Source organism: Pseudoduganella violacea (assembly GCF_014191875.1).
Lineage (GTDB): Bacteria > Pseudomonadota > Gammaproteobacteria > Burkholderiales > Burkholderiaceae_D > Rugamonas > Rugamonas violacea_A.
The window spans coordinates 112,908-226,017 of the sequence record NZ_JACHXD010000010.1 but is presented as its reverse complement, the minus strand read 5'-3'; the positions used below and the strand labels follow the sequence as shown (position 1 = coordinate 226,017).

Annotated in this window: 101 protein-coding genes and 1 pseudogene (2 of these 102 only partly in view); 63 read left to right on the top strand and 39 right to left on the bottom strand. The window is 64.2% G+C overall.

Features of this window, described 5'->3' with window-relative positions; all coding sequences use genetic code 11:
- Both FHS03_RS18370 and FHS03_RS18365 read right to left on the bottom strand, forming a co-directional pair.
- Positions 1-1,464 (bottom strand): annotated as a pseudogene (locus tag FHS03_RS18370) (methyl-accepting chemotaxis protein) (its annotated part extends 318 nt beyond the left edge of the window); the annotation flags it as partial.
- 30 nt (positions 1,465-1,494) lie between these two features.
- Positions 1,495-1,947, bottom strand: coding sequence for a cache domain-containing protein (locus tag FHS03_RS18365; RefSeq protein ID WP_183442396.1), 453 nt, complete (start codon positions 1,945-1,947; stop codon positions 1,495-1,497).
- A gap of 202 nt (positions 1,948-2,149) precedes the next feature.
- On the opposite strand from FHS03_RS18365, the gene FHS03_RS18360 reads away from it, so the two are divergent.
- From FHS03_RS18360 to FHS03_RS18350, 3 genes are read left to right on the top strand one after another with little or no spacing between them, the layout of a single operon-like run.
- On the top strand, positions 2,150-3,538 hold the full coding sequence (locus FHS03_RS18360) for a KamA family radical SAM protein (protein WP_183442395.1): 1,389 nt from the start codon (positions 2,150-2,152) through the stop codon (positions 3,536-3,538).
- A 7-nt stretch (positions 3,539-3,545) separates the two neighbouring features.
- Positions 3,546-4,916 carry an MFS transporter gene (locus FHS03_RS18355; protein WP_183442394.1) on the top strand — a complete coding sequence of 457 codons (1,371 nt, stop codon included), beginning with the start codon at positions 3,546-3,548 and terminating at the stop codon, positions 4,914-4,916.
- A 29-nt stretch (positions 4,917-4,945) separates the two neighbouring features.
- Positions 4,946-5,797, top strand: a complete 852-nt coding sequence (locus tag FHS03_RS18350; RefSeq protein WP_183442393.1) for a fumarylacetoacetate hydrolase family protein — start codon at positions 4,946-4,948, stop codon at positions 5,795-5,797.
- Here the strand turns inward: FHS03_RS18350 and FHS03_RS18345 are convergent.
- Entirely contained in the window at positions 5,794-7,131 is a 1,338-nt protein-coding gene (locus FHS03_RS18345) for an aspartate aminotransferase family protein (protein ID WP_183442392.1), read from the bottom strand. The two genes, FHS03_RS18350 and FHS03_RS18345, sit on opposite strands and share 4 nt — an antisense overlap.
- A gap of 111 nt (positions 7,132-7,242) precedes the next feature.
- On the opposite strand from FHS03_RS18345, the gene FHS03_RS18340 reads away from it, so the two are divergent.
- A complete protein-coding gene (locus FHS03_RS18340) occupies positions 7,243-7,794 on the top strand; it encodes a carboxymuconolactone decarboxylase family protein (protein WP_183442391.1) in 552 nt (183 codons plus the stop codon).
- Between the two features lie 145 nt (positions 7,795-7,939).
- Here FHS03_RS18340 and FHS03_RS18335 read toward each other — a convergent pair whose 3' ends face one another.
- The 3 genes from FHS03_RS18335 to yjgA are packed head-to-tail and all read right to left on the bottom strand — an operon-like array spanning position 7,940 to position 9,807.
- Positions 7,940-8,608, bottom strand: coding sequence for an alpha/beta hydrolase (locus tag FHS03_RS18335; RefSeq protein WP_183442390.1), 669 nt, complete (start codon positions 8,606-8,608; stop codon positions 7,940-7,942).
- A 1-nt stretch (position 8,609) separates the two neighbouring features.
- On the bottom strand, positions 8,610-9,215 hold the full coding sequence (gene mog, locus FHS03_RS18330) for a molybdopterin adenylyltransferase (RefSeq protein WP_183442389.1): 606 nt from the start codon (positions 9,213-9,215) through the stop codon (positions 8,610-8,612).
- Positions 9,208-9,807, bottom strand: a complete 600-nt coding sequence (gene yjgA / locus FHS03_RS18325; RefSeq protein ID WP_183442388.1) for a ribosome biogenesis factor YjgA — start codon at positions 9,805-9,807, stop codon at positions 9,208-9,210. The genes mog and yjgA overlap by 8 nt, the downstream gene beginning before the upstream one ends.
- A 90-nt stretch (positions 9,808-9,897) precedes the next feature.
- Between yjgA and pmbA the strand changes: the two genes are divergently transcribed.
- On the top strand, positions 9,898-11,250 hold the full coding sequence (pmbA, locus tag FHS03_RS18320; RefSeq protein ID WP_183442387.1) for a metalloprotease PmbA: 1,353 nt from the start codon (positions 9,898-9,900) through the stop codon (positions 11,248-11,250).
- 132 nt (positions 11,251-11,382) lie between these two features.
- Positions 11,383-12,474, top strand: a complete 1,092-nt coding sequence (locus tag FHS03_RS18315) for a TRAP transporter substrate-binding protein (RefSeq protein ID WP_183442386.1) — start codon at positions 11,383-11,385, stop codon at positions 12,472-12,474.
- A 68-nt stretch (positions 12,475-12,542) separates the two neighbouring features.
- Here FHS03_RS18315 and FHS03_RS18310 read toward each other — a convergent pair whose 3' ends face one another.
- On the bottom strand, positions 12,543-13,667 hold the full coding sequence (locus tag FHS03_RS18310; RefSeq protein WP_183442385.1) for a M14 family metallopeptidase: 1,125 nt from the start codon (positions 13,665-13,667) through the stop codon (positions 12,543-12,545).
- Positions 13,668-13,843: 176 nt separating this feature from the next.
- On the opposite strand from FHS03_RS18310, the gene FHS03_RS18305 reads away from it, so the two are divergent.
- From FHS03_RS18305 to FHS03_RS18290, 4 genes are all read left to right on the top strand, one after another.
- On the top strand, positions 13,844-14,926 hold the full coding sequence (locus FHS03_RS18305; protein WP_183442384.1) for a TRAP transporter substrate-binding protein: 1,083 nt from the start codon (positions 13,844-13,846) through the stop codon (positions 14,924-14,926).
- 118 nt (positions 14,927-15,044) lie between these two features.
- The gene (locus FHS03_RS18300) at positions 15,045-15,416 is read left to right on the top strand and encodes a BPSL0067 family protein (protein WP_183442383.1); all 372 of its coding nucleotides are present in this window, start codon (positions 15,045-15,047) and stop codon (positions 15,414-15,416) included.
- On the top strand, positions 15,413-15,823 hold the full coding sequence (locus tag FHS03_RS18295; protein ID WP_183442382.1) for a hypothetical protein: 411 nt from the start codon (positions 15,413-15,415) through the stop codon (positions 15,821-15,823). The genes FHS03_RS18300 and FHS03_RS18295 overlap by 4 nt, the downstream gene beginning before the upstream one ends.
- 180 nt (positions 15,824-16,003) lie before the next feature.
- Positions 16,004-16,468, top strand: a complete 465-nt coding sequence (locus FHS03_RS18290; RefSeq protein ID WP_183442381.1) for a hypothetical protein — start codon at positions 16,004-16,006, stop codon at positions 16,466-16,468.
- A 6-nt stretch (positions 16,469-16,474) separates the two neighbouring features.
- On the opposite strand, the gene paaX is transcribed toward FHS03_RS18290, so the two are convergent.
- On the bottom strand, positions 16,475-17,401 hold the full coding sequence (gene paaX / locus FHS03_RS18285; protein WP_183442380.1) for a phenylacetic acid degradation operon negative regulatory protein PaaX: 927 nt from the start codon (positions 17,399-17,401) through the stop codon (positions 16,475-16,477).
- Positions 17,402-17,522: 121 nt separating this feature from the next.
- Between paaX and paaA the strand changes: the two genes are divergently transcribed.
- From paaA to FHS03_RS18220, 13 genes are read left to right on the top strand one after another with little or no spacing between them, the layout of a single operon-like run.
- Entirely contained in the window at positions 17,523-18,512 is a 990-nt protein-coding gene (gene paaA, locus FHS03_RS18280) for a 1,2-phenylacetyl-CoA epoxidase subunit PaaA (protein ID WP_183442379.1), read from the top strand.
- A 12-nt stretch (positions 18,513-18,524) separates the two neighbouring features.
- Positions 18,525-18,809, top strand: a complete 285-nt coding sequence (gene paaB / locus FHS03_RS18275) for a 1,2-phenylacetyl-CoA epoxidase subunit PaaB (protein WP_176347318.1) — start codon at positions 18,525-18,527, stop codon at positions 18,807-18,809.
- 8 nt (positions 18,810-18,817) lie between these two features.
- Positions 18,818-19,570, top strand: a complete 753-nt coding sequence (gene paaC, locus FHS03_RS18270) for a 1,2-phenylacetyl-CoA epoxidase subunit PaaC (protein ID WP_183442378.1) — start codon at positions 18,818-18,820, stop codon at positions 19,568-19,570.
- Positions 19,570-20,100, top strand: coding sequence for a 1,2-phenylacetyl-CoA epoxidase subunit PaaD (gene paaD, locus FHS03_RS18265; protein ID WP_183442377.1), 531 nt, complete (start codon positions 19,570-19,572; stop codon positions 20,098-20,100). Before paaC ends, paaD begins: the two co-directional genes overlap by 1 nt.
- 4 nt (positions 20,101-20,104) lie before the next feature.
- On the top strand, positions 20,105-21,187 hold the full coding sequence (paaE, locus tag FHS03_RS18260) for a 1,2-phenylacetyl-CoA epoxidase subunit PaaE (RefSeq protein WP_183442376.1): 1,083 nt from the start codon (positions 20,105-20,107) through the stop codon (positions 21,185-21,187).
- Positions 21,188-21,202: 15 nt separating this feature from the next.
- Entirely contained in the window at positions 21,203-21,994 is a 792-nt protein-coding gene (gene paaG / locus FHS03_RS18255; protein WP_183442375.1) for a 2-(1,2-epoxy-1,2-dihydrophenyl)acetyl-CoA isomerase PaaG, read from the top strand.
- 2 nt (positions 21,995-21,996) lie between these two features.
- Positions 21,997-23,550: a 3-hydroxyacyl-CoA dehydrogenase PaaH gene (gene paaH / locus FHS03_RS18250; protein ID WP_183442374.1), complete on the top strand. Its 1,554-nt coding sequence runs from the start codon at positions 21,997-21,999 to the stop codon at positions 23,548-23,550.
- A complete protein-coding gene (gene paaI / locus FHS03_RS18245; RefSeq protein WP_183442373.1) occupies positions 23,543-24,004 on the top strand; it encodes a hydroxyphenylacetyl-CoA thioesterase PaaI in 462 nt (153 codons plus the stop codon). Before paaH ends, paaI begins: the two co-directional genes overlap by 8 nt.
- A gap of 38 nt (positions 24,005-24,042) precedes the next feature.
- On the top strand, positions 24,043-25,368 hold the full coding sequence (gene paaK / locus FHS03_RS18240; RefSeq protein WP_183442372.1) for a phenylacetate--CoA ligase PaaK: 1,326 nt from the start codon (positions 24,043-24,045) through the stop codon (positions 25,366-25,368).
- A 9-nt stretch (positions 25,369-25,377) separates the two neighbouring features.
- A complete protein-coding gene (gene pcaF / locus FHS03_RS18235; protein WP_183442371.1) occupies positions 25,378-26,583 on the top strand; it encodes a 3-oxoadipyl-CoA thiolase in 1,206 nt (401 codons plus the stop codon).
- Between the two features lie 10 nt (positions 26,584-26,593).
- Positions 26,594-27,205 carry a phenylacetic acid degradation protein PaaY gene (gene paaY, locus FHS03_RS18230; protein WP_183442370.1) on the top strand — a complete coding sequence of 204 codons (612 nt, stop codon included), beginning with the start codon at positions 26,594-26,596 and terminating at the stop codon, positions 27,203-27,205.
- 25 nt (positions 27,206-27,230) lie between these two features.
- On the top strand, positions 27,231-29,282 hold the full coding sequence (gene paaZ / locus FHS03_RS18225) for a phenylacetic acid degradation bifunctional protein PaaZ (protein WP_183442369.1): 2,052 nt from the start codon (positions 27,231-27,233) through the stop codon (positions 29,280-29,282).
- 40 nt (positions 29,283-29,322) lie between these two features.
- Positions 29,323-30,156 carry a DUF2071 domain-containing protein gene (locus FHS03_RS18220; protein ID WP_229426273.1) on the top strand — a complete coding sequence of 278 codons (834 nt, stop codon included), beginning with the start codon at positions 29,323-29,325 and terminating at the stop codon, positions 30,154-30,156.
- Positions 30,157-30,168: 12 nt separating this feature from the next.
- Here FHS03_RS18220 and FHS03_RS18215 read toward each other — a convergent pair whose 3' ends face one another.
- The 5 genes from FHS03_RS18215 to FHS03_RS18195 all read right to left on the bottom strand — a co-directional run bounded on the left by FHS03_RS18215 (position 30,169) and on the right by FHS03_RS18195 (position 35,995).
- Positions 30,169-31,392, bottom strand: a complete 1,224-nt coding sequence (locus FHS03_RS18215) for a M24 family metallopeptidase (protein WP_183442367.1) — start codon at positions 31,390-31,392, stop codon at positions 30,169-30,171.
- Between the two features lie 156 nt (positions 31,393-31,548).
- Positions 31,549-31,890: a hypothetical protein gene (locus FHS03_RS18210; RefSeq protein WP_183442366.1), complete on the bottom strand. Its 342-nt coding sequence runs from the start codon at positions 31,888-31,890 to the stop codon at positions 31,549-31,551.
- Positions 31,847-32,377, bottom strand: coding sequence for a hypothetical protein (locus FHS03_RS18205; RefSeq protein WP_183442365.1), 531 nt, complete (start codon positions 32,375-32,377; stop codon positions 31,847-31,849). Before FHS03_RS18205 ends, FHS03_RS18210 begins: the two co-directional genes overlap by 44 nt.
- Positions 32,368-33,222 (bottom strand): hypothetical protein, encoded by an 855-nt coding sequence (locus FHS03_RS18200; protein WP_183442364.1) that lies wholly within the window; start codon positions 33,220-33,222, stop codon positions 32,368-32,370. Before FHS03_RS18200 ends, FHS03_RS18205 begins: the two co-directional genes overlap by 10 nt.
- 256 nt (positions 33,223-33,478) lie before the next feature.
- Complete coding sequence (locus FHS03_RS18195) at positions 33,479-35,995, bottom strand: M4 family metallopeptidase (RefSeq protein WP_183442363.1); 2,517 nt, start codon at positions 35,993-35,995, stop codon at positions 33,479-33,481.
- A 758-nt stretch (positions 35,996-36,753) separates the two neighbouring features.
- On the opposite strand from FHS03_RS18195, the gene FHS03_RS18190 reads away from it, so the two are divergent.
- On the top strand, positions 36,754-37,377 hold the full coding sequence (locus FHS03_RS18190; protein ID WP_371871730.1) for a hypothetical protein: 624 nt from the start codon (positions 36,754-36,756) through the stop codon (positions 37,375-37,377).
- A 2-nt stretch (positions 37,378-37,379) separates the two neighbouring features.
- On the opposite strand, the gene FHS03_RS18185 is transcribed toward FHS03_RS18190, so the two are convergent.
- From FHS03_RS18185 to argH, 4 genes are all read right to left on the bottom strand, one after another.
- A complete protein-coding gene (locus tag FHS03_RS18185; RefSeq protein WP_183442361.1) occupies positions 37,380-38,180 on the bottom strand; it encodes a DUF3800 domain-containing protein in 801 nt (266 codons plus the stop codon).
- A 177-nt stretch (positions 38,181-38,357) separates the two neighbouring features.
- Complete coding sequence (locus tag FHS03_RS18180; protein ID WP_183442360.1) at positions 38,358-40,016, bottom strand: TRAP transporter large permease; 1,659 nt, start codon at positions 40,014-40,016, stop codon at positions 38,358-38,360.
- Positions 40,017-40,046: 30 nt separating this feature from the next.
- Positions 40,047-40,619, bottom strand: coding sequence for a TRAP transporter small permease subunit (locus tag FHS03_RS18175; protein WP_183442447.1), 573 nt, complete (start codon positions 40,617-40,619; stop codon positions 40,047-40,049).
- A gap of 100 nt (positions 40,620-40,719) precedes the next feature.
- The gene (gene argH / locus FHS03_RS18170; protein WP_183442359.1) at positions 40,720-42,117 is read right to left on the bottom strand and encodes an argininosuccinate lyase; all 1,398 of its coding nucleotides are present in this window, start codon (positions 42,115-42,117) and stop codon (positions 40,720-40,722) included.
- Between the two features lie 138 nt (positions 42,118-42,255).
- Here argH and FHS03_RS18165 point away from each other — a divergent pair, with 138 nt between their 5' ends.
- Positions 42,256-42,804, top strand: a complete 549-nt coding sequence (locus FHS03_RS18165; protein ID WP_183442358.1) for a hypothetical protein — start codon at positions 42,256-42,258, stop codon at positions 42,802-42,804.
- Between the two features lie 16 nt (positions 42,805-42,820).
- On the opposite strand, the gene FHS03_RS18160 is transcribed toward FHS03_RS18165, so the two are convergent.
- Complete coding sequence (locus FHS03_RS18160; RefSeq protein ID WP_183442357.1) at positions 42,821-44,209, bottom strand: YfcC family protein; 1,389 nt, start codon at positions 44,207-44,209, stop codon at positions 42,821-42,823.
- Between the two features lie 10 nt (positions 44,210-44,219).
- A complete protein-coding gene (locus tag FHS03_RS18155; protein WP_183442356.1) occupies positions 44,220-45,350 on the bottom strand; it encodes a succinylglutamate desuccinylase/aspartoacylase family protein in 1,131 nt (376 codons plus the stop codon).
- A gap of 210 nt (positions 45,351-45,560) precedes the next feature.
- Here FHS03_RS18155 and FHS03_RS18150 point away from each other — a divergent pair, with 210 nt between their 5' ends.
- From FHS03_RS18150 to FHS03_RS18130, 5 genes are read left to right on the top strand one after another with little or no spacing between them, the layout of a single operon-like run.
- The gene (locus tag FHS03_RS18150) at positions 45,561-46,469 is read left to right on the top strand and encodes a MurR/RpiR family transcriptional regulator (RefSeq protein ID WP_183442355.1); all 909 of its coding nucleotides are present in this window, start codon (positions 45,561-45,563) and stop codon (positions 46,467-46,469) included.
- Positions 46,470-46,517: 48 nt separating this feature from the next.
- Positions 46,518-49,268 carry a TonB-dependent receptor gene (locus FHS03_RS18145; RefSeq protein ID WP_183442354.1) on the top strand — a complete coding sequence of 917 codons (2,751 nt, stop codon included), beginning with the start codon at positions 46,518-46,520 and terminating at the stop codon, positions 49,266-49,268.
- Between the two features lie 59 nt (positions 49,269-49,327).
- Positions 49,328-50,623 carry a cyanophycinase gene (locus FHS03_RS18140; protein ID WP_183442353.1) on the top strand — a complete coding sequence of 432 codons (1,296 nt, stop codon included), beginning with the start codon at positions 49,328-49,330 and terminating at the stop codon, positions 50,621-50,623.
- 10 nt (positions 50,624-50,633) lie between these two features.
- Entirely contained in the window at positions 50,634-51,857 is a 1,224-nt protein-coding gene (locus FHS03_RS18135; RefSeq protein ID WP_371871729.1) for a cyanophycinase, read from the top strand.
- Between the two features lie 49 nt (positions 51,858-51,906).
- Positions 51,907-53,343 carry an IgA Peptidase M64 gene (locus tag FHS03_RS18130; RefSeq protein ID WP_183442352.1) on the top strand — a complete coding sequence of 479 codons (1,437 nt, stop codon included), beginning with the start codon at positions 51,907-51,909 and terminating at the stop codon, positions 53,341-53,343.
- Between the two features lie 154 nt (positions 53,344-53,497).
- Here the strand turns inward: FHS03_RS18130 and parC are convergent, their stop codons facing one another.
- Together parC and FHS03_RS18120 are read right to left on the bottom strand one after the other, a co-directional pair.
- Positions 53,498-55,828 carry a DNA topoisomerase IV subunit A gene (parC, locus tag FHS03_RS18125; protein WP_183442351.1) on the bottom strand — a complete coding sequence of 777 codons (2,331 nt, stop codon included), beginning with the start codon at positions 55,826-55,828 and terminating at the stop codon, positions 53,498-53,500.
- A gap of 31 nt (positions 55,829-55,859) precedes the next feature.
- The gene (locus tag FHS03_RS18120; RefSeq protein WP_183442350.1) at positions 55,860-57,860 is read right to left on the bottom strand and encodes a DNA topoisomerase IV subunit B; all 2,001 of its coding nucleotides are present in this window, start codon (positions 57,858-57,860) and stop codon (positions 55,860-55,862) included.
- 134 nt (positions 57,861-57,994) lie between these two features.
- Here FHS03_RS18120 and FHS03_RS18115 point away from each other — a divergent pair, with 134 nt between their 5' ends.
- The 3 genes from FHS03_RS18115 to FHS03_RS18105 all read left to right on the top strand — a co-directional run bounded on the left by FHS03_RS18115 (position 57,995) and on the right by FHS03_RS18105 (position 60,359).
- The gene (locus FHS03_RS18115; protein WP_183442349.1) at positions 57,995-58,861 is read left to right on the top strand and encodes a PleD family two-component system response regulator; all 867 of its coding nucleotides are present in this window, start codon (positions 57,995-57,997) and stop codon (positions 58,859-58,861) included.
- 112 nt (positions 58,862-58,973) lie between these two features.
- The gene (locus FHS03_RS18110) at positions 58,974-59,585 is read left to right on the top strand and encodes a ParA family partition ATPase (RefSeq protein ID WP_183442348.1); all 612 of its coding nucleotides are present in this window, start codon (positions 58,974-58,976) and stop codon (positions 59,583-59,585) included.
- A gap of 27 nt (positions 59,586-59,612) precedes the next feature.
- The gene (locus FHS03_RS18105; protein ID WP_183442347.1) at positions 59,613-60,359 is read left to right on the top strand and encodes a TorF family putative porin; all 747 of its coding nucleotides are present in this window, start codon (positions 59,613-59,615) and stop codon (positions 60,357-60,359) included.
- Here FHS03_RS18105 and FHS03_RS18100 read toward each other — a convergent pair.
- Complete coding sequence (locus FHS03_RS18100; RefSeq protein ID WP_183442346.1) at positions 60,356-61,246, bottom strand: EamA family transporter; 891 nt, start codon at positions 61,244-61,246, stop codon at positions 60,356-60,358. The two genes, FHS03_RS18105 and FHS03_RS18100, sit on opposite strands and share 4 nt — an antisense overlap.
- 112 nt (positions 61,247-61,358) lie before the next feature.
- On the opposite strand from FHS03_RS18100, the gene FHS03_RS18095 reads away from it, so the two are divergent.
- From FHS03_RS18095 to kdpE, 7 genes are all read left to right on the top strand, one after another.
- Entirely contained in the window at positions 61,359-62,150 is a 792-nt protein-coding gene (locus tag FHS03_RS18095) for an AraC family transcriptional regulator (RefSeq protein ID WP_183442345.1), read from the top strand.
- A gap of 216 nt (positions 62,151-62,366) precedes the next feature.
- Positions 62,367-62,456 carry a potassium-transporting ATPase subunit F gene (locus tag FHS03_RS18090; RefSeq protein WP_050411523.1) on the top strand — a complete coding sequence of 30 codons (90 nt, stop codon included), beginning with the start codon at positions 62,367-62,369 and terminating at the stop codon, positions 62,454-62,456.
- A 1-nt stretch (position 62,457) separates the two neighbouring features.
- The gene (kdpA, locus tag FHS03_RS18085; protein ID WP_183442344.1) at positions 62,458-64,272 is read left to right on the top strand and encodes a potassium-transporting ATPase subunit KdpA; all 1,815 of its coding nucleotides are present in this window, start codon (positions 62,458-62,460) and stop codon (positions 64,270-64,272) included.
- Between the two features lie 42 nt (positions 64,273-64,314).
- Positions 64,315-66,396, top strand: coding sequence for a potassium-transporting ATPase subunit KdpB (kdpB, locus tag FHS03_RS18080; RefSeq protein WP_183442445.1), 2,082 nt, complete (start codon positions 64,315-64,317; stop codon positions 66,394-66,396).
- A 12-nt stretch (positions 66,397-66,408) separates the two neighbouring features.
- Positions 66,409-66,993 carry a potassium-transporting ATPase subunit KdpC gene (kdpC, locus tag FHS03_RS18075; RefSeq protein ID WP_183442343.1) on the top strand — a complete coding sequence of 195 codons (585 nt, stop codon included), beginning with the start codon at positions 66,409-66,411 and terminating at the stop codon, positions 66,991-66,993.
- Positions 66,994-67,021: 28 nt separating this feature from the next.
- Entirely contained in the window at positions 67,022-69,763 is a 2,742-nt protein-coding gene (gene kdpD / locus FHS03_RS18070) for a two-component system sensor histidine kinase KdpD (RefSeq protein WP_183442342.1), read from the top strand.
- Complete coding sequence (kdpE, locus tag FHS03_RS18065; RefSeq protein WP_183442340.1) at positions 69,760-70,470, top strand: two-component system response regulator KdpE; 711 nt, start codon at positions 69,760-69,762, stop codon at positions 70,468-70,470. Before kdpD ends, kdpE begins: the two co-directional genes overlap by 4 nt.
- A 10-nt stretch (positions 70,471-70,480) precedes the next feature.
- Here kdpE and FHS03_RS18060 read toward each other — a convergent pair whose 3' ends face one another.
- Genes FHS03_RS18060 through FHS03_RS18050 form a run of 3 tightly spaced genes read right to left on the bottom strand, consistent with a single transcriptional unit; the run spans position 70,481 to position 73,100 of the window.
- Positions 70,481-71,650, bottom strand: a complete 1,170-nt coding sequence (locus FHS03_RS18060; RefSeq protein ID WP_183442338.1) for a vWA domain-containing protein — start codon at positions 71,648-71,650, stop codon at positions 70,481-70,483.
- Positions 71,644-72,234: a GNAT family N-acetyltransferase gene (locus FHS03_RS18055; protein WP_183442336.1), complete on the bottom strand. Its 591-nt coding sequence runs from the start codon at positions 72,232-72,234 to the stop codon at positions 71,644-71,646. Before FHS03_RS18055 ends, FHS03_RS18060 begins: the two co-directional genes overlap by 7 nt.
- Positions 72,234-73,100, bottom strand: coding sequence for an AAA family ATPase (locus FHS03_RS18050; protein WP_183442334.1), 867 nt, complete (start codon positions 73,098-73,100; stop codon positions 72,234-72,236). Before FHS03_RS18050 ends, FHS03_RS18055 begins: the two co-directional genes overlap by 1 nt.
- A gap of 195 nt (positions 73,101-73,295) precedes the next feature.
- On the opposite strand from FHS03_RS18050, the gene FHS03_RS18045 reads away from it, so the two are divergent.
- Complete coding sequence (locus tag FHS03_RS18045; RefSeq protein ID WP_050411531.1) at positions 73,296-73,631, top strand: c-type cytochrome; 336 nt, start codon at positions 73,296-73,298, stop codon at positions 73,629-73,631.
- A gap of 11 nt (positions 73,632-73,642) precedes the next feature.
- Complete coding sequence (locus FHS03_RS18040; protein WP_183442444.1) at positions 73,643-73,984, top strand: c-type cytochrome; 342 nt, start codon at positions 73,643-73,645, stop codon at positions 73,982-73,984.
- Positions 73,985-74,156: 172 nt separating this feature from the next.
- Here FHS03_RS18040 and FHS03_RS18035 read toward each other — a convergent pair whose 3' ends face one another.
- Together FHS03_RS18035 and FHS03_RS18030 are read right to left on the bottom strand one after the other, a co-directional pair.
- Positions 74,157-74,582: a DUF1841 family protein gene (locus FHS03_RS18035; protein ID WP_183442333.1), complete on the bottom strand. Its 426-nt coding sequence runs from the start codon at positions 74,580-74,582 to the stop codon at positions 74,157-74,159.
- Positions 74,583-74,664: 82 nt separating this feature from the next.
- A complete protein-coding gene (locus FHS03_RS18030) occupies positions 74,665-75,303 on the bottom strand; it encodes an RNA pyrophosphohydrolase (protein WP_229426272.1) in 639 nt (212 codons plus the stop codon).
- Between the two features lie 203 nt (positions 75,304-75,506).
- Here FHS03_RS18030 and FHS03_RS18025 point away from each other — a divergent pair, with 203 nt between their 5' ends.
- The 4 genes from FHS03_RS18025 to FHS03_RS18010 all read left to right on the top strand — a co-directional run bounded on the left by FHS03_RS18025 (position 75,507) and on the right by FHS03_RS18010 (position 80,794).
- Positions 75,507-77,240, top strand: a complete 1,734-nt coding sequence (locus FHS03_RS18025) for a proline--tRNA ligase (protein WP_183442331.1) — start codon at positions 75,507-75,509, stop codon at positions 77,238-77,240.
- Between the two features lie 8 nt (positions 77,241-77,248).
- Positions 77,249-77,926, top strand: coding sequence for a lytic transglycosylase domain-containing protein (locus FHS03_RS18020; RefSeq protein WP_183442330.1), 678 nt, complete (start codon positions 77,249-77,251; stop codon positions 77,924-77,926).
- Between the two features lie 71 nt (positions 77,927-77,997).
- Positions 77,998-79,377, top strand: coding sequence for an alkaline phosphatase (locus FHS03_RS18015; protein WP_229426271.1), 1,380 nt, complete (start codon positions 77,998-78,000; stop codon positions 79,375-79,377).
- A 16-nt stretch (positions 79,378-79,393) separates the two neighbouring features.
- Complete coding sequence (locus tag FHS03_RS18010; protein WP_183442328.1) at positions 79,394-80,794, top strand: alkaline phosphatase; 1,401 nt, start codon at positions 79,394-79,396, stop codon at positions 80,792-80,794.
- A 125-nt stretch (positions 80,795-80,919) separates the two neighbouring features.
- Here FHS03_RS18010 and FHS03_RS18005 read toward each other — a convergent pair whose 3' ends face one another.
- The 3 genes from FHS03_RS18005 to FHS03_RS17995 form a co-directional block, all read right to left on the bottom strand.
- A complete protein-coding gene (locus tag FHS03_RS18005) occupies positions 80,920-81,300 on the bottom strand; it encodes an SWIB/MDM2 domain-containing protein (RefSeq protein ID WP_082219691.1) in 381 nt (126 codons plus the stop codon).
- Between the two features lie 234 nt (positions 81,301-81,534).
- Positions 81,535-82,902, bottom strand: coding sequence for a signal recognition particle protein (gene ffh / locus FHS03_RS18000; protein ID WP_183442327.1), 1,368 nt, complete (start codon positions 82,900-82,902; stop codon positions 81,535-81,537).
- A 146-nt stretch (positions 82,903-83,048) separates the two neighbouring features.
- A complete protein-coding gene (locus FHS03_RS17995) occupies positions 83,049-85,148 on the bottom strand; it encodes an NHL repeat-containing protein (RefSeq protein WP_183442325.1) in 2,100 nt (699 codons plus the stop codon).
- Between the two features lie 162 nt (positions 85,149-85,310).
- Here FHS03_RS17995 and FHS03_RS17990 point away from each other — a divergent pair, with 162 nt between their 5' ends.
- From FHS03_RS17990 to FHS03_RS17940, 11 genes are all read left to right on the top strand, one after another.
- Positions 85,311-86,372, top strand: coding sequence for a YjgN family protein (locus tag FHS03_RS17990; RefSeq protein WP_183442323.1), 1,062 nt, complete (start codon positions 85,311-85,313; stop codon positions 86,370-86,372).
- Positions 86,372-87,367 (top strand): M48 family metallopeptidase, encoded by a 996-nt coding sequence (locus FHS03_RS17985; RefSeq protein ID WP_183442322.1) that lies wholly within the window; start codon positions 86,372-86,374, stop codon positions 87,365-87,367. Before FHS03_RS17990 ends, FHS03_RS17985 begins: the two co-directional genes overlap by 1 nt.
- 182 nt (positions 87,368-87,549) lie before the next feature.
- Complete coding sequence (locus tag FHS03_RS17980; protein ID WP_183442321.1) at positions 87,550-88,524, top strand: ABC transporter substrate-binding protein; 975 nt, start codon at positions 87,550-87,552, stop codon at positions 88,522-88,524.
- 30 nt (positions 88,525-88,554) lie between these two features.
- Complete coding sequence (locus FHS03_RS17975) at positions 88,555-89,370, top strand: ABC transporter permease (protein ID WP_183442319.1); 816 nt, start codon at positions 88,555-88,557, stop codon at positions 89,368-89,370.
- Between the two features lies 1 nt (position 89,371).
- A complete protein-coding gene (locus tag FHS03_RS17970) occupies positions 89,372-90,163 on the top strand; it encodes an ABC transporter ATP-binding protein (RefSeq protein WP_183442318.1) in 792 nt (263 codons plus the stop codon).
- 167 nt (positions 90,164-90,330) lie between these two features.
- Positions 90,331-91,134: a cytochrome C assembly family protein gene (locus FHS03_RS17965; RefSeq protein ID WP_183442316.1), complete on the top strand. Its 804-nt coding sequence runs from the start codon at positions 90,331-90,333 to the stop codon at positions 91,132-91,134.
- Positions 91,131-91,379: a PP0621 family protein gene (locus FHS03_RS17960; RefSeq protein ID WP_183442314.1), complete on the top strand. Its 249-nt coding sequence runs from the start codon at positions 91,131-91,133 to the stop codon at positions 91,377-91,379. The genes FHS03_RS17965 and FHS03_RS17960 overlap by 4 nt, the downstream gene beginning before the upstream one ends.
- Positions 91,380-91,391: 12 nt before the next feature.
- Positions 91,392-93,074: a two-component system sensor histidine kinase NtrB gene (locus FHS03_RS17955; RefSeq protein WP_183442313.1), complete on the top strand. Its 1,683-nt coding sequence runs from the start codon at positions 91,392-91,394 to the stop codon at positions 93,072-93,074.
- A 33-nt stretch (positions 93,075-93,107) separates the two neighbouring features.
- The gene (locus FHS03_RS17950; protein ID WP_183442312.1) at positions 93,108-94,616 is read left to right on the top strand and encodes a sigma-54-dependent transcriptional regulator; all 1,509 of its coding nucleotides are present in this window, start codon (positions 93,108-93,110) and stop codon (positions 94,614-94,616) included.
- A 444-nt stretch (positions 94,617-95,060) separates the two neighbouring features.
- Positions 95,061-97,976 carry a ribonucleoside-diphosphate reductase subunit alpha gene (locus FHS03_RS17945; protein ID WP_183442311.1) on the top strand — a complete coding sequence of 972 codons (2,916 nt, stop codon included), beginning with the start codon at positions 95,061-95,063 and terminating at the stop codon, positions 97,974-97,976.
- Positions 97,977-98,064: 88 nt separating this feature from the next.
- Positions 98,065-99,168, top strand: a complete 1,104-nt coding sequence (locus FHS03_RS17940) for a ribonucleotide-diphosphate reductase subunit beta (protein WP_183442310.1) — start codon at positions 98,065-98,067, stop codon at positions 99,166-99,168.
- Between the two features lie 380 nt (positions 99,169-99,548).
- Here the strand turns inward: FHS03_RS17940 and FHS03_RS17935 are convergent, their stop codons facing one another.
- The gene (locus FHS03_RS17935) at positions 99,549-99,905 is read right to left on the bottom strand and encodes a hypothetical protein (protein ID WP_183442309.1); all 357 of its coding nucleotides are present in this window, start codon (positions 99,903-99,905) and stop codon (positions 99,549-99,551) included.
- A gap of 119 nt (positions 99,906-100,024) precedes the next feature.
- On the opposite strand from FHS03_RS17935, the gene FHS03_RS17930 reads away from it, so the two are divergent.
- Both FHS03_RS17930 and FHS03_RS17925 read left to right on the top strand, forming a co-directional pair.
- Positions 100,025-101,053, top strand: coding sequence for a hypothetical protein (locus FHS03_RS17930; RefSeq protein WP_183442308.1), 1,029 nt, complete (start codon positions 100,025-100,027; stop codon positions 101,051-101,053).
- A 93-nt stretch (positions 101,054-101,146) separates the two neighbouring features.
- A complete protein-coding gene (locus FHS03_RS17925) occupies positions 101,147-101,662 on the top strand; it encodes a YggT family protein (RefSeq protein WP_050411550.1) in 516 nt (171 codons plus the stop codon).
- 144 nt (positions 101,663-101,806) lie between these two features.
- Here FHS03_RS17925 and FHS03_RS17920 read toward each other — a convergent pair whose 3' ends face one another.
- The 8 genes from FHS03_RS17920 to FHS03_RS17885 form a co-directional block, all read right to left on the bottom strand.
- Positions 101,807-102,748 (bottom strand): carbohydrate kinase family protein, encoded by a 942-nt coding sequence (locus FHS03_RS17920; RefSeq protein ID WP_183442307.1) that lies wholly within the window; start codon positions 102,746-102,748, stop codon positions 101,807-101,809.
- An 8-nt stretch (positions 102,749-102,756) separates the two neighbouring features.
- Complete coding sequence (locus tag FHS03_RS17915; RefSeq protein WP_183442306.1) at positions 102,757-104,079, bottom strand: DUF3426 domain-containing protein; 1,323 nt, start codon at positions 104,077-104,079, stop codon at positions 102,757-102,759.
- 18 nt (positions 104,080-104,097) lie between these two features.
- The gene (prmA, locus tag FHS03_RS17910; RefSeq protein ID WP_183442305.1) at positions 104,098-105,033 is read right to left on the bottom strand and encodes a 50S ribosomal protein L11 methyltransferase; all 936 of its coding nucleotides are present in this window, start codon (positions 105,031-105,033) and stop codon (positions 104,098-104,100) included.
- On the bottom strand, positions 105,030-106,388 hold the full coding sequence (gene accC / locus FHS03_RS17905; RefSeq protein WP_183442304.1) for an acetyl-CoA carboxylase biotin carboxylase subunit: 1,359 nt from the start codon (positions 106,386-106,388) through the stop codon (positions 105,030-105,032). The genes prmA and accC overlap by 4 nt, the downstream gene beginning before the upstream one ends.
- A 97-nt stretch (positions 106,389-106,485) precedes the next feature.
- Entirely contained in the window at positions 106,486-106,959 is a 474-nt protein-coding gene (gene accB, locus FHS03_RS17900) for an acetyl-CoA carboxylase biotin carboxyl carrier protein (protein ID WP_183442303.1), read from the bottom strand.
- Between the two features lie 90 nt (positions 106,960-107,049).
- Positions 107,050-107,487 carry a type II 3-dehydroquinate dehydratase gene (gene aroQ / locus FHS03_RS17895; protein ID WP_183442302.1) on the bottom strand — a complete coding sequence of 146 codons (438 nt, stop codon included), beginning with the start codon at positions 107,485-107,487 and terminating at the stop codon, positions 107,050-107,052.
- Between the two features lie 83 nt (positions 107,488-107,570).
- Positions 107,571-108,119, bottom strand: coding sequence for a TlpA family protein disulfide reductase (locus tag FHS03_RS17890; RefSeq protein ID WP_183442301.1), 549 nt, complete (start codon positions 108,117-108,119; stop codon positions 107,571-107,573).
- Positions 108,116-108,760: a hypothetical protein gene (locus FHS03_RS17885; RefSeq protein ID WP_183442300.1), complete on the bottom strand. Its 645-nt coding sequence runs from the start codon at positions 108,758-108,760 to the stop codon at positions 108,116-108,118. The genes FHS03_RS17890 and FHS03_RS17885 overlap by 4 nt, the downstream gene beginning before the upstream one ends.
- 94 nt (positions 108,761-108,854) lie before the next feature.
- Here FHS03_RS17885 and mpl point away from each other — a divergent pair, with 94 nt between their 5' ends.
- The 4 genes in view from mpl to FHS03_RS28665 are tightly spaced (at most 3 nt apart) and all read left to right on the top strand, a layout consistent with a single transcriptional unit that may run on beyond the window.
- The gene (mpl, locus tag FHS03_RS17880) at positions 108,855-110,225 is read left to right on the top strand and encodes a UDP-N-acetylmuramate:L-alanyl-gamma-D-glutamyl-meso-diaminopimelate ligase (protein WP_183442299.1); all 1,371 of its coding nucleotides are present in this window, start codon (positions 108,855-108,857) and stop codon (positions 110,223-110,225) included.
- Positions 110,222-110,815 carry a YqiA/YcfP family alpha/beta fold hydrolase gene (locus tag FHS03_RS17875; protein WP_183442298.1) on the top strand — a complete coding sequence of 198 codons (594 nt, stop codon included), beginning with the start codon at positions 110,222-110,224 and terminating at the stop codon, positions 110,813-110,815. The genes mpl and FHS03_RS17875 overlap by 4 nt, the downstream gene beginning before the upstream one ends.
- Positions 110,812-111,429: a chorismate--pyruvate lyase family protein gene (locus FHS03_RS17870; protein WP_183442297.1), complete on the top strand. Its 618-nt coding sequence runs from the start codon at positions 110,812-110,814 to the stop codon at positions 111,427-111,429. Before FHS03_RS17875 ends, FHS03_RS17870 begins: the two co-directional genes overlap by 4 nt.
- Positions 111,430-111,432: 3 nt before the next feature.
- A protein-coding gene (locus FHS03_RS28665) for a ribonuclease catalytic domain-containing protein (RefSeq protein ID WP_183442296.1) crosses the window boundary here: on the top strand, positions 111,433-113,110 show its 5' portion. Its footprint extends 395 nt past the window's final position; the window shows 1,678 of its 2,073 coding nt (coding positions 1-1,678); it begins with the start codon at positions 111,433-111,435; its stop codon lies off the right edge, out of view.

Genomic DNA, 113,110 nt, shown 5'->3' with positions numbered 1-113,110 from the left:
CTCGACCAGGGCGGCGTTCTGCTGGGTCGCGTCGTCCATCTGCCCCACGGCCTGGTTCACCTCGCTGATGCCCTGCGCCTGCTCGCTGCTGGCGGCGCTGATGCGGGCGATGATCTCGTTCACCTCGCGCACCGAGCCGACGATGGCGTCCATGCTGCCGCCGGCCCGGCCCACGCAGGCATTGCCGCTGTCGATGGTGGCCACCGATTCCGCGATCAGGGTCTTGATTTCGCGCGCGGCGTTGGCCGAGCGCTGGGCCAGGGTGCGCACTTCGGCCGCCACCACGGCGAAGCCGCGTCCCTGCTCGCCGGCGCGCGCCGCTTCCACCGCCGCGTTCAGTGCCAGGATATTGGTCTGGAAGGAGATGCCGTCGATCACGCCGATGATTTCCACGATCTTGCGCGAGCAGCCGCGGATCGATTCCATCGCCGCCACCGCCTGGCCCATGGCGGCGCCGCCGTCGCTGGCCAGGCTGCTGGCGCTGGCCGCCAGCGCGCTGGCCTGCTGCGCATGTTCGGCGTTCTGGCGCACGGCGCCGGTCAGGCAGGCCATGGCGCTGGCCGTCTGCTGCAGCGAGCTGGCCTGCATTTCGGTGCGCGCCGACAGATCCTGGTTGCCGCTGGCGATTTCGTGCGAGGCGGTGTCGATCGATTGCACCGCGTCCTGGATCAGGCGCAGCGTATGGTTCAGGCGCGCCACGCTGTGGTCGAGCACGCGCCCGGTTTCGGCGATCTCGTCGCGCCCCGCGCTGGCCGGGCCGCAGCGCAGATCGCCGTCGGCCAGGCTGCGCACGGCGTTGCCGATGGCCTGGATCTCGCGCAGCAGCACGCTGCGCACCCGCATCGACACCAGCAGCGAGAGCAGCACCGAGAGCGCCACCAGCCCGCCCATGGCGGCGCCGAGGCGATGGTATTCGGCGTTGGCGGCGGCATAGGCTTCCTCGCTGAGCTTGCGCTCCAGCGCCGCCAGCTGCGCCAGATCCTCGTTCAACAGCGAGAACTGGTGCTCCGCCTTGGCCATGGCGTTGGTGGCGATGGACTGGTCCATCTGCGCCAGCTCCATGGTTTCCTCCACGCCCTTGCGGTAGGCCGCCAGCGCCTGCGCGCAGGCGGCCACGATGCGCGCCTCGTCCGGCGAGGAGACCTGGGCCAGCTCGCCCAACTGGCCTTCCAGCGCCGCATGGCGCGCGCGGATCTGGCGGCCCAGTTCATCCAGGCGCTGCTGGGCGAAGCTGCCATTGATCCATGCCAGCAGCTGGTAGATGCCGGCATGGGCGAGGCGCGCCTCGCCCATGGCGTCGGCCGCCGCCTGCAGGCGGGTGGCGCGCACCTGCACCAGGTTTTCCATCGAGGCATTCTGGTGCACCATGCCCAACCAGGCGCAGCCGGCGGTGGCGATGAGCAGCAGCAGCACCAGCGCGGGCGCCAGCAGCAGTTTAGGACCGATACGCAGTTTGTTTAGCATGGCGCCCTCCCGGCAAGGATCAGATCCAGATCACTTTTTGTAAATGCCCGCTTCCAGCACGACGTCGCCGACGCGCAGGATATAGGTGGTCTTCGGCTCGATCTTGCCGCTGCTGGGGTTCTTGTACATATAGTCGACCCAGCCCTTGCCCTTTTTCGCGGCCAGCTCGATGATCTCGCGCCGGTATTTCTTGCCGCTGGCGTCGGGCACGTCGACCAGGTCCTTGCCGACGATGGAGGGATTGATCGGGTGCGCCAGCACGATGCCGGTATTGATGTCGCGCATGTCCACATACAGCGAACCTTGCACGAAGTCGGGATGGGCGGCGCTGATCTTCTTGATCATCTCGTCCTTGCCATGGACCTTGAGGAAGGCCGCGCCTTTTTCCGCCATGGCGATGGCTTCCTTCTCGCCCGGTTCGGTGGTGGCGGCGGCCGTGGCGAAGGCCAGGCCGAGCAGGGCGCCAGTCAGTAAGTGTTTCATTGCAGCTCCTTGGTGAAGGTGGGGGTGACGGTATTTCCCAATTGCATTGGCTACTGTACGCCGTCGCGGTGCGCTGGAATTTGCGATGGCGCAAGCTTGCGATAAGGCACGCAATTTCTGTGCAGCCATTGATCTTTGGCAATTTGCGGCGCGGCCGATTTCCTAGCATGGAGTACTGCCCAACCCCATCAGGAGACCCGTCATGAGCGCCTTGTCCGTGCCCGAAAAATTCAAGCCCTATACCCGGCAATCGATCCAGCAGGCGCGCCAGTGGGAGTGGCTACCCTTCGAGTTGCGCGAAGCGGTGCAGGTGGTGTCGCGCGTGCTGCCCTTTCGCACCAATGAATACGTGATGAACCACCTGATCGACTGGAACAATGTGCCGGACGATCCGATCTACCGCCTGACCTTTCCCCACCGCGACATGCTGCACGAGGACGAATATGCGCGGCTGCGCGAGCTGGTGCTGGTGCGGCGCGACGAGGAGGAGATCGCGCGCTACGCCCACAGCATCCGCATGCGCATGAATCCCCATCCGGCCGGCCAGATGACGCACAATGTGCCGCGCGTGAACGACGCGCCGCTCAAAGGCTTGCAGCACAAGTACAAGGAGACCGTGCTGTTCTTCCCCAGCGCCGGCCAGACCTGCCACGCCTACTGCACCTTCTGCTTCCGCTGGCCGCAGTTCGTCGGCATGGACGATATGAAGTTCGACGCGCGCGAAACGCATGAACTGGTGGCCTATCTGAAAAGCCATCCTGATGTGACGGACGTGCTGATCACCGGCGGCGATCCGATGATCATGAATACGCGCTCGCTGGCCGAATTCATCGAACCGCTGCTGGCGCCGGAGCTGGCGCATATCCAGAACATCCGCATCGGCACCAAGTCGGTGGCGTATTGGCCGCAGCGCTTCGTCAGCGACCGCGACGCCGACGACTTGCTGCGCCTGTTCGAGAAGGTGGTCGCCGCCGGCAAGAACATGGCCATCATGGGCCACTACAACCACGCCGTTGAACTGCGCCAGGAGATCGCGCAGAAGGCCGTCAAGCGTATCGTCGGCACCGGCGCCACCCTGCGCATGCAGGGGCCGCTGATCCGCCACATCAACGAAGACCCGAAAAGCTGGGCCGAGCTGTGGACCACGGGCGTGCGCCTGGGCGCGATTCCCTACTATATGTTCGTCGAGCGCGACACCGGCCCGCGCGAATACTTCCAGCTGCCGCTGGCGCGCGCGCATGAGATTTTCCAGCAGGCTTACCAGATGGTGTCGGGCCTGTCGCGCACCGTGCGCGGGCCGTCGATGAGCGCCTTCCCCGGCAAGGTGGTGATCGACGGCGTGGCCACCATCGCCGGCGAAAAGGTGTTCGCCCTGCAGTTTCTGCAGGCGCGCAATGCGGACTGGGTGCGCAAGCCTTTCTATGCCAAGTTCGATGAGAACGCCACCTGGCTCGACCACCTGAAGCCCGCCTTCGGCAAAGAGAAGTTCTTCTTCGAGAGCGATGAAGCGGCGCCTGAACGCAAGGTGATTCCGCTGTCCCTGGCCGCTGCCGCGCGCGCCCATGCCGGCAGCCAAAGCAACGCGGCCTGAGCGCGCCATGCCCAGTGTTGAAGCCTGCCGCCGGATTGCGCCAGCATCTGTGCCGGCACCTGCGCCAGCGCCGCCCGCGTCGCCAGCGGCCGACCAGGCGCGTCCGGCGCTGCGTCAGTTATGGCGGGGGCGCGAGCGCGTGCCGGGCACGCTGTCCGGCGCGGCGGTGCTATTCCTGGTCTTCCTGCCGTTCGCGCTGGGCCATGCGCTATCGAGCCTGCTGCGCACCGTGAACGCCATCGTCGCGCCGCAGATGATGGCGTCGGTGGCGCTGACCCCGGCCCAGCTAGGCCTTCTCACCAGCGCCTACTTCCTGGCCTTCGCCCTGTTCCAGCTGCCGGTGGGCGTGCTGCTCGACCGGCACGGGCCGCGCCGCGTGCAATGCGTGCTGCTGCTGGTCGCGGCGGCCGGCACCCTGGCCTTTGCCTGGGGCCAGAGCTTTGCCCAGCTGCTGTGCGCGCGCGCCCTGATGGGCTTCGGCCTGGCGGGCTGCTTCATGGCGGCGGTGAAGGCGGTATCGACCTGGATCGCGCCGGCGCGCCTGCCTTCGGTGCAAGGCTATCTGATCGCCGGCGGCGGCCTGGGCGCCGCCGCCGCCACGCTGCCGGTGCGCCTGGCCTTGCAGTTCACCGACTGGCGCGGCCTGTTCGTCTGGCTGGCCGCCGCCTGCGCCGTCACCGCGCTCGCCATCCTGCTGCTGGCGCCCACGCCGCCGGCTACCGCGCCCAAACCCTTCAGCTGGAAAGTGCTGGCCGACGTCTACCGCCATCCGGTCTTCCGCCAGACGGCCTCGCTGGTGCTCATTCCGCACACCGTCTTCTTCGGCATCCAGGGCCTGTGGGTGGCGCGCTGGCTGCGCGACGCGGGACACTATCCGGAGCAGAGTGTGGCCTGGCTGCTGTACCTGGCCATGGCGGCCCTGATCTTCGGCGCCATCGCGGTCGGCATGCTGACCGAATGGGCCGCGCGGCGCGGCATCGCGCCGCTCAATGTGGCGGCGGCCGGCATCGCGCTGTTCCTGCTGGTGCAGTTCGGCTTCGTATGCAACTGGCGGGCCGGCTACAGCCAATTGGCCGTGCTGTTCACGCTGGCCGGCACCATCACCGGCATCGAATACGCCATCGTGGCGCAGGCCATGCCGCCCGCGTTGACGGGCCGCGCCGCCACTTGCCTGAACCTCTTGATCTTCCTCGGCGCCTTTGTCGTGCAGGCCGGCTTTGGCCAGATCGTCGCCTTCTGGCCGCTCGATGCGCAGGGCCGCTATCCCGTTGTCGCCTATCAGGCGGCCTTCTGCGTGCTGCTCTTGCTGCAGCTTCCCGGACTGCTCCTGTTCCTGTTGCGCACGCGGCGCGCGAGGAGGGCGCTGGCGATCCAGTAAAATGGCGGAGTACAACTCCGAGGAAGACTATGAAACTGGTTCGTTACGGCCGTATCGGCAAAGAAAAGCCTGGCCTGATCGATGAAGAAGGCAAGCTGCGCGACCTGTCTGGCGTGATCGGCGATATTGGCGGCGAGCAGCTGTCGGACAAGGCCATGCGCAAGCTGGCCAAGATCGCCCCTGAAACCCTGCCCATCGTGCGCGGCAATCCGCGCTTCGGGGTGCCGGTCGCCAAGGTCGGCAAATTCATCGGCATCGGCCTCAATTACAAGGACCACGCGGCCGAAGCGGGCCTGCCGGTTCCGAAGGAACCCATCGTCTTCATGAAGGCGATCACCTGCCTGTCCGGCGCGGATGATCCCATCATGCTGCCGCAAGGCTCGAAGAAGACCGACTGGGAAGTGGAGCTGGGCATCGTCATCGGTACCCGCGCGCGCAATGTGAGCGAGGCCGAGGCCGAGAAATACATCGCCGGCTACTGCGTCGTCAACGACGTCACCGAACGCGAATTCCAGCTCGAACGCGGCGGCCAGTGGGACAAGGGCAAGGGCTGCGACACCTTCGGTCCGGTCGGCCCCTGGCTGGTCACGCGCGACGAGGTGTGGGACGTCAACCAGCTCGATCTTTACCTGGAACTGAACGGCAAGCGCATGCAGACCGGCAGCACCGAGAACATGATCTTCAAGGTGCCGCAGCTGGTAGCCTACCTGTCGCGCTTCATGACGCTGGAACCGGGCGACATCATCGCCACCGGCACCCCGCCCGGCGTGGGCATGGCGCGCAAGCCGAAGCGCTTCCTGAAGAAGGGCGACTTCCTGCGCCTGGGCATCGCCGGCCTGGGTGAACAGCAGCAGGACGTGATCGGCTTCCAGCAGTTCTAAGCGCAGCGCACGCTGGCCAGGGCGCGCTCCAGCGCGTCCTGCAGGCGCGAGACGATCTCGCCCAGATCCTTTTCCGTCACGGTGAACGGCGGCGCCAGCAGGATATGGTCGCCGCGCCGCCCGTCGATGGTGCCGCCCATCGGATACACGATCAGGCCGCAGGCCATGGCCTGCTCGCGGATCGCCATATGCAGCTTGAGGTCGGGATCGAAGGCGTGCTTGTTCTCGCGGTCCTGCACCAGCTCCATCCCCAGCAACAGGCCGCGGCCGCGGATATCGCCCACATGCGGATGGCCGCCGAAGGCGTCGCGCAGCATGCGCCGCAGCACGCCGCCGCGCACCGTCACGGCGCCCAGCAGGCAATCGCGCCGGATCACTTTCTGCACCGCCAGCGCCGCCGCCGCCGCGATCGGGTGGCCGGTATAGGTATGCCCATGCTGGAAGGCGCCGCTGCCGGCGCGCAGACACTCCACGATATGCTGACGCGCCAGCACCGCGCCGATCGGCGCATAGCCCGCGCCCAGGCCCTTGCCCAGCGTGACCAGGTCGGGCAGCACGCCTTCCTGCTCGACGGCGTACAGCGTGCCGGTGCGGCCCATGCCGCACATGACTTCATCGGCGATGAACAGGATGCCGTACTTGTCGCATAGCGCGCGCACGCCGCGCAAATAACCCGGCGTGGGCGGAATCGCGCCGCCCGTCGCGCCCACCACCGGCTCGGCGCAAAAGCCGATCACGCGTTCCGGCCCGGTTTCCAGGATCACGTCTTCGAGCTCGCGCAGCAGGCCGGCCGTGTACTCGTGCACATCCTGGCCGGGGCGGCGGTCGCGGTATTCATAGCAAGGCGCTACCCGCGCCACCTTCATCAGCAGCGGCTCGAAATGGCGGCGCCGCCACTCGTTGCCGCCCAGGGCCAGGGCGCCCAGGGTATTGCCGTGATAGCTTTGGCGGCGCGCGATGAAGACGCTGCGGCGCGGCTCGCCGCGCTCGACGAAATACTGGCGCGCCAGCTTGAGCGCCGTTTCGATCGCTTCCGAACCGCCCGAGGTCAGGTAGACGTGATCCAGGTCGCCCGGCGCGTCCTGGGCCAGGCGCAGCGCCAGATCCTCGGCCACTTCGCTGGTGAAGAAGGCCGTGTGCGCATAGGCCAGTTTGCCGATCTGCGCCTGCATCGCCGCCAGCACATCGGGATGGCCGTGGCCCAGCGAGGACACGGCTGCGCCGCCGCTTGCATCAAGATAGAGGCGGCCCTCGCTGTCGCGCAGATACAGGCCGCTGCCGCCATCGGCAACGGGCGGCGTGTGGCGCAGCTGGCGGTGGATAAGATGGCTCATGGTCCCCTCCTATGGTGTTGGAGAGCTGACGATACGCCCCGCCGCTAAAGGCGATTTTGATTTTTGCGGTATCGTATGCGATATTTTTCGCATTCCTACCACAGGCAGACGATGATAGAACGGCTTGGCCCCATTCCCTTTGCAGAGATGACAACGGCGCAGCAGGCCGCGGCGCAAGCCGTGATCGACGGCCCGCGCGGCTCGCTATACGGCCCCTTCGTGCCGCTGCTGCGCAGTCCCGAGCTGATGAGCTGCGCCCAACGCCTGGGCGAATACCTGCGCTACCGCAGCGCCATCGGCACCCGCCTGTCCGAGCTGGCCATCCTGGTCACGGCGCGCGCCTGGGACCAGCCGGTGGAATGGGCTATCCACGCCCCGATTGCCGCCGAGGCCGGCATCCGCCCCGACGTGATCGACGCCATCGCGCAACGCCGCGCGCCGTCCGGCCTGGCTGCCGACGAACAAGCCGTGTACGACTTCTGCACTGAACTCCAGCGCGACAAGCGCGTGAGCGACGCCAGCTACGCCGCCGCGTTATCCCAGTTTGGCGAACACGGCGTCACCGACCTGACGGGCCTGAACGGCTACTACGCCCTACTCGCCATGGTCATGAACGTCGCCCAAACCCCCGCCCCCGCCAGCAGCGCCCCGCCCCTGCCATAAAAAAACAGCCGAGTCCGTGTCCACCTTGGTGCCAGGCACCAAGGTGGACACGGACTCGGCCGTCCATCGCCGCGATTATTCCCGTTGAGTTCGTGTCCGATTGGTGCCTGGCACCAGGGTCCAGGGTGGACACGGGCTGAGCTGTTTAGGCGAGGATTTGGCGCAGCCAGGCGTTGAGGTGCTGGACTTCGTCCAGGCAGAGGGAGTGCTGCATCGGGTATTCGTGCCATTCGACTTGGTAGCCGAGGGTTTGCAGCAGCTCACGCGTGGCGAGGGCGCGCGCCACCGGCACCACCGGGTCCATGCGGCCGTGGGCCAGGAAGATCGGGGTGGCTTGGTTGGCGGCGTGGCGTTCGGCCGCGATCTTGTCGGCCAGCGGCATATAGCCGGACAGGCACAGCAGGCCGGCCAGCTTTTCCGGATGGCGCAGGCCGGTCTGCAGGGTCATGGCGCAGCCTTGCGAGAAGCCGGCCAGCACGATGCGCTCGGCCGGGATGCCGCGCGCCTTTTCGCGCGCGATCAGGGCTTCCACCTCCAACTGCGAGGCGCGCAGGCCGGCTTCGTCTTCCTGGCGGCCCAGGTCGGTGTGCACGATGTCGTACCAGGAGCGCATCACATAGCCGCCGTTGATCGTCACCGGCATGGTCTTGGCATGCGGGAAGATGAAGCGGATGGCGGGCAAGCCTTGCAGATTCAGCTCGTCGACCAGGGGCACGAAGTCGTTGCCGTCGGCGCCCAGGCCGTGCATCCAGATGATGGCGACCGTCGGCTGCTCGCCGGTCGTGATTTCGATATTGTCGAGTACTTGGCTCATCTTATTCCTTGGGAGGGCGCAGGGCCGATTTGGGGCGGAAGGTTTTGCTCACGGCCGGATCGGTTTCCATATACGGCCCGCCGATCAGGTCAACGCAGTAGGGCACGGCGGCGAAGATGCCGCCCACCAGCTGTTTGCCGTCGGCGTCTTTCAAGCCTTCCAGGGTTTCCTTGATGGCCTTGGGCTGGCCCGGCAGGTTCATGATCAAGGCGGCGTGGTCGGCCGTCTCGCGGATCACGGCCAGCTGGCGCGACAGGATGGCGGTCGGCACGAAGTGCAGGCTGATCTGGCGCATCTGTTCGCCGAAGCCGGGCATTTCCTTGGTGCCCACGGCCAGCGTGGCTTCCGGCGTGACGTCGCGCCGCGCCGGGCCGGTGCCGCCCGTGGTCAGCACCAGATGGCAGCGCGCCGTGTCGACCAGCTCCACCAGCGTCGCTTCGATCTGGCTGCGTTCGTCGGGAATCAGGCGCGTCTCGACGCGGAAGGGCGTGGTCAGCGCGCCGGCCAGCCAGTCTTGCAGGGCGGGGATGCCCTGGTCGGCGTACACGCCGCCGCTGGCGCGGTCGGAGATCGACACCAGGCCGATCACCAGCGGCGCATCATTCATCGTCGTCCTCGGACGCGTCCTCGTCGCCGGCCGGCGCGGCGGCGGCCTTGGCCTTGGCGTCCAGGTCTTTCAGGATCTGGAAGATTTCGCGGTAAGCCTTGGGCGGCTTGTGCTCGGCCTGCTCCTTGCGCGCATTGCGGATCAGGGTGCGCAGGTGCTGGGCGTCGAGTTCCTGGTGCTCGGCCAAGAGGACGGTCAGGGCGTTGTCGTCGGCCAGCAGCTTCTCGCGCCGGCGTTCGAGCGCGTGCAGGGCGGCCGTGTCGGCCTTGGAGGCGCCTTTCCAGCCTTCGATGGTGCGCTGGATGGCGGCCACTTCCTCTTCCGTCAGGCTGCGCATCTTCTTGCCGATGAATTGCATCTGGCGGCGGCGGCCTTCATGGTTCTTGATATTTTGGCATTCCAAAATGGCATCCCGCACGTCTTCCGGCATCGGCACCCGCTTGACGCGGTCGCGCGGCTGTTCGACCAGTTCCCGGCCCAGGTCTTGCAGGGCGTCGGATTGGCGTTTGAGTTCGGTCTTGGAAGGGCGCTCGTATTGTTCCTGGAATTCGGAGGATTGGAAGCCGACGGCGCCACGGTTTGCATTTGGCATGATAGAGAGGGCAAGCGTGAACTTGCCTGTAAAAACAGTAAACGGCTGCTATGATAACTGTTTTAACGCTTAGCCGACCAAAAACACCCCATGAGCGACTCCGTCTTTACCCATAGCCAGGACCAGTTGAAACAGCTTGCCCGCGACGTGTTAGCGTTTGCGCGCGAGAAGGGCGGCAGCGATGCCGCAGTCGAAATCAGCGAAGGCAGCGGCTTGTCGGTCTCGGTGCGCAAGAGCGCGATCGAAACGATCGAGCAAAATAAAGACAAGGGCATGGGCGTGACGGTCTTCATCGGCAAGAAGCGCGGCAATGCCAGCACCTCCGATTTCTCCCCCGCCGCGCTGCGCGCCACGGTCGACGCGGCCTACAATATCGCGCGCTTCACGGCCGAGGACGATTGCGCCGGCCTGGCCGACGCCGACATGCTGGAAATGGCGCCGCGCGACCTGAAGCTGTTCTATCCCTGGACCATCAGCACCGAGGAAGCCGTGGCCCTGGCCCAGCGCGCCGAGGCGGCCGCCTTCGCGGTCGATGCGCGCGTTTCCAATAGCGAAGGGGCCGGCGTGCATGTGCAGCAGTCGCATTTCGTGGCCGCCAATTCGCGCGGCTTCATCGGCGGCTACCCGTATTCGCGCCACACCCTGTCGGTGGCGCCGATCGCCGGCAAGGGCAAGCATATGCAGCGCGACGACTGGTACAGCTCGGTGCGCGACGCGCGCAAGATGGCCTCGCCGGAAGCGATCGGCCGCTACGCCGCCGAACGCGCGCTGGCGCGCCTGCATGCGCGCAAGCTGAGCACGCGCACCTGCCCGGTCTTGTTCGAGGCGCCGCTGGCCGCCGGCCTGCTGGGCGCCTTCGTGCAAGCGACCTCGGGCGGCGCGCTGTACCGCAAATCGACCTTCCTGCTCGACAGCCTGGGCCAGTCGGTGTTCCCCTCCCATGTGCAGATCAAGGAAGACCCGCATGTGGTGGGCGCCGTCGGCTCCGCCCCCTTCGATGAAGAGGGCGTGCGCACCGTCAAGCGCGACGTGGTCAAGGATGGCGTGCTGCAGGGCTACTTCCTGTCGACCTATTCGGCGCGCAAGCTGGGCATGCAAACCACCGGCAACGCGGGCGGTTCGCACAATCTGTCGCTGACCTCGACCTTGACCAGGAAGGGCGACGATTTCGAAGCCATGCTGCGCAAGCTCGGCACCGGCCTGCTGGTCACCGAGCTGATGGGGCAGGGCACCAATTACGTGACGGGCGATTATTCGCGCGGCGCTTCCGGCTATTGGGTGGAGAATGGCGTGATCCAGTATCCGGTGGAGGAAATCACCATCGCCGGCAATATGAAGGAAATGTTCCAGCAGATCGTCGGCATCGGCAGCGATGTGCTGGTGCGCGGCACCAAGCAGACCGGCTCCATCCTGATCGAGAAGATGGTTGTTGCGGGTAATTGAACGTTGTAACGAAGGAACGATCGCGTCCGATATTTTGATTGCAAGCCGGTAGGGCTTTCCCTACACTGTCTCCAGCATAACAAAGCTGTAAGGTTTTCCGTCACGCAGAAAAATCCTTAGGAGACACATCGCATGGAACGTCGTTCTTTCCTGAAAAAAGCCGCGGCGGGCGCGGGCGCCGGCGTGGTGGCCGCGCCGGCCCTGGCCCAGGGCCAACCCACCATCAACTGGCGCCTGGCGTCGAGCTTCCCCAAATCGCTCGACACCATCTTCGGCGCCGCCGACATCTTCATCAAGCGCGTTGCCCAGCTCACCGGCGGCAAGTTCAATATCCGCTCGTTCGCGGCCGGCGAGATCGTGCCGGGCTTGCAGGTGATGGATGCGGTGCAGGCCGGCACGGTGGAAATCGGCCATAGCGCCTCCTACTATTACTTCGGCAAGGATTCCACCTTCGCCTTCGACTGCGCCGTGCCCTTCGGCCTGACCTCGCGCCAGCACACGGCCTGGTACGACCAGGGCGGCGGACGCGAACTGACGCGCGCCTTCTTCAAGGATTACGGCATCCTCAATTTCCTGGGCGGCAATTCCGGCACCCAGATGGGCGGCTGGTTCCGCAAGGAAGTCAAGACCGTGGCCGACCTGAAAGGCACCAAGATGCGCGTCGGCGGCTTCGCCGGCAAGGTGCTCGAGCGCCTGGGCCTGGTGCCGCAGCAGCTGGCCGGCGGCGATATTTATCCGGCGCTGGAAAAAGGCACGATCGACGCTGCCGAATGGGTCGGCCCCTACGACGACGAGAAGCTCGGCTTCTACAAGGTGGCGCCGTTCTACTACGCGCCGGGCTGGTGGGAGGCGGGCGCCTCCTTCTCCTTCTACGTCAACATCAAGGAATGGGAAAAGCTGCCCAAGGAATACCAGGCCGCGATCGAAGTGGCGACTTATGAAGCCCACGTCGTGATGCAGGCCGAATACGACGCCAAGAACCCGGCCGCGCTGGCGCGTCTGCTGAAAAACGGCGTCAAGCTGCGCAACTTCCCGAAAGACACGATGGACGCCTGCTACAAGGCCGCCACCGACGTCATGAACGAGGAAGCGGCCAAGAACGCCAAGTTCGCCAAGATCTACGAGCCGTGGAAGCGCTTCCGCCAGGACCAGAACCAATGGGCCTCGGTGGCCGAAGCGACCATGCAGAACTACCTGATCAGCGCTGGCCGCGGCGGCAAATAAGCCCGCAACAGCTGAGTCCGTGTCCGATTGGGGTCTGACCCCAATCGGACACGGACTCAGCGGTGGCATCAGGCGCGCAGCGCGCGCAGGATCGGTTGCAGTACGGCGGCGCCGAGCTTGGCGCTGCGGGCGCCGTTCCAGCCGCGTTCTTCGTCCGGGTCGTTGGCGTTGTCCTTGAACGGCAATTCCAGCGTCAGCGACAGGCAGCCGAACAGGTGGGTGATGTGCGGCGAACCCATGGTCAGCACTTCGGGCGTGAACGGGCCGTCGGGATAGCCGAACTCATCCTGGAAGTCGGGGCTGGCGAGCTTGAAGTCGGCGATGAAGCTGTCTTGCGCGGCTTTCTGCTCGGCCGTGAAATTCTCCAGCGAATCGCTGCCGGCCACGAAGACGTAAGGCAAGCCTTCGTCGCCGTGCACGTCGAGGAAGAGGTCGCAACCGATTTCCTGCATCTTCGCTTTGACCAGGAACACTTCCGGGCTGCGTTCCATGCTCGGCGTATTCCACTCGCGGTTCAGGTTGGCGCCGGCCGCGTTGGTGCGCAGATTGCCGCGCACCGCGCCGTCCGGGTTCATATTCGGCACCACGTAGAACACGGCGTCCTTCAGGCACTGGCTGGCGAACGGGTCGGCCGGGTCGAGCAGGGCTTCGAGCATGCCTTCGACGAACCACTCGGCCATGGTTTCGCCCGGATGCTGGCGCGCGATGACCCACACCTTTTTCTCGGCTTCGGGATCGCCCACCACCAACAGGTTCATGTCGCGGCCTTCGACCGTGCTGCCCAGGTCCACCAACTGGGCCAGCGGCGACAGCTGGGCGCTGTCGAGCAGGGACAGGTGGCGCTCCCACGAGTAGGGCTCGAAGTAGGCATAGTAGACGCTGTCGAACTCGGGCGCATGGTCGACCGTCATCACCTTGCCGTCATAGCTGGTCGGCACGCGGAACCAGGTGTCGCGGTCGTAGCTGGCCACGACCTGGTAATCCTTCCAGCCGTCCGGATAGGCGGCCTGGCCGGCGTTGAGGAAGCGGATGGTGAGCGGCACCGCTTGCGCGCCCTGGACGCGGAAATAGAACCACTGGGTGATGTCGGCGTGGGAATCCTTGCGGATGTTCAGGTCGATATCGCCGGCGCTGGTCACGCTGACGACGTCGATGGCGCCAGCGTCGAACTGGCTGCTGATTTTGATAGACATTGTGTGTCCCTGGCTGGTGGATAAGGCGCCGGCGGCGCAAAGGCGACATGATACCGCCTCGCCGCGCCGCGCGCATCCACACCCCTGATGCATCTGACAATCTTTCCGCCGAAACAGCTACAATGAACCGGCAGCAGCGCGATTCGATGACACACAAGAATATATTGGAGACATCTATGCAACGCCGTTCCTTCCTGAAGAAGACCGCCATCGGCGCCGGCGCCGGCGCGCTGGCCGTGCCGGCCCTGGCCCAGGGTGGCCAGGTCAACTGGCGCCTGGCTTCGAGCTTCCCGAAAACCCTGGACACGATTTACGGCTCGGCCGACCAGTTCGTCAAACGCGTGGCCGAGTTGACGGGCGGCAAATTCCAGATCCGCCAGTTCGCCGCCGGCGAGATCGTGCCGGGCCTGCAGGTGATGGACGCGGTGCAGGCCGGCACGGTGGAAATGGGCCACACCCCGGCCTACTACTATTTCGGCAAGGACCCCACCTTCTGCTTCGACTGCGCCGTGCCTTTCGGCCTGACTTCGCGCCAGCAGACGGCGTGGATGGACCAGGGCGGCGGCCGCGAGCTGCTGCGCGAGTTCTACAAAGGCTACGGCATCGTCAATTTCCTCGCTGGTAATACCGGCACCCAGATGGGCGGCTGGTACCGCAAGGAGATCAAGACCGTGGCCGATATGAAGGGCTTGAAAATGCGCGTGGCCGGTTTCGCCGGCCGCGTGATGGAGCGCATGGGCGTGGTGCCGCAGCAGATCCCGGCGGGCGACGTCTACGCCGCGCTGGAAAAAGGCACGATCGACGCCGCCGAGTGGGTCGGCCCCTACGACGATGAAAAGCTCGGTCTGGTGCGCGTGGCGCCGCACTACTACACGCCGGGCTGGTGGGAGGCCGGGCCGCAGCTCTCGTTTTACGTGAATATCAAGGAGTGGGAAAAGCTGCCCAAGGAATACCAGGCCGCGCTGGAAGCGGCGAGCTACGAATGCCACGTCAGCATGCAGGCCGACTACGACGCCAAGAACCCGGCCGCCCTGGCGCGCCTGATGAAAAACGGCGCCAAGCTGCACAACTTCTCGAAAGAGATCATGGACGCGGCCTATAAGACCTCGACTGCCGTGATGGAGGAAGAGGCGGCGAAGAACGCCAAGTTCAAAAAGATTTACGAACCGTGGAAGCGCTTCCGCCAGGACCAGAACCAGTGGGCCTCGGTGGCCGAGGCGACCATGCAAAATTACCTGATCAGCATCGGCCGCCGCTGAGCAGTTCAGCATGCGGCACGGTGTTGCGCAATGGTGGTGTGAAGCAACATAATGACTCTAATCAATATGGCGCTGCCATTGCGCTCTAGCATGAAATTTTCCAGACAAGGAGAAGATCATGCCCTATATCGCAAGCGGAAAATTTACCGATGAAACCGAGGTGATCGGAAACGGCCAATGCGTCACCTTGGTGAAAAAGCTGACTGGCGCGCCGCCATCTTCCTTATGGCGTGAAGGAGAGAAGGTTATGAATTTGCTCTCGAGCGGCAAACCCATCGCTCGCGGCACCGCTATTGCCACCTTTATCAATGGCCGTTATCCAAATCTGCCAAGCGGCAATCACGCGGCGGTTTTCATCCGCAGTGTGGCGGGCGGGATCGAGATATTCGATCAATGGAAAAAACAAAAGCCGGCAAAGCGCATCTTGTCTTTCGGTCGTCCGGCAGCGGCAGGCGTGAACCGGCCCGAACTCTACTCGATCGTGAAATGAAAGCGCGGCTGTTCGTGTTGTTCAGTCTTGCGCGATCCTTGGTTGCCCACGCGGGGGAAACCCAGGCAATCAGTTGCCCGGCCTTTTTGCCGGCGACCGCGCAATCACCGCCCGCAAGACTGGACAGCGTGCGCGTGCTGTCTTATCCGAAAAACGATCCACCCACCGATAATGGCTCATCGCGGGCTATGCCGCCCACTGAAGAAAAAGAAGTGGGTGGTTTTTTCTATCAAAGCTGGCGCATGGGCTTCGATGCACCAGCCTATGTCTTTCGGGTTGATTGCGTTTACCTGGGGGAAGAGCGCTATATCAGCTTTGACGCCAACACCGTAAAGCACTGCACTGCGAGGTGGCGCTTGCGGCGGGGCGTCGTGCAAGACGGTTCGTTGCAATTCCATTGCGATTGATTCATGGTTTGCCCCAGCAAAATTTGGGGATCGGGTGTATGCCTCGCTACTGCGAGGCAAGGCCTCGTTTTGCCTAATCGTGCCGCGCTTTTGCCTCGTTTTCTTGTGGGATGGCCGGAACTTCCCTCTGCGACTGGGCGTCCAACCATTATCCAAACGAGGCAATGCGAGGCACAAAAAATGCAAAACGAGGCCATGGTCGTATCGGTCAACCCCAAGCTCTACTTCGAGCTGGCCGTGCAACTGCACAAGACCGGCGACGGTAACCGGCTCGATGAAGTGGTGTCCGAAGCGCTGCGCGACTGGCTGGCCGCGCGCAGCGGCGGCCGCCAGAGTCCGCGCGGCTACCAGTGGAAAGACGTGTATCTGCCCGATGGCACTGAGCTGCGCTTGCGCCACCACGGCATCGAGTATTACGCCGAAGTGCGCGGCGACCGCCTGATGTATGCCGGCGAAGCGGTTTCCCCCCGCGCCTGGGCCTTGCAGGTGACCGGCAGCGTGCGCAACGCCTGGCGCGACATCTGGATACGCCGCGGCGCGCGCGGCCTCTGGGTGCGCGCCACCCTGTGGCGCCAGCAGGCCAAGGTCGAGCGCTGGCTGCCTTACACCGACCGCCGATCAGTCGCGCGCCGCTGCACCGACTGAGAAAAACTAATCCAGTCCGCCAAAGCGCTGGTAGAACGCGGCGTCGGCCTCCGGCGCGGAGGCGTCCTCGCGGTGCAGGGCGCGCATCAGGTGTTCCTCGGCCTCGCGGTACAGCGCGCGGTACAGCGCGCGCGCCAGCTCGTAGGCCGCCGCGCCCGGCCACGGCTCCGGCAGCAGCGCCACCGGCAGATGCGGATCGTGCAGCTGCACGCGCCGGTAGGCGTGGATCAGCAGGGTGCGCGCGACGAAGGCTTGTTCCGCTGTCATCTTCAAGCCATCCTCGATCAGATCCAGCAGCGGCGCGAAGTGCACCAGGAACTGGCGGTAGCCATCGACCACGCCCGATAAATCCCAGCCCTCGGCCACCAGCTCGCCCAGCGGCCGCGCCTTCAGGCCCGGCGCCTCAGCCGCCTTGCAGACAAACACCTTGCCCTGCAAGCCCGTGCGTTCGAGCAGCGCCTGCAGCGCCTCGCCGTCGCCGGCCGGATGCCCCGCGATGCCGGGCGCGATCAGGCAATAGCCCTCCCACAGCAGCTCCTTGCGCAGCGCGCCGCGTTCGGCCGCATCCAGGCCGCTGCTGCCCAGCACCAGCGTCCACTGGCCATCCCAGTCATTGTGCAGCGGCGCGTACACGCGCCGGTAAGCCTGGCTGAAGCGCTGCATGGCCTCGGGCGTGATCGCATACGCGCTGCGCCGGCCGTCGCGCTGGGCGCCCAGCCAGCCTTCCTGCGCCAGCCGGAACACCGAGGTGCGCAGCAGCCGGTCGTTGACGCCGAAGGGCGCCAGCAGCTCGATCAGGCTGCCCATCCACGCCGTGCCGCCGTGCGGCACGATGGCGTCGCCGAAAATGGTCGTCAGCAGGGATTTCGAGCGCGGCGGATCGGCCGCCAGAAAGCCCGCGATCCATTCGCTCATCTTCTGTTTATTTTGCATAAGCCACATTCTATACAACAGTATTGATGAGATACGGGAAATTTATGTGACACAAAAAATCAGTATGCAAACGAAAATTTGTATCGTATTATCGCTTCATACCTAAAATCGGAGACATGCCATGTATGCACAAATGGTGGACACCGGTCTGAAAACCGTCCGCAGCCAGGACGAGATGGGCGCTGAGGAGCGCGCCTTCCAGGACCGTATCGATGCCGGCGTCAAGATCGAGCCGAAAGATTGGATGCCGGAAGCATACCGCAAAACCTTGATCCGGCAAATCTCCCAGCACGCCCACTCGGAAATCGTGGGCCAGCTGCCGGAAGGGAACTGGGTCACGCGCGCGCCCACGCTCAAGCGCAAGTCCATCCTCTTGGCCAAGATCCAGGACGAGGCGGGCCACGGCCTGTATCTCTACAGCGCCGCCGAAACCCTGGGCGTCTCGCGCGACGAACTGCTGGCCGCCCTGCATGCCGGCAAAGCCAAATACTCCAGCATCTTCAACTACCCGACCCTGAGCTGGGCCGATATGGGCGCCATCGGCTGGCTGGTCGACGGCTCGGCCATCATCAACCAGATCCCGCTGTGCCGCTGCTCCTACGGCCCGTATGCGCGCGCCATGATCCGCGTCTGCAAGGAGGAGTCCTTCCACGCGCGCCAGGGCTACGACATCATGCTGAGCCTCGCGCGCGGCACGCCGGAACAAAAAGCCATGGCCCAGGATGCGTTCAACCGCTGGTGGTGGCCTTCGCTGATGATGTTCGGCCCGTCGGATGCCGACTCCGTCAACAGCGCCCAATCGAGCCAATGGCGCATCAAGCTATTCTCCAACGACGAGCTGCGCCAGCGCATGGTCGACCAGACCGTGCCCCAGGCCGAATTCCTCGGCCTGACCATTCCCGACCCCGACCTGAAATGGAACGAGGCGAAAGGCGGCTACGATTTCGGCGAGATCGATTGGTCCGAATTCCACAACGTCCTGAAGGGCAACGGCCCCTGCAACCGCGAGCGCCTGCGCACCCGCGTCAAGGCTTATGAGGATGGCGAATGGTTCCGCGACGCGCTGGTGGCCTACGCCGACAAACATAGCGATAAAAAGGCTGCGGCCTGAGGAGACAGCAAGATGAGCAAGGAATGGCCTCTGTGGGAAGTTTTCATCCGCAGCCAGCACGGTCTGGCGCACAAGCATGTGGGCAGCCTGCACGCGCCCGACGCGGAAATGGCGATCAATAACGCGCGCGACGTCTACACCCGCCGCAATGAGGGCGTCAGCATCTGGGTGGCGCGCGCCGCCGACATCGTCGCCAGCAGCCCGGGCGACAAGGGCGCCCTGTTCGAGCCGGCCAACAGCAAGGTATACCGCCACCCGACCTTCTTCCCGATGCCGGAAGAAGTGAAAAACCTGTGAGCGCCGCCATGGACTCGAAGATCGCCTACCTGCTGCGCCTGGGCGACAACGCCCTGGTGCTGAGCCAGCGCTTGTCCGAATTGTGCGGCAAAGGGCCGGCGCTGGAAGAGGACATGGCGCTGACCAATGTCTCGCTCGACCTGCTGGGCCAGACCCGCATGTGGTTGGGCTATGCCGCCGAACTGGAAGGCCAGGGCCGCGACGAAGACCAGATCGCCTTCCTGCGCGACGCCCACGACTTCAAGAACCTGCTGCTGGTCGAGCAGCCCAACGGCAACTACGCCGATGTGCTGATGCGCCAGTTCTACTTCGATACCTGGCACTATTTCCAGATCGGCGCCCTGTGCCAATCGGCCGACCAGCGCATCGCCCAGATCGCGGAAAAATCGCTGAAGGAAGTGACCTACCACCTGCGCCGTAGCGGCGACCTGATCGTGCGCCTGGGCGACGGCACGGAATTGAGCCACGCCCGCGCGCAAACGGCCGCCAACGAGCTGTGGATGTACACCGGCGAAGCCTTCAACTACGACGCCGTGGATGAGGCCATGGTGGCCGCCGGCATCGCCCCCGCCGCGGCCGGCCTGCGCAGCCAGTGGTTCGACCATGTGGCCGACATCTTCGGCGAGGCCACGCTGACCATGCCGCCGGTCGAAGCCTGGATGCAGCGCGGCGGCAAGCAAGGCCGCCACAGCGAGCACCTGGGTTATCTGCTGGCCGAGATGCAGTTCCTGCAGCGCGCCTATCCCGGCGCCGAGTGGTGATGAACGCGCACGCCGCCGCCGCGCTGAACGCGGAGCAGATCTGGGCCTGGCTGAACGAGGTGTCCGACCCCGAAATCCCCGTGATCTCGGTGGTCGATCTGGGCATCGTGCGCGATGTGCAGGTCACGGGCAGCTCGGCCTGCACCGTCACCATCACGCCGACTTATTCGGGTTGTCCCGCCATGCAGGTGATCGAGCAGGCCGTGCATGAGGCGCTGCGCGGCCATGGCGTCGACTACGTCACCGTCGCCACCCGCCTGTCGCCCGCCTGGACCACGGACTGGATGAGCGAGCGTGGCAAGGCGCGCCTGACCGGCTACGGCATCGCGCCGCCGGCCGAGCGCGTGATTGACATCAGCAATCTGAAGGCGGGCGTCAGCCGCCGCGCCCAGCCCGCGCTGAAAGTCGTCTGCCCGCACTGCGGCTCGCCCCACACGGAACTCACCAGCCAGTTCGGCTCCACGCCCTGCAAAGCCCTGTACAAATGCCAGGACTGCCAGGAGCCTTTCGACTACTTCAAGTGCCATTGAGACCATGAGCAAATTCTATTCATTGTCCGTCGCCGGCGTGCAGCAGGAAACGCGCGACTGCATCGCCGTCACCTTCGCCGTGCCGCCGGAACTGGCGTCCAGCTTCCACTACCAGCAGGGCCAGCACCTGACCCTGCGCGCCCGGATCGGCGAGGAAGATGTGCGCCGCTCCTATTCCATCTGCTCCGCCGTGCAGGACGGCGCGCTGCGCGTGGCCATCAAGCGCACGCCGGGCGGCCTGTTCTCCAGCTGGGCCAACGACACGCTGCACGCCGGCGCCACCGTCGACGTCATGCCGCCCATGGGCCACTTCAACGTGGCGCTGGACGCGGCCAGCCGCCGCAACTACCTGGCCTTCGCGGCCGGCAGCGGCATCACGCCCATCCTCTCCATCATCAAGACCACCTTGCTGACCGAGCCGCACAGCAGCTTCACCCTGTTCTACGGCAACCGCGCCTCATCCTCGGTGATCTTCAAGAACGAGCTGATGGCGCTGAAGGACACATACCTGGAGCGCCTGAATATCGTCTATGTGATGAGCCGCGAGCAGCAGGACATTGAGCTGTTCAACGGCCGCATCACGCAAGAGAAGTGCCGGCAGTTTCTGCAGCACTGGGTCGACATCGCCGACTACGACGTGGCCTTCATCTGCGGCCCGGAGGACATGATGCACGGCGTTTCCGCCGCCTTGCAGGAAGCCGGTATGCCGAAGGCGAATATCAAAATCGAACTGTTCGCCGCCAGCATTCCCAAGCACCAGCACCAGCCGCGCGCCCAGCTCGACGCCGCTGCCTCGCGCCACATGACCGAAGTCACCGTCATCATGGACGGCAACGCGGCCACCTTCAGCATGGAGAAGGACAAGGAATCCGTGCTCGACGCGGGCCTGCGCGCCGGCCTCGATATGCGCTACTCTTGCAAAGGCGGCGTGTGCTCGACCTGCCGCTGCAAGGTGGTGGACGGCAAGGTCGATATGGACGTCAACTACGCTCTGGAAGACTACGAGATCGCGCGCGGCTTCGTATTGAGCTGCCAGAGCTTCCCCGTAACGGACAAGCTCGTGGTCGATTTCGACCAGGGCGAATAAACGAAGGGACTGGACATGGGCTACGAAAACATCCTGTTTGAAATCAAGGCCGGCATCGCCAAGCTGACGCTGAACCGTCCCGATAAGCTGAACAGCTTCACCCAGGCCATGCACCGCGAAGTGCAGGACGCGCTGGCCAAGGTGCGCGAGGACAAATCGGTGCGCGTCTTCGTCCTGACCGGCTCCGGGCGCGGCTTCTGCGCCGGCCAGGATCTGTCCGACCGCGCCGTGGAACCGGGCGCCCAGGGCGTGGACCTGGGCGAGTCGGTGGAAAAATACTATGCGCCCCTGGTGCTGGCGCTGCGCGAATTGCCCATGCCCGTGATCTGCGCCGTCAACGGCGTGGCAGCCGGCGCGGGCGCCAACCTGGCCCTGGCCTGCGACATCGTGGTCGCCGCCAAATCGGCCTGCTTCATCGAAGCCTTCTGCAAACTGGGCCTGATTCCCGACACCGGCGGCACCTGGATTCTGCCGCGCCTGGTGGGCCGCGCGCGCGCCACCGGCCTGGCCATGCTGGGCGAAAAGCTCACCGCCGACCGCGCCGAGCAATGGGGCATGATCTGGAAATGCGTGCCCGACGAATTGCTGATGACCGACGTCATGGCCATGGCCGAACACTTCGCCGTGGCGCCCACCAAGGGCATGGCTTTCACCAAGAAAGCGCTGCAGCTCAGCTACGGCAACTCGCTGCAGGACCAGCTCAAGCTGGAAGGCGAGATGATGCGCGAGCTCGGTTACAGCCACGATTACCGCGAAGGCGTGGACGCCTTCATCCATAAACGCACGCCGCACTTCAAGGGGGAATAAGCATGGCAGCAATCGCCACTGGCAGCGTCGTCGCCGTGATCGGCAGCGGCGCCATGGGTTCGGGCATCGCGCAGATCGCCGCCGCCGCCGGCCACACGGTGCGCCTGTTCGACACGCGCGCCGAAGCCGCGCTCAAGGCCATCGCCGATATCGGCGCCGTCTACGCCAAGCTGGTGGAGAAGGGCAAGATGAGCGCGGCCGATGCCGACGCCGCGCGCGCCCGCCTGCATGCCGCGTCGGGCCTGGCCGAGATGGCCGACGCCGCGCTGGTGGTGGAAGCCATCGTCGAAAACCTCGACGCCAAGCGCGCCCTGTTCGCCGACCTGGAAGCCATCGTCGGCGAGAGCGCCATCCTCGCCACCAACACCTCCTCGATCTCGGTGACGGCGATTGCCGCCCGCCTGCGCCATCCCCAGCGCCTGGTCGGCATGCACTTCTTCAATCCGGTGCCGCTGATGGCCCTGGTCGAAGTGATCAGCGGCGTCGCCAGCGATCCCGCCGTCGCCGCCACCGTCTTTGACACGGCCGCCGCCTGGGGCAAGAACCCGGTGCACGCCAAGTCCACGCCCGGCTTCATCGTCAACCGCGTGGCGCGCCCCTTCTACGCCGAAGGCCTGCGCCTGCTGAACGAGCAGGCCGCCGATCCCGCCACTATCGACGCCGTCATGCGCGAGGGCGGCGGCTTCCGCATGGGACCATTCGAGCTGATGGACCTGATCGGCCATGACGTGAACTACTCCGTCACCCAGTCCGTTTTCAACGCCTATTACAACGACCCGCGCTACACGCCTTCGGTGCTGCAGCAGGAGTTGCTGAACGCCGGTTTCCTGGGCCGCAAATCCGGGCGCGGTTTCTTCCGCTACGGCGAGGGCGCGGCCAATCCCGGGCCGCGCAGCGAAGCGCCGCAGCCGCGTCCCGACTACGTGGGCTACAGCATCGAGCCGGGTCAGAGCGACGCCATCACCAGCGCCCTGTGCCAGCGCCTGGAAGCGCATGGCCTGAAAGTGGCGCGCCGCAAATCGGCCGAGGGTCACCAGCATAACGAGGCGCCGGCCTTCCACTGCAACGGCGCCGCCGTCTACTTCACCGATGGCCGCACCGCCACCGCGCGCGCGCGCGACAACCGGCATGCCGACACCATCGTCTTCGACCTGGTGCTGGACTATGGCAAGGCCGCCCGCATCGCGCTGGCCCGCGCCGACCAATGCCGGCCGGAGGCCTTCGACGCCGTGGTCGGCATCTTCCAGGCCGCCGGCTTTGCCGTCACGCGTGTGGACGACGTGCCCGGCCTGGCCGTGATGCGCACCGTCGCCATGCTGGCCAACGAGGCGGCCGACGCCGTCAACCAGGGTGTATGCAGCGCCGCCGCCGCCGACACCGCGATGCAGAAGGGCGTCAATTATCCGCGCGGCCCGCTGGCCTGGGCCGACGCCGTGGGCATCGGCCATATCGTCACGGTGCTGGAAAACATGGCTGCCGCTTACGGCGAGGACCGCTACCGCGTTTCGCCGCTGCTGCGCCGCAAACAGGCGGCGGGAGCGCGCTTCCATGCATAAGAACGCGCATCATCGTTATCACGCCGATCCCCAGCAACTGGCCGAAGCGGCCGGCGAAGCCATGTTCGCACGCGACCGCGCCAGCCAGGCCATGGGTATGCGGCTGGAGGAGATCCGTCCCGGCTACGCGCGTATGAGCATGCCGGTGCGGGAAGATATGCTGAACGGGCACCTGACCTGCCACGGCGGCTTCATTTTCGCCCTGGCGGACAGCGCCTTCGCGCTTGCCTGCAACAGCCACAATCTCAACACGGTGGGCGCCGGCTGCACCATCGAGTACCTGGCGCCCGGCCGCCAGGAAGACATGCTGACCGCCGAAGCGGTGGAGCAGGTCTTGTCCGGCAAGACTGGCGTCTATGATGTCAGCGTGCGCAACCAGGATGGCCGGTTGATCGCCCTGTTGCGCGGCAAGTCGCACCGCGTCGGCGGAGAGGTGCTGCCGCAGCAGGAATAAAAGCAATCGCAAAAAAGCAATCGCACAAGGAGACACGGATGGTCCAACGCAATCCCGCCGCGTCGGAGCTGGAGCCGATCGAACGCGCCAGCCGCGACGAGCTGCAGGCGCTGCAGCTGGAGCGCATGCAGTGGTCGCTCAAGCATGCCTACGACAATGTGCCGCACTATCGCGCCGCCTTCGACGCGGCCGGCGTGCATCCCGCCGACCTGAAAACCCTGGCCGACCTGGCCCGCTTCCCTTTCACCGACAAGAAAACCCTGCGTGACAACTATCCCTTTGGCCTGTTCGCCGTGCCGAATGCGCGCATCGCGCGCCTGCATGCCTCCAGCGGCACCACCGGCAAGGCCACCGTGGTGGGCTACACGGCCAGGGATATCGATATGTGGGCCGATATGGTGGCGCGCTCCATCCGCGCCGCCGGCGGCCGCGCCGGCGATATGGTGCATATCTCCTACGGCTACGGCCTGTTCACCGGCGGCCTGGGCGCCCACTATGGCGCCGAGCGCCTGGGCTGCACCGTCATTCCCATGTCCGGCGGGCAGACGGAAAAGCAGGTGCAGCTGATCCAGGACTTCAAGCCGTCCATCATCATGGTCACGCCCTCGTATATGCTGAACATCATCGAGGAATTCCAGCGCCAGGGCCTGGACCCGGCCCGGTCCTCGCTGCAGGTGGGCATTTTCGGCGCCGAACCGTGGACCGAGGCCATGCGCGCCGAGATCGAGCAGCGCGCCGGCCTCGATGCGGTGGACATCTACGGCCTGTCGGAAGTGATCGGTCCCGGCGTCGCCAGCGAATGCGTGGAGAGCAAGGACGGCCCCGTGATCTGGGAAGACCATTTCTATCCCGAGATCATCGACCCCGAAACGGGCCAGGTGCTGCCCGAAGGCGCCGAGGGCGAGCTGGTCTTCACCTCGCTGAGCAAGGAAGCGATGCCCGTCATCCGCTACCGCACGCGCGACCTGACCCGCTTGCTGCCGCCCACCTCGCGCTCCATGCGCCGCATGGGCAAGATCACCGGCCGCTCGGACGATATGCTGATCATCCGCGGCGTCAACGTCTTCCCCAGCCAGATCGAAGAGCTGATCTTGAAAATGCCCAAGCTGGCGCCGCAGTACCAGCTCATCGTCTCGCGCGAAGGCCATCTGGACAAGCTGGACGTGGTGGGCGAGCTGCGCCCCGAGTTGAGCGGCAAGCTGGCCGAGCACGAAACCGAGGCGCTGGCGCGCGAACTGGAACACCGCATCAAAACCTATGTCGGCGTGAGCACCAAGGTGCGTCTGCTGGCAGCCAACAGCATCGAACGCACGCTGACCGGCAAGGCCAAACGCGTCATCGACAAACGTCCCAAGATATTGTGAGGAGAAGAAGTGAACGAAGCTTTTATCTGTGATGCCGTCCGCACGCCCTTTGGCCGCTACGGCGGCGCCCTGTCCGGCGTGCGCGCCGACGACCTGGGCGCGGTGCCCATCGCCGCCCTGATGGCGCGCAATCCCGGCGTCGACTGGAAGCGGCTGGACGACGTGATCTACGGTTGCGCCAACCAGGCCGGCGAGGATAACCGCAACGTCGGCCGCATGGCCGCGCTGCTGGCCGGCCTGCCGGAAGAGGTGCCGGCCAACACCATCAACCGCCTGTGCGGCTCCAGCCTGGACGCCATCGGCATCGCCGCGCGCGCCATCAAGTCGGGCGAAGCGCAACTGGTGATCGCGGGCGGCGTGGAAAGCATGACGCGCGCGCCTTTCGTCATGGCGAAAGCCGACAGCGCCTTTTCGCGCAGCGCCAAGATCGAAGACACCACCATTGGCTGGCGCTTCGTCAACCCGCTGATGAAAGCCAAATACGGCATCGACAGCATGCCGGAAACGGCCGAAAACGTGGCCGAGACCTTCGGCGTCGCGCGCGCCGACCAGGACGCCTTCGCCCAGCGCAGCCAGCAGCGCTGGGCCGCCGCCCATGCCGCCGGCTTCTTCGCCAGCGAAATCGTGCCGGTCACGATCGCGCAGAAAAAAGGCGATCCCAAAATGTTCGACACCGACGAGCATCCGCGTCCCGACACCACGCTCGAACAGTTGGCCAAACTCAAAGGCGTGGTCAAGCCCGACGGCACCGTCACTGCCGGCAATGCCTCCGGCGTCAACGACGGCGCCTGCGCCGTGCTGCTGGCCTCCGCCGCAGCGGTGGACCAATACGGCCTGCGCGCCCGCGCCAAAGTGCTGGGCATGGCCGTCGCCGGTCTGGCGCCGCGCATCATGGGCTTCGGTCCTTCGCCCGCCACGCGCAAGGTGCTGGCCCAGACTGGCCTGACCATCGAACAGATGGACGTGATCGAATTGAATGAAGCCTTCGCCGCGCAAGGCCTGGCCGTCACGCGCGACCTGGGCCTGGCCGACGATGCCGCCCACGTCAATGCCAATGGCGGCGCCATCGCCATCGGCCATCCGCTGGGCGCATCCGGCGCCCGCCTGGTGACGACGGCCCTGAACCAGCTGGAACGCAGCGGCGGCCGCTACGCCCTGTGTACCATGTGCATCGGCGTCGGCCAGGGCATCGCCCTCGTCATCGAACGGGTGTAAGGAGGCGGCCATGGTCAAGGTGTATGAAATCAATGGCATCCGCCCGGTGGTGCATCCAAGCGCCTACGTGCATCCGACGGCAGTGCTGATCGGCGATGTGATCGTCGGCCCGCGCTGCTATATCGGCCCGCTGGCCTCGATGCGCGGCGACTTCGGCCGCCTGGTGCTGGAGGAGGGCGCCAATCTGCAGGATACCTGCGTGGTGCACGGCTTTCCCGGCGCCGACACGGTGGTCGAGGTGGACGGCCATATCGGCCATGGCGCCGTGCTGCACGGCTGCCGCATCGGCCGCAATTCCCTGGTCGGCATGAACGCCGTGGTGATGGACAACGCCGTCGTCGGCGAGGAAAGCATCATCGCCGCCATGAGCTTCGTCAAGGCCAATATGGTGATCCCGGCGCGCAGCATGGTGATGGGCACCCCGGCCCGCGTGGTGCGCCAGGTCAGCGACGTGGAGTTGAAATGGAAGATGTCCGGCACCAGCCAGTACCACGAGCTGGCCGTACGCTCCATGCAGACCATGCGCGAGGTGGAGGCCTTGACCGAGGCAGAACCGGACCGCCAGCGCATCCACTGGGATTCCGCGCTGCCCCTGCATTTGCACAAGAACGCATCGGCCTGAATACATACAAATCTAGGAGACAGGAATGACCAACGCAGCTACCCTGCAAAGCTTCATCGGCGGCCGCTGGCACGGCAAGGAAGCCGCCACGCCGCTTTACAGCGCCCTGAATAACAGCGTGATCTATCACACCCATGCCGAGCAGATCGACTTCACCGAGGCGGTGCAGTATGGCCGCAAGACCGGCATCCCGGCCCTGATGAAGCTGGACTTCCAGCAGCGCGCCGCCTGCCTCAAGGCGCTGGCCCTGTATCTAATGGAGCGCAAGGAAGAGCTGTACAAGATTTCCCACTTGACCGGCGCCACCCGCCCCGACAGCTGGGTCGACGTGGAAGGCGGCATCGGCACCCTGTTCGCCTACGCTGGCATGGGCAGCCGCGAGCTGCCCTCGTCCAATGTGCTGCACGAAGGTCCGGCCATGGCGCTGGGCAAGCGCGGCGGCTTCGCCGGCACCCACATCCTGGTGCCGCGCGGCGGCATCGCCGTCCACATCAACGCCTTCAACTTCCCGATCTGGGGCCTGCTCGAAAAATTCGCGCCCAGCTTCCTGGCCGCCATGCCCTGCATCGGCAAGCCAGCCACCGCCACCAGCTACCTGACCGAAGCCCTGATCCGCATGGTCAACGATTCCGGCCTGCTGCCGCCGGGCGCGCTGCAACTGGTGATCGGCGGCACCGGCGACCTGCTCGACCGTCTGCAAGGTCCGGACGTGGTGACGTTCACCGGCTCCGCCGACACGGCCGCCAAGCTGCGCGCCAACCGCAATCTGATCGCCAACTCCATCCCATTCACGGCCGAAGCGGATTCGCTGAACTGCGCCATCCTGGCGCCGGACGTGACGCCGGACGATCCCGAGTTCGACCTCTTCGTCAAGGAAGTGGCGCGCGAGATGACGGGCAAGGCCGGCCAGAAATGTACCGCCATCCGCCGCATCATCGTGCCGGCCGCGCAGGCGGACGCGGTGGCCGAGCGCCTGCGCGAACGCCTGTCGAAGGTGACGGTGGGCGATCCCTCGGTCGAAGGCGTGCGCATGGGCGCCCTGGCCTCGAAAGACCAGCAGCGCGACGTGGCGGCCCAGGTCGAGCGCCTGTCCGCCGGCAACGAGCTGCTGTTCGGCGCGCGCGACGGCTTCAAGCCGGTCGGCGAGGGCGTGGAGCAGGGCGCTTTCTTCGCGCCGACCCTGCTGCTGTGCCGGAATGCGATGGAAAACGATGCCGTGCACGATGTGGAAGCCTTCGGTCCCGTCAGCACCATGATGACTTATGCCGACATCGACGAAGCCCTGGCCCTGGCCGCGCGCGGCAAAGGCAGCCTGGTCTCCACTCTCGTCACGAAAGACCCGCGCACCGCCGCCTACGCCGTGCCGGTGGCCGCCGCTTCGCATGGCCGCGTGCTGGTGCTGGAACGCGAAGCCTCGGTCGATTCCACCGGCCACGGTTCGCCGCTGCCCCAGCTCAAGCACGGCGGCCCTGGACGCGCCGGCGGCGGCGAGGAATTGGGCGGCATCCGCGCCGTGCGCCACTTCCTGCAGCGCGCCGCCGTGCAAGGCTCGCCCACCATGCTCTCCGCCATCACCGGCGAATATGTGCGCGGCGGCGCCGTGCGCGAAAGCGAGGTCCATCCCTTCCGCAAGCATTTCGAGGATCTGGTGGTTGGCGACTCCCTGCTCACGCACCGCCGCACCGTCAGCGAAGCGGACATCGTCAACTTCGGCGGCGTATCGGGCGACTACTTCTATATGCACTTCGACGAGATCGCCGCCAAGGACACGCAATTCGGCAAGCGCATCGCTCACGGCTATTTCGTGCTGTCGGCCGCCGCCGGCCTGTTCGTTTCGCCCGCGCCCGGCCCGGTGCTGGCCAACTACGGCCTGGATAATCTGCGCTTCATCACCCCGGTCGCCATCGGCGACACCATCCGCGCCCGCCTGACCTGCAAGCGCAAGGTCGACCGCAACCGCAAGGACGACAAGGGCGTGGGCCAGGGCGTGGTCGCCTGGGACGTGCAGGTCACCAACCAGAACGACGAACTGGTCGCGAGTTACGACATCCTGACCCTGGTATCCAAGCACAATTAAGCGCTGACGCGCGGCCGCCATCCGTGGCAAGATGGCGGCCATGCAAACCAACCGCTATATCCATCCCGTCCCCGGCATCATCGGCGCCTGCGCCAACCGCCTTGCCAATTCGCCGCTGCTGCTGGCCTGCCGCCGCGCCATCATGTCGCGCCTGCCCTTCCTGCGTCTGGCCAGCGATGTGCGCGACGTCGTCTACTGCAACTGGGTGGTCGACGTGGCAGCCGTCGCCCACCTCGTGCCGCAGGGCGTCAAGCTGTGGCAGCGCGACGGCAAAACCATCTTCACCATCCTGACCTACACCCACGGCCATTTCGGCCCCGCCTTCGCCGGCCCGCTGCGCAAGCTGTTCCCCTCGCCGCTGCAATCGAACTGGCGCCTTTATCTTGATGGGCCGGGCGATGAGGCGACCGTCCTCTTCGTGAAAAATATTCTCGATAGCGCCGTGCACGCCGTGGGCACCCGTGTCTTCAGCGATGCCCTGCCATCGCACTACGCCACCGCCTTCACGCACCGGTGTCAGGACGGCCGCTACGACACCCGCATCGATCCGGGCCAGGGCAGCGCCCCCGCCTTCGAATGCAGCGCGCAGGCCACCGGCACGCGCGCGCTGCCGCCGGACTTCGCTGCCCTGTTCCATTCATGGGATGAGTCCATCGCCTTCCTCAGCCTGCAGCATGCCGCCATCGCCTACGCCGAGGACGTGGATCGCCTGGCCTACGCCCGCATCGAGCTGCCGGTCGATCTGGCCGCCGTCCAGCCCCTGCAAGCCCGCGCCGCCAGCCCCTTCCTGGATGTGATCGGCGCCCGCGCCGCCCCCTTCAGCTTCGCGGTTCCCGCTGTCGCCTTCCGGGTGCTGTCCGAACGCATGCTTTAGCGATGAGCGTCTTTATCGGCGGAGACCAAAAGGATCGTCGATGGTGTGGGCTGGTTCGGTGAACCATTTGGGGCCGCTTGCCGTCATGTAGAAGTGGTCCTCGTGGCGGATGCCGAATTCGCCGGGGACGCAGATCATCGGCTCGTTCGAGAAGCACATGCCCACGTCGAGCGGCGTCTTGTCGCCGCCCACCAGATAGGGCCACTCGTGGATGTCCAGGCCGATGCCGTGGCCGGTGCGGTGCGGCAGGCCGGGCAGCTTGTAGCCGGGACCGAAACCGTCGGCCTCCAGCGAACGGCGCGCGGCGCGGTCCACCTCTTCGCAGGGAACACCTAATTTTGCCGTGTCGAACGCCGCGCGCTGCGCCGCCTTCTCGCTGGCCCAGACGCTGCGCTGGCGCTCGTTCGCCTCGCCGAAGACATAGCTGCGGGTGATGTCCGAGTTGTAGTTGTGTAGCTTGCAGCCGGTATCGATCAGCACCACGTCGCCGCGCTTGAGCGTCTGCTCATAGCTCACGCCATGCGGGAAAGCGCTCGCCTCGCCGAACAGCACGATACAGAAGGTGGAGCCGGCCGCGCCGACCTTGCGGTGCGCCTGCTCGATAAACGCTTGCACCTCGGCCGTCTTCATGCCCTCGCGCAGCATGCTGGCCGTCGCCACGTGCACGGCCAGCGTCATGTCCATGGCGCGCTGCATCAGGGCGATTTCGGCGGCCGATTTACGCGTGCGGCAGTGGGCCGTGACCGGACGCGCATTTTCCAGCGCATAGCCTGTGGCCAGCGGACGGATGCCGTCGAAGATGAAGAAGGGTGCGCTTTCGCAGATGCCGATGCGCGGACATTGTGCTGAATTCGGCATGATACCCATCTTCTTCAGCACATTGATGAACAGCTCGTACGGACTTTCGTGCTCGTCCCAGCAGTTCACCGTTCCTTCGACCAGCATGAAGTCCTTCAGGGTGCCGTCCTCGAAGGCAGGACCGATGTATTGCACCGGGCCGGCGGCTGGAATGATGGCGCCGACCATGCGTTCGCTGGGATACCATTTGGTGCCGGTGAAGTAGAGCAGGTTGGAGCCGGCATTGACGTAGATCGCGGAATAACCCTTGTTGCGCATGTATTCCTGCGCTTTTTCTATCCTTTCAAGATGTTCTTTCCGGCCGATGGGCTGGGCGCCCGCCGTCATGTTGGAGAGGCTTGCCAGTGCTTCTTCGATTGTCTTGCCGCCGATGCTCATGTCTCGCTCCTGTGTAAAGAATGCGCAGCATGATAGCAGTATTTTGTATCAGGATGCCGCCAGATTGGGCGAAAAAAGGCCTGCCAGAATAGCCGGCGCGGCGTTCGCGGCGTTTTCTCGACTATGCCAAATGCCGCATCGAAAATAGTGGCGTTATTATCGCGTTATCGCCTTGCGCACCAGCAGGACGAATTGAATGCGCGCTTCCACCGTGCCCGATTCGATGCGCTCGCGGCGGAAGGTCACCGATTCCAGCGTCAGCGTCGGCATGCTTTGCAGCGCGTTGACGATAAACAGTTGCACATTGGAGAACTTGGCTTTCACCGGCAGCGTGATCTGGTAGCGCAGCACGTTGGCGCGGGCTTCCTGCTGCGGCTTGTAATCGGCCTTCGCCAGCGAAATGCCGCTGTCACGGGCCGCCTGCATGAGCAGCTGAAGCTGTTCCGGCAGCGCCTCATGCGGCGGCAGGTGGGCTTGCGCGGCCTTCCACCATCTCATGCTTGACCAGGTAGACCGATTGGAACATGGGCTGTTCGTTGAGGTAGGCCAGGTAATTCAGCATATCGAGCAAGGTCGCCGCCTCGGCGCTGATCTTCACGCTGCCGGAGGAAATGCCGGCTTTGCGGTTTTCCGCATCGCGCTGGCTGTTCAGGTCCAGGCCCAGCAGGGTGATGGGCAGGTCGCGCGGCGCCTGGATATGGCGCAGCAGGCGAGCGGCCGACAGATTTTGTTCGCGCGCGGCCGCCACCATGGTCTTGGTCTGCTGCTCCAGCTCGCGCTGTCGCGCTGGGTTGCTAGTCCGCTGTGTGGGGCGTTTGTGCGCGGCATCCGCCAACTGCTGTTCCAGTTTTTCGACGGCCTGCCGCTGGACCATCCAGTTCAATGCCGAGAGCAGCAAGACCAGACAGGCGGTGACGCACAGGGTGATGGCGGAGGCGCCCGGCAGCGCCGGCTTGGGCAGAAAATTCAGGCGGCTCAGGCGCATGCCGCCACCGGTTCGGCATGCACGACGCCCGTTTGCCATCCCGGCAGGCCTGGCGCGTCCAGCATGCGGAATTGCGCGCCCAGGGCGGGCAGGAGTGCCGCCGCTATCGTTTCGGAGCTCATGTTCAATACTGCCACCTGCGCGATGCGCGCGAGCTCGGGCCGGCGCAAGGTCCAGCGTTGCCATGCCTGCGGCAGTTCGCGCAGCCAAGTGCCGCTGCACGGCTGCATGTGGATGGCGTAGATGCGTCCCCTGCTGCTGGCGGCAAGCAGCAGGCGTCCCGGTTCCAGCAGGGCCAGCGCCTGCATACCGGCCTTGCCCATATGCTGCCAGGCCGCGCTGAGCAGCGGCTCGATGGAGAGGCAGCGCCTGCCGTGTTCGCGGGCGGCTTCGCGCAAGCCTTGCAGCAGCGCCGCGTCGATGCCGGAGACCAGGCGCGGCCCGCCATAGGCCGCGTCGTCGGCCGTGACATGCCAGCTGCGCGCTGGCTCGCCATACTGCGTTGCCATCTGGGTCTTCAGATACTGGCCGGCTTGCGGCTCGCGCAGCAAGGCATCGCTCCATGGCGCCATCAGCACCGGCCACCAGCGGCTGGCAACGCTGATCGCCAGCGGCAGCCTATGTTTGTGATCGTCTTCGTCCAGCAGGACGTGCAGCGCGGCCAGCGCCGCCTGCCAATGGCCATCCATCGTGGACAGGGACAGCCGGCCTTGCGTGTTGGCCACCGGCTGGTCGCCGCGTTTTTCCAGCCATGCGAGTTCGCCGGGCGCCAGATGTACATGCAGCGCGGAGCGCGCAAAGCTCTGGTCTCGCCAGTAGCGGCGAATGGTGTCGGTCAACAGCACGGCTCAGCTCATGCCAGCTGCGATCGGAAAGGGAAGGGGGACGGCAGGGGCGAGCCCAGGGATGGAGTAAGCATCGGTCAAATCGCAATCAATGAGAAAGGTTCGACAGCCAGTACCCGCGCGCGGTAGCGCAGCGTTACCTTAGACCGATCATAATTAAAATGCAATATTGTTTTTTATGCTGTGGTAAATCGCAACAGGGAGCTGGCGGCTCCGCCTTCGGCTTGCAAGGCGAAACCGCCAGTCATGCGGATGCTTAGTTGGCGATCACGCTGACCTTATCGACCACGAAGGACGTCTGCAGCGACTGGTCTTCGGTCATGGCGAAGGACAGGCGCACCGTCTGGCCTTTGTAGGGCAGCAGGTTGAAGGTGCGGATCTGGAAGCCCGAGGCCGGATTCAGGTTCGAATACGTGGCCAGGGTGCCCAGCACGGCGCCGGAGGTGCTCTTCACGGTCACCACCATCTTGTCGTACACCACGTTCTCGGTTTCCGCGGTGTCGATATGCAGGGCGAAACTGAGCGTGGCCGACGTCGAGGTGGCAGGGATGTTGATGTCCTGCGTCAGCGTTTCGGTCGCGCTCTGGCCATTGCCGCCCAGCCAGGCGAAGCGCGTGCCTTCATACGGCGACTGGCCCTGGTGGGCGCCGATCACGCCCGTGGTGCCGGACCAGCCGGTGGTGCCGTTTTCGAAGCCGCCATTGGTCACGCGCTCGGTGCCGGTGCCGCCGCCGCCCACGGTCAGCGTGGCGTTCTGCGAGGTGGCGCTGGTGGGCGGGTTGGCCGCGTCGGTGACGACGGCGTTGAAGACGGCGCCGTTGTCCGCCGCTTGCGCGGTGAAGGAGTAGGTGGCCGAGGTGGCGCCGGGAATCGCGCCGCCATTACGGTACCACTTGTAGCTGTACGGCGTGGTGCCGCCGCTGGCGCCCACGGTGAAGGTGGCGGTGCCGCCGGCCGACACGTTGATGCTGGCCGGCTGGGTGGTGATGCTGACGCCGGTGCCCGGTCCTGGATTTTCATCCACGTCGGCGCCCACATTGATGGCCGCGTAAGCGCGCTTCACGGCGATCGCTTCCTTGGAACCCACGCCATACAGCTCCTCGGCCGATTGCAGCACCTTGTTGCGCGCATCGGCGTAGTTGGTGGACTGGGTGAACTTGGTCGAGTTGGCCTTGAACCAGATGCGGTAAGCCTTGTCGATGCCGATGCCGGTCATGGCCAGCGGCTGCTTGTTCAGGTAGGAGCTGTACTTCTCGCTGCTGGAGCTGGACTCGGAGCCCTGGGACAGGAAGTAGAACATGCGGTTGTTCGGGCCGCTGCTGTAGTGCACGTCCAGGTTCTTGATCGAGGTGCTCCAGGCGTCGGGGCTGCGGCCGTCCTTGCTCGGCTTCCACATCCAGCGCAGCGGCTGGCCGTTCTTGGCGATCTCCTTGCCCATCTGCCAGTCGTTCAGGCCGGACGGGATGGTGGTGCCGGTGCCGCCGCCGCGCGCATAGGCTTCGGTCGATTCGCCGGCGATGTCGGAGGACGACTCATTCAGGCCGCCCGATTCCTGCGAATAGATCAGGCCCGAGGTGGCGTCGGTGATGCCGTGGCCCATTTCGTGACCGATCACGTCGATCGAGCCGAGGTTGTTGAACATGCTGCCGCCGTCGCCGATGTACATGCACTTGCAGCCGCTGTCGTAGTAGGCGTTGTCGTAGGAGGTGTTGACGTGGGCGGCGATGAAGGTGGCGGTGTTCTGGCCGTCCAGCGACTGCCAGCCCAGCACGTTCTTGTGCATATCGTAGGTGTTCATCAAGCCCCACATCGCGTTCACCGCCGCGGTCTGGCCGTTGGCGTTGGTGGTGCTGCCGCCGTTGTACTGCTGGCCGTCACCCCAGGTGTTGGTGGTATTGGTGTACACGCTGCCGGGCGAGGTGCCATGGTTGGCGTTGGTGATGGCCATCATGCCGTAGGTGCCGCCGGTGCCGCGCGACGGGTCTTTCAGGCTGAAAGTGGAGCCCGACTGCGAGGTGTTGAGCGGCACGGTGCCGTTGTACTGGCTGTTGCCGGTGCCGGCCACGGTTTGCAGTGCTTTCCATTTTTTCAGCACCACGCCGTTTTTGGCGCTGACGATGTAATCGTAGTAGATCGGATTCTGGCCTTGCAGCATGCGCACCTGGACCAGGTAGGCCAGCTCGTAGCGGTCCACCACGTCTTCCACGTCCAGCGCGTTCAGCGCGCCTTCCTGCTTGTTGGCGGCGGCGGCGGTGCGCACGGTTTTCACCACGGGGTAGATCAGCAGCTCGGCGCTGGGCGGCACATGGTGCAAGCCGCCCGCGGCCAGCTCCTTGGTCACCTTGTCGATGGCGGCGGTGGCGTTCAGCGCCGGGGCGGTGTTGAAGCCCGATTTGCTGTCCTTGCCGGCATTGAGTTTGTCGCGCAGATGCGAGGACGATTCGCTCAGGATTTCACCGGCGTCGCTGCTGACGATGACGGTCTCCGAGCCGAACACGCGCAAGCCCTTATAGGTGTGGTTGGCGCGCGTGATGCGCGTGCCGGTCACGCCGGGGTGCTGCACCGTGACCTTGTAGCCATGGCTGGCATCGAGGCCGGTCTTGCCGCGGCGCGCGGCCAGCTTGCTGAACAGGGCATCGACCTGTTGCGGCGACTGGGCGCTGACGGGGGCGGCCATCACGGGCGCGGATTGAGGGGCGGCATGCACCGCGGCAGATAGCACCATCGGCAGGGTAGCGATGGATGCGGCAAGCAGAGTCTTACGTAGATTCATCTCTTCTCCAAGGTTTTTCGATATATGGGTGTCTGGTGTGACCTGCCCGCGCGCTGCCGGATGGCCACCCCGGTGCGCTTTCCAACGTTGGAAATCCGGGTAGGCCGCACCTTATTCCCTTCGATCGGGCGAAGTCAAAAATCTTGGAAAATTGGTCGAAAGTGCGAAAACTGTTATGGATCGGACATTTTTATCAAAAAAATGGACGCAAGCATCTACACAAAAACAAGGCGTGGTGGCGCACGATATGCGCAGCTGTGGCTTCTCCGCACAGCCTGGAGTTTGTCCTCTAAATTCATGCTTGGCGCAACACTCTGGAGGGCTCAGCTGCATGCTTCGGTTGCTTTTTCATAATTTTGCGTTTTACACTATTTGCAGAACAACGGCGCACTGCGACCGGCTGTCATACCGATAAATGCGCGGGCTCCGCCCAACAATACAGCGCAATGAACGCCACCAGGGACGAGAAACCATGAAACCAACAGGTCAAGCTGTTCGACGCGTTATTCCCCCCAATCTGCGCCAGGCTGCGCATTCACCGCCTGCGTAAACGCCGCCACCCGGTTCCCCAAGAAGTCCGCAACAGTCCCCGAAGGCCTGCGCCCGAGGGTGGCCGTATGCGTCTGCGCGTCAACCAGGGGTGGGCAGCCGCCGTGCCGTGAAAAGCGGAGCCGGCTCGTCACTCCTATTACCGGAGCCTTGCCCCAAAAGGGCGGTGTGAAGCCATGCTTTCCATATCTACGAAAGTTGAGCGTATTGTGAAAGAGTCGCCCTTCCTCAGCGAAGGGCTGGGACGGGGTCTCATCAATCTGTCGGAACTGGCGCGCCAGCTGCAGCCCCAGCTCGAAAGCGATTTATGGAAGCCGGTGGGCCAGGCCGCCGTGGTGATGGCGCTGCGCCGCGTCGCCGAGCGCCTGCCGCAGGCCGTCAACGATGAAATCGTGCTGACCCAGCGCACCGGCGAGCTGATTGCGCGCACCGACCTGATCGAATCCACCTTTGCGCTGTCCGACTACAGTAATGCATGCCACCGTCAGTTGCTCACGTTGGCCGAAGCGCAGCACGGCACCTTCCTGACCGTCACGCGCGGCATCAGCGAATTGATGGTGATCTGCAGCCGCAGCCTGACGCCGCAGGTGGAGCAAGCCTTCCGCAGCGAGCGCCAGCTGGCCAGGCTGGAGAGCCTGAACGCGGTCACGCTATACCTGCGTCCCGACTCCTACCGCACGCCCGGCATCTTCCACGCTATCTTGAAGAAGCTGGCCTGGGACAAGATCAACCTGGTCAACATCATCTCGACCCACACCGAGCTGACCCTGATCCTGGAGAAGGAGCATACCGGGGCGGCGTTCTCGGTGCTGTCGAAGATCGCCGCGCATTGATGCTAGGGCGCTGTTGCCTTGGCAGCGGCGAAGGCATCGGCCATGACGGTGGACACAGTATCTGGAGGACTGGCAAGATTGATGGGTAGAGGCGTGGGATGTGCCGCATCGTATAAAACGAAGCCATGTCTGACGCCGCCCTCCTCATCAAAGCGGCCCTTGATAATGTCCCAGAATTGGGAATCGCCGTTCTCGAAATGGCGAAAAATAGAGTAGGCAACAAGGTCGGCGAGCTGGATGAGTCTTGTGGCACGCGAATCCAGAAAGACCGGTACTTCCGCATAATTATGTGTTTTGCCAAAGGCATGGCCGTTGTGCTTGAATTCACGGGCCAGCGTCTGCAGGCGTTGCTCGGTGCTGGATTCATCAAACAGCATGATGCCGCGTTGCCGATCTTGATGCTTGGTGTGGCAGCGCTGAAGAAAAAGATCGAAGCGGCGAGCAAGTTGTTCAAAGCAGATGTGAACAGGATCTTTCCCCGCTATTGCATTCCTCTCAACCACGCATGCCAAAAGCCGTACTCCTTTTACTTGCTGAATGATACTGACGTGCAAGGCTTCCTTGATCAGATTCTCGCGGGCAGCTAATGGAAGCTTTCTCCAAATCCCCTTGCCTGAGCGCATAGGGGAACCGTGAAATTCCAGCTCGTTCTGACAGCCGGGATCTATTCTGAGTGCAATATTGTCAAGGGCAAGCTCGATCCAGTGCGTGGTCCGTTCAAATACCGATACCCCAGCCAGTACGAAGTAGCGTTGACTGGCATCGCCGATGGAACCGGATTCATCCACGTAGAGCAAGTGCATCTTGCCTCCTGGACGTCAATAAAGAACGGGCTATCGTAGAGATAGCCCGGAGGGAAATCGGGTGAGCCAGGTGGAACAAACGTCCAACGCGTCGCAGAGGGCGGCGCTCCCGACCCATACGGAAATTATAGGCCAATCAAGCGTTGTTTGCCTGCGCTTGGGGCAACCCCCCTTCGTTTATTTCTTATCCACGTCACTGGAGAAGTTCAGCTGAGGAGCTTCCTCGTCCTTCTTCTCTTCCGGCGGCGGGGTGCCGTAGTCGGGCGGGGCGTCGATCTTCAGTTCGATCTGTTCCTTCATATCGGTTTTCTTCTCGACCGAGACCAGGTTCGGGAAGGCGATGATCAGGGCCACCATCAGCACCTGGATGCAGACGAAGGGAATCGCGCCCCAGTAGATGTCCGAAGTCTTGACTTCCTTCGGCGCCACCGAGCGCAGATAGAACAGGGCGAAGCCGAACGGCGGGTGCATGAAGGAGGTCTGCATATTCACGCCCAGCAGCACGCCGAACCAGATCAGGTCGATGCCCAGCTTGTCGGCCACCGGCCCCACCAGCGGCACCAGGATGAAGGCCAGCTCGAAGAAATCGAGGAAGAAGGCCAGCAGGAAGAACATGATGTTGACCACGATCAGGAAGCCCGTGGTGCCGCCCGGCAGGCTCGATAGCAGGTGCTCGACCCACAGGTCGCCATTCACGCCGCGGAACACCAGGGCGAACACGGTGGAGCCGATCAGGATGAAGATCACGAAGCAGGACAGGCGGGTGGTCGAGTTCATGGCCTGCACCAGCAGGCTCCAGGATAGGCGCCGGTTGGCGATGGCCAGGATGATGGCGCCCATGGCGCCCATGCCGCCGCCCTCGGTCGGCGTGGCCAGGCCGATGAAGATGGTGCCCAGCACCAGGAAGATCAGGGCCAGCGGCGGAATCAGCACGAACACCACTTTCTCGGCCATGCGCGAAAGCAGGCCCAGTTTCAGGTAGCGGTTGGCCAGCGCCAGGGCATAGGCGCCGAGGATGCCGACCGCGCCGGCGAAGATGCCCACCTCGTCGGCCGCCGTATTCGGATGCGCCGCGGCGTAGAAGTGCGCGAAGAGATACGCCGCCGCCACCGAACCGGCCGCCAGCACCAGCAGCGACACCACGCCGCTCTTGCCATTGGGTTCGCGCAGATTGCGCGCTTCCGGCGGCAGCGCCGGCACATAGGCCGGGCGGAAGATCGACACCGCCAGCACATAGCCGGCGTACATGGCCGTCAGCAGCAGGCCGGGCACGAAGGCGGCTTTATACATATCGCCCACCGAGCGGCCCAACTGGTCGGCCATCACGATCAGCACCAGCGAGGGCGGGATGATCTGCGCCAGCGTGCCCGATGCGGCGATCACGCCGGAGGCGAGCTTGCGATCATAGCCGTAGCGCAGCATCACCGGCAACGAGATCAGGCCCATGGAAATCACCGATGCCGCCACCACGCCGGTGGTCGCCGCCAGCAGGGCGCCGACGAAGATCACGGCATAGGCCACGCCGCCGCGGATCGGGCCGAATAGCTGGCCGATGGTGTCGAGCAAGTCTTCGGCCATGCCCGAGCGTTCCAGGATCAGGCCCATGAAGGTGAAGAAGGGGATGGCCAGCAGGGTGTCGTTGGCCATGATGCCGTAGATGCGGTTCGGCAGCGCCTGCAGCAGTTCGGGTTTCAGCAGGCCCAGTTCGATGCCCACCAGGCCGAAGAACAGGCCGTTGGCCGCCAGCGAGAAGGCCACCGGAAAGCCCGACAGCAGAAACACCACCAGTGCGCCGAACATGATGGGCGCGATGTTCGCAATGATGAAAGCTTCCATATCTTTTATTGTCCGTTCTTGTCAGCGATGTCAGTTCATCTTGTTGGCAGCCTTGATCGCCTCGATTTCCTCTTCGGGGGTGGCGACCTGCTTGGAGAAGGCGCTGGCGTCGAGCTTCCCGTTAAGGAAGGCGATGCGCTTGATGATCTCGGACAGCCCTTGCAGGACCATCAGAATGAAGCCGAGCGGCACCAGGATCTTGGCCGGCCAGACGATCAGGCCGCCGGCGTTGCTGGACATTTCGCCGCTGCGCAGCGATTCGAGGGCGAAGGGGACGCCGTAGTACAGGATCACCAGCGAGATCGGCATCAGGAACAGCAGGAAGCCGAGCAGGTCGATCCAGACCTGGGTACGTTTGGAGAAGCGGCCGACGATGACGTCGATGCGCACATGCTCGTCGCGCCGCAGGGTATGGCTGGACGCCAGCATGAAGACGGCGGCGAACAGATACCACTGGATTTCCAGCCAGGCGTTGGAGCTGGCGTTGAAGGCGTAGCGGATCAGCGCATTGCCGGTGCAGATGATGACGGCAAGCAGCAGCGCCCAGGATACGGCCGCTGCGATCTTGTCGTTCAATTGGTCGATTGCCCGCGAAACTGGCATGAACATTCTTGTCTCCTCCATCCTCTTCTAAGGGGCGCTGCGTTGGCGCCCAGGTTCGGGTAAATGCTTCTTGATGCCGCGTGACGGTGTGCCGCTGTATTTACATGGCGAGCTGGCTCCTTACGCGGGCGATGGCCGCGCGCACCTGGTTCGGCGCGGTGCCGCCGACGTGGTCGCGCGCGGCGACCGAGCCTTCCAGCGTCAGCACGGCGAAGACGTCGTCGCTGATCAGCGGCGAGAAGGCGCGCAGCTGGTCCAGCGACAGGTCGGCCAGATCGCAGCCGATGCTGTCGCAGGCGCGCACGGCGTGGGCCACGGCTTCGTGGGCGTCGCGGAAGGGCAGGCCTTTTTTCACCAGGTAGTCGGCCAGGTCGGTGGCGGTGGCATAGCCTTGCAGCGCGGCGGCGCGCATGGCGTCCGGCTTGACGCTGATGCCGCCGGCCATGTCGGCGAAGATGCGCAGGGTGTCGACCACGGTGTCGACGGTGTCGAACAGCGGTTCCTTGTCTTCCTGGTTGTCCTTGTTGTAAGCCAGGGGCTGGCCCTTCATCAGGGTCAACAGGCCCATCAGGTGGCCGTAGACGCGGCCGGTCTTGCCGCGCGCCAGTTCCGGCACGTCGGGGTTTTTCTTCTGCGGCATGATGGACGAGCCGGTGCAGAAGCGGTCGGCGATGTCGATGAAGCCCACGCGTGGGCTCATCCAGATCACCAGCTCTTCGGACATGCGCGAGACATGCATCATGATCAGCGAGGCGGCGGCCGTGAATTCGATGGCGAAGTCGCGGTCGGAGACGGCGTCCAGCGAGTTGTGGCAGACGTCGTCGAAGCCCAGGGTCTTGGCCACGCGCAGGCGGTCGATCGGGAAGGTGGTGCCGGCCAGCGCGGCCGCGCCCAGCGGCAGGCGGTTGACGCGCTTGCGGCAGTCGGCCATGCGCTCGGCGTCGCGGCCGAACATTTCGACATAGGCCAGCATATGGTGGCCGAAGGTGATCGGCTGTGCCACTTGCATATGGGTGAAGCCGGGCAGGATGGTGTCGGCGTTCTTTTCGGCCAGGTCGGTCAGGGCCGTGCGCAGCTGGTGCAGCAGGGCGCTGATGTCGTCGATGGCCGAGCGCACGTAGAGGCGGATATCGGTGGCCACCTGGTCGTTGCGCGAGCGGCCGGTGTGCAGGCGCTTGCCGGCGTCGCCTACCAGCTCGGTCAGGCGCTTTTCGATATTCAGGTGCACGTCTTCCAGGTCCAGCAGCCATTCGAACTGGCCGGCGTCGATCTCCTGCGAGATCTGCGCCATGCCGCGCTGGATTTCGGCCAGGTCGGCGGCCGGGATGATGCCTTGCGCCGCCAGCATTTCAGCATGCGCCAGCGAGCCCTGGATGTCGGCTTTGGCCATGCGATTGTCGAAGAAGACGGATGCGGTATAGCGTTTTACGAGGTCGGAAACAGGTTCGGAAAAGCGCGCCGACCAGGCTTCGCCCTTCTTGGAGAGTTGTGCAGTCATGATGGAGGTCCGGTTGTACTTGAACTGATTATAAACAAGGTTGGCTTGCGGAAGGCTATTGGCGCGGCCACTGCGCTACAATGAGTTGCTGATTCAGTAATATTGCGTAGAAATTCAGGCAAAGAGGAGAGGGCGCGGATGAAGAAGATCATGTATACCTTGCTATTGATGGCCTTGGCGGCGGCGGCGGCGGCCAGCGTGGCCTGGGGCTACCGCCCGCCCAAGCCGATGCCATCCGATGTGAACAGCATCGACAGCCTGGTGGACGCCTATTATCAGACCATGTCCGGCGGCAAAGGGCAGCCGCGCGACTGGAACCGCCTGCGCACCCTGTTCCGTCACGACGCGCGCCTGACCTCCCTGCGCCGTGACAAGGAGAGCGGCAAGCTGGTGTCGCGCATGGTCACGGTGGAGGAATACATCGGCGGCAGCGTGCAATACTTTGCCAAGGAAGGCTTTTACCAGAGCGAGATGCGGCGCCAGGTCGACCAGTACGGCCAGATGGCCCATGTGTTGAGCAGCTATGAGGTCAAGCGCGAGCGCGGCGACGCCGAGCCTTTCCGCCGCAGCTTGAGCAGCATCCAGCTGGTGGGCGACGGCGAGCGCTGGTGGATCCAGTCCGTGGTCTGGCAATCGGAGGAAGACGCCACCGCGCTGCCGCCGCAATATCTGAAGCAGACGCCATGAGCCAAGGAGATGCCGGTTACTGCCACTGCATCAGGCAAGGCGGAATAAGCAGCAGCAGGGCCAGCGCCAGGTAGATCAGCTGCAGCGGCACCATCCAGCGCGCCCAGGTCAACCAGGGAATGCGCGCCAGGGCCAGCACGCCGACGGTGATGCCGGAAGTGGGAATCATGGGGGTGGTGAACTCGCCGAACTGGTAGGCCAGGATGGCGGTCTGGCGCGTCACGCCGACCAGGTCGGCCAGCGGCGCCATGATGGGCATGGTCAGCGCGGCCTGGCCGGTGCCGGAGTGGATGAAGAAGTTGATCACCGACTGGATCAGGAACATCTTCTGCGCCGCGAACACCGGGCTGGAAGACTGCACCAGCGGCATCAGGCCGTGCAGCATGCTGTCGATGATATTGGCGTCGCGCGCCAGGATCATGGTGCCGCGCGCCAGCGCGATCACCAGCGCCGTGGTCACCAGGTCGCGCGCGCCCTGCAGGAAGGAGGCCACCATCTCGTCGGTGCCGAGGCGACCGACGATGCCGACCAGGATGGCCATGGTCAGGAACAGGGCGGCGATCTGCTCGATATACCAGCCGAACTGCACCACGCCGAACACCATGGTGCCCAGGGTGGCGACGAAGATCCACAGCACCAGGCGGTGCTGCACGGTCATGCCGGTAAAACCGCTCAGGTCGAGCTGACTTTCCTTGCGCTTTTCGCAGTCCAGCATCCAGGTCGGGCTTTTCTCGGGATGGCGCTTGATGCGCGCCGCGTACCACATCAAAAAGACGATGGTGACGGCGGTGGCGATCACCCACACGATGATGCGGTAAGCCATGCCGGAAAACACCGGCAGCCCGGCGATGCCCTGGGCGATGCCGACATTGAAGGGATTGAGGAAGGCGGCGGAGAAGCCGACCTGCGAGCCGACAAAGGGAATCGACACGCCCACCACCGAGTCGTAGCCCAGCGCGAGCGCCAGCGGCACGAAGATCAGGATGAAGGGAATCGCTTCCTCGTTCATGCCGAAGGTGGCGCCGCCCAGCGAGAACATGGTGACGAAGACCGGGATCAGGGCCGCGCGCACGAAGCGCGAATGGCTGTGGGCGCGCGCGATGGATTTGATCAGGGCGTCGATGGCCTCGGTCTTTTGCAGCACGGCGAAGGCGCCGCCCACGATCAGCACGAAGCCGATGATCAGCGCCGCTTCGGCAAAGCCCTTGATGGGAGCCATCATCAGCGCCGCCAGTCCCTGCGGCTTGCTCTCGATATAGTGGAAGGAGGCCGGATCGATCAGCTGCTTGCCGTTGACCAGATGGGTATCGTATTTGCCGCCGGGGACCAGCCAGGTCGCCAGCGCGATCAGGGCCAGGATGGCGAACAGCAATACAAAGGTATTGGGCAGTTTGAATTTTTTCATGCGCGGATCCTTATTGGCTCAGCAGGTCGCCGGCGCGGTAAGCCCGCGCCCCGGCCACCTTGCCCGCGTTCCAGCCGCGCAGCACGTGGCGGTGCGCCGTGCGGGCGTAGAAGATGCCACCCACCGTGCAGCGCAGCGGCGTGGTGTGGCCGCTCACGGGATCGATCACATCGGCCACCACATCGCCGGCCTTCAGGCGTTCGCCCAGCTGGCGGTGGTAGACCAGCACCCCCGCGTGCGGCACGATGATCGGTTCCGAACCTTCCAGCGGCGTCATGGCGCACAGCGGCGCGGGCAGGGCGGTGGCCACGCCGGCCGCATCGCCCTCGATCACGCCGTTCAGGGTCAGGTAGCAGAGCAGGGCTTCGGCGTCGCGCTCGGCCAGCTCGTAATGCACATCCATCTCGCCGCGCAGTTCCACCGTCACCGCCATGCAGGACGGCGGAATCGGCGTGGCGGGACCGAAATGGCTTTGCAGATCCCACCACAGGCGGCTGCAGGCCTCGTCGAACGGTTCGCCGCCGGCGGCCAGCGAGAGCAGCACGGCCTGGGCGCCCATCAGGCGCGCCAGCGGCTCCACGGCCGGCGCTAATGGCGTGCCGGCGTAGATATGCAACGCGGCCTCGTTATCGCAATGCAGGTCGAAGACGAAGTCGGCGTCGATGGCCATGTCCAGCAAGTGCTTTTTCAGCGTCTCGGCATCGCTGGCCGGCTGCCAGCGCGCGATGGACTGGCGCGCATGTTCGCGCACCAGGCGGATGTTTTCCTGCGCATCGCCGCCCAGCAGGCCGGCCAGCGATTGCTTGAGTTCCTCGGCCACGTGCTTGAAGCCACGGTTGAAATTGACGCCGCTGGCCAGCTCGAAGCGGCCGAAGGGCGCGCCGTGCACGGCTTGCGCCAGGCCGATGGGATTGGCGGCCGGCACCAGGATGATTTCGCCGCGCACCTTGCCCTCGGCCTCCAGCGCGGTCAGGCGCTTGCGCAGGAACTGGGCCACCAGCATGGCCGGCACTTCGTCGGCGTGCAGCGAGGCCTGGATATATACCTTCTTGCCCTGGCCGGGCGTGCCGAAGTGGAAGCTGTGGAGCTCATAGCTGGCGCTGCTGTGCGGCGCCGAAATCGGATGTTTGTGTGCTTGCATGGGTTGCCCTGTGTTGGCGCCGCGGTGGGGATTTTGCCCCGGAATTTGCTTCATTATGTAGCACGATTTTCACAAAGTAAATTGATGTAAATATTCCTGCAGAAAAATATTGAGTTTTGCGCATGATGTGCGTAAAGTCGGATCTAATTGATTTTTTCGCCACCGTAATTTCTGTAAAACGATTTACATGCATGCAGTGCCGGGAGAGTAATGAAACCATCCATCGCCGCCGAAGCTTCCTCGCCTGAAGTGGCGTTCGCCCATTCGGCGTTGGGCCGGCTGCTGCTGCGCGTGCTGGCCGACGACGGCTCTTCCCACAACAAGAAAACGCTGGCGAACTATCTGCTGCGCCATCAGATGCGCGTGACCGCGCTCGGCATCGAGGAGCTGGCCGACAGCTGCCGGGTGTCGACCGCCACGGTCAGCCGCTTCGCGCGCGACATCGGCTTTCGCAATTACGCCGCCATGCGCGGCGCCGTGGCCGACACCCTGCAGGAAGTGCTGCAGCCGGTGGAAAAGCTGCGCAGCTCCATCGAGCAGCGCCGCCGCGCCGCGCCGGTGGCCGAGTCGCTCGAATACGCCCTGGCCAATATCACCACCACGGCCAGCAACCTGGCCCAGCCCCAGATCGAAGCCGTGGTGCGCAAGCTGACCCGCGCGCGCACCGTGTATGTGATGGGCTTCGGCCTGTCCTCGCATCTGGCGGGCGCCATGGTGCAGCACCTGCAGCCTTTCTGCGCGCATGTGGTGGAGGTGGTGGGCATCGGAGGATCGGAGGTGGCCGCCGGCCACCTGGTGAATATCTCGGAGAAGGACGTGGTGGTGGCCATCTCCTTCCCGCGCTATACCGTTGACTGCTGCCGCCTGGCCAGCTTTGCCAGGGACCGCAAGGCCGCCATCGTGGCGCTGACGGATTCGCCGGCCTCGCCGCTGGCGGCGCTGGCCGACCACCTGCTGTGCGCCCAAAGCGTGCATCCGGTGCTACCCAGCAGTAACAGCACGGCGTTGGCCGTGATCGAGGCGCTGGCTGCGGCGCTGATGGTGTCCAACCGCGGCAATGTGGAAAAAGCGGCCCAATTAACGGAGGTGATAGCCACTTACTTGTATGGCAAGCGTTAAGCAGGCGCTAATATAACAACTTCTACAATAAAAAATGGGGATCCCCGAATGAGCAAGCCACACCCGCAGCAAGGCAGCAAGCATCTTCCGCTTTCCACTCTGGCCCTGTCGGTGCGCCTGGCGCTCGGCGCGGGCGTCGCCGCCAGCCTGTTGGCCCAGGGCGCGCAGGCGCAGAACGCGCCCGTCCTGCCGCGCGTGGAAATCACCGGTTCGGCCATCAAGCAGATCGAATCGGAAACCCCGCTGCCGGTGCAGGTGATCACCCGTGCTGAAATCGACAAGACCGGCGTCACCACGGCTGCCGAACTGATGACGCGCATCAGCGCCAATGTGGGCGGCCTGACCGATGGCGCCAGCATCAATGTGGGCGGCGACCAGCGCGGCTTCAACAGCGCCAATCTGCGCGGCATCGGTACTTCCTCCACCCTGGTGCTGCTGAACGGCCGCCGCATGGCCAATTTCGCCTCGCCCGGCGACGATACCGGCGTGGACCTGAACAATATTCCGGCGGCCGCCATCCAGCGCGTGGAAGTGCTGCTCGACGGCGCCTCCTCGCTGTACGGCACCGACGCCATCGGCGGCGTGATCAACTTCATCACGCGCAAGGACTTCCGCGGCGTGGAACTGAACGCCTACGGCCTGAAAACCGACGAGGGTGGCGCCGGCAAGCGCACCGTCTCCATCAGCGGCGGCATCGGCGACTTGCAGGATGATGGCTATAACGTCTTCGCCGTGTTCGATGCGCAGCGCACCGACCGCCTCAGCACCTCGCAGCGCAAATTCGTCTCCGAGCTGCAGGTGCCGCAGCGTCTGGGCCACCTGCTGTCCGGCTTCACCAGCCCGGGCAATATCCGCCTGACCTCGGCCCAGCGCGACCATCTGCAGGAAATCGGCTTCCAGTTGAACGGCAAGCCGATCACCAACCGCATGATTAATCTGTCGATCCCGAAATGCAATCCGCCGGCCAATCTGTACCTGCCGGGCGGCACCGGCGGCCAGGATGCCTGTACCTACGATTACATGGGCGACACCGAGCTGTATCCCAAAACCGAGAAGCAGAACCTGCTGAGCCGCGGCGTCTTCAGGATCAATAGCGATACCCAGGCCTATGCCGAGGTGGCGCTGAGCCGCTCGCGCAGCTACTACGTCGGTTCGGCCGCGCGCGTCACCGCCGGCATCGATTACCGCAAGATCCCGCAACTGGCCAATACCGGCCTGGATAGCCTGGATGACGACGAGAAGGGCGAGCTGGAAGTGCGCCTGCGCCTGAACGAAGCCGGCCGCCGCACCAGCGAGTTGACCAGCGAAGGCCAGCGCTACGTGCTTGGCATCAGCGGCGTGCTTGGCGGCTGGGACTATGACGTGGGCTACAACCACAGCGTCAACACCGTCAAGGACAAGGACACCCACGGCTACCTGCTGTACAAGGAACTCAAGCAGGGCATCGCCGATGGCCGCATCAATCCCTTCGGCCCTTCCAGCCCCGCAGGCCAGGCGCTGATCGACAGCATCCAGGTCAACGACGTGGTGCGCCGCGCGCGCGGCACCATGGACAGCCTCGATATGAAGGCCTCGCGCGCCCTGACCACGCTGCCGGGCGGCGAACTGTCGCTGGCCGTGGGCGGCGAAGTGCGCCGCGAGCGCACCAATTTCAATCCATCGGCTCTGCTGATGAGCAATAACATCAATAACGACGACGCGCCCGAAGGCGGCAAGGCCACCAGCGACAGCCGCCGCGTGGCCGGCGTCTTTGGCGAGCTGCTGGCGCCTTTCACCAAGGAGATCCAGGCCCAGATCTCGGCCCGCTACGACCGTTACCAGAAGGTCGGCGGCGCCCTCAGCCCGAAAGTGGGCTTGAGCTACACGCCGAGCAAATCGCTGCTGGTGCGCGCTTCGATGGGACGCGGCTTCCGCGCGCCGTCCATGTCGGAACTGTACCGTCCCACGGTGTACAGCAGCACGGCGACCCTGCCCGATCCGGTCTATTGCGCCACGGTGGAAAACGACTACTCCGACTGCGCCGACAACTGGAGCACGCGCCGCTACAGCAACGCCAACCTGAAGCCGGAACGCAGCAAGCAGTTCTCGCTGGGCGCCGTGATGGAGCCGGGCCAGCACCTGACCGTCAGCGCCGACTACTGGAATATCAAGCGCACCAATCTGATCAGCGAAATCGGCGACGACATCATCCTCGGCAACCTGGGTAAGTACGGCTCCCTGGTGCACCGCGACGAAGACGGCAAGATCGATTACATCGACCTGCGCAAGGAAAACCGCGGCGCGCAGAAAGCCAGCGGCATCGACCTGGTGGTGGACGTGCACAATATCCACACTGGCGTGGGCCGCTTCGGCGCGCACCTGAACGGCACTTATGTGCTGGCGTCCAAGATCCAGACCGCGCCGGGCGATGCCTTCATCTCCAACCTGAACCGCTTCGTCACCGAGGGCGTGGTGCAGCGCTGGCGCCACACCATCAGCTTGGACTGGGACCAGGGACCATTCGCGGCCACGCTGTCGAACAGCTTCTCCTCCGGCTACGAAGACCAGAACTCAGCCATCAATCCGACCGATGGCAGCGTGGTCAAGGCTAACCATGTGAAAGCGTATTCGCTGTGGGATATGTCGGGTTCCTACGCCTGGAGCAAGCAGCTCAAACTGCGCGTCGGCATCCAGAATCTGTTCGACAAGAGCCCGCCGTACTCCAATCAGGCATTCCACTTCCTTTCGGGCTATGATCCAAGCTATACCGATCCGCGTGGACGCCGTTTCTATGCCAGCGCCAACTACGCATTCAAGTGATGCGCTGTCATGCTTGTGTAAAGTTTTTGCAATAGAGTTATCAGTGCAGGAAAGGCAACATGAACTCTTTATTCTTATCGCTTAAACGTCTGGGCACGACTGCGCTGATCGTGCTCGCCAGTTTCGGCCTGCAAGGCTGCGCCGAGGCGTCCGCCGTGAAGAACACCAAGACCGTGAAAGCGGCGGTGCCGCCGGCCAAGCCGGTGGTGCAGCCGCCGAAAGGTACGCTGGTCATCATCGGCGGCGGCCTGCGCGCCGACAATGCCGAAGTGTGGCAGCGCATCGTGCAGCTTTCGGGCGGCAAGGGCGCGCGCATCGCCGTTTTCGGCGCGGCATCGATCAATCCGGAAAAATCGGCCAACAGCACCATCGCCAAGCTCAATCAGTATGGCGCCGACGCCTTCTTCGTGCCGATCGGCGTGATGTACAGCGGCAGCGACTACCGCAAGGCGGCCGAAGATCCGGTGCTGGTGGAAATGATCCGCAACTCCGCCGGCATCTACTTCGCCGGCGGCGACCAGGCGCGCATCACGCAAGCCCTGGTGCGCGCCGACGGCACGCATAGCGCCTTGCTCGACGCCATCTGGGACACCTACCGCCGCGGCGGCGTGCTGGCCGGCTCCAGCGCTGGCGCCGCCATCATGAGCACCACCATGTTCTACGACGCCAAGCCGGTGCTGGACATGCTGAAAATGGGCGTGACCGACGGCCGCGAAATCGCTCCCGGCCTGGGCTTCATCGGCAACGACGTCTTCGTCGACCAGCACTTGCTGGTGCGCGGCCGCTTTGCGCGCATGATTCCCGTGATGCTGAAAAAGGGCTACCACATCGGCCTGGGCATCGACGAGAACAGCGCCATGGTGGTCAACTCCGACCGCGAGGTGGAAATCATCGGCTATAGCGGCGCGCTGCTGATCGACCTGTCCAGCGCCATCACCGACCGTGGCGTGAAAGGCTTCAACATCAGCAATGCCGCCATCAGCTACCTGGACCGGGGCGACAAGTTCAACCTGGTGACGCGCGCCTTCACCCCGGCGCCGGACAAGGCCGACGGCAAGCTCGATCCGAACCAGCCCGATATGCGCGAACCGGTGTTTACCAACGATATCCTCGGCAACAACGCGGTGCTCGACCTGATGGGCAACCTGATCGACAACGCCCAGCAGGAAGCCATCGGCATCGCCTTCGGCAACCCGCGCGACCCGTATCCGGACCTGGGCTTTGAATTCCGCTTCAGCAAAACCCTGAACAGCGTCGGCTACACCTCCAGCGAGGCGGAGGCGTATTCGGTGCTCAAGCTGCGCCTGGACATCCGTCCGATCCAGTTGCAGCAACCGCTGTACCGCTATAAATAAGGCTTGAACCATGCTGGCGCTGCGCAAACTCCTCATGCATTTCGCCCTGGCGGCCATGCCGCTCATGGGCGGCGGCGCCCAGGCGGCGGAAACGCCGAAAGGCTCGCTGGTCATCATCGGCGGTGCTCTGCGCGGCGACAATGCGCCGGTCTGGCAGCGCATCGTGCAGCTGGCCGGCGGCAAGGGCGCGCGCATCGCCGTCTTCCCCTCGGCGGCGGCCAATCCGGCGCGCTCCGGCCAGTTCATCGTGGGCCGCCTGAACCAGCATGGGGCGGACGCCTTCCTGGTGCCGCTGGCGGTCAAGCTGGAAGGCAGCGACTTCCGCAAAGTGGCCGAGGATGCGGCGCTGGCCGCATCGGTGCGTTCGGCCGGCGGCGTCTATTTTTCCGGCGGCGACCAGGCGCGCATCACGCAAGCCATGGTCCGGGCCGACGGCAGCCGCAGCGCGCTGCTCGACGCAGTATGGGACGTGTACCGGCGCGGCGGCGTGGTGGCCGGCACCAGCGCCGGCGCGGCCATCATGAGCAGCACCATGTTCTACGAGGTGAAGACCGTCTTCAGCACCTTGCGCAGCGGCGTCAACGAAGGCCGCGAGATCGCGCCGGGACTGGGCTTTATCGGCGACGACATCTTCATTGACCAGCATCTGCTCACGCGCGGCCGCTTTGCGCGCATGATTCCCGCCATGCTGAAAAAGGGCTACAAGATCGGCCTGGGCATCGACGAAAACACCGCCATGGTCATCGACAGCAAGCGCCAGGTCGAAATCGTCGGCTACAAGGGCGCGCTGCTGATCGACCTGACGCGCGCCAGCACCGACCCCAAGGCCATCGGTTTCAATATCAGCGGCGTCAATCTGAGCTATCTGGACCGCGGCGACAAATACGATATCGACCAGCGCCGCTTCATCCCCTCGCCGGAAAAGGTTGACGGCCTGCTCGATCCGGCGCGCCCCAGCCTGAACCTGCCGATCTTCACAGCCGATATCCTGGGGCCGAACGCCGTCATCGACCTGATGGAAAAGCTGATCGACAACGCGCAGAAGGAAGCCGTCGGCATCGCCATCGGCCATCCATCCGAACCGCTGCACGAACTGGGCTTCGAATTTAAGTTCAGCAAAACCGGCGACAGCGTCGGCTACTCGTCCTCGGTGGCGGAAGCCTACTCCATCCTCAATATGCGGCTCGACATCCGCCCCATCGAAATACAGTACCCGCTCTACCGCTATAAATAAGGATCTCTGGGCTAGAATAGCCGGCACACTTTTCTAGCCAGGAGACCTTATGCCGTTTTCCGCCTTCGCCTTCGCCTTCGCCCGTGCCGGCGCCGCCGCCGCGCTGGCGCTTGCCAGCTGCGCCGCCAGTGCCGCACCAGCGCAACCCGCCACCGTCCGCATCGACTACCTCCACAGCGGCAATGCCCTGTCCGAGCACTACGCCATGGAGCGCGTGGTGATCGAACCGCTGCCATGGCCGGGCGATATGTCGCGCAGCGTGGACGACACGGACCGCGGCATCAACAAGGTGGAAGTGGTGGACGCGAAGACCGGCCAGCTGCTGTACTCGCGCGGCTTCTCCACCATCTTCGGCGAATGGCGCAGCACCGATGAAGCGGGCAAGGCCAACCGCGGCTTCAGCGAATCGGTGCGCTTTCCCAAGCCGGACAAGCCGGTGCGCGTGCGCATCCTCAAGCGCGACGAACGCAACCAGTTCTCCATCGCCTGGAGCGTGGACGTCGACACTGACGCCCTCGACGTGGTGCGCAAGCAGGAGCCCGCGCCCGCCAAGCCCACCCCGCTGCGCGTGAGCGGCCCCTCGCCGCAGAAGGTCGACCTGCTGATCCTGGGCGACGGCTACACCAAGGCCGACCTGCCCAAATTCGAACAGACCGCGCGCCGCCTGGCCGACTACCTGTTCACGGTCAGCCCCTTCAAGGAAAGGGCAGGGGACTTCAATGTCTGGGGCTTGGCCGTGCCGACCCAGGAGTCCGGCGTCAGCCGCCCTTCGACCAATGTGCACCACGCCTCCGCGCTCGGCACGCGCTACGACATCTTCGGCAGCGAGCGTTACGTGCTCACCACCGACAACCGCGCCCTGCGCGACATCGCCCAGCACGCGCCATACGAATTCATCGAAATCCTGGTGAATAACGACACCTATGGCGGTGGCGGCATCTACGGCCAGTTCAGCACCGCCGCAGCGAATAGCGACTGGGCCAACTACCTTTTCGTGCACGAATTCGGCCACCACTTCGCCGGCCTGGCCGACGAGTACTACACCTCCCCGGTCGCCTACGCCACCGGCGGCGAGCGCAGCGAACCCTGGGAACCCAACGTCACCGCCCTGCGCGACCCCGCCAACGTCAAATGGAAAAAATTTGTGAAAACCGGCACGGCGTTGCCGACCGCTTGGCCCAAAGCAGAGTATGAAGAACACTCGCGCGCATACCAGAAAGTGCGCGCCGAGCTGCGCAAAGCCAACCGCCCCGAATCCGAGATGAGCAAGTTATTCAAGGACGACCTGGCCTGGACCAACGCCCTGTTCAGCAAAGCCCCGCACAAGCATGAAGTGGGCGCGTTCGAGGGGGCCAACTACGAAGCCACCGGCTACTACCGTTCGCAGCAGCAATGTCTGATGTTCGACCGAAGCGAATCCTTCTGCGCCGTGTGCGCCGACGCCATCAGCGCCACCATCGACCTCTACAGCCGCCCCGCAAAATGAAGAAAGTCTGATCCAAATCAACAAATGTCCCACCCTGGTGTCAGGCGGGGCCGCCGAGGCACCAGAGTAGGACATTCTTTGATCTAGATCAGGAAATGTCTCACCCTGGTGCCTGACACCAGGGTGAGACATTGTTTGATTTGGCGCAAAGGCCTTAGGTGATGGGCAGCAGGCCGGTGGGCTTGATGCGGGTTGGCATGGCTTTGCCTTTGCGGGCGCGCTTGCCGATGTGCTCTTGCAGGGCGTTAATGCCCATGCGCTCTTCCTTGGCCTTGCTGGCGTTGCCGATGCCTTGGACGATCACGCCTTTCTGGCTGATGGCGCGGGCGGCAACCAGCTTCTCTTTGTCATCGAGGTCGATCAGGGTGACGCCGCGGCCGCCGTTCGACAGCACTTTCATCTCGTCCATGCCGAAGACCAGCAGACGGGCCTTCTCCGAGATCACGGCGATGGCGTTGGTGCCTTCGACCACGATGCTCGGCGGCAGCGGTTTGGCGTCTTCATCGAGCGTAATGAAGGCTTTGCCGCCTTTCAGACGGCTGACCATGTCGCCAGCCTTGGCGATGAAGCCGAAGCCGCTGTCGGAGGCCAGCAGCAGCTGGGTGGCGGCGGGGCCGGCGAAGTAGTGCAGCAGGCGCGCGCCGCCGCTCAAGTCGACCAGGGTGGTGATCGGGACGCCGTCGCCGCGCGCGTTCGGCAGCGCGGCCACCGGCACGGAATACACCTTGCCGTTGTCGCCGAAGCCGAGCAGGGTGTCGACCGTGCGGCATTCGAAGGCGCCGTACAGCGAGTCGCCCGCCTTGAAGTTGAACTGGGCCGGGTCGTGGCCGATGCCGGTGCGCGCGCGCACCCAGCCTTTTTCGGAGATGATGACCGTGACCGGTTCGTCCGCCACCTTCTGTTCCACCACGGCTTTCTGCGCTTCTTCGATCAGGGTGCGGCGCGCGTCGCCATAGGTCTTGGCGTCGGCTTCGATTTCCTTGATGATCAGGCGTTTCATCGACGATGGATTGTCCAGCAGATCCTGCAAGGTCTGTTTTTCCTTGCGCAGCTCGGCCAGCTCCTGCTGGATCTTGATCGCTTCCAGGCGCGCCAGTTGGCGCAGGCGGATTTCCAGGATGTCTTCGGCCTGGCGGTCCGACAGTTTGAAGCGCGCGATCAGCGCCGCTTTCGGCTCGTCCGAATTGCGGATGATGTGGATCACCTCATCGATATTCAGCAGGATGGTCTCGCGGCCTTCCAGGATATGGATGCGGTCGTCCACCTTGTTCAGGCGGAACTGGGTGCGGCGGGTGACGGTGCTGAAGCGGAAGTCGATCCACTCCTGCAGGATGTCGCCCAGACCCTTCTGGCGCGGACGGCCATCGCCGCCGATCATCACCAGGTTCATCGAGGCCGACGTCTCCAGCGAGGTATGCGCCAGCAGCATCAGCATGAATTCGGTCTGGTCCTGGTTCTTCGACTTCGGTTCGAACACCAGGCGCACCGGCGCGTTGCGGCCGGATTCGTCGCGGATGGTGTCGAGCGCGCCCAGGATCAGCGACTTGAGCGCCAGCTGTTCCGGCGAGAGCGCCTTCTTGCCCATCTTGACCTTAGGATTGGTCAGCTCTTCGATCTCTTCCAGCACCTTCTGCGCCGAGGTGCCGGGCGGCAGCTCGTGCACCACGGCCTGCCACTGGCCGCGCGCCAGTTCCTCGATCTTCCAGCGCGCGCGCACCTTCATGCTGCCGCGGCCGGAGGCGTACATGTCCATGATCTGGGCCGGCGGCGTAATCAGCTGGCCGCCGCCCGGGAAGTCCGGTCCGGGGATCAGCGCCATCAGCTCCGCGTGCTCCATCTTCGGATTACGGATCAGGGCCACGGCCGCTTGCGCCACCTCGCTCAGATTGTGCGAAGGGATTTCGGTGGCCAGGCCCACGGCGATGCCCGATGCGCCGTTCAGCAGCACCATCGGCAGGCGCGCCGGCAGCAGGCTCGGTTCTTCCGACGAACCGTCGTAGTTGGGCTGGAAGTCCACCGTGCCCTGGTCGATCTCGTCCAGCAACAGGCGCGAGATCGGCGTCAGGCGCGCCTCGGTGTAGCGCATTGCCGCCGCGCCGTCGCCGTCGCGCGAGCCGAAGTTGCCCTGGCCGTCGATCAGCGGATAGCGCAGCGAGAAGTCCTGGGCCATGCGCACCAGCGCGTCGTACACCGACTGGTCGCCGTGCGGGTGCAGCTTGCCCAGCACATCGCCCACCACGGTGGCGGACTTGCGCGGCTTGGCCGTGGCGCTCAGGCCCAGCTCATTCATCGAATACAGGATGCGGCGCTGCACCGGCTTCTGGCCGTCGCAGACGTCGGGCAGGGCGCGGCCCTTGACCACGGAGATGGCGTAATCGAGGTAGGCGCGCTCGGCGAAAGTGGACAGGGTCAGCGATTCGCCGCCATCGCCCGGGCCGCCCGGCTGGGCGGGCGTTGGTTCGTCAAAGAGGTTTGCTTGAGTCATTGTGAATACTTGTCTTGATTAGATGCCCGGATCAGATGTCCGCTTCCACTTCGTTGCCGTGTTCCTCGATCCATGCGCGGCGGGCGGCGGCTTCGCCTTTGCCCATCAGCATATTGAAGCGGGCCGACGATTCGGCGTGGCCGAAGTCGCCCAGCGCCACCGGCAGCAGGCGGCGCGTGTCCGGATTCATGGTGGTTTCCCACAGCTGCTCGGCGTTCATCTCGCCCAGACCCTTGAAGCGGGAGATGGACCAGCTGCCGTCTTTCAGGCCGTCCTTGCGCAGCTTGTCTTCGATGGCCACCAGTTCGCCGTCGTCCAGCGCGTACAGCTTCTGGATCGGTTTCTTGCCGCGCGCCGGCGCGTCGACGCGGTACAGCGGCGGACGCGCCACGCAGATATGGCCTTGCTCGATCAGCGCCGGGAAGTGGCGGAAGAAGAGGGTCAGCAGCAGCACCTGGATGTGGGAGCCGTCGACGTCCGCATCGGAGAGGATGCAGATTTTGCCGTAGCGCAGACCGGTCAAATCCGGCGTGTCGCCGATGCTGTGCGGATCGACGCCGATGGCCACGGCGATGTCGTGGATCTCGTTATTGGCGAACAGGCGGTCGCGGTCGGTCTCCCAGGAGTTCAGCACCTTGCCGCGCAGCGGCAGGATGGCCTGGAATTCCTTGTCGCGGCCCATCTTGGCCGAACCGCCCGCCGAGTCGCCCTCGACCAGGAACAGCTCATTGCGCGCCACCTCCGACGATTCGCAGTCGGTCAGCTTGCCCGGCAAAACAGCCACGCCCGAGGATTTTTTCTTCTCGACCTTCTGCGCCGAGCGCAGGCGCGATTGCGCCTGTTTGATCACCAGTTCGGCCAGTTTTTTGCCGTAATCGATGTGCTGGTTCAGCCACAGTTCCAGCGGCGGCTTGGCGAAGGTCGATACCAGGCGCACCGCGTCGCGCGAATTCAGGCGCTCCTTGATCTGGCCCTGGAATTGGGGGTCTAGCACCTTGGCCGACAGCACGAAGGAAGCGCGCGCGAACACGTCTTCCGGCAGCAGCTTCACGCCTTTCGGCAGCAGCGAGTGCATCTCGACGAAGTTCTTCACCGCGCCGAACAGGCCGTCGCGCAGGCCCGATTCGTGGGTGCCGCCGTTCGGGGTCGGGATCAGGTTGACGTAGGATTCGCGCACCACGGCGCCTTCCTCGGTCCACGCCACCACCCAGGCCGCGCCTTCGCCCTCGGCGAAACCTTCGGCGTCCGGGCCGGCGAATTGCGCGCCTTCGAACAGGGGGATCAGGGTGGCGCCGCCGGAACTGGTCTGGGCCAGTTCCTCGGTCAGGTAGCCGCGCAGGCCTTCATTGTATTGCCAGGTCTGGGAGTCGCCGGTCTTGGCGTTGTTCAGGGTCACGCTCACGCCCGGCAGCAGCACGGCTTTGGAGCGCAGCAGGCGTTGCAGCTCGACCTGGGAGATCAGCGGCGAGTCGAAATATTTGGCGTCCGGCCAGGCGGTGACGCGGGTACCGGATTTTTTGCCGTCGCGCGGCGCGGGCTGGGAGCTCAAAGGCTCGACCAGGTCGCCGTTCTCGAACGCCAGCTGGTGGAAGCCGTTGCCGCTGTCGTCCTTGCGCCAGACGCTGATTTCCAGACGCTTGGACAGGGCGTTCGTCACCGACACGCCGACGCCGTGCAGGCCGCCGGAGAAGGCGTAGGCGCCGCCCGAGCCCTTGTCGAATTTGCCACCGGCGTGCAGGCGGGTGAAGACGATTTCCACCGTCGGCACATTTTCTTCCGGGTGCAGGCCGACCGGAATGCCGCGGCCATCGTCTTCCACCGTGATGCTGCCGTCGGCATTCTGCGTCACGATAATGTTTTTGCAATGGCCGCCGAGCGCCTCGTCGGAGGCATTGTCGATCACCTCCTGGATGATGTGCAGCGGATTTTCCGTGCGCGTGTACATGCCGGGACGCTGCTTGACGGGCTCCAGTCCCTTCAGGACGCGGATGGATGATTCGCTGTAATCGGATACTGGTTTTTTAGTGGCCATACTTTGAAATGCGGTTCTTGGTTAATGCGGACGCACGCGCATTCTATCCTCAACGGGAGGAAAGGGCGGAATCCGGGCGTTGGGACGGCATGGGAAACTGTGGTTTAATGTTAAAAAAACCACGGATTGATCCCATGCAAACGGAGAAATATCCCTTCGCTGTGCGTCTGCTCGGTTTTCCGCCGGAAGAAGCGCGCGCCATCGCGCTGGGCCTGCACAGGGCGCCCCGCAAGGGGGCGGCATATTTTTGCCTGTCCGACGGCAGTTTGCAAGAGCCGGATCTGTATCTGGCCAACGGCGCCGATTTGCGCGCCCTGGCCGCCCTCGATTCGCTGGCCGGCGACATCCACCCGGCCCTGGTGCTGGGCGCGCCGCCGGTCTGCCTGCCTTATCCCAGCCTGCGCCTGCCGGTGCGCTGGGGCAGCGTTTATTCCGCCCTCGACGAATTGCTCAAGCGCCGCGCCGGCGCGCTGGACAGGCTGGCGCACCAGGGTGCGCCACAGCGCTCCGACCGGCGCCGCCGCGAACGGCTCGACCTCGACCTGACCGAAGCCGCCGACTATGCCGCCATGCGCCATCACGCCCATCGCGGCGCGGTGCTGGTGCTGGACCGCAGCCCGGCTTTCAGCCTGCATGTGGGACGCCTGCTGCTGGCATGGCGGCTGGCTTGCCGCTGGGCCGACAATGAGGACGAGGCGGTGGCCATCTGCCGCCAGGGCGCGGTGGCCCTGGTGCTGATCAATACGACCACGCCGGGAATCGACGCCTACCGCGTGTGCGCCGCGCTGCGCCAGCCCGACGGCCTGCACGGCTTGCGTGGACGCGATAGTGCGCAGTGCGAACCGCCAGCGGTGGTCTTCCTGGCGGCGCCGCCCTTTATATATGATGCCGAGCGCGCCCGCGCCGCCGGAGCCGAGGGCGTGCTGGATAAACCGGTGGCCGACCACCATCTGCTGGACCTGCTGCGGCGCGAACTCGATCTGCCGGCGCTGCTGCATTGACGCTGTTACGTTGAATATATACGCGGCGTTTACACGCCACCCCCGCCTTTTTAGACCGTTTTTACGGGACGATCGATAAGCTGTCTCTCATCGCAACAGCGTGAGAGAAGCCATGATTATCGCCATCGCAGGCCAGAATCCCGGTTCGGCCAAAGACATTGTCGCCAGCAGGCTGGCCCTGCTGCGCGCGCGCAGCGGCCGCAAGGTGCTGCTGCTCGACACCGATCCGCGTCAGGCTTGCGCGGCGCTGAGCCGCGAGCATGCCGGCGCCGTGCCGGCCAGCCGCGCCGCCAAACAGGCAAGGCTGGCGGCGCGCGCCATCCATGGCCGCGCCCTGCAGGACGAACTGGAAATCCTGCGCTGCCGCTATAACGATATCGTCATCGACACCGAGGGGCGCGACACGGCGGAAAGCCGCGCCGCGCTGATCGCTGCCCGCATCGCCGTGGTGCCGGTGGCGCCCGACCAGGTCGATCTCGCCACCCAATACAAGCTGATCGCCCGCCTGAACAGCGCGCGCATGTTCAATCCCGGCCTGCGCGTGCTGTTTGTGGTGCTGGGCGGCGCGTCCGACCCGGACAGCGTGCAGATGGCCGCTGTGCGCGCCTATGTCTCGCGCGTGATGGCCGCCAACCTGTCCGGCACCGTGATTCACCTGCCCGCCCAGGGCGAAGATGCCGAGGCCGAAATGGCCGCCCTCTATCAAGAAGTATTCGCCTCCTGATTTTTACTCACCCAGAAAGACCGCAACATGAAAAAAACAATGCTCGCCCTGGCCGTGATGGCCGCCTGCGCCGCCAGCGTCCATGCCCAGGAGCAGAAGCCGGAACATGAAGTCAGCTTCAATGCCGCCGTCACCTCCGACTACCGCTACCGCGGCATCTCGCAGACCCGTCTGAAACCGGCGCTGCAGGGCGGCGTCGATTATGTGCACAACCCCAGCGGCCTGTATGTCAGCGCCTGGGCCTCCACCATCAAATGGACCAAGGACGCGGGCGGCGGCGGCTCGGTGGAAGTGGACCTCTCCGCCGGCAAGCGCGGCCAGATCAATGCCGATATTAGTTACGACGTCGGTGTGCTGGGTTATATCTATCCCTCCAACGGCCTGAAAAACGTGGCCGGCGTGGCCAATGCCAACACCGCCGAAATCTACGGCCAGCTTGGCTACGGCCCGGCCTATATCAAGTATTCCCACTCGTTGACGAATCTGTTCAGCTATGCCGACAGCAAGAACAGCGGCTATCTCGACGTCGGCGCCAATATCGACACCGGCCATGGCTTCCTCGTCAACCTGCACGCCGGCTACCAGAAAGTGCGCCACAACAGCGCCGCCGACTACACCGACTGGAAAGTCGGCGTGAGCAAGGACTTCGGCGTACTGACCGGCGCCCTCGCCGTGATCGGCACCAACGCCAGCAAGACCGCCTACGCCAACGCCGTCAACGGCAAATTCATGGGCAAGACCGCCCTCCAGCTCACGCTTAGCAAGACCTTCTAAGCGTCGGCAGCGCGGTCCAGGCCCGGTCTGGCCACCGGGCTTTTCTTCATGCCGATGGCCAGCGCCGCCAGGATGAGGGCGAGGGAAACCCAGTCGCCCATGCCTGGCAGCTGGCGCAGGATGAAGGCCGAGCTGGCGATGCCGAAGACGGGAATCAGCAGCGATAGCGGGGCCACCCGCGACGCGGGATATTCGCGCAGCAGAAAGTTCCATCCCCAATAGCAGAAATGCGTGGCGGCGTAGACCTGGAAGGCCAGCGAGAACAGCGCCGTACTATTGATCTGCGAGGCCAGGCTGGAAAAGGGCGCCGCGCCATGCCAGCACCAGGTCAGCAGCAGCAAGGGCAGGGGCGGAAAGAGGCTGGCCCACACGACGAAGGCGAAGATTTCCTTCACCTTGGATACCTTGATGATGACGTTGCCGATGCTCCAGGCCAGTGCGCTCACCATCACCAGCGCAAAGCCGGTAGTCGTGGCTTTGCCGGGGCTGCCCAGCAGGATGCCGGCCAGGCCGACGGACGCCAGCGCAACGCCGGCCAGCTGCTGCCGCGACAGGGTTTCGCGGAACAGCAGAACGCCCCAGCCCAGTGTAAAAAATGCGCTGAACTGAATCAGCAGCGAGGCACTGCCGGGCGGCACGCCCATTGCGATACCGAGATTGATCAAGGCCCACATGGCCACGCCGAAGATCAGCCCATACGCCGCCAGCCAAGCGATGGCGACTTGCGGGCGTTTGACGAAGAAGACCCAGGGCAGGGCGGCCAGCGCAAAACGGATGGCCGTCAATAGCAGCGGATCGATCCGGGCCAGTCCCAATTTGCTTATCGGGAAGTTGATGCCCCATACCGCCGTGACGAGGACGGCGAGGAGCAGGTGTTTTCTATGCATGGTTTCGAACTCTTTTCTAGGCCAGGGCAGGACGCCTGGATACGCATCCAATATGCCCCAGTCCTGAATGGCCCGCTTTCAGTTTAAGGTCAATTGGAATTAAAATTGGGCCATGCAGAAAATCCCCGCAGATTTCGACGATGGCTCGCCTTGCGCCGTGCAGGTGACAAGCACGGACTACGCCGACGGCGACTTCTTTCCCTTGCATAGCCACGGCCGCGGCCAGTTTGCGTATGCCGCGCGCGGCGTCATCACGGTCGAAACCGAGTCTGGCAATTGGGCTGTTCCCCCGCTGCGGGCGATCTGGGTGCCGGCGGGCCTGGCGCATGCGATGCAGATGCGCGGCCCCGTCACCATGCTCAATGCCTATGTCCGCCCGCACGCCGCGCGGCGCGTGGGCCTGCCCCGGCACTGCCAGGTTTTTGGCGTGTCTTCCCTGGTGCGGCAGCTGCTGGGGGAGGCGGCCGGCATACCGGCCAACTATGCCGCCAGTGGCCGCGATGGCCACCTGATGGGACTACTGCTGCACGAAATCGCCGCCATGCCGGCGCTCTCCTTGAATGCCCCCATGCCCGATGAGTCGCGCCTGGCGGCGGCGTGCAGCGCGTTTCTGGCTGCGCCCTCGCTGGTGCTCGGGATCGATGCCATGGCGCAGCGCGCCGGCATGAGCCGCCGCACATTTACACGCCAATTTCGCCTGCATACCGGCATCAGCTACCTCGAATGGCGGCAGCAGGCTTGCCTGCTGGCGGCCGTGGTTCGCCTGGGCAATGGCGAAGCGGTCACGCGCGTGGCGATGGAGCTGGGGTATAGCAGTCCCAGTGCCTTCTCGACGGTGTTCAAGGGAGTACTGGGCGAGATCCCCAGCAAATACTTTTCCGCCGCAGCGGCTGCCGGGATGTAAGCCTTGCGGTCCGGCCGCAGCCGATTTTTACATCTTGTTTACACCGGGCGCTGAAGTCTTTACACCACTTTTAGACCCCGGCCGATAACCTGTCCATTGTCAAAACAAGACCTGTAAAGGGGTGGAAATGGATTTCGTGTTTATCGGGGCGCTGGCCGTCTTCTTTGTCCTGTGCTGGGGCTTCGCCGCCGGCTGCGACAAGCTGGGAGGCAAGCAATGAATCTCTTTTATGTGATCGGCGCTGTCGCCGCCGTGGGTCTGCTGGCCTATCTGGCCGTGGCCCTGCTGAACGCGGAGGAGCTGTGATATGACTACCCAGTCCATCCTTCTTCTGCTGCTCTTCCTGGCCGTGCTGCTGGCGCTTTCCTGGCCGCTCGGCATCCTGATGGTGCGCGTGGCCGATGGCCGCCCGGTGCCGGGCTTCGGCTGGCTGGCCGGTGTCGAGAAGCTGCTCTACCGCGCCGCTGGCGTGCCGCTGGATCAGGAAAAACAGGGCATGGGCTGGAAAGCCTATGCCGTCGCCCTGCTGGTGTTTAACACTGTGGGCGCGATCTTCACCTACGCCATCCAGCGCGTGCAAGCCTGGCTGCCGCTGAATCCCCAGAATATGGGCAATGTCAGCCCGGATTCGTCCTTCAACACCACGGTGAGCTTCGTCGCCAACACCAACTGGCAGGGCTATGGCGGCGAGCAGACCATGAGCTATCTGACCCAGATGCTGGGCATGACCTGCCAGAACTTCTTTTCGGCCGCCACCGGCATCGCCGTCGCCTTTGCCCTGATCCGCGGCTTCAGTTCGCGCTCGGCCAAGTCCATCGGTAACTTCTGGGTCGATATGACGCGCTCCACGCTGTATGTGCTGCTGCCGCTGTCCGTGATCTTCGCCGTCTTACTCACCGGCCAGGGCGTGATCCAGAATATGTCGGCTTACAAGGAAGTGAGCCTGCTCGATCCCGTCACCTACACCGTGCCGAAAACCGGCGCCGATGGCCAGCCCGTGCTGGACGCCAAGGGCCAGGCTGTGACCGAAGAGCAGACCGCCACCACCCAGACCCTGGCCATGGGGCCGGTCGCTTCGCAGGAGGCGATCAAGCTGCTGGGCACCAATGGCGGCGGCTTCTTCAACGCCAACTCGGCGCACCCGTATGAGAATCCGACGGCGCTGTCGAACTTCTTCGAGATGATCGCCATCTTCGTGATTCCGGCCGCGCTGTGCTTCACCTTCGGCCAGATGGTGGGCGACCGCCGCCAGGGCTGGGCCGTGCTGGGAGCCATGACCCTGCTCTTCGTGGTCGCCGCCTGCGCCGTGATGTCGGCCGAACAGCAGCTCCATCCCGCCCTGCAAGCCATGGGCGTGGACCAGGGTAACAGCGCACTGCAAGCCGGCGGCAATATGGAAGGCAAGGAAACCCGCTTCGGCATCAGCGCCACCACACTGTTCGCGGCCGTGACCACGGCGGCGTCCTGCGGCGCGGTCAACGCCATGCATGATTCCTTCACGCCGCTGGGCGGCATGGTGCCGATGCTGCTGATGCAGTTGGGCGAAGTGGTGTTCGGCGGCGTCGGCTCTGGCCTGTACGGCATGCTGGTCTTCGCCATCCTGGCTGTCTTCATCGCAGGCCTGATGATCGGCCGCACGCCCGAATACCTGGGCAAGAAGATCCAGTCCTATGAAATGAAGATGAGTTCCATCGTCATCCTGGTGACGCCCACCCTGGTGCTGCTGGGGACCGCGCTGTCGGTGCTGCTGGACGTGGGCAAGGCCGGCGTCGCCAATCCGGGCGCGCACGGCTTCTCGGAAATCCTGTACGCCTTCAGCTCGGCCGCCAATAACAACGGCAGCGCCTTCGCCGGCCTGTCCGCCAACACGCCTTACTACAACGTGATGCTGGCGATTGCCATGTGGTTCGGCCGCTTTGCCGTGATCGTGCCGGTGCTGGCCATTGCCGGTTCGCTGGCCGGCAAGCAGCGCCTGCAAGCCAACTCCGGCACCATGCCGACCCATGGCCCGATGTTCATTGGCCTCTTGGCCGGCATCGTGGTGCTGGTCGGTGTGCTGAACTATGTTCCTTCGCTGGCCCTTGGCCCGGTCGTGGAACACCTGCAAATGTATATGAAGTAAGGAGAACCCTCCATGTCGCAAGCCAATGCAACGCAAAAAGAGATGACGCTGACGGCTACGCCCGCGCCGCGCCTCAAGCTGTTCGATTCGCAACTGGTGGTGCCGGCCATCGTGGATTCCTTCCGCAAGCTGAGCCCCCGCACCCAGCTGCGCAGCCCCGTGATGTTCGTGGTGTACGTCGGCAGCATCATCACCACGCTGCTGTACCTGCAGTCGCTGGCGGGCAAGGGGGAGGCCAGTTCGGGCTTCATCCTCGCCACCGCCGTCTGGCTCTGGTTCACCGTGCTGTTCGCGAACTTCGCCGAAGCCATGGCCGAGGGCCGCAGCAAGGCGCAAGCCGCTTCGCTGCGCAACCTGAAGCAGAGCGTGATCGCCAAGAAGCTGGCCAGCGCCAAATACGGCACTACCTGGCTGCCTTGCCCTGCCAGCGATCTGCGCAAGGGTAACTACCTGCTGGTCGAGGCGGGCGACGTGATCGCCATCGACGGTGAAGTGGTGGAGGGCGTGGCCACGGTGGACGAAAGCGCCATCACCGGCGAATCGGCGCCCGTGATCCGCGAGTCGGGCGGCGATTTTTCCGCCGTCACAGGCGGCACCCGCGTGCTGTCGGACTGGCTGGTGGTGAAAGTCACGGCCAATCCGGGCGAGACTTTCCTCGACCGCATGATCGCCATGGTGGAAGGCGCCAAGCGCAAGAAAACGCCGAACGAAATCGCCCTGACCATCCTGCTGGTGGCGCTGACCATCGTGTTCCTGATCGTTACCGTGACCCTGCTGCCATTCTCCCTGTTCTCGGTGGAAGCGGCGCAATCGGGCACGCCGGTCACCATCACTGTGCTGATCGCGCTGCTGGTCTGCCTGATTCCGACCACCATCGGCGGCCTGCTGTCGGCCATTGGCGTGGCGGGCATGAGCCGCATGATGCAGGCCAATGTGATCGCCACTTCCGGCCGCGCCGTGGAAGCGGCGGGCGACGTGGACGTGCTGCTGCTGGATAAAACCGGCACCATCACCCTGGGCAACCGCCAGGCTTCGGCCTTCTATCCCGCGCCTGGCGTCAGCGAGCAGCAATTGGCCGACGTGGCCCAGCTGTCCTCCCTGGCCGACGAAACGCCGGAAGGCCGCAGCATCGTGGTGCTGGCCAAGCAGCGTTTCAACATCCGCGAACGTGAGATGGCTTCACTGCACGCCACCTTCCTGCCTTTCTCGGCCAATACCCGCATGAGCGGCGTGGACGTGGATGGCCGCGAGCTGCGCAAGGGCGCGGCCGACGCCGTGCGCAAATACGTGGAGGCGGCGGGCCAGAGCTATCCGGCCGAGGTGGTGAAAGTCACCGACGAGGTCTCGCGCCGCGGCAGCACGCCGCTGGTGGTGGCCGAGAATGGCCGCGTGATGGGCGTGGTGGAGCTGAAGGACATCGTGAAGGGCGGCATCAAGGAGCGTTTCGCCGAATTGCGCCGCATGGGCATCAAGACCGTGATGATCACCGGCGACAACAAGCTGACCGCCGCCGCCATCGCGGCCGAAGCGGGCGTGGACGACTTCCTGGCCGAAGCCACGCCGGAAGACAAGCTGAAACTGATCCGCAGCTACCAGGCCGAAGGCCGCCTGGTGGCCATGACCGGCGACGGCACCAATGACGCGCCGGCGCTGGCCCAGGCCGACGTGGCGGTCGCCATGAGTTCCGGCACCCAGGCCGCGAAGGAGGCGGGCAATATGGTGGATCTGGATTCGAATCCGACCAAGCTGCTGGAAATCGTCGAAATCGGCAAGCAGATGCTGATGACGCGCGGCTCGCTGACCACCTTCTCGATCTCCAACGATATCGCCAAGTACTTCGCCATCATTCCGGCGGCCTTCGTCGGCACCTATCCGCAACTGAAGGCGCTGGACGTCATGCAGCTGGCCAGCCCGAATTCGGCCATCATGTCGGCGGTGATCTTCAATGCCCTGATCATCGTTTTCCTGATCCCGCTGGCGCTGAAAGGCGTGCAGTACCGCGCGATCGGCGCCAGCGCCCTGTTGCGCCGCAATCTGCTGGTCTACGGCGTGGGCGGTTTGATCCTGCCTTTCATCGGCATCAAGCTGATCGACATGCTGCTGTCCGCCCTCAACCTCGTTTAAACAGGAGCCACCATGGCATCTCCATTACGTCCCGCTCTCGTCTTGTTCGGCGCCCTGACCCTGGTTTGCGGTGTGCTGTATCCCTTCGCCGTCACCGGCATCGGCAATGCCGTCTTTCCCGCGCAAGCGGGCGGCAGCATCGTCGAAGCCGGCGGCAAGCCAGTCGGCTCGCAGCTGATCGGCCAGGCTTTCAGCTCGCCTAAGTATTTCTGGGGCCGTCCATCGGCCACCGCGCCGATGGCTAATAACGGCGCCGGTTCCGGCGGTTCCAACCAGGGGCCGCTGAATCCGGCCCTGAGCGACAGTGTGAAAAGCCGCATGGCCGCGCTGAAAGCGGCCGATCCGGAAAACACCGCGCCGGTGCCGGTCGATCTGGTAACGGCCTCGGGCAGCGGCCTCGATCCGGAAATCAGCCTGGCTGCCGCCTATTACCAGGCCAAGCGCGTGGCGACGGCGCGCGGCATGACGCATGAGCAGGTGCGCGGCCTGATCGACGCCAATGCCAGCAAGCCCGCACTGGGATTTTTCGGCGAGCCGCGCGTGAACGTGCTGGCGTTGAATCTGGCGCTGGATGGAAAAACTGCGCATACTCGCTGAAATGGCATTTTTAAGTAATTAGCGATACATGATCCCTACCGATAGCCAAAGGCCCGATCCCGACACTTTGCTGGCGCAAGTCCAGGCGCAGGAGCGCAGGCAGGCGCGCGGCAAGTTGCGCATCTACTTTGGCGCTTCGGCCGGAGTAGGCAAGACTTATGCAATGCTGTCGGCCGCGCGTAAATACGCGGCCGGCGGCGGCCAGGTGCTGGTGGGCGTGGTGGAAACCCATGGCCGCAGCGAGACCGCTGCCCTGGCCGACGGCCTGGAGCTGCTGCCGCCGCGCCGCATCGAATACCGCGGCAAGACGCTGGGCGAATTCGATCTCGACGCCGCCCTGGCGCGCCGCCCGCCGCTGATCCTGATGGACGAGCTGGCACACTCCAACGCGCCCGGCTCGCGCCATCCCAAGCGCTGGCAGGACGTGGAGGAGCTGCTGGAAGCGGGCATCGACGTTTACACCACCGTCAACGTCCAGCATCTGGAAAGCTTGAACGATGTGGTGGGTGGCATCACCGGCATCGTCGTCAGCGAAACCGTGCCGGATACCGTGTTCGACGCCGCCGACGAGGTGGTGCTGGTCGATATTCCGGCCGACGAGCTGCTGGCGCGGCTGAAAGGCGGCAAGGTTTATCAGGCGCCGCAAGCCGAACGCGCCTCCAGGAATTTTTTCCGCAAGGGTAATCTGATCGCCCTGCGCGAGCTGGCGCTGCGCCGCACCGCCGACCGGGTGGAAGACGATGTGCGCGCCTACCGCGTCGAACAGTCGATCGACGCCATCTGGAAAACCGGGGCCGCGCTGCTGGCCTGCGTCGGCCCGCGTCCCGGCTGCGAGCAGGTGGTGCGCAGCACGGCGCGCCTGGCCGGCCAGCTGGGTACGGCCTGGCATGCGATTTATGTGGAAACGCCGGCCTTGCAGCGCCTGCCGGCCGCCGAGCGCGAACGCATCCTGAAAACCCTGAAGCTGGCCCAGGACCTGGGTGCTACCACCGCCGTGCTGTCCGGCAGCGATATCGCGGCGGCGGCGGTGGATTACGCGCGCAACCATAACCTGTCCAAGATCACGCTGGGACGCGGCCACTGCACCTGGCCCTGGCGCCGCTCGCATATCAAGGGCATGGCGGCGCATGCGCCGGACATCGACCTGATCGAATTGGGCGGCAGTGCCGTCGAGCGCGCGGTGGACCGTTCCGGCGCCTCGGCCGAGGCGGAAATGGACCGCGAGCAGGGCGCCCGGTTGCTGGCCCTGTCCTACGCCGGTGCGGGCGTAGCCAGCCTGGCGGCGGCCTTGCTGGCCACGCCCATGGTGGCCTATCTCGATCTGGCCAATATCGCCATGCTCTTCATGCTGGTGGTGGTGCTGGTGGCGGTGCGCTGGGGGCGCGGTCCATCGGTGCTGGCCACTTGTGTCAGTGTGGCTTGCTTCGACTTTTTCTTCGTGCCGCCGCGCTTCAATTTTGCCGTTTCCGATTTCCAGTACCTGATCACCTTTGGCGTGATGCTGGCCGTGGGCCTGATCACCGGCCACCTGACGGCGGGCCTGCGCTTCCAGGCGCGCGTCGCCTCCCACCGCGAGGCGCGCTCGCGCGCCCTCTATGAATTTGCCCGCGAAATGTCGGGAGCCCTGCAAACCGAGCAGATTTTCGACACCACTCGCAGTTTCATCCAGAGCACCTTCCGCGCCCGTGCCACCCTGCTGCTGCCGGACGACGATGGACGCTTGCAGCCGCCGGTGGGCGGCGCGGCAGGCGAAGCGCCGCGCGCCGAGATCGATAGCGGCATCGCCCAGTGGGCGTTCGACCACGCGGAAAGCGCCGGCCTGGGAACGGATACCCTGCCGGCCAGTCCGATCTTCTACATGCCCCTGGTGGCGCCCATGCGCACGCGCGGCGTGCTCGCCATCGAGCCGGAAAAGCGGCGCTGGATATTGATTCCCGAGCAGCGGCAGCAGCTTGACACCTTCGCCGCCCTGGCCGCGATCGCGCTGGAGCGCGTGCACTATATCGAAGTGGCGCAGCAGGCCTTGGTCAATATGGAGTCCGAACGCTTGCGCAACTCCCTGCTGGCGGCCCTGTCGCACGATCTGCGCACGCCGCTGACCTCCCTGGTCGGCCTGTCCGAATCGCTGGCCGGTTCGCGTCCGCCGCTGTCGCCGCCGCAGCTGGCGCTGGCCGGCTCCCTGCATGACGAGGCGCTGCGCATGAGCACCCTGGTTTCGAACCTGCTGGACATGGCGCGCATCCAGAGCGGCGAGGTCAAATTCAACCTGCAATGGCAGCCGCTGGAAGAGGTGGTGGGCAGCGCCCTGCGTGCCAGCGCCTTGCAACTGAAAGCGCACAAGGTCAGCACCCAACTGCCTTACGAGTTGCCGCTGCTGCGTTTCGACGCCGTGCTGATCGAGCGTGTGTTGTGCAATCTGCTGGAAAACGCGGCCAAATACACGCCGCCCGGTTCGCGCATCGTGGTCGCGGCCGAACTGCATGGCCTGTGGGCGCGCGTCCTCGTGTACGATGACGGTCCCGGCCTGCCGCATGGACGCGAAGAAGCCATCTTCGAAAAATTCACGCGCGGCGAGCGCGAATCGGCCAAGCCCGGCGTGGGACTGGGACTGGCGATCTGCCGCGCCATCGTGGAAGCCCATGGCGGCAAGATCGACGCGGCGGCCTCGCCGCTGGGCGGGGCCGCCTTCGCCTTCACCTTGCCGCTGGGTACACCGCCCGCCATGCCGGAAGACGGCGGCGCCGGCCAAATGGAAAGCACGACTGAATGACTACGCATTTGAACGACACCCCGCCCACCGCCCTGCTGGTGGAAGACGAGCCGCAGATCCGCCGTTTCGTGCGCGCCGCGCTGGAAGAGGAGGGCTGGCAGGTGCACGAATCGGCCAGCATGCAGCGCGGCCTGATCGACGCCGGCACGCGCAAGCCCGACCTGATCGTGCTCGACCTGGGCCTGCCCGATGGCGACGGGATCGACTTCATCGGCGATATCCGCAAATGGTCGAATGTGCCGGTGATCGTGCTCTCGGCCCGCGTCAACGAGGCCGACAAGATCCGCGCCCTGGATGCGGGCGCCGACGATTACCTGAGCAAGCCTTTCGGCGTGGGCGAGCTGCTGGCGCGCGTGCGCGCCACCTTGCGCCGCCAGCGCCAACCCCAGGCCGACAAGGCGGGCCTGGTGCATTTCGGCGATGTGGCGGTGGATTTGCAGAACCGCCGCGTCAGCAAGGGCGGCGAGAATGTGCACCTGACGCCGACCGAATACCGCCTGCTGTCGGTCCTGGTCAGCAACGCGGGGCGGGTGATGACCAATCCCCAGCTGCTGCGCGCCGTGTGGGGACCGGCGCAGTCGGAGAACGGCCACTATCTGCGCATCTATATGGGCCACTTGCGCCATAAGCTGGAGGACGATCCCACCCAGCCCAAATACCTGCTGACGGAAACGGCGGTCGGCTACCGCCTGCTCTTGCCGGCCTGATTCGGCTTGGCTATTTGCTGAGCGTGCGCATGGCACGCTCCAGCCCTTCCAGCGTGACCGGGTACATGCGGTTGTTCATCAGCTGGCGCAGGATGGCGATCGATTGCCGATATTGCCACAAACCCTCCGGTTCGGGATTCAGCCAGATCGCCTTGGGGAAGGCATTGGTGAAGCGCGTGATCCATTCCGAGCCGGCTTCCTCGTTGTTGTACTCGACCGAGCCGCCCGGCTGCAGGATTTCGTAGGGGCTCATGGTGGCGTCGCCGACGAAAATCAGCTTGGTGTCGGGCGTGTATTTGCGCAGCACGTCCCAGGTGGGGAAGCGCTCGGCGTTGCGGCGGCGGTTGTTTTTCCACAGATAGTCGTAGACGCAGTTGTGGAAGTAGAAGAATTCCATATTCTTGAATTCCGTCTTGGCCGCCGAGAACAGCTCCTCGGTGCGCTCGATATGGTCGTCCATGGTGCCGCCCACGTCGAACAACATCAGCACTTTCACATTGTTCTTGCGCTCCGGCTGCATCTTGATATCGAGGTAGCCGGCGTTATTGGCCGTGGCGCGGATGGTCTGGTCCAGCGCCAGTTCCTCGGCCGCGCCCTGGCGCGCGAAACGGCGCAGGCGGTGCAGCGCCACCTTGATATTGCGCGTGCCCAGTTCGCGTTCCGAGTCATAGTCCTTGTAGGCGCGCTGCTCCCACACCTTGACGGCGGTGCGGTTGCCGCCCTTGCCGCCGATGCGCACGCCCTCGGGATTGGTGCCGCCGTGGCCGAACGGCGAGGTGCCGCCCGTGCCGATCCACTTGCTGCCGCCTTCGTGGCGTTCCTTCTGCTCCTTCAGCAGCTCGGCCAGCCGGTCCATCAGCTTGTCGTAGCCGAATTTCTCCAGCGCCGCGATCTGCTCCGGCGTCAGCTCGCGCTTCATGCGCTGCAGCAGCCAGTCCAACGGAATCTCACCCTTGGTATCGAATGCGGCGTTGATGCCCTTGAAGTAGTGGGCGAAGGCGCGGTCGAACTTGTCGAAATGGGCCTCGTCCTTCACCAGGGTCAGGCGCGCCAGATAATAGAAATCGTCCATCGAACTGGCGATGACGTTTTTCTCCATCGCTTCCAGCAGCGTCAGGAATTCCTTGATGGTGACGGGAACCTTGGCTTCTTTCAGCGTGAAGAAGAAATCGATCAGCATGAACGGCCCCGCGCCAGACGGTATTCCAGATGCGTTTTCACCTGCGGCCATTCGCCGCGCGCGATGCTGTACATGACGGTGTCGCGCACCGTGCCGTCGCGCCGCAGCGCGTGGTGGCGCAGCACGCCATCCTTCTTCGCGCCCAGGCGCTCGATGGCGTTCTGCGAGGCGTGGTTGAAGATGTCGGTGCGGAAGCCGACCAGCTCATAGCCCTTGTCGAAGGCATGGGCGAGCAGCATCAGCTTGCAGCTGCTGTTGACGTGGCTACGCTGCACGCTTTTCGCATACCAGGTGTAGCCGATCTCGATGCGGCCGATGAGCGGATCGATATCGTGCAGGCTGGTGCAGCCGATGACTTTTTCGCTGGCGATGTCGATCACCGCGAACGCCAGGCGCGAAGGGCGCATCTCCAGCGCGGTGGCGATGTACTGCTCGGTGTTTTCCGGTTCCGGCACCGACGTGATGCGCAGCTTCCACAATTCGCCATCGCTGGCGGCGGCGCGCAGGCCAGCGGCGTGGCGCGGCTGCAGCGGCTCCAGGCGCACGCCGTTCAGCTCCAGGGTGACAGGGCTTATCTCTCTCATCAGCGGTTCGTCCTCGACATGAATACCAGGCGTTCGAACAGGTGCACGTCCTGTTCGTTTTTCAGCAGGGCGCCGTGCAGCGGCGGCACGATGGCCTTGGCATCCTTGTTGCGCAGGGCTTCGGGCGGAATGTCCTCGGCCAGCAGCAGTTTGAGCCAGTCCAGGAACTCGGAGGTGGACGGCTTTTTCTTCAAGCCCGGCACATCGCGCACCTCGTAGAAGGTTTGCAGGGCCTGGGCCAGCAGCTCCTGCTTCAGGTTCGGATAGTGGACCTTAACGATGGCCTCCATCGTTTCCTTGTCCGGGAACTTAATATAGTGGAAGAAGCAGCGGCGCAGGAAAGCGTCCGGCAGCTCCTTCTCGTTATTGGAGGTGATGATGACCAGCGGGCGGTGCTTGGCCGTCACCATTTCCCGCGTTTCGTAGACATAGAACTCCATGCGATCGAGTTCGCGCAGCAGGTCGTTGGGAAACTCGATATCGGCCTTGTCGATCTCGTCGATCAGCAGCACTACCGGCTCCGGCGCCGTGAAAGCCTGCCACAGCACGCCCTTAATGATGTAGTTATGGATGTCGCGCACGCGCTCGTCGCCGAGCTGGGAGTCGCGTAAACGAGACACTGCATCATATTCATATAGACCTTGCTGGGCCTTGGTGGTGGACTTGATATGCCACTGCATCAGCGGCATATCCAGCGCCGCCGCCACTTCCTCGGCCAGCATGGTTTTGCCGGTGCCCGGCTCGCCCTTGATCAGCAAGGGGCGCTGCAGCGTCAAGGCCGCATTCACGGCCAGTTTCAGGTCGCCGGTGGCGACATAGTTGTCGGAACCCTCGAAACGGGCGTTGGAACCAGAAGGTGGATGCATGGGGTGGATTTCTCGGTAAAAGTCGGATTTTCCGAGTATATGCCAGAACCGGAGAGGGGGCGTGGGAGGGTAGTTCTAATGTGGACGGTATGAATCTTCCTAGGTTAGAATCGCGAATTGCTAGTACATAGATCAAGGTTTCTTAAAATAAATTTGCGTTACTGGAACTAATCCCCACGGATCCATACCCACACCATGAAAAAACTCTTTGCACTCCTCGTGCTCGCCGGCATCACCCAGGCTGCCGCTGCGGCGGACATCGTTGGAAACGCCAAGGCCGCCCCAGCCAAGATCGAAATGTGTATCGGTTGCCACGGTATCCCAGGCTACAAAGCGACGTTCCCGGAAGTGTTTCAGGTGCCGATGATCGGTGGCCAGTCCGCTAAATTCATTGAAAACGCGCTGCAAGGCTACAAGAAGGGCGAGCGCAAGCATCCTTCGATGAAGGGCATCGCCGTCAGCCTGTCCGATCAGGACATCGCCGACATCGCCGCGTACTACTCGCAGCAAACCGCCACCAAGCAGAAATGAGGCCAGCCATGATGAAAAAACTGACGATCGCCCTGTTCTGCTCCGCCGTCTCGCTGAGCGCCGCTGCCGCCGGCAACGTCACCGCCGGCAAAGCGCTGGCCGACAAATACAACTGCGCCAGCTGCCACGGCAAAGACTTCAACAGCCCGATCGACCAGAGCTATCCCAAGCTGGCCGGCCAGCACCGCGACTACCTGGAACATGCCCTGACCGCCTACAAGCGCGGCGACGGCGCCAACGGCCGCAGCAATGCCATCATGACCGGCCAGGTCAAGCCGCTGAGCAACCAGGACATCAAAGACCTCGCCGCCTATCTGCACAGCCTGCCTGGCACCCTGGTCATCTCGCGCTGATCCCGTCCCGGCAAAGACAAAGCCCGCAACTCGCGGGCTTTTTTATTGTTTGCGCCAAATCAAAAAATGTCCCACCCTGGTGTCAGGCACCAAGGTAGGACATTTACTGATCTAGATCAAAAAATGTCCGACTCTAGTGCCTGACACCAGGGTGGACATTGTTTGCGATTTGTCAAAGGCGGCGGCGGATGGACTCGACGTAGGCGGCGCCGTCGGGCGGCAGGCCGCGGCGCTGGGAGGTCCAGATCATCTCGCCCAGGCATTCCATGATGATGTGGTGGGCTTCGTGTTCGGAGTCGAGCTTGCGCGCCAGCGCCTGGCAGGCGTCGCGGATGCCGCGCGGCTGGTCGATCGAGACCTGCTCCGCGATCGAGAGGTGCATCGACAGGTGCAGGAAGGGATTGGCTTGGCCGCCTTCGACCGAGTAGTCGCGCGCGATGGCCGCTTCGACGTCGCTCAAGGCTTCCTCGTATTCGGGGTGCTGCTGCACCCAGTCCTGGGCCATGGCTTCGAGCGGGGTCAGGATTTCGCGCGCGCGCTGCTTGCGCAATACTTCGCAGAAGAAGCGGCGGACGTCGTGGGAGGAGGGCGTGAACATGAGGCGGCGGCTGGAACGGCAAAACAGGGGCTGCTATTGTACCCGCAAATAAAAACGGACAGCCTGGGCTGTCCGTTCTCGCCTACTTCTCGGCCGGGACGATCAGGCCGGCTTCTTCGCAGGGCGCCGCGATCTGCGCCGCCGCTTGCTGGTTGCGGTTGCCGCCGCTGCCGTTACCACCACTGCCGCCCTGGCGCTGGCCATGCGGCTGGCGCAGGTAGCGCGAGGTGTGGCGGTTGCCGTGCGGCGGCCAGGTCAGGAAGCGCGACAGCTCCTGCAGGGCGCGCTGGTAGACTTCGCGCTTGAATTCGATCACCACGTCCAGCGGCACCCAGTAGTCATGCCAGCGCCAGGCGTCGAATTCCGGATGGTCGGTCAGGCGCAGATTGACGTCGTTGTCGCGCGCGCACATGCGCAGCAGGAACCAGATCTGTTTCTGGCCGCGGTAGTGGCCACGGATTTCCCGCTTGATGAAATGATCCGGCACCTCGTAACGCAGCCAGTCGCGCGTGCGTCCCACAATTTTCACGTGCTCGGGACGTAAACCTATCTCCTCTTCCAACTCCCGGTACATCGCCTGCTCGGGCGTTTCTCCGTATTTGATGCCGCCTTGCGGAAACTGCCATGAGTGCTCGCGCACCCGCTTGCCCCACCACACCTCGTTATGGGCGTTGAGCAGGATGATGCCGACGTTGGGGCGAAACCCTTCCCGATCGAGCATATTGCACCTCAAACTTTCTGCGGCAGCGCGTCCTTCTTACATTTTTGCCCACAAAATGGCCCGCCAACCCGGCTTTCGGGGTACGAAAGCGGCCGGAGGACCCGTAAATGCACGCATTTGTATAAAGATTGGACGCATCAGCCAGCTAATCCTTTAAAATTAGGTTGATTATAACCCTCTCTTTTTAAAAAGAATTCATCGTCATGCGTGCATCCCGATTTTTTATTTCAACCCTCAAAGAAGCGCCTTCCGACGCGGAAATTGTTAGCCACAAACTTATGATGCGCGCAGGCATGATCAAGCGCCTCGGCTCGGGGATCTATACCTATATGCCGATGGGTTTGAAGGTCATCCGCAAGGTCGAAGCCATCGTGCGCGAAGAGATGAATCAGGCGGGAGCCGTTGAATTGCTGATGCCGCTGGTGCAACCGGCCGAGCTGTGGCAGGAAACCGGGCGCTGGGACAAGATGGGGCCGGAGTTGCTGCGCATTAAAGACCGCCATGGCCGCGACTATGCTTTCCAGCCCACTTCCGAGGAAGTGATCACGGATGTTGTCCGTAGTGAAATTAAATCCTACCGTCAAATTCCGTTGAATTTTTACCACATTCAGACCAAATTCCGCGACGAGCGCCGTCCTCGTTTCGGCCTGATGCGCGGCCGCGAGTTCACCATGAAGGATGCCTACTCCTTCGACCGCGACCTGGAAGGCATGCAGAAATCGTACAAGATCATGTACGACGCCTACACCCGCATCTTCACCCGCTTCGGCCTGCAGTTCCGCGCCGTGGCGGCCGACAATGGCGCCATCGGCGGCACCGGTTCGCATGAATTCCACGTGATCGCCGGCACCGGCGAGGACGCCCTGGTCTACTGCCCAAGCTCGGACTACGCGGCGAATATGGAAGCTGCGGAGGCGATTGCCACCGGCAGCCGCGCCGCCGCCGGCGCCGCGCTGGCCAAGACCGCGACCCCGAAAGCCTCGAAATGCGAGGACGTGGCGGCCCAGCTGAAGATCGACCTGAAAACCACCGTCAAGACCATCGCCCTGACCTCGGAGAAGGAAGTGGACGGCAAGGTCGCCAAGCAGTACTTCATGCTGCTGCTGCGCGGCGACCATGAGCTGAACGAAATCAAGGCCGGCAAGGTGCCGGGCCTGAACCCTTACCGCTTCTCGACCGAAGAAGAGATCAAGGAAGTGTATGGCTGCGCGCCAGGCTATCTGGGTCCGATCGGCACCAAGGCGCCCGTCACCGTGGTGGCCGACCGCACCGTGGCCCTGATGTCGGACTTCGTGACCGGCGCGAACGAGGTGGACTTCCACTTCACCGGCGCCAACTGGGGCCGCGACATGGCCGAGCCAAGCCTGGTGGCCGACCTGCGCAATGTGGTCGAAGGCGATCCTTCGCCGGACGGCAAGGGCGTGCTGGCCATCGAACGCGGCATCGAAGTGGGCCACGTTTTCCAGCTGGGCACCGCCTATTCGGAAAGCATGCAGGCTACCTTCCTCGACGAAAACGGCAAACCGGCGCCGTTGCAGATGGGCTGCTACGGCATCGGCATCACCCGCATCTTGGGCGCGGCCATCGAGCAGAACTTCGACGACAAGGGCATCATCTGGCCAACTTCGCTGGCGCCGTTCGAACTGGTGCTGTGCCCAATGGGTTACGACCGCAGCGAGATGGTGAAGGAGGAAACCGATAAGCTGTACGCGGCGGCGCAAGCGGCAGGCATCGACGTCATCGTCGACGACCGCGGCCTGCGTCCAGGCGCCATGTTCGCCGACTGGGAACTGATCGGCGTGCCGCACCGCGTGGTGATCGGCGAGCGTGGCCTGAAGGAAGGCAATCTGGAATACCAGGGCCGTCGCGATGCCGAAGCCAGCGCCGTGGCCCTGGCCGACATCGTGTCCTTCGTCAAGGGCAAGATCCAGCAGTGAGCTTGAGGATGAACCGCCTGCCGCGCGCCTTGCTGTCCCGCCTGCGGCAAGGGCGGTTCGCCGCTCTGCCACGGACTGCCGCGGTGCTGGCGCTGGGCGCCGGGCTGCTGGCGGCGCCGGCCCACGCCGGCAACCAGAAGGAGGAAGCGCTGGGCGACTCGGTGCGCGTGGCGCTGTCCAACGCCATCCACGATGCGCGTCCGCCCAAGCCCAGTTTCAGCAATCCCTCCGAACGCCTGCGCTTCGAGCAGTGGCTGGGCGAGATGTCCGAGCGCCTCAAGCGCAAGCTGCCCGACGCGCAGAGCCGCATCGAATTCCTGGAAACCGCCTGGTATGAGGCGCGCCGCGCCGGCCTCGATCCGGGACTGGTGCTGGGACTGATACAGGTGGAATCGGCCTACCGCAAATACGCCGTGTCGATTGTCGGCGCGCGCGGGTACATGCAGGTCATGCCTTTCTGGACCAATGTGATCGGCGACAGCGACCGCCGCAAGCTGTTCAATATGCAGACCAATCTGCGCTACGGCTGCGCCATCCTGCGCATGTATCTGGATATGGAAGGCGGCAATCTCTATCTCGCTCTGGGCCGCTACAACGGCAGCCGGGGACGTCCTGAATACCCGAACGCCGTGCTGGCCGCCTGGAATAACTGGAAGCACGCGGCATCCGCCGTCGCTGCGCGCTGATCCCTCCCGTACATCAAACTTAGGCCATTTTCCGCTAAGATTGCAGACTTTGTCTGACAAGAGGAGCAGGAATGGTGTTGAAGTGGGCGGCCGCCATGGGATTGGCCGCATTGACGGCGGGTTGCGCCAGCACCCAGCCGCAGTCGGCGCAAGGGCCGAAAAACATCCTGCTCTTCGTGGCGGACGGCATGGGCATCAATACCATGACGGCGGCGCGCATCTTCGCCGTCGGCGAGGAAGGCCAGCTGGCGCTGGACGCCTTGCCGGAAGCGGCGTATGTCAAAACCTATTCGGCCAATATGCAGGCCAGCGATGGCGCGGCCGCGATGTCGGCCTATCTGAGCGGGGAAAAGACGGCGAACGGCGTGCTGGCCATGAGCGATTGCGGCACGCCGCAGGCGCGTGCCGTGCCGACCTTGCTGGAGCTGGCCAAACAGCGCGGCTTGGCGGCCGGCATTGTCAGCAACGGCAGCGTGACCGATGCGTTCAGCGCGGCCGGCTATTTCCACCATTGTCCAACGGGCCTGCGTCCGGCCGCCGCGCAGGCGGGCGGGCTGGCGCAGTCGGCCGCGGCCGCGCTGACGCCGGGTGGCGCAGGCTATAACGCGGCGCTCGGCAGTGGCCTGGACGTGGTGCTGGGCGGCGGTGCGCGCGATTTCGGCCAGCGCGTCGATGGCCGCAACCTGCTGTCCGAGCTGCGCGCCAAAGGCTATGTCCAAGCGACGAATCTGACGGAGCTGAATGCGCTGAAACCGGCCGCCGGCCAGCGCCTGCTTGGCCTGTTCGCCGACGAGGCGCTGGTCGCCGGCAGCGCGCGCGACGCCAGCCGCCAACCCAGCCTGGCGCAGATGACGCAGCGCGCCATCGCCGGCTTGTCCAGCAACGGCAAGGGCTTCCTGCTGGTGGTGGGCAACCGCCATATCGAAAAAGCGCTGGCCGATTCCAGCGCCCGCACCGCCTTGGAAGAAGTGCAGGCTTTCGACCAGGCGCTGCAAGCGGCCATCGATGAGATGCAGCGCCGCGATCCCGGCCTGAAAAACACCCTGATCGTCGCCACCTCGACGCACGACAGCACTCTGGTGCTGAACGGCTATTCCCGGCGCACCGGCAAAACCACGCTGCAGGAACCCGGCGTGCTGGGACTGCTCAAGCGCTATGGCGACGGCAAGCAGGCCAAGGATCTGGACGGCGCGCCCTACACCATCATCGGTTTCGGCAGCGGCGGCAAGCGCGTGCAAGGTCCGCGCAACAGCGGCCCCGCGCTGGACGACGCCACCGTCAGCGCCAGCGGCTACGCGCAGGAAGCCGTGGTGCGCACCGCGCCGGGCAGCGCCACGCCGGGCGGCACCGACGTCTGGCTGGGCGCCATCGGCGCGCGCGCCGAAGACTTCCGCGGCACCATCGACAACACCCGCGTGTTCAACCTGATACGGAATGCGGCCGGCTGGTAAGCCGCCGCGGAGATATATGAAGAAAGCCCTTATTCCCGGCCTGCTGCTGGCCTTGAGCGCCACGGCGGCGCAGGCGGCGCCGGCCGCGCCGGCCAAGAACATCATCTTCTTCCTCGGCGACGGCATGGGACCGACCGCCATCACGGCCGCGCGCATCTTCCAGTATGGCGAAGAAGGCTTGCTCAAATTCGAGCGGCTGGAACGCACGGCGCGCATCAAGACCTATTCGAACGATGCGCAAACCACGGACAGCGCGCCATCCATGGGCTCCTACATGACCGGCATCAAGATCAACAACGAAGTGATCTCGATGTCCTCCGACACCAAGGCCAGCATGCCGCGGAAGGACGAACGCGGCAACCTGACCATCGACACCTGCGCCAGCGGCAACGGCAAGGCCGCCACCACCATCCTGGAACTGAGCAAGGCCGCCGGCCGCTCGGTAGGCGCCGTCACCACCACCGAAGCGACCCACGCCACGCCGGCATCGACCTATGCCCACAGCTGCCACCGCCAAAGCGGCTACGCCATCGCCGTGCAGGCCGTGCCGGGCGGCGCGGGCTACAACCCGGCGCTGGGCGACGGCCTCGATGTGCTGATGGGCGGCGGGCGCCACCACTTCACGCCTTACGACGCGGCCAGCAACAGCAAGGGCCGCGCCGACGGCCGCGACCTGCTGGCCGAATTCGCGGCCCAGGGTTACGCCGTCGCCAGCAACAAGATGGAAATGTCGGTGGCCCGCCCCGGCCAGAAATTCGTCGGCCTGTACGCGAAGGAAGATCACCTGGAATATGAACTGGACCGCACCGCCACCCCGCCGCGTGGCGAAGGCGGCACCCAGCCCAGCCTGTCCGAGATGACCGCCAAGGCCATCGAGTTAATGAGCGCGAATCCGAAAGGCTTCTTCCTGATGGTCGAAGGCGGCAAGATCGATCACGCCCTGCACGGCTCCAACGTCAAGCACGCCCTGGTCGACACGGTGGCCTTCGACGACGCCGTGCAGACCGCGCTGGATCAAATGAAGCAGCTCGATCCCGGCCTGGCCAACACCCTGATCGTCGTCACCGCCGATCACGATCACACCCTGGCCTTCAACGGCAATGCGCGGCGCGGCAATCCCATTCTCGACATCGTGCGCGGCGAAAGCGGCGAAGCTCTGCTCGACGCCGACGGCAAGACTTTCACCACCCTGGTTTTCGGCAACGGCCCGAATCGTCCGGCGCAGCGGGCCGACGTCGGCAGCGCCGAAGCCGGCGCCGACGACTACCACCAGGAGACGGGCGTGCGCCTGCGCGGCGAAACCCATGGCGGCGGCGACGTCAAGCTCTACGCGGCGGGCGCCGGCTCGGCCGCCTTCAAAGGCACGCTCGAAAACACCCGCGTCTTCGACCTGATGCGCGCCGCAGCCGGCCTGTAAGCCGCCGCTATGGCCGAGCCCGTGTCCACCTTGGTGCCAGGCACCAGGGTGGACACGGGCTGGAGTAGGGGCGAAAAAAAGCCCCGGGACAGTGCCGGGGCGTTTGGCTGGAGTAGTCCAGGCGATCAGCTCAGGTGGTCGGAGATCAGCTTGGTCATCTCGAACATGGATACTTGCGCTTTGCCGCCAAACACAGCTTTCAGCTTGTCGTCGGCGTTGATCATGCGGCGGTTGGCCGGATCCTGCAGATTCAGCTTCTTGATGTAGTCCCATACCTTCTTGGTCACTTCGGTGCGCGGCAGGGGGCTCGCGCCTACCACGGCAGACAGTGCGCTCGATGGCGTCATCGCTTTCATGAAGGCTGCGTTGGGTTTGCGTGCGGCGGGTGCTGCTTTCTTCGCTGCTGGCTTGGCTGCTGCTTTGGCCGGAGCGGCCTTCTTGGCTGGAGCCGCTTTGGCGGCGGCCTTTTTTGCTGGTGCTGCTGGGGTTTTCTTGGCTGTTGCCATATTCGAGCCTCCTTAACAAACACATGGAAAATTGCGCAAATCGTTCGCACGGCTAATATTGGTGGGGTTTTGACTACTATGCAAGCATTTTTCGCTTTTTTCATCGGAAACGATACGTAAACCCCGCCAATGCAGGGCCGCCGCGCCGCCGCGCCGCAAACGCCCTATGCAAAAGCCGCCTGGCGCGGTGCGCGCAGGCGGCTTCGGAGTGTCGGACAAAGGCGGGAAGGCCGGTCAGCGCATGCCGGGCATCATGCCTTTCATACTGCGCATCATCTTCATCATGCCGCCGCCGGACAGCTTCTTCATCATGGTCTGCATCTGTTCGAACTGGTTCAGCATGCGGTTGACCTCCTGCACCTGGACGCCGGCGCCGGCCGCGATGCGGCGCTTGCGCGCGGCCTTGATCAGCTCCGGCTTGGCGCGCTCCATCGGCGTCATCGAATCGATGATGCCGACCATGCGCCGCACCTGCTTGTCCGCCTGGTCCATATTGGCGTTGCCGGCCGCTTGCTGGAACTGGGCCGGCAGCTTGTCCATCAGATTGGCCATGCCGCCCATTTTCTTCATCTGGCCCAGTTGGGCCTTGAAGTCGTTCATGTCGAACTTGCCGCCGACCTTGATCTTGGCCGCCAGGTCGGCCGCCGCCTTGGCGTCCACGCCCTTGCGCGCTTCTTCCACCAGGGCCAGGATGTCGCCCATGCCCAGAATGCGGTTGGCCATGCGTGACGGGTCGAAGGCTTCCAGGCCGTCGAGCTTTTCCGAGACGCCGGCAAACTTGATCGGCTTGCCGGTGATATGGCGCACCGACAGCGCCGCGCCGCCGCGCGAATCGCCATCGAGCTTGGTCAGCACGATGCCGGTCAGCGGCAAGGCGTCGTTAAAGGCCTTGGCGGTGTTGATCGCATCCTGGCCCAGCATGGCGTCGACCACGAACAGGGTTTCCACCGGCTTGACCGCGCCGTGCACGGCGGCGATCTCGCGCATCATCTCTTCGTCGATGCCGAGGCGGCCGGCGGTGTCGATGATCAGCACATCGTGGTAATGCTTCTTGGCCCAGTCCAGCGCGGCCAGCGCGATGTCGACCGGCTTGTCCTGCGCGGTGGAGGGGAAGAAATCGGCGCCGACCTGGCCGGTCACCGATTGCAGCTGGGCGATAGCGGCCGGACGGTACACGTCGGCCGACACGGTCAGCACTTTTTTCTTCTTCTCTTCCCTGAGGTATTTGGCCAGCTTGCCGACGGTGGTGGTTTTACCCACACCCTGCAGACCGGCCATCAGGATGATGGCGGGCGGCTGCTGGGCGAAGCTGAGCTGGGCCGCTTCGGCGCCCAGGTCGGCGCCCATGATGGCGGCCAGCTCGCGCTGCACCACGCCGACCAGGGCCTGGCCCGGCGTCAGCGAGGAAATCACTTCTTCGCCCAGGGCCTTTTCCTTGACCTTGGAAATGAACTCGCGCACGGCCGGCAGGGCGACGTCGGCCTCGAGCAGCGCCAGGCGCACCTCGCGCAGCATTTCGGCGGTGTTGGACTCGGTCAGGCGGGCCTCGCCGCGCATGGTCTTGACGACCTTGGCAAGGCGTTGGGTCAGGTTGTCTAGCATGGTAAGCCTACTAATTAGTATACGGTCAGTTGCGGACGGCGCTGCGACGCCGCAAAAACGCACATTTTACCTTATGTGACGCTGCGCAAAGACAAGCGGCGGTGCAGCTTGCGCCGTACCGCCGCCATGGCCCTGCCGCACCCGATTTAGTGCGGCAGCACCACTTTATAGATGGCTGAGCCGGCAATCACCGCCAGCGCATAGGGGCCATACGGCACCGGACGGTGGCCGACCGGCGACAGGCGGCCGGGCAGGGGGCCGGCTTCGGTCGCGCCCAGACCGTGATTGGTCAGCTCCGTATTGCTGCCGTCGGCGTTCACGCGTACGATCTGACCGACCAGATTGTATTTATAGACCAGACCATCGGGCGCCTTCATCTGCACTCCATGCCACTGGTCCAGGGTGCTGACCACGCCATTCGGGGAGATCTTGCGCCACACGGTTTTACCGCTGGCAGGATCCTTATCCTGCACATACAGATTATTCTCGGCATCGATGGCATCCAGATACGGCTGATTAAAGCGGGCTTGCAGGCCGGGGCCATCGCGCAGTTCGGGCGCGGCCACCGGCTGGCCTGCCACCAGTTCCAGCACGCCGGCCGGCGTGACGCGATACAGCGCGCCGCTGTAAGGCGGCTTGGAATCGGTGCGACCGGGTGCATACGTGGCGACATAGATATTGCCCGCGCTGTCGGCCATGATGCCGGAAGGGGTGCCCACCGACTGGTTGACCACGGTGCTGACGGTGCCGTTCGGCGTGATCTTGCGCAGCACCAGGTGGGTGGTGACTTTATCCGGTCCGCTATTGCGGCTCAACATATCTGTCACATACAGATTGCCGGCGCCATCGGCCGCCAGAAAAGCGGGACGCTCGAAGCGCGCGGCGCTGCCGACGCCGTCGACCGACGTCGCGCTGCTATCCTCCATGCCGGCCAGCGCGCCGATGCCGCCTGCTTTGACGCTGTCGATGCGGCCACCCGCGCCGATGAAGACGGCGCCGCCGCTGCCGACACGCAGCACGGAGCTGGCGCTGCCCGCGGCTGGATCGCTGCCTTTGAGCAGCGTGCTTACCTTGCCTTCGGCCGTCAGCGTGCGGATGGCGAAGGCGGTCGGCGTGGCGCCGCTGCGATCGAGGATCAGCAGCTTGCCAAGCGTGTCGAAAGCGAAGGACTGCGGATTGCCGAAGCGCGCCGCGGCGCCGTCGCCGTTGACGGCGGCGCCATTGCCGGCGCCCAGGGTGCCGGCCACGATGTTGACTTGGCCGCCTGGCGTGATTTTGCGCACGCTGGCGCTGTCGAGCACATACAGATTGCTGTCCTGGTCAAGGGCGAAATCGCGGAGGGCGCGGAAGCGGGCTGTCTCGCCCGCGCCGTCGACGCCATCGCTGGCGCCTTCGCGGCCGGCCAGTACCGTCACCTTGCCATCGGCCGCGACCCTGACGATATCGTTCTCGTAACGCAGATAGAATTGGCCGCCGGTGTCGGCCAGCATGCCGCCAGGCGCGGCTTTACGCGCGGGCAGCTCGATTACTTTGCTTACGCCGCCTTTGCTGTCGACCCGTTGGATGCTCAGCGTGCCTCGCCAGGCGGTGGCGGCATACAGCTTGCCATCGGCATAGGCGATGCCTTGCAGCTGCGGGAAGTAGCCAGTGGTGGAGCCGTCGCTGGTCTGCAGGGTGAACTCCTTGATGGTGCGCACCGCGCCGGCCGGCGTCACTTGGCGCAGCACATTGGCGTCATTGACATAGACGTTGCCTTGGTCGTCGGCCACCATGGCGCTGACGTTGCGCAGGCGCGCATCCGTGCCCTGGCCATCCACCACCACCTTGCCGGCGCCGCTGCCGGCCACCAGGCTGATGCCCGGTGTGCCGGGATTCGGATACACCATGATGTTGACAGACTTGGCGCTGCTGCCCGAGGTGGCCAGCACCGTAACCCGGATCTTTTCGGCCAGCGTGGCCGGCGGCGTGTAGACCGCGCTGTTGCCGTTGCCGCTCAGTGTGCCGATAGCGGGATTCAGCGTCCAGCTGATGGCGCCTGGAATGGACAGTTTGGCGTCCACCGTCACGGGCTTGCCGGCGGCCAGCACCAGTTCCGCAGGGGCGCTCAGCGTGATCTCGGGAGCCGGCTGCGGCGTCGGCGGCTGGGGCGCGATCACGGTCGGCGTATCGCCGCCGCCGCCGCCGCAGGCTGCCAAGAGCGCCAGCAAACTCAAAGCCAGTGCGGTTTTGATGATATGGCATTTCATTATCAAAGACTTAATTATTTAAAAAAGCTATTATCCTCTCCCTGCCTGGGATGAAAATTCGCACATTGTCACAATGCATTAATTGATGATAAAAATCATCTTCCGCTTGCGCCGCTTTCCGGTTACAGTCTTATTTCATCGATAATCTTGTCAGGAATATTCATGGATAACACGCAGGCAGCATGGCCGCAGGAAGACCAGGCGCGCGAACTGAAACTGGAATTCAGCGCCACCGGCAGCGAATATTTCCGCATCTGGATAGTCAATCTGCTGCTCAGCATTGTGACCCTCGGTATTTATTCGGCCTGGGCCAAGGTGCGCAGCAATCAATATTTTTATTCCAGCACCCGTTTGGATGGCAGCAGCTTTGAATATCACGGCAATCCGAAAGCGATTTTAAAAGGCCGCATCCTGGCCCTGATCCTGGTGGGCGGCTATAACCTGGCGTTCAAGATTTCGCCGCTGCTCGGCCTGGCCATGATGGTGGCGGTGGCGATCGTGATGCCGGTGCTGGTCTGGCGCAGCATGCAGTTCAAGCTGTACAACACCAGCTACCGTGGCATCCGCTTCGGTTTCGACGGCGACAAGCGCAGCGCCTACATCCATTATCTGTGGTTGCCGCTGCTGGTCAGCCTCTCGCTGGGCCTGGCCCTGCCTTTCGTGCACCAGCGCGTCAAGCGCTTCCAGCACAGCGAAGCGCGTTTCGGCAGCACCAAGTTCAGCTTCGATGCCAGCGTGGGCAGCTTCTATCGCCAGTACCTGATCTTCTTTGCGATCACATTTGTCGGCACCATCGTGTGCAGCGTCGCCGGCTTTTTCCTTGGCACGGCCTTCGCCCACGCCTTGCCGTTCGGCGGCCCGGCGGCGGCGACCATACTGATGATCGGCCTGACTTATCTGTGGCTCTTCAGCATCTGGCCGCTGTTCCAATCCCGCCTGCAGAACCTGATCTGGGACCACACCCAGCTTGGCCAGCACGGCTTCCGCTCGGAACTGGCCTGGGGCCGCCTGACCTCCATCTACCTGACTAATCTGCTGGGCGTCATCTGCACCCTGGGCCTGTTCATCCCCTTCGCCAAGGTGCGCGTGCTGAAGTACCGTCTGGAATCGGCCACCATGCTGGCGGCCGGCAGCCTGGATGATTTCATCGCCGGCGTGCAGCAGGATGTGGATTCGACCGGCGAAGGCGTGGCCGACATCATCGACCTGGACCTGGCGCTGTAATGGAACACGAGGTCGCCGCCGCCCGCTATTTCGACGGCAAGACGTCGCGCGCCCACCGCGTGGAAGTGCGGGTGCGGGAAGGCATGCTGCATCTGAGCGGCGAGGCCGAACGCGCCTGTCCGCTGGACCAGTTGCGCGTTTCCGAGCGCAGCGCGCATGCGGTGCGCAAGGTAACCTTCGACGACGGCGCCTACCTGGAAGCGGTGGACCGCGCCGCTTTCGAGCGGCTGCTGCACGCCAGCGGTCATGGCGACAGCTGGGTGGTGCGCGCGCAGCAAAGCTGGCGCGGCACGGCGCTGGCGGCCGTCGCCACCGTGGCCCTGCTGGGCGCCGTCTATCTATATGGCTTGCCCGCCGCCGCCACGGTGGTGGCGCGCCACCTGCCGGTGCAGGCCGAACGCATGCTGGGCAGCGGCATGCTGGAAGTGCTGGACCGGCATGTGTTTGTGCAGTCGGATATGCCGGCCGCGCGCCAGGCCGCGCTGAGGGCCGCCTTTGCCGGCCTGCGTTCGCCGGAGCCGGGCGCGCCCGCCTACCGCCTGCTCTTCCGCAAAAGCAGCATCGGCCCGAACGCCTTTGCCCTGCCGTCCGGCGACATCGTGCTGACCGACGAACTGGCCGAACTGCTGCCGGACGACGGCGCCGTGATGGCGGTGCTGGCGCATGAGCTGGGCCATCTGCACGAACGCCACCTGACGCGGCGCGTGATCCAGGGTTCGGCCGTGGCCGCCGTGACCGCCCTGGTGTTTGGCGATGCCTCCGCCATCATCGCCGGCGTCCCGGCCCTGCTGCTCGACCTGCGCTACTCGCGCGACGCCGAACGCGATGCCGACGACTACGCCGCCGCCATGCTGCGCCACAACGGCCTGCCGCTGGCGCACCTGGAACGCGTCTTCGAAGTGCTGGAAAAGCTGGACAAGAATGCCAGCGCCTACCTGTCCAGCCACCCCGTCAGCAGCGAACGCCTGGCCCGCCTGCGCAACGCCCGTCCCTAGGATGGGCGGCGAAACGAGCGCCGCAGTCGCCAGAACGGGGCCGCTCTGATAGCCTGAGCAAAACAAGCGCGGCACGGCAGTGCAATATATATCTATACGGCAATATTTTTTGATATGATCTGCGCGCACGAACGACCGTGGCCGCGGGCCATATTTCTATCTGACTGGCGAGGAGAGACCGGATGAAACTGAATAAGATCGCAAAGACCCTGGCGTTGGCGGCGCTGGCCATGGCGGGCAGCGCCCAGGCGCAGGAAGTGGTGCGCCTCGGTAACCTGAAATTCGCCCACTACGGCGCCGTCTCCTATATTAAGGAGATCGCGCCCAAATGCGGCATCAAGGTCGAGGAGCATGTCTTCGCCAAGGGCCTGGACGTGATGCAGGCCATCATCGCCGGTGAACTCGATGTGGGCAGCACCGCGTCGGAAGCGGCGATCTCGGGCCGCGCCGGCGGCGCGCCGATCTATGTGGTGGCCGGTTTCGCCAAGGGCGGCGCGCGCCTGGTCGGCCGCACCGACCTGAAAATGAAAACCGTGCGCGACCTGAAAGGCAAGAAGGTCGGCGTCACGCGCGGCGGCATCCAGGAAGTGCTGCTGCTGGCCGAGCTGCAGCAGGCCGGCCTGACCGCCTCCGACCAGCCGGGCAAGGACGTGCAGATCGTCTTCCTCGCCTACGCCGATCTGAATCAGGCGCTGCTGGGCAAGAATATCGACGCCATGATGCAGTCGGAGCCGCAATCCTCGCAATCGATCAACAAAGGCTTCGGCACCGAGATCATCAAGCCGTACGACACGCCGATCGGCGAGCCGATTCGCACCATGGTGATGACGGAGAAGTTCTACAAGGAGCGCCGTCCGGTGGCCGAGAAGTTCATGCGCTGCTTCGTCGAAGCCACCCGTACCTTCATCGACAAGCCTGACGTGGCCGAAAAATATGTGCGCGAAGTGATCTTCAAAGGCCAGATCACCAAGGACGATTTCCAGGACGCGATCAGCAATTCGCCGTACTCCTACGATATCTCGCCCGAGCATATCCAGATCACGACCGATGTGATGGCCAAGACCGGCGTCGGCAAGATGGCCAAGCCGCCGGTGGCCAAGGAGTGGGTCAAGACCGACCTGCTGGACCAGGCCAAAAAGAGCCTGAACGTTAAATAAGAAGTTAAATAATAAGCAGGGGAGGGCGGTATGGCGAAATTCTCATGGCGCGAAGCGGCCGTCGGCCTGGTGGTGCCGGCGCTGGTGATCGCGGCCTGGCAGGCGGTGGCCGCGCTGGGCTGGGTGAATCCCCAGGTGCTGCCTTCGCCGCTGGCGGTGGTGCAGAAGTGGGTGGAGTACCTGCTGCCCTTGCAGCCTTACAGCGAAGGCAATTGGCTGGTGTGGGCCTTGTCGGGAGAACTGATACACGACGCCATGGGCAGCTTGTACCGCGTGCTGGTCGGCTTTGCCATTGGCGCTGGCCTGGCGCTGCCGGTGGGATTGGGCATGGGCGCCAGCAACCGCGTCTACGCCTGGCTCAATCCCCTGGTGCAGCTGCTGCGGCCGATTCCGCCGATCGCCTATATCCCCTTGTCCATCCTGTGGTTCGGCCTCGGTAATCCGCCGGCCGTCTTCCTGATCGCGCTGGGCGCCTTCTTCCCGGTGCTGATGAACACCATCGCCGGCGTGCGCCAGGTCGACGGCATCTATCTCCGCGCCGCGCGCAACCTGGGCGCTTCCGGCGCCACCATGTTCCTGCGCGTGATCCTGCCGGCGGCCGTGCCCTACATCCTGTCCGGTGTGCGCATCGGCATCGGCACCGCCTTCATCGTGGTAATCGTCTCCGAAATGATCGCCGTGAACAATGGCCTGGGCTTCCGCATCCTGGAGGCGCGCGAGTACTTCTGGTCCGACAAGATCATCGCCGGCATGATCTCGATTGGCCTGATCGGCCTTGCCATCGACGTGCTGATGAACCGCCTGAACAACCACCTGCTGCGCTGGCACCGCGGCCTGGAGAATTAAGATGAGCCATATTCTGGTGCAGGACGTCAGCAAGGTGTTCCAGACCGACAGCCGCGAAGTGGTGGCGCTGAAAAATATCACGCTGGAGATCCCGCAAGGCCAGTTCGTCTGCCTGCTGGGGCCATCGGGCTGCGGCAAGTCGACGCTGCTGAACGCGGTGGCCGGCTTCTCCCTGCCCAGCAGCGGCAGCATCACCGTCGACGGCCGCGAGGTGACGGCGCCCGGCCCCGAGCGCGGCATGGTCTTCCAGGAATACGCCCTGTTCCCGTGGATGACGGTGGCCGACAACATCGCCTTTGGCCTCGAAATCAAGGGCCTGGACAAAGCCCGCATCAAGGCCACGGTCGACCAGCTGCTGCAGATGCTCTCGCTGAGCGACTTCCGCAGCCGCTATCCGAAAGACCTGTCCGGCGGCATGCGCCAGCGCGTCGCCATTGCCCGCGTGCTGGCGCTGGACTCGCCCATCATGCTGATGGACGAACCCTTCGGCGCCCTCGACGCGCTGACCCGGCGCAATCTGCAGGACGAGCTGCTGCGCATCTGGGCCGAGCTCAAAAAGACCATCATCTTCGTCACGCATAGCATCGAGGAAGCCATCTATCTGGCCGACCGCATCGTCGTGATGACCTACCGCCCCGGCACGGTCAAGCGCGACCTGCTGGTCGAACTGCCCCGCCTGCGCGACCCGGCCTCGGCCGAATTCAACGCCCTCAAGCGCGAGCTCGGCCAGCTCGTGATGGAAGAGCAGCAGCGCCACCACAACGACGAACTGCGCCTCGCCGCCATTGACTAATCTCAAACAATGTCCAACCCTGGTGTCAGGCACCAAGGTAGGACATTTGCTGATCTAGATCAAAGAATGTCCGACTCTGGTGCCTGACACCAGGGTGGACATTGTTTGATTTGGCGCAAAGGGTGGGGAGGGGGCATGGTTGGCGGGCTTTGGTGTAAACTAGCTGGATGCAGACTTACTTTCTGATCGCAGCCGCGTTGCTGTATGTTGTGTGTGCCGTCTTGCCTGCCCGCCAGGCTACGCTGATTGCCGCCGTGACCGGCCTGGCTTGGGTGCTGCACGGGATTACGCTGTCTTTCGATGTGATGGAGCCCGGCTCGCTGCGCATCGGATTCGCGACCATGGCCTCGTCGGCGCTGTGGATTTCGGTGGGCGCTTACTGGCTGGAGAATCGGAATTTTCAGCTCGATGGCTTACGCCGCATGGTGATGCCTTGCGCGGCGATCAGCGTGGCGCTGGAGGCGCTCTTCCCCGGCGCCCTGGTGTCGCTCGAAGGCCGCTCGGGCATGCTGCCCTGGCATATCGCCATCGCGACCCTGGCTTACAGTACGCTGACCATCGCGGCTTTCCACGCCGTGCTGATGGCGCTGCAGGAGTCGCGCCTGCATACGCGCAGCGAACGCGCCGGCTTCCTGTGGGCGGCGCTGGACCAGCTGCCGGCCCTGCTGACCATGGAGAAGCTGCTGTTCCGCATGATCGGCCTGGGCTTCCTGCTGCTGAGCCTGACGGTCCTGTCGGGCGTGGTCTTTTCCGAGGAATTGTTTGGCCGGGCGCTGAAGTGGGACCATAAATCGGTCTTTACCCTCTTGTCCTGGCTGTTGTTCGCGTCGCTGCTGGCGGGCCGCCACTTCCGCGGCTGGCGCGGCAAGACGGCGTTGAGCTTCACGCTGGCCGGTTTTGCGACCTTGCTGCTGGCCTATGTCGGCAGCCGTTTTGTGATGGAAGTGGTTTTGCACCGAGGATTCGCATGACACGTATTTTGTTCTGGCTGGCCCTGATCTTCCTGGTCGTCGCCGCCATCCGCAGCAAGCTGAAGTCGGCCAGCCGGCCGCCGGAGCAGCAGTCTGGCCGCGCGCGCGCCGCCGAGGCGCCGCCCCAGGCCGAGGCCATGCTGTGCTGCAGCCACTGCGGCGTGCATTATCCGGCCTCGGAAAACGTAGCCTCCGATGGCCGTAATTATTGCAGCGCGGCCCACGCCGGTTTGCCGGCGCCCTGATCCCATCCTCCGGTGAGCACCCGCCCGCAAGTGCTGTCAGCCGAAGCCCGCGAGACGTTCTGGCGCTCGCTGCAAACGCTGACCGGCACGCGGGTGGTGATCGCCATCGTCCTGCTGCTCTATCTGAGCTTCGACAGCCGCGGCCTGCGTTCGGCCGGGGATTTCTTCTATGCCGAGATCTGCGCCAGCTACCTGGTGCTGGCGCTGTCCTTCTCGCTGGCGGCCCTGTATTGGCGGCGCCGCTTCATGCTGCAATTGCTGTCGCAGATCGCCTGCGACCTGGCCGTGATCTCGCTGCTGTATGTGGCGGGCGGCGGCGGGCGCAGCGGCCTGGCCATCCTCTATCTCTTCCCGCTGGCGGGGGCGGCGATCCTGGCGCCGCTGCTGCTGGCGCTGTTCTGCACCTCGCTGGTCACGCTGTTCATGCTGGGCGAGAGCATTTACCGCGGCCTGCTGCTCGAACTCGATGCCTCGGTATTGCAGGCCGGCCTGTATGGCGCGGCCTTCTTTGCCACCGTGCTGGTGGTGAACCGCATGGCGGCCCGCCTGATCGGACAGGAGGAGCTGGCCGTGCAGCGCGGCATCGAGATCGGCGTGCAGCAGGCCGTCAACCGTCTGGTGATGTCGCATGCCGGCGATGGCGTGGTGGTGGCGGGCGCCGACGGCCAGATTTATGGCGGCAATCCGGCCGCCCAGCAGATGCTTGGCCTGGTCGGCCAGCGCCTGGATTTCAAACTGGGCAGCTCGCCCGCCCTGCATCCGCTGGCCCAGGCTTATGCCGACTGGCGCGCCAATCCGCTGCTGTCCACCGTTTTCCTGAGCATCAAGCCGTATACCGATCCGGCCCTGCAGGACGTGACCGCCGCCTGGAGCGCGCGGCGCGATATGGCGTCCCACCTCAAGGTGCGCTTCGTTGCCGCCGACACGGCCGGCCTGGGCATCGAGCGCAATGTGATTTTCCTGGAGGACGTGACGGCCATCGAAAACCAGGCGCAGCAACTGAAACTGGCGGCCATGGGCCGGCTCACGGCCAGCATCGCGCACGAGGTGCGCAATCCGCTGGCGGCCATCGACCACGCCACTTCGCTGCTGGCCGAGGACGTGCAAGGCCCGGTGCAGATGCGCCTTTTGAAGATCGTGGGCGACAATGTGGCGCGCGTGAACCGCATGGTGGAGGACATTCTGCAGCTCTCGCGCAAGGCGCAAAGCCATGCCGAGCCGCTGGAGCTGCCCGATTTCCTGGCCGAACTGAAGGCGGAATTCGACGATGTGCAAGGCCTCGACCCGCGCCAGCTGTGCATCGGCGGCGTGACGCCGGCCACGGTGCGCTTCGATCCGCTACACCTGCGCGAGGTGCTGCTGAATCTACTCAGTAATGCGGTGCGCTATGCTAGCGCCACGCCGCGCAGCATCCGTATCTTTATTGTCAATACGCCGGGCCGGGCGCTGGAATTGCACGTGCAGGACGACGGTCCCGGCATCTCGCCCGAGGTGCGCGCCCACCTGTTTGAGCCTTTTCATACAACATCGAGCAAGGGAACCGGGCTGGGTTTGTACCTGGCGCGCGAATTGTGTTTGAATAATGAGGCGATGCTGGACTATGAGCACCGCTACGATTCCGAGGTGAACCCGGACGGCAGCCGCAAGTCGAGCGGCCGTTTCGTGATTACATTCGCGCGGTCCACCGCGCGCTGAGCGCTGGCTATATCTATTAGAAGGGGCGGCGGCATGAGTTCTCCCCGTGTCCTGGTGGTCGATGACGAAGCGGACCTGCGCGAGCTGCTGGAAATCACCCTGGTCAAAATGGGCCTGGACGTGGACAGCGCGGAAAACCTGCAGCGCGCGCGCGGCTTCCTGACGCGGCACGAATACGCCCTGGTGCTGACCGATATGCGCCTGCCGGACGGCCTGGGCCTGGAATTGGTGCGGGAAGTCTCCGCCGCCTGCAAGAACACCCCGATCGCCGTCGTCACCGCCTTCGGCAGCGCGGAAAACGCCGTGGTGGCGCTGAAGGCGGGCGCTTTCGACTATGTCAGCAAGCCGGTGCAGCTGGACCAGTTGCGCGTGCTGGTGCAGTCGGCGCTCAAGGTTAATCAGGCGCCGCCGCCGGCCGCGCCCAGCCAGGGGCCGGCGCGCAGCCGCCTGCGCGGCCATTCGGCCGTGATCCAGGCTTTGCGCGCCCAGATCGGACGGCTGGCGCGCTCCATGGCGCCGATCGCCATCACCGGCGAGTCGGGCAGCGGCAAGGAGCTGGCGGCGCGCGAAATCCACGCGCAAAGCTCGCGCGCCGAGCGGCCCTTCATCGCCGTCAACTGCGGCGCCATTCCCGAGGCGCTGATGGAAGCCGAGTTTTTCGGCTACCGCAAGGGCGCTTTCACCGGCGCTTCCGACGAGCGTGACGGCTTTTTCCAGGCCGCCCACGGCGGCACCCTGATGCTGGACGAGGTGGCCGACCTGCCGCTGGCGATGCAGGTCAAGCTGCTGCGCGCCATCCAGGAGCGGCGCGTGCGCAAGATCGGCGCCACGGCCGAGGAGCCGGTCGATGTGCGCATCATCAGCGCCACCCACCAGGATCTGGCGCGTTGCGTGGAGGAGGGCAAGTTCCGCCAGGATCTGTTTTACCGGCTGAACGTGATCGAACTCAGTCTGCCGCCGCTGCGCGAGCGGCTCGACGACCTGCCCGAGCTGACCGGCGCCATCCTCGAACGCCTGGGCAGTTTCGGCGCCACGCCGGTGCTGGGGCCGGGCGTGCTGGAAGCGCTGCGCGCCTATTCCTTCCCCGGCAATGTGCGCGAGCTGGAAAACATCCTGGAGCGCGCCCTGGCGTTTTCCAGCGATGGCGTGATCGACGCCGCCGACCTGGCGCTCAAGGGCGGCGCGCCGGGACGCGGCGCGCCGCCTGCGGTGCCGGTGGCGGCCGCCGCCCCGCCGCAGACCGGCAAGGCGGCGCCTGCCGGGCCGCTTGCCGCACCCGCGCCGCCTGCCGCCGCCGCGCCCCAGGCCGAGGCGGCGGACGCGCCACCGGCGACAGCGCCCGCCGCCTTGCCGCCCCCGCCGCTCGACGCCCTGCCCAGCAATCTGCCCGACTACCTGGCCCAGGTCGAGCGCGACATCATCCTGCGCGCCCTGGCCCAGACCCAGTTCAACCGCACCCAGGCCGCCCAGTTGCTGGGCATCAGTTTCCGCCAGCTGCGCTACCAGATGCAAAAGCTGAATATCCAGGAGCCGGAAGCCTGACTTGGGCGGCCGGACGCGCGGATCGTCTATAATGCCGCTCCGCCGCGCGCCGGCCGCAGGTCCGGACACTGTCCGTAGACCGCCCCGGTGCGCCCGCCGCCGCCCCATTCGTGATCGTTTCGTCAATACAAAATCGCCACGGAGGCGGCGCCCGGCCCCGGTTTTTGCCTAAGGAAAAGGCAGCGCCGGGCCGCGCTTTGGCGCAGTGTTAGTGCTTGCTTACCGCAAGCCGCGCTTGCTGTCCGAAGCACTTAAAAGTCAACAGAAAAATTGCCTGTTTCGGCAATTTTTTTTGCCCCACACGGTTTAGTCTTGTCCTACAATTAGTGTTCAGGTCGGTTCGTTTCACTAAATCTAGTGAATAAACTTGCTACAAATTAAAACCTGCTTTAGAGCAACTAAATCTGTTACCACCCTTTTTGCACGCTGTTATCGGGAGCTGAAATGCAATCTACTCAGGACATCACCATCAATCCAGCGCCGCAAGTACCGGCTTCGGCCGGCGCTGCCGGCGGCGGCCTGGCCACTGCGGCCGGCACGCTGGGCGACTACCGCATCATCCGCCGTAATGGCGCGGTGGTCGCGTTCGAGCCCTCCAAAATCGCGGTCGCGATGACCAAGGCCTTCCTGGCCGTGGACGGCAGCCAGAGCGCCGTTTCCGCCCGCGTGCGTGAACTGGTGGAAGAGCTGACCAGCAGCGTGGTGAATGCCCTGGTGCGCCGCCAGCCATCCGGCGGCACCTTCCATATCGAAGACGTGCAAGACCAGGTGGAACTGGCCCTGATGCGCTCCGGCGAACACGATGTGGCGCGCGCCTATGTGCTGTACCGCGCCAAGCATATGGAAGAACGCCGCCTGAAAAAGGAAGCCGCCGGCGCTGCCAGCATCGGCGAGCCGCAGCTGCACGTCACCGAAAACGGCGCGCGCCGTCCGCTGAATATGCAGGAAGTGCGTGACCTGATCAACGCCGCCTGCTCCGGCCTGGAAAAGCACGTCGACGCCGACGCCATCCTGGCCGAAACCGTGAAGAACCTGTACGACGGCGTGCCGGTCGAAGAGCTGCACAAGTCCGCCATCCTGGCCGCCCGCGCCCTGATGGAAAAAGATCCGGCCTACTCGCAAGTGACCGCGCGCATCCTGCTGCACACCATCCGTAAAGAGGTGTTCGGCAAGGACGTGCCGCAGGCCAAAGCCGCCGCCGAGTACCTCGAGTACTTCCCGCAATACATCGCCAAGGGCATCAAGGCCGAGCTGCTGAACGAGGAACTGGCCAAGTTCGACCTGGCCAAGCTGGCCAAGGCCCTGGTGGCCGACCGCGACCTGCAGTTCGGCTACATCGGCCTGCAAACCCTGTACGACCGCTACTTCCTGCACGTGCGCGATGTGCGCATCGAAATGCCGCAGGCCTTCTATATGCGCGTCGCCATGGGCCTGGCCCTGAACGAGACCGAGCGCGAAGCGCGCGCCATCGAGTTCTACCACCTGCTGTCGAGCTTCGACTTCATGTCCTCGACCCCGACCCTGTTCAACTCGGGCACCCTGCGTTCGCAACTGTCTTCCTGCTACCTGACCACCGTGTCGGACGACCTGGAAGGCATCTACGACGCCATCAAGGAAAACGCGCTGCTGGCCAAGTTCGCCGGCGGCCTGGGCAACGACTGGACCCCGGTGCGCGCCCTGGGCGCCCACATCAAGGGCACCAACGGCAAATCGCAGGGCGTGGTGCCGTTCCTGAAAGTGGTAAACGACACCGCCGTGGCGGTGAACCAGGGCGGCAAGCGCAAGGGCGCGGTCTGCGCCTACCTGGAAACCTGGCACATGGACATCGAGGAATTCCTCGACCTGCGCAAGAACACCGGCGACGACCGCCGCCGCACCCACGACATGAACACCGCGAACTGGATTCCCGACCTGTTCATGAAGCGCGTGATGGAAAAAGGCAGCTGGACCCTGTTCTCGCCATCGGACACCCCGGACCTGCACGACAAGGTGGGCAAGGCCTTCGAACAAGCCTACCTGGGCTACGAAGCCAAGGCGGCCGCCGGCGAAATCCGCGTTTCCAAGAAGATCGAAGCGCTCGACCTGTGGCGCAAGATGCTGTCCATGCTGTTCGAAACCGGCCACCCATGGATCACCTTCAAGGACCCGTGCAATATCCGTTCGCCGCAGCAGCACGTGGGCGTGGTCCACAGCTCGAACCTGTGCACCGAGATCACCCTGAACACCGGTCCCGACGAAATCGCCGTCTGCAACCTGGGTTCGGTCAACCTGCCGGCCCACATGAAAGAGGGCAAGCTGGATCACGTCAAGCTGCAGAAAACCGTCCGCACCGCCATGCGCATGCTGGACAACGTGATTGACATTAACTATTACGCCGTCGAGAAGGCCCGCAACGCCAATATGCGCCACCGTCCGGTCGGCATGGGCGTGATGGGCTTCCAGGACTGCCTGCACATGATGCGCGTGCCGTACTCCTCGAACGAAGCGGTGGCCTTCGCCGACACCTCGATGGAAGCGGTGTGCTACTACGCCTACCTGGCCTCCACCGAGCTGGCCGAGGAACGCGGCCAGTACGCGTCCTACAAAGGCTCGCTGTGGGACCGCGGCATCCTGCCGCAGGATTCGGTCAAGCTGCTGGCCGAAGAGCGCGGCGGCTACCTGGAACAGGATCTGTCGTCCTCGATGGACTGGACCCCGGTGCGCGAACGCATCGCCAAGTTCGGCATGCGCAACTCGAACTGCGTGGCGATCGCTCCGACCGCGACCATTTCGAACATCATCGGCGTGTCGGCCTGCATCGAGCCGACCTTCCAGAACCTGTACGTGAAGTCCAACCTGTCGGGCGAGTTCACCGAGATCAACGCCTACCTGGTGCGCGACCTGAAAGCGCGCGGCCTGTGGGACGAGGTCATGATCGCCGACCTGAAATACTTCGACGGCTCGCTGAGCAAGATCGACCGCGTGCCGCAAGACCTGCGTGATATTTATGCAACCGCCTTCGAAGTGTCGCCGACCTGGCTGGTGGAAGCCGCCTCGCGCCGCCAGAAGTGGATCGACCAGGCCCAGTCGCTGAACATCTATATGGCTGGCGCATCCGGCAAGAAACTGGACGAGACCTACAAGCTGGCCTGGCTGCGCGGCCTGAAAACCACCTACTACCTGCGTACCATCGCTGCCTCGCATATGGAGAAGTCCACTTCCAAGACCGGCGCCCTGAACGCCGTGGCGGTGACGCCAGCTGCCGTCAGCGCCGCGCCAGCCGCCGCTGCCGGCGCGACTACCCCGGAAGTGGCGGACGGCGCCGCCTGCTATCTGCGTCCGGGCGATGCCGGCTTCGAGGAATGCGAAGCTTGCCAATAAGCTGTTGAGTAGCCATCTATAGAGCATAGTCAGAATCGCGCCGGGCCTGCCCGGCCGATTCTTTTACAGATTGATAAGGAAAGAAACCATGTTGTCCTGGGATGAAGAAGCCGCGCCGGTGGCGCGCAACCAAGTGAGCGCCGAAGCCAGTGAAGGCACGGCCGAGCAGATCGCCCTGCGCGTGAACGCCGACGACAAGCGCATCATCAACGGCAAGACCGACGTCAACCAGCTGGTGCCCTTCAAGTACAAATGGGCCTGGGACAAATACCTGGCCGGCTGCGCCAACCACTGGATGCCGCAGGAAGTGAATATGCAGCGCGACATCGAGCTGTGGAAGAACCCGAACGGCCTGTCCGAAGACGAGCGCCGCCTGGTCAAGCGCAACCTGGGCTTCTTCGTCACCGCCGACTCCCTGGCCGCCAACAACATCGTGCTGGGCACCTACCGCCACATCACGGCGCCGGAGTGCCGCCAGTACCTGCTGCGCCAGGCCTTCGAAGAAGCGATCCACACCCACGCCTACCAGTACATCGTGGAATCCCTGGGTCTGGACGAGCGCGAAATCTTCAACGCCTACAACGAGATCAAATCCATCCGCGACAAGGATGAGTTCCTGATCCCCTTCATCAACACCCTGACCGACCCGGCCTTCGTCACCGGCACCATCGAAAACGACCAGAAGCTGCTGAAGTCCCTGATCGTCTTCGCCTGCCTGATGGAAGGCCTGTTCTTCTATGTCGGCTTCACCCAGATCCTGGCGCTGGGCCGCCAGAACAAGATGATGGGCGCCGCCGAGCAATACCAGTACATCCTGCGCGACGAGTCCATGCACTGCAACTTCGGCATTGACCTGATCAACACCATCAAGCTGGAAAACCCGCAGCTGTGGACCCCGGCCTTCCGCGACGAGATCAAGGCCCTGTTCCTGCACGCCGTGGACCTGGAATACGCCTACGCCGAAGACACCATGCCGCGCGGCGTACTGGGTCTGAACGCGACCATGTTCAAAGGTTACCTGCGCTTCATCGCCAACCGCCGCGCGGTGCAGATCGGCCTGGAGCAGCTGTTCGACCAGGATGAAAATCCCTTCCCGTGGATGAGCGAGATGATCGACCTGAAGAAGGAACGCAACTTCTTCGAGACCCGCGTCACCGAGTACCAGACCGGCGGCGCGCTGAACTGGGACTGACCCGTTCGCGATTTCGCTTCTTCGAAAAGCCCGGCACGCGCCGGGCTTTTTTTTATGCGCTTTTTACGCCGCGCCGCGTCGCGATGGAGCGCGAGCGCTTTTTTTTCTTGTCGTTTAATCGCGACGACAAAAATGCCGGCGCCGCCGCGCGGCGCGCGCGCGCAAGTTCTTCCTCCGGATTTTTTGAAAACGCATAGCGCCTTTAGGTAAAGGAGCTATGCGAAGCGCATGCGCGCGATGAGGTGATCGGAAAGGGCGCGCAAGCAGCATCGGCGGGCCTTCTTCAGTGTTTGAATGTGCGTTGGCGCGCTCAACTCAATGAAAAAAAGAAGGTGAAAATCAATTGTTCCGGTTGCGCATTAACAAGGTTTTCGTGTACTTTACGAACTTGAAAATACTTGAATTTGCAAGCGCTCTTTTTTGAGTGTGTTGTAAGCGCAAAAATCGACGAAAAAACGGGATACAAAACGCACAGATATGCACAAGACCACACCGTTATCGGGAAGCCGTCTTGCCTGAATCCGATCAGGCGGGGCGGTTTTTTCTTTGAACTTGATGACGTGATGTGGCTGCGGCGCGGGATCGAATGGAGCTGAGCATACGCCCTCGAACCGGAACGTGCCGTAACAAGATTTTGAAGCTGCCGCCGAAAGCACCCTGTGGTGCGGCGGCAGAGTCGATGGCTGAAGCGCTGCAAACGTGAGGAGTTGCAGCAGTTCAGCTGGTGCCGTATTCATTAGCGCAAACCCCGAAGTTGTTTGCGCCGATGAATAATTCGCCTATCTTCCATTGGGGAGGAGGGGCGGGTTTACATCTTGTGCGTATAAGTTCTCATCTCAGATGAAGGAGAAAAAAAATGGCAACAGCCGCTAAAAAAACCGAAGCAAAGAAACCAGCCGCCGCAAAGGCCGCTCCTGCCGCTAAAAAAGCAGCTACCAAAACCGCTGCCGCTAAACCAGCTGCTAAAAAAGCTGCCGCCAAACCAGCAGCCAAGAAGACCGTCGCTAAAGCCGCTGCCAAGCCAGCAGTGAAAAAAGCCGTCGCCGCTAAACCAGCAGCGAAAGCCGCCGCTAAGCCAGCAGTGAAAAAAGCCGCTGCCAAACCAGTAGCGAAGAAAGCCGCCGCTAAGCCAGTGGCCAAAAAAGCCGCTGCCAAGCCAGCAGCAAAACCAGCAGCGAAGAAAGCCACGGTCAAGGCAGCCGCCAAGCCAGTAGCGAAGAAAGCAGCAGCGAAGCCAGTCGCCAAAAAAGCGGCCGCCAAGCCAGCAGCGAAAAAAGTCGTAGCGAAAACCGCCGCTAAACCAGCAGCGAAAAAAGCCGCAGCCAAGCCAGTGGCCAAGAAAGCCGCTGCCAAGCCGGCAGCGAAAAAAGCCGTAGCGAAAACCGCTGCCAAGCCAGCAGCCAAGAAAGCCGCTGCTAAACCGGCCGCTAAAAAAGCCGCTGCCAAACCAGCTGCCAAGAAAACCGTAGCGAAAGCCGCCGCTAAACCAGCAGCGAAGAAAGCCGCCGCCAAGCCAGCCGCCAAGAAAGCTGCTGCGCCTAAAGCTGCTCCGAAAGCTGCCGCTAAACCAGCCGCCAAGAAAGCCGCTGCGCCTAAAGCCGCTGCCAAGCCAGCCGCTAAACCAGCTGTCAAAAAAGTCGCTGCTAAACCAGCCGCCAAGCCAGCTGCAAAGCCGGCCGCCAAAGTAGCCGCTAAACCAGCCGCTCCAGCTGCTGCGAAACCAGCTGCCAAGCCAGCCGCAAAAAAAGCCGCACCGAAGAAAGCCGCCGCTCCTAAGAAAGAAGCTGCCGCCAAACCGGCCGCCGCCGCCGCTGCTCCAACCGCGAAAACCGTGCTGGCCCCAGCTGCCGCATGGCCTTTCCCAACCAGCACCCGTCCTTCCTAAGCAAAGCGCTTAGGCCCGGATGAGGCGACAGCCGCTGTGTGAGACAATCACACAGCGGCTTTTTTATGGAGGGTCCACGTGCTTAGTATTGTTATGTTGATTGTCGACACCGCCGCCAGTGTGCTGGCCGGTGTTCTGTTGCTGCGCTTCTGGATGCAAGCGATCCGCGTCCGTCCGCCATCCTCGGTGGCCCAATTCACTTTCCAATTATCCGACTGGCTGGTGCGTCCTCTGCGCCGGATAGTCCCCGGCGTGGGCGGCTATGACTGGGCCAGCCTGCTGGGCGCATTCCTGATTGTCCTGCTGGCGAGTTCCGTGCTGTTTGTGGCCGGCCTGCCGCCCGAAACCGTGCTGCTGATGGCGCTGCACCGTTTCCTGAACTGGATACTGTATGGTTTCATGGCGCTGCTGGTGATCGAAGCGATCTTCAGCTGGATCAACCCGCACGCGCCGACCGCCCCCTTCATCCGCGCATTGAATGAACCGCTGCTGCGGCCCCTGCGCCGCGTCGTGCCCCTGGTTGGCGGCCTCGACCTTTCGCTGCTGGTCGCCCTGATCCTGCTGCAAATCGCCCAGCTCGTGCTCGGCATGCTCTTCGGCGGCCGCTAAGCCGCGTCTAACACCGCAAACCCTTAAAGGAATGAAAAAGGCCGGGGACATCCCCGGCCTGGCGTGCCTATGCTTATTGCCGAGCCCGTGTCCACCGTGGTGCCTGGCACCACGGTGGACACGGGCTCGGCTGTTGGCCTTGGCTTAGAAGCGGTAGCCGAAGGCGGCTTCGAAGCGGTCGGCGATCTGCTCTTTGCTGAGGACGTGGTTTTGCGCGCCTTTGTGGGCGATCTTGATGGCGCCCAGCAGGCTGGCCAGGCGGCCCGTGGTTTCCCAGCCGAGCTCGTTGGTCAGGCCATACAGCAGGCCGGCGCGGTAGGCGTCGCCGCAGCCGGTCGGGTCGAGCGCTTCGGTGACGGCGACGGTGGGGATGTCGATGCGCTTGCCGTCGGTGTAGATCTCGGACCCTTTGTCGCCGCGCGTGACGATCAGCGCCTGCAGACGGCTGGCGATCTCGGGCAGCGTCAGGCCGGTGCGGTCCATCAGCAGCTCGATTTCGTAATCGTTGCAGGTGACGTAAGTGGCTTTGTTGATGAAGTCGATCAACTGCTCGGGCGTGAACATCGGCATCTGCTGGCCCGGGTCGAAGATGAAGGGGATGTTCAGCTGGGACAGGTCGTCGGCGTGCTTGAGCATGCCCAGGTGGCCGTCGGGCGAGATGATGGCGATGGCGGCCGGGCCGGCCTTGGCGATCTCGTTTTCGTGGGCGAAGGACATGGCGCCCGGGTGGAAGGCGTTGATCTGGTTATTGTCCGAGTCGGCCGTGACGAAGCACTGGGCGTTGTAGGCGTCCTTCTTGATCAGGATGTTCTCGGTCGAGATGCCGAGCTGTTGCAGGCGCTCCAGATAGGGCGCGCAATCCTGGCCCATGACGCCGACGATGCGCGGCTCGCCGCCCAGCAGCTTGAGGTTGTAGGCGATATTGCCGGAGCAGCCGCCGAACTCGGTGCGCATGGTCGGCACCAGGAAGGAGACGTTGACCTTGTGCAGCTGGTCGGCCAGCAGGGTGTCGCCGAAGCGGCCTTCGTATTGCATGATGATGTCGATCGCAAGCGAACCGCAAATCAGGGAAGTCTTATTCTTCATGATAGGTTTTATGGGTAGAAAATTGCGATGTGATAGCCCGATGCTTTGAGCTGGCGGAGTTCGAAGTACAGTTTAACGGTTTGCTCGCTGCGTGGACTGAAGCCTTTCTCGACCTCGGCCGGCGTGGCCAGATACTCGCGCGGCGTGAAGACGCGGCGCAGTAGCGGCTGGTCGGCGCTGTCGTTGAGGATCAGCTCCAGATGCGGCCAGGCCTGGGCCGTGCGCGACTGGTTGCGCAGCACGGTCGCATAGCTGAAAGTGCTGTCCGTCATGGCCTGCAGTTCGCCTTGCTCGACGCTGAGGGCGTCGATCTGGGTGGGATAGTCGACCTTGCAGCCGATCTTGGCGCATAGCGCGAGCAGGGCCGGTTTTAATTCCGGCACGCTGGCGGCCAGGCTGTTGCGGAAGGTGGTCAAGCCTTGCAGCAGCAGGCCGCCCAGCAGCAGGGGCAGGGCGCAGGCCATGACCACGCGCGCCGCCTTGCCCAGCCGCTGGCGGCGGCGGTCGCGCTTGATGAAATCGGGTTCGTCCTGCTGTGCCTCGGCGGCGCTGGCGGCTGCGGCGGCGACTTCACCCGCGCCGACTTCGGCATCCGCTGCAGCGTCGGCGCTGAACCAGTCTGGCATGTCGCCAGCGCTGGTCTCCGCCGGGATAGCGGCATCGGCCATATCCGCAGGCGCGTCCTGCTGCTCGTCTTCCACTGGAAGGCGAATGGCGGGCGCCATGCGGCTGGCGCGCAGGGCGGCGGCGGCGGGCGCCGTGCTGCTGGCGATGACGCTGCGCGCGGCATCGAGCGCAGCCGCGGCCTCGTCGCCGGGCGGAGCTTCGGCGCTGACCTCGGCGCTGACCTTGGCGATGTCGTGCGCTTCGTTTGCATCAAAATGGTGCAGCTCGTCGAGGGCGACGGCGACGATGTGTTCCTGCGGCGTATCGAAGTCCGGTTCGCGGCGGCCGTCCGCCGGCACGGCAGCGGCGCTTGCCGCTGCGGACGGGGCCGGTGGCTCGTCCACGTCCACGTCCAGGTCGAGTTCGAGGTCGACTTCCTGGTCCAGCGGCAGTTCGGCCGCGTCGGCTGCCGGCACGCCATCGGCCAGCGCGTCTTCTACCTGATCGGCTTGCAGTTCGAGCGCTGGCTCGGCCGGCTCGGCGGCGGGCGGGGGGGCGGCAGGGGGGCGGATCGGGGGATGGGTGGGCGGCTCCAGCAGGGCCGCATTGCCATCGAAGACTTCATTGCAGGCGCCGCAGCGCACGATGCCCCCACGCAGTTTCAACTGGTCGTGCGCGACCCGGAAGACTGTGTTGCAGTGGGGGCATTTGGTGGCGAGCGCCATCGCGTTAAGGGGGGAACCTTAGCGTGCGGGTGGAACGGTATCGCTGCCCAGGCGGCCATGCAGGGCGACCCAGCCATCCTGCTCGGCCCAGACGCCCAGCTTGATGAAGGGCGCGTAGGCGGCCGCCACTTCCTCGGCCTGGCGCGCCAGCACGCCGGACAGGATCAGGGCACCGCCGTCGGCCACGCGGCCCGACAGCATCGGCGCCATCAGCTTCAGCGGCGAGGACAGGATATTGGCCACCACCACGTCGAAACGCTGCTCGGCGTGGGCCGACTTGGCGAATTCATCGGGCAGGAAGAAGGCGATATCGGCCACCTGGTTGCGCTGCGCATTGTCGCGCGCCGATTCGATCGCCTGTGGATCGATATCCACACCGGCCACCGGGTTGGCGCCCAGCTTGCGCGCCACCATGGCCAGGATGCCGGAGCCGCAGCCATAGTCGAGCACCGATTTGGCCGGCGCCGGATGCGCTTCCAGCCACTCCATGCACAGGCGGGTGGTCGGATGGCTGCCGGTGCCGAAAGCCAGGCCCGGATCGAGTTCCAGGATCAGGGCGTTGGCGTCGGGCGCTTCGTGCCAGCTTGGCACCACCCAGATATTCTTGCCGATATGGATGGGTTCGAACTGCGACTGGGTCAGGCGAACCCAATCCTCGTCGGCCACCGGGCGCAGCGAGAATTTGGGCACGGCCGCCAGGCCGACGGCCGCGGCGGCTTCGGCCACGATGGCGGCCTGGTCGGCATCGACGTCGGTCAGCGCCACCACGCGGCTGTGGTCCCAGGCCGCTTCTTCCGGTTCCATGCCCGGCTCGCCGAACAGGGGTTTCTCGGCGTCGGTGCCTTCATCGGCATCCTCCACCGAGACGGAGAGGGCGCCCGCGTCCATCAGCGCGTCGGACAGGGCCTCGGCGTGGTCGCGTGCGACTTCGATAACGATTTCAGTCCAGCTCATGAACCCGCCTTCGGCATCTCGGCCAGTCTCTGCTCCAGATAATGGATATTGGTGCCGCCTTCGATGAAGCGGGCATCGACCATCAGCTCGCGGTGCAGCGGGATATTGGTCAGAATGCCTTCCACCACCATCTCGGACAGGGCGATCTGCATGCGGCGGATCGCCTGTTCGCGCGTGGCGCCATAGGTGATCAGCTTGCCGATCATCGAGTCGTAGTTGGGCGGTACATAGTAACCCGCATAGGAATGCGAGTCCACGCGCACGCCCGGGCCGCCCGGGGTGTGCCAGGCGGTGATGCGGCCGGGCGACGGGGTGAACTTGAACGGGTCTTCGGCATTGATGCGGCACTCGATGGCGTGGCCGGACAGCATCACGTCGCGTTGGCGGAAGCGCAGCTTCTCGCCGCAGGCGATGCGGATCTGTTCCTGCACGATGTCGATGCCAGTGATCATTTCCGTGACCGGGTGTTCGACCTGGACGCGGGTGTTCATCTCGATGAAGTAGAACTCGCCGTTCTCGTACAGGAACTCGAAGGTGCCCGCGCCGCGGTAGCCGATCTTGCGGCACGCTTCGGCGCAGCGGTCGCCGATCTTCTCGATCAGCTTGCGTGGAATGCCGGGCGCCGGCGCTTCCTCGATGACTTTCTGGTGGCGGCGCTGCATGGAGCAGTCGCGCTCGCCGAGCCAGACGGCGTTTTTATGCTCGTCGGCCAGGATCTGGATTTCCACGTGGCGCGGATTTTCCAGGAACTTCTCCATATACACTTCGGGATTGCCGAAAGCGGCGCCCGCTTCGCTCTTGGTCATGGTCACGGCGTTCAACAGCGCCGCTTCGGTATGCACCACGCGCATGCCGCGGCCACCGCCGCCGCCGGCGGCCTTGATGATCACCGGATACCCGACTTTGCGCGCAATTTGCACGATCGCCTTCGGATCGTCCGGCAAGGCGCCGTCCGAACCCGGCACGCAAGGCACGCCGGCCTTGATCATGGCCTGTTTCGCCGAGACCTTGTCGCCCATCATGCGGATCGAGTCCGAACGGGGACCGATGAAGACAAAACCGGATTTTTCCACGCGCTCGGCGAAGTCGGCGTTTTCCGACAGGAAGCCATAGCCGGGGTGGATCGCCTCGGCGTCCGTCACTTCCGCCGCGCTGATGATGGCGGGCATGTTCAGATAGCTGAGCGTGGAGGCGGCCGGTCCGATGCACACGGACTCGTCGGCCAGCTTCACGTACTTGGCGTCTTTATCGGCTTCCGAATGGACCACAACCGTCTTGATGCCCAGTTCGCGGCAAGCGCGCTGGATACGCAGGGCAATTTCACCGCGGTTGGCAATGAGGATTTTTTCAAACATGGCAGGTTCGTATGTTTGCGGGCATCCGGCGAACCGGACACGCCTTGTAGATGGGGATGGGGCAGGTGGGGGCGGCCGGCTGGGCCGCGCGCCGCACTTAGCCGATCACGAACAGGGGTTGGCCGAATTCGACCGGCTGGCCGTTTTCCACCAGAATCTGGGTCACGACACCGGCTTTTTCCGAGTCGATTTCATTGAGCAGCTTCATCGCTTCGATGATGCACAGGGTATCGCCTTCCTTGATGGTCTGGCCCACTTCGACGAAAGCGGGATTGCCCGGCGCGGAGGAGCGGTAGAAGGTGCCGACCATCGGCGATTTCACCACGTGGCCGCTTGGCTCGGCGGCAACGCTGGCGGCCGGCGCGGCGCCGGCGACAGGGGCGGCCACCGGGGCGGCGGCTGGCGCGTAGTGGCCCGGCATGCCTTGCGGCTGCATCATCACGACCTGGTTCTGCGGCGTGGCGGAGGATTTGACGATGCGAACTTTGCTCTCGCCTTCGGTTACTTCGAGTTCTGCAATATCCGATTCGGCAACCAAGTCAATCAAGGTCTTGAGCTTGCGTAGATCCATCTGAGACTCCCTGGGTATCTTGTTTTATAAGTTGAGTGCGGATGTTTCCTTGTGGGAAGTTCCGCGCTAAATGCGTGCAGATCGCGTAGATTAACGCTTTTTAAGCGCAAAGTCGATGGCTAGCCGATATCCTTCGATACCCAGCCCGCAGATCGTGCCCTGCGCGATTGCACTGAGGAAAGAGTGGTGGCGAAACTCTTCGCGCTGATAAATATTGGAAATATGGACTTCAATAAAGGGGATGGCGACCCCGGCCAAGGCGTCGCGCAGGGCGACGCTGGTATGGGTCAGGCCGCCCGGATTGATGATGATGCCATCCACGCCCTCGGCCCGGGCGGCATGGATGCGGTCGATCAAGGCCCCTTCATGGTTACTCTGGAAACAGGCCAGGCTCGCGCCAGCCGCCGCGGCTTGCGCCTGGGCGGCTTGCTCGACGTCGGCCAGGGTGCTTGCACCGTAGACCTCAGGCTCGCGCGTCCCCAGCAGATTCAAATTGGGGCCGTTGAGCAGTAGGAGGTTTTTTGCCATGTTTCCTGACCGTTTTCTGCGAAAGTTCCGCATTTTGCCGCCAAGCGTGAGCAATGGCAAGTAAAAATGTATTGTAGAAATGACTACATTGCTGCCAGATCGGCACGCAGCTGATCGAACTTCAGCCGGCCCAGATACGTCTTCTTGACCTCGCCGTCCGGCCCGATCAGCACGGTATACGGCAGGCCGCCTTGCTGGTTGCCGAACTGGCGCGACAATTCCGTGCCGCCGATGCCGGCCACATAGACCGGATACGCAATGTGGAATTTCTTGGCAAATTCTGCAATATTGGCGGGCGAGTCAATGCCGATGCCGATGATTTGCAGGTTCTTGCCGCTGCTGGCGGTCTGCAGCTCGGACAGTTCCGGCATTTCCTGTACGCAGGGGCCGCACCAGGGCGCCCAGAAATTCACCACCAGGGTCTTGCCTTTCCACTGCGACAAGGCTTGCTGGCTGCCGGCCGCGTCGGCCATGGTCTGGCTGAACAGGGCTTGCACCGGCCCGGTCACGCCCGGCTGCACGGTGTGGGTGATGGGCGGCGCCGGCGGCTTCTTGTTGACGCCGACCCAGGCGCCGGCGGCGGCGAACAGCACGGCAATCACGGAATAGGCGAGCAGGGTTTTCTTCTTCATGGTTTTTCTTCTTGCGAGGGATGGGTGGAGGCGAGCAGCAGGGCGCGCACGGCGCCGAGATCGGCGCGCAGCGGCCTGCCGTCGCTACGGGGCTTCATTGCGCCGCGCAGATCGTCCAGTTCATAGAGGGCGAGGTGGACGCCCTCTTGCCGCCACAGGAAACTGGCGGTCTCGACCGGATCATAGCGCGGCCCCTTGAAGTGGGGGGTCTCCGATATGTCAATATGCCATCCCTTATTCAGCAGGAAGATCTGCACTTCCTTGGCGCTGTCGGCGAACAATTGCAGATGGATGTCGTCATGCGGGCCGGCGGTGCCGTTGAGCACGGCGCCGGTCAGGCAGGGATGGTAGCGTTCCAGCTCTTCCATCAGCTGCAGCGCCAGGCTGCGCAGGCGGAACAGGCGCGCCGGCTGGGTGTCGCCCTGGAACAGGGATTGATACAGACGCAACTCTTCCTCGATCTGATTATTGTCAGGAAGCAAACTCTGGCGCGCCTGGGCCTGGGCCTCGCCCAGCACCAGGCGCGCGGCCTTGCGCTTGGCCGTGGCATAGTCGGCGCCGTCCTGGGCGATCAGGCGCGCGGCCGTGGCGGCGATCTCGGCCCGCAGCTGCTGGCCTTCGTCATAAGGGTTTTGCATCATACGCAGAATGATACCCTGATTAGCCGACCCGCGAAAAAGCCGCCGGCTCAGGTAAAATCGCTGTCTTGATCCATTCGCCAGCGCACTATTCAATATGCACATTCATATACTTGGCATCTGCGGCACCTTTATGGGCGGCCTCGCCGTGCTTGCCAAAGAAGCCGGCCACCGCGTTACCGGCTGCGACGCCAACGTCTATCCCCCCATGAGCACCCAGTTGGAAGCCCAGGGCATCGAGCTGATCCAGGGCTTCGGGCCGGAGCAGATCGAACTCAAGCCGGACCTGTATGTGATTGGCAATGTTGTCTCGCGCGGCAATCCGCTGGTCGAGGAAATCCTCAACCGCAGCCTGCCCTATGTGTCCGGCCCGCAGTGGATCGGCGAACATATCCTGCGCCATAAATGGGTGCTGGCCGTGGCCGGCACGCACGGCAAGACCACCACCTCGGCCATGCTGGCCTGGATCCTCGAAGACGCCGGCTACGCGCCCGGCTTCCTGATCGGCGGCGTGCCCATGAACTTCGGCATCTCGGCCCGTTTGAGCGGCAAAGGCGCCGATTCCGACTTCTTCGTCATCGAAGCGGATGAATACGACACCGCCTTCTTCGACAAGCGCAGCAAATTCGTGCACTACCACGCGAAAACCGCCATCCTGAATAATCTGGAATACGATCATGCCGACATCTTCCCCGATCTGGGTGCGATCGAAACCCAATTCCACCACCTGGTGCGCACCGTGCCGGGCATCGGCCGGCTCATCGTGAATGGCGACGAAGCCTCGCTCGAACGCGTGCTGAAACGCGGCTACTGGAGCGAAAAGGAAAGCTTCGGCCGCGTGGCCGGGCGCGATTGGGCCATGAAAGAACACGAAGACGGCAGTTTCGACGTCGTCTTCCGCGGCGAGCACGCCGCCACCATCCACTGGCAGCTCACGGGCGGCCACAACCGGGCCAATGCTTTGGCCGCGATCGCCGCCGCCCGCCATGTGGGCGTGCCAGTGGCCCAGGCCGCGCAAGCGCTGGAAAGCTTCCAGAGCGTCAAGCGCCGCATGGAAGTGCGCGGCACCGTCAACGGCATTACCGTGTACGACGATTTCGCCCACCATCCGACCGCGATTGCCACCACGGTTGGCGGCCTGCGCCAGAAGATCGGCAAGCACAGCCGCATCCTGGCCGTGCTCGAACCGCGCTCCAACACCATGAAGCTGGGCGCGATGAAGGATGCTTTGCCGGGCAGCCTGGCCGAGGCCGACCTGGTCTTCGGCTTTGGCAGCGAAAAAGCCCTGGGCTGGAGCCTGGGCACGGCGCTGGCGCCGATGGGCGAAGTGGCCGGCGCCTACGAGGACATCGAACTGATGGTGAAGGCGATCGCGGCCCAGGCCCGTCCCGGCGACCATATCGTGGTCATGAGCAATGGCGGCTTCGGCGGCGTCCACCAGAAATTGCTGGAGGCCTTGGCCCGATGATTCTTTACCTGCATGGCTTCCGCTCCTCGCCGCTGTCGATGAAGGCGCGGCTGACGGGCGAGCGCATGGCGCAGCTGGGCCGCAGCGCCGAGTTCCGCGCGCCCCAGCTGCCGGCCTCGCCCAAGCTGGCGCTGGAACTGGCCTTCGGACTGGTGCGCGACGTACCGGCGCAGGAACTGGCCATCGTCGGTTCCTCGCTGGGCGGCTATTACGCGACCTGGATGGCCGAGCAGCTCGGCTGCCGCGCGGTGCTGCTGAACCCGGCCACCGCCCCGCTCAAAGACCTGGAAAAATATGTCGGCGTGAGCACCGAATACCATTCGGACAAGCCGTTTGAATTCAAGCGCGAATATATCGAGGAGCTGCGCGCGCTGGCCGTGCCGCGCATCAGCCGGCCCGAGCGCTACTTCCTGATCGGCGCCACCCGCGACGAGGTGCTGGATTACCGCGATATGGTGGCCCACTACGCGGGCGCGCGCCAGCACATCATCCAGGGCAGCGATCACAGCATCACGGAATATGCGGCATACCTGACGGACGTGTTGGCGTTCTGCGGCATCGACGCCCACCCGGCCGGCGGTGCCCAGTGAGGGGGCCGTCCTTACGCCTGGCCCGCTGGCACAACCATGCGAACGCCGTCGGCGCGCCTCCCGCGCTGCGCCACTGGCTGACCGACACCGGCTCGCTGACCGTCAAACTGAGCGCGCACAGCGCGGCCTTCCGCCTGCAGCGCCTGCACCAGTATCCGGCCACCTGCCTGGCCGACGAGGCGGCGGCGCTCGGCCTGGCGCGCCCCGGCCGCGTGCAGGAACGCGAAGTCTTGCTGCGGTGTGATAATACGCCTGTGGTGTTCGGCCACTCCGTGGTGCCAGTGTCGGCCACGGCGGCCGACTGGCCGCTGTTCGGCGCCCTGGGCGAACGGCCGCTGGGGACGACGGTGCTGTTTTCCGATCCCCTGGTTGCGCGCAGCGATTTGCAGTTCGCGCGCCTGCAGCCCAGCCATCCGCTGGCGCAGCGCGCGCGCCGCGCCTGGGCCGGGGCCGGGGCCGGCGCCACACAGGATGATTTGAGCGAACAGGCCGTCCTGTTCGCGCGGCGCCGCCTGTACCGGCGCCGCCATGGATTATTGCTGGTCACCGAAGTGTTCTTTCCCTCGGTGCTGGCCTTGGCGCAAGCTGGCCACCTTATTAAGAATGACGAATAAATAATGAACGTATTTTTTGAAGAATCCGGCGATTTCAAAGTCGGCACCGTCTTGTCCCAGGCTGGCGAGTCCTATCAGGTGGAAATGGCCAGCGGCAAGCGCAACAAGGTGAAGACCAAGGACGTGCTGCTGCAGTTCGAAAAACCGGCTCCGGCCGAGCTGCTGGAGCAGGCCAAGGCGGTGGCCGCCGACGTCGACCTCGACTTCCTGTGGGAAGTGGCGGGCGAAGAAGAGTTCGGCTTCGCCGAGCTGGGCGCCGAATATTTCGGCCACGCGCCGCTGGCCCACGAAGCGGCCGGCCTGATCCTGAGCCTGCATTCCTCGCCCATCTATTTCTATAAGAAGGGCCGCGGCCGCTACAAGGCGGCGCCCGAGCAGTCGCTGAAAGCGGCGCTGGCCGGCATCGAAAAGAAAAAGCAGCAAGCCATCATCCAGCAGCAGTATGTCGATGAACTCAAGCAGAACCGGCTGCCGGCCGCGATGCAGAACATCGTGCAGCAACTGCTGTTCAAGCCGGACAAGAACACCATCGAATACAAGGCGCTGGAAGCGGCTTGCGACGAGCTGCACACCACGCCGCCGCGCCTGATGCTGGCCGCCGGCGGCATCGCCTCGCCCAAAGACCTGCATATGGCGAAGTTCCTGTTCGAGAACTTCCCCAAAGGCCACGGCTTCCCCGAGCTGGCCGTGCCGCAGGCGCCCGCCACGCTGCCCCTGGCCGCCGTCGAAGCCTTCTCCATCGACGACGTGACCACCACCGAGATCGACGACGCCTTCTCGGTCGTGCATCTGGACGGCGGCAAGGTGCGCGTCGGCATCCACATCGCCGCGCCGGGCCTGGGCATCCGTCCCGACGACGCCATCGACAAGATCGCGCGCGGCCGCATGTCCACAGTCTACATGCCGGGCGACAAAATCACCATGCTGCCCGACAGCATCGTCGACGCCTTCACCCTGGCCGAGGGCAAGACCTGCCCGGCGCTGTCGCTGTACGCCACGCTCGATCCGGCCGACTGGAGCGTGATCGCCACCGAGACGCGCGCCGAGCTGGTGCCGATCGCCAACAACCTGCGCCACAACGACCTGGACGACGTGGTCAATGAAGCAAGCCTGGCCGATGGCAGCGGCGAATATCCGCGCAAGGCCGAGCTGACCCTGCTGTGGGCCTGGGCCCAGCAATTGGAGCAGGGCCGCATGGTCAAGCGCGAAGCCTTCGGCCTGAAACCCGAGCAGAATAACCGTGTCGACTTCAACTTCTATGTGGAAGACGATGTCGTCACCATCAGCCGCCGCAAGCGCGGCGCGCCGCTGGACAAGATCGTGGCCGAACTGATGATCTTCGCCAACAGCACCTGGGGCAAGATGATGCACGACCATGGCGTGCCGGGCATCTATCGCAGCCAGGGCCAGGGCGTGGGCGGCTGGGCCGCCAAGATGCAGGTGCGCATGCTGACCCATGCCGCGCCGCACCAGGGCTTGGGCGTCGACCAGTACGCCTGGTCCACCTCGCCGCTGCGCCGCTACACCGACCTGGTCAACCAGTGGCAGATCCTGGCCTGCGCCGAGCATGGCGTGACCGCGCCGCTGGTGGCGCCGTTCAAGCACAAGGACGCCAACCTGTTCGCCATCGTCTCCGCCTTCGACGCCGCCTACGCCGCCTACGCCGATTTCCAGTCGAATA

What these genes read in the sequence shown, in the direction of transcription:
- FHS03_RS18295 (WP_183442382.1), top strand. Translation starts at nt 15,413, where the DNA reads ATGAAAGCGCGGCTGTTCGTGTTGTTCAGTCTTGCGCGATCCTTGGTT.
- paaG (WP_183442375.1), top strand. Translation starts at nt 21,203, where the DNA reads ATGGGCTACGAAAACATCCTGTTTGAAATCAAGGCCGGCATCGCCAAG.
- FHS03_RS18100 (WP_183442346.1), bottom strand. Translation starts at nt 61,246, where the DNA reads ATGCATAGAAAACACCTGCTCCTCGCCGTCCTCGTCACGGCGGTATGG.
- paaK (WP_183442372.1), top strand. Translation starts at nt 24,043, where the DNA reads ATGGTCCAACGCAATCCCGCCGCGTCGGAGCTGGAGCCGATCGAACGC.
- FHS03_RS18140 (WP_183442353.1), top strand. Translation starts at nt 49,328, where the DNA reads ATGAACTCTTTATTCTTATCGCTTAAACGTCTGGGCACGACTGCGCTG.
- FHS03_RS18350 (WP_183442393.1), top strand. Translation starts at nt 4,946, where the DNA reads ATGAAACTGGTTCGTTACGGCCGTATCGGCAAAGAAAAGCCTGGCCTG.
- FHS03_RS18005 (WP_082219691.1), bottom strand. Translation starts at nt 81,300, where the DNA reads ATGGCAACAGCCAAGAAAACCCCAGCAGCACCAGCAAAAAAGGCCGCC.
- FHS03_RS17945 (WP_183442311.1), top strand. Translation starts at nt 95,061, where the DNA reads ATGCAATCTACTCAGGACATCACCATCAATCCAGCGCCGCAAGTACCG.
- FHS03_RS17965 (WP_183442316.1), top strand. Translation starts at nt 90,331, where the DNA reads ATGCAGACTTACTTTCTGATCGCAGCCGCGTTGCTGTATGTTGTGTGT.
- FHS03_RS18020 (WP_183442330.1), top strand. Translation starts at nt 77,249, where the DNA reads ATGAACCGCCTGCCGCGCGCCTTGCTGTCCCGCCTGCGGCAAGGGCGG.
- FHS03_RS18015 (WP_229426271.1), top strand. Translation starts at nt 77,998, where the DNA reads ATGGTGTTGAAGTGGGCGGCCGCCATGGGATTGGCCGCATTGACGGCG.
- kdpC (WP_183442343.1), top strand. Translation starts at nt 66,409, where the DNA reads ATGGCATCTCCATTACGTCCCGCTCTCGTCTTGTTCGGCGCCCTGACC.
- FHS03_RS18195 (WP_183442363.1), bottom strand. Translation starts at nt 35,995, where the DNA reads ATGAATCTACGTAAGACTCTGCTTGCCGCATCCATCGCTACCCTGCCG.
- FHS03_RS17915 (WP_183442306.1), bottom strand. Translation starts at nt 104,079, where the DNA reads ATGGCGCTCGCCACCAAATGCCCCCACTGCAACACAGTCTTCCGGGTC.
- FHS03_RS18060 (WP_183442338.1), bottom strand. Translation starts at nt 71,650, where the DNA reads ATGCTGATCGATTTCTTCTTCACGCTGAAAGAAGCCAAGGTTCCCGTC.
- FHS03_RS18300 (WP_183442383.1), top strand. Translation starts at nt 15,045, where the DNA reads ATGCCCTATATCGCAAGCGGAAAATTTACCGATGAAACCGAGGTGATC.
- FHS03_RS17975 (WP_183442319.1), top strand. Translation starts at nt 88,555, where the DNA reads ATGGCGAAATTCTCATGGCGCGAAGCGGCCGTCGGCCTGGTGGTGCCG.
- FHS03_RS17970 (WP_183442318.1), top strand. Translation starts at nt 89,372, where the DNA reads ATGAGCCATATTCTGGTGCAGGACGTCAGCAAGGTGTTCCAGACCGAC.
- FHS03_RS17890 (WP_183442301.1), bottom strand. Translation starts at nt 108,119, where the DNA reads ATGAAGAAGAAAACCCTGCTCGCCTATTCCGTGATTGCCGTGCTGTTC.
- paaH (WP_183442374.1), top strand. Translation starts at nt 21,997, where the DNA reads ATGGCAGCAATCGCCACTGGCAGCGTCGTCGCCGTGATCGGCAGCGGC.
- FHS03_RS18155 (WP_183442356.1), bottom strand. Translation starts at nt 45,350, where the DNA reads ATGCAAGCACACAAACATCCGATTTCGGCGCCGCACAGCAGCGCCAGC.
- FHS03_RS18340 (WP_183442391.1), top strand. Translation starts at nt 7,243, where the DNA reads ATGATAGAACGGCTTGGCCCCATTCCCTTTGCAGAGATGACAACGGCG.
- kdpA (WP_183442344.1), top strand. Translation starts at nt 62,458, where the DNA reads ATGACTACCCAGTCCATCCTTCTTCTGCTGCTCTTCCTGGCCGTGCTG.
- FHS03_RS18165 (WP_183442358.1), top strand. Translation starts at nt 42,256, where the DNA reads ATGAAGAAGATCATGTATACCTTGCTATTGATGGCCTTGGCGGCGGCG.
- parC (WP_183442351.1), bottom strand. Translation starts at nt 55,828, where the DNA reads ATGACTCAAGCAAACCTCTTTGACGAACCAACGCCCGCCCAGCCGGGC.
- paaA (WP_183442379.1), top strand. Translation starts at nt 17,523, where the DNA reads ATGTATGCACAAATGGTGGACACCGGTCTGAAAACCGTCCGCAGCCAG.
- FHS03_RS17940 (WP_183442310.1), top strand. Translation starts at nt 98,065, where the DNA reads ATGTTGTCCTGGGATGAAGAAGCCGCGCCGGTGGCGCGCAACCAAGTG.
- FHS03_RS18105 (WP_183442347.1), top strand. Translation starts at nt 59,613, where the DNA reads ATGAAAAAAACAATGCTCGCCCTGGCCGTGATGGCCGCCTGCGCCGCC.
- accC (WP_183442304.1), bottom strand. Translation starts at nt 106,388, where the DNA reads ATGTTTGAAAAAATCCTCATTGCCAACCGCGGTGAAATTGCCCTGCGT.
- kdpE (WP_183442340.1), top strand. Translation starts at nt 69,760, where the DNA reads ATGACTACGCATTTGAACGACACCCCGCCCACCGCCCTGCTGGTGGAA.
- FHS03_RS18040 (WP_183442444.1), top strand. Translation starts at nt 73,643, where the DNA reads ATGAAAAAACTGACGATCGCCCTGTTCTGCTCCGCCGTCTCGCTGAGC.
- FHS03_RS17875 (WP_183442298.1), top strand. Translation starts at nt 110,222, where the DNA reads ATGATTCTTTACCTGCATGGCTTCCGCTCCTCGCCGCTGTCGATGAAG.
- FHS03_RS18180 (WP_183442360.1), bottom strand. Translation starts at nt 40,016, where the DNA reads ATGGAAGCTTTCATCATTGCGAACATCGCGCCCATCATGTTCGGCGCA.
- FHS03_RS18315 (WP_183442386.1), top strand. Translation starts at nt 11,383, where the DNA reads ATGGAACGTCGTTCTTTCCTGAAAAAAGCCGCGGCGGGCGCGGGCGCC.
- FHS03_RS18175 (WP_183442447.1), bottom strand. Translation starts at nt 40,619, where the DNA reads ATGCCAGTTTCGCGGGCAATCGACCAATTGAACGACAAGATCGCAGCG.
- FHS03_RS18025 (WP_183442331.1), top strand. Translation starts at nt 75,507, where the DNA reads ATGCGTGCATCCCGATTTTTTATTTCAACCCTCAAAGAAGCGCCTTCC.
- FHS03_RS18095 (WP_183442345.1), top strand. Translation starts at nt 61,359, where the DNA reads ATGCAGAAAATCCCCGCAGATTTCGACGATGGCTCGCCTTGCGCCGTG.
- paaZ (WP_183442369.1), top strand. Translation starts at nt 27,231, where the DNA reads ATGACCAACGCAGCTACCCTGCAAAGCTTCATCGGCGGCCGCTGGCAC.
- FHS03_RS18310 (WP_183442385.1), bottom strand. Translation starts at nt 13,667, where the DNA reads ATGTCTATCAAAATCAGCAGCCAGTTCGACGCTGGCGCCATCGACGTC.
- FHS03_RS18215 (WP_183442367.1), bottom strand. Translation starts at nt 31,392, where the DNA reads ATGAGCATCGGCGGCAAGACAATCGAAGAAGCACTGGCAAGCCTCTCC.
- yjgA (WP_183442388.1), bottom strand. Translation starts at nt 9,807, where the DNA reads ATGCCAAATGCAAACCGTGGCGCCGTCGGCTTCCAATCCTCCGAATTC.
- FHS03_RS17990 (WP_183442323.1), top strand. Translation starts at nt 85,311, where the DNA reads ATGGATAACACGCAGGCAGCATGGCCGCAGGAAGACCAGGCGCGCGAA.
- mpl (WP_183442299.1), top strand. Translation starts at nt 108,855, where the DNA reads ATGCACATTCATATACTTGGCATCTGCGGCACCTTTATGGGCGGCCTC.
- kdpB (WP_183442445.1), top strand. Translation starts at nt 64,315, where the DNA reads ATGACGCTGACGGCTACGCCCGCGCCGCGCCTCAAGCTGTTCGATTCG.
- FHS03_RS17960 (WP_183442314.1), top strand. Translation starts at nt 91,131, where the DNA reads ATGACACGTATTTTGTTCTGGCTGGCCCTGATCTTCCTGGTCGTCGCC.
- FHS03_RS18045 (WP_050411531.1), top strand. Translation starts at nt 73,296, where the DNA reads ATGAAAAAACTCTTTGCACTCCTCGTGCTCGCCGGCATCACCCAGGCT.
- FHS03_RS18220 (WP_229426273.1), top strand. Translation starts at nt 29,323, where the DNA reads ATGCAAACCAACCGCTATATCCATCCCGTCCCCGGCATCATCGGCGCC.
- paaY (WP_183442370.1), top strand. Translation starts at nt 26,594, where the DNA reads ATGGTCAAGGTGTATGAAATCAATGGCATCCGCCCGGTGGTGCATCCA.
- FHS03_RS17935 (WP_183442309.1), bottom strand. Translation starts at nt 99,905, where the DNA reads ATGAATACGGCACCAGCTGAACTGCTGCAACTCCTCACGTTTGCAGCG.
- FHS03_RS18365 (WP_183442396.1), bottom strand. Translation starts at nt 1,947, where the DNA reads ATGAAACACTTACTGACTGGCGCCCTGCTCGGCCTGGCCTTCGCCACG.
- FHS03_RS18120 (WP_183442350.1), bottom strand. Translation starts at nt 57,860, where the DNA reads ATGGCCACTAAAAAACCAGTATCCGATTACAGCGAATCATCCATCCGC.
- FHS03_RS17930 (WP_183442308.1), top strand. Translation starts at nt 100,025, where the DNA reads ATGGCAACAGCCGCTAAAAAAACCGAAGCAAAGAAACCAGCCGCCGCA.
- FHS03_RS17925 (WP_050411550.1), top strand. Translation starts at nt 101,147, where the DNA reads ATGTTGATTGTCGACACCGCCGCCAGTGTGCTGGCCGGTGTTCTGTTG.
- FHS03_RS18290 (WP_183442381.1), top strand. Translation starts at nt 16,004, where the DNA reads ATGCAAAACGAGGCCATGGTCGTATCGGTCAACCCCAAGCTCTACTTC.
- mog (WP_183442389.1), bottom strand. Translation starts at nt 9,215, where the DNA reads ATGAATGATGCGCCGCTGGTGATCGGCCTGGTGTCGATCTCCGACCGC.
- FHS03_RS18205 (WP_183442365.1), bottom strand. Translation starts at nt 32,377, where the DNA reads ATGCGCCTGAGCCGCCTGAATTTTCTGCCCAAGCCGGCGCTGCCGGGC.
- FHS03_RS18050 (WP_183442334.1), bottom strand. Translation starts at nt 73,100, where the DNA reads ATGCATCCACCTTCTGGTTCCAACGCCCGTTTCGAGGGTTCCGACAAC.
- FHS03_RS18345 (WP_183442392.1), bottom strand. Translation starts at nt 7,131, where the DNA reads ATGAGCCATCTTATCCACCGCCAGCTGCGCCACACGCCGCCCGTTGCC.
- ffh (WP_183442327.1), bottom strand. Translation starts at nt 82,902, where the DNA reads ATGCTAGACAACCTGACCCAACGCCTTGCCAAGGTCGTCAAGACCATG.
- FHS03_RS17885 (WP_183442300.1), bottom strand. Translation starts at nt 108,760, where the DNA reads ATGATGCAAAACCCTTATGACGAAGGCCAGCAGCTGCGGGCCGAGATC.
- pmbA (WP_183442387.1), top strand. Translation starts at nt 9,898, where the DNA reads ATGAGCGACTCCGTCTTTACCCATAGCCAGGACCAGTTGAAACAGCTT.
- FHS03_RS18305 (WP_183442384.1), top strand. Translation starts at nt 13,844, where the DNA reads ATGCAACGCCGTTCCTTCCTGAAGAAGACCGCCATCGGCGCCGGCGCC.
- kdpD (WP_183442342.1), top strand. Translation starts at nt 67,022, where the DNA reads ATGATCCCTACCGATAGCCAAAGGCCCGATCCCGACACTTTGCTGGCG.
- FHS03_RS18160 (WP_183442357.1), bottom strand. Translation starts at nt 44,209, where the DNA reads ATGAAAAAATTCAAACTGCCCAATACCTTTGTATTGCTGTTCGCCATC.
- paaC (WP_183442378.1), top strand. Translation starts at nt 18,818, where the DNA reads ATGGACTCGAAGATCGCCTACCTGCTGCGCCTGGGCGACAACGCCCTG.
- paaD (WP_183442377.1), top strand. Translation starts at nt 19,570, where the DNA reads ATGAACGCGCACGCCGCCGCCGCGCTGAACGCGGAGCAGATCTGGGCC.
- FHS03_RS18145 (WP_183442354.1), top strand. Translation starts at nt 46,518, where the DNA reads ATGAGCAAGCCACACCCGCAGCAAGGCAGCAAGCATCTTCCGCTTTCC.
- argH (WP_183442359.1), bottom strand. Translation starts at nt 42,117, where the DNA reads ATGACTGCACAACTCTCCAAGAAGGGCGAAGCCTGGTCGGCGCGCTTT.
- paaX (WP_183442380.1), bottom strand. Translation starts at nt 17,401, where the DNA reads ATGCAAAATAAACAGAAGATGAGCGAATGGATCGCGGGCTTTCTGGCG.
- FHS03_RS18130 (WP_183442352.1), top strand. Translation starts at nt 51,907, where the DNA reads ATGCCGTTTTCCGCCTTCGCCTTCGCCTTCGCCCGTGCCGGCGCCGCC.
- FHS03_RS17920 (WP_183442307.1), bottom strand. Translation starts at nt 102,748, where the DNA reads ATGAAGAATAAGACTTCCCTGATTTGCGGTTCGCTTGCGATCGACATC.
- FHS03_RS18335 (WP_183442390.1), bottom strand. Translation starts at nt 8,608, where the DNA reads ATGAGCCAAGTACTCGACAATATCGAAATCACGACCGGCGAGCAGCCG.
- prmA (WP_183442305.1), bottom strand. Translation starts at nt 105,033, where the DNA reads ATGAGCTGGACTGAAATCGTTATCGAAGTCGCACGCGACCACGCCGAG.
- FHS03_RS18355 (WP_183442394.1), top strand. Translation starts at nt 3,546, where the DNA reads ATGCCCAGTGTTGAAGCCTGCCGCCGGATTGCGCCAGCATCTGTGCCG.
- FHS03_RS18110 (WP_183442348.1), top strand. Translation starts at nt 58,974, where the DNA reads ATGATTATCGCCATCGCAGGCCAGAATCCCGGTTCGGCCAAAGACATT.
- paaB (WP_176347318.1), top strand. Translation starts at nt 18,525, where the DNA reads ATGAGCAAGGAATGGCCTCTGTGGGAAGTTTTCATCCGCAGCCAGCAC.
- paaE (WP_183442376.1), top strand. Translation starts at nt 20,105, where the DNA reads ATGAGCAAATTCTATTCATTGTCCGTCGCCGGCGTGCAGCAGGAAACG.
- FHS03_RS18360 (WP_183442395.1), top strand. Translation starts at nt 2,150, where the DNA reads ATGAGCGCCTTGTCCGTGCCCGAAAAATTCAAGCCCTATACCCGGCAA.
- FHS03_RS18090 (WP_050411523.1), top strand. Translation starts at nt 62,367, where the DNA reads ATGAATCTCTTTTATGTGATCGGCGCTGTCGCCGCCGTGGGTCTGCTG.
- aroQ (WP_183442302.1), bottom strand. Translation starts at nt 107,487, where the DNA reads ATGGCAAAAAACCTCCTACTGCTCAACGGCCCCAATTTGAATCTGCTG.
- paaI (WP_183442373.1), top strand. Translation starts at nt 23,543, where the DNA reads ATGCATAAGAACGCGCATCATCGTTATCACGCCGATCCCCAGCAACTG.
- FHS03_RS18030 (WP_229426272.1), bottom strand. Translation starts at nt 75,303, where the DNA reads ATGCTCGATCGGGAAGGGTTTCGCCCCAACGTCGGCATCATCCTGCTC.
- accB (WP_183442303.1), bottom strand. Translation starts at nt 106,959, where the DNA reads ATGGATCTACGCAAGCTCAAGACCTTGATTGACTTGGTTGCCGAATCG.
- FHS03_RS18135 (WP_371871729.1), top strand. Translation starts at nt 50,634, where the DNA reads ATGCTGGCGCTGCGCAAACTCCTCATGCATTTCGCCCTGGCGGCCATG.
- FHS03_RS18035 (WP_183442333.1), bottom strand. Translation starts at nt 74,582, where the DNA reads ATGTTCACGCCCTCCTCCCACGACGTCCGCCGCTTCTTCTGCGAAGTA.
- FHS03_RS17995 (WP_183442325.1), bottom strand. Translation starts at nt 85,148, where the DNA reads ATGAAATGCCATATCATCAAAACCGCACTGGCTTTGAGTTTGCTGGCG.
- FHS03_RS18210 (WP_183442366.1), bottom strand. Translation starts at nt 31,890, where the DNA reads ATGAGATGGTGGAAGGCCGCGCAAGCCCACCTGCCGCCGCATGAGGCG.
- FHS03_RS17980 (WP_183442321.1), top strand. Translation starts at nt 87,550, where the DNA reads ATGAAACTGAATAAGATCGCAAAGACCCTGGCGTTGGCGGCGCTGGCC.
- FHS03_RS18185 (WP_183442361.1), bottom strand. Translation starts at nt 38,180, where the DNA reads ATGCACTTGCTCTACGTGGATGAATCCGGTTCCATCGGCGATGCCAGT.
- FHS03_RS17985 (WP_183442322.1), top strand. Translation starts at nt 86,372, where the DNA reads ATGGAACACGAGGTCGCCGCCGCCCGCTATTTCGACGGCAAGACGTCG.
- FHS03_RS18055 (WP_183442336.1), bottom strand. Translation starts at nt 72,234, where the DNA reads ATGAGAGAGATAAGCCCTGTCACCCTGGAGCTGAACGGCGTGCGCCTG.
- FHS03_RS18115 (WP_183442349.1), top strand. Translation starts at nt 57,995, where the DNA reads ATGCAAACGGAGAAATATCCCTTCGCTGTGCGTCTGCTCGGTTTTCCG.
- FHS03_RS17950 (WP_183442312.1), top strand. Translation starts at nt 93,108, where the DNA reads ATGAGTTCTCCCCGTGTCCTGGTGGTCGATGACGAAGCGGACCTGCGC.
- FHS03_RS18150 (WP_183442355.1), top strand. Translation starts at nt 45,561, where the DNA reads ATGAAACCATCCATCGCCGCCGAAGCTTCCTCGCCTGAAGTGGCGTTC.
- FHS03_RS18010 (WP_183442328.1), top strand. Translation starts at nt 79,394, where the DNA reads ATGAAGAAAGCCCTTATTCCCGGCCTGCTGCTGGCCTTGAGCGCCACG.